99 protein-coding genes (2 of these 99 cut by a window edge) are annotated in these 115,343 nt (G+C 35.3%); 30 read left to right on the top strand and 69 right to left on the bottom strand.

All coding sequences use genetic code 11. From position 1 onward, the window contains the following. Positions 1 to 367 carry the final stretch of an undecaprenyl-diphosphate phosphatase gene (locus ILT06_RS26900; RefSeq protein ID WP_000434544.1) on the top strand. Its footprint begins 446 nt before the window's first position, so 367 of the gene's 813 nt are visible here — the last part of the coding sequence; the start codon falls outside the window, past its left edge; its stop codon occupies positions 365 to 367. A 117-nt stretch (positions 368 to 484) separates the two neighbouring features. Here ILT06_RS26900 and ILT06_RS26895 read toward each other — a convergent pair whose 3' ends face one another. Beyond that, positions 485 to 688 carry a hypothetical protein gene (locus ILT06_RS26895; RefSeq protein ID WP_001268332.1) on the bottom strand — a complete coding sequence of 68 codons (204 nt, stop codon included), beginning with the start codon at positions 686 to 688 and terminating at the stop codon, positions 485 to 487. A 172-nt stretch (positions 689 to 860) separates the two neighbouring features. Between ILT06_RS26895 and ILT06_RS26890 the strand changes: the two genes are divergently transcribed. After that, a complete protein-coding gene (locus tag ILT06_RS26890) occupies positions 861 to 2,012 on the top strand; it encodes a VanZ family protein (RefSeq protein ID WP_064477069.1) in 1,152 nt (383 codons plus the stop codon). A gap of 7 nt (positions 2,013 to 2,019) precedes the next feature. On the opposite strand, the gene ILT06_RS26885 is transcribed toward ILT06_RS26890, so the two are convergent. The 5 genes from ILT06_RS26885 to ILT06_RS26865 all read right to left on the bottom strand — a co-directional run bounded on the left by ILT06_RS26885 (position 2,020) and on the right by ILT06_RS26865 (position 7,141). Further along, entirely contained in the window at positions 2,020 to 3,333 is a 1,314-nt protein-coding gene (locus ILT06_RS26885; protein WP_064477070.1) for a D-arabinono-1,4-lactone oxidase, read from the bottom strand. Then, a complete protein-coding gene (locus ILT06_RS26880) occupies positions 3,321 to 4,493 on the bottom strand; it encodes an amino acid deaminase/aldolase (protein WP_222655668.1) in 1,173 nt (390 codons plus the stop codon). Before ILT06_RS26880 ends, ILT06_RS26885 begins: the two co-directional genes overlap by 13 nt. 111 nt (positions 4,494 to 4,604) lie before the next feature. Beyond that, entirely contained in the window at positions 4,605 to 5,606 is a 1,002-nt protein-coding gene (gene sph, locus ILT06_RS26875; RefSeq protein WP_064477072.1) for a sphingomyelinase C, read from the bottom strand. 74 nt (positions 5,607 to 5,680) lie between these two features. After that, complete coding sequence (gene cerA, locus ILT06_RS26870) at positions 5,681 to 6,532, bottom strand: phospholipase CerA (RefSeq protein WP_000731009.1); 852 nt, start codon at positions 6,530 to 6,532, stop codon at positions 5,681 to 5,683. A 264-nt stretch (positions 6,533 to 6,796) separates the two neighbouring features. Then, the gene (locus ILT06_RS26865) at positions 6,797 to 7,141 is read right to left on the bottom strand and encodes a potassium channel family protein (RefSeq protein WP_000948235.1); all 345 of its coding nucleotides are present in this window, start codon (positions 7,139 to 7,141) and stop codon (positions 6,797 to 6,799) included. A gap of 269 nt (positions 7,142 to 7,410) precedes the next feature. On the opposite strand from ILT06_RS26865, the gene ILT06_RS26860 reads away from it, so the two are divergent. Then, entirely contained in the window at positions 7,411 to 8,289 is an 879-nt protein-coding gene (locus ILT06_RS26860) for a hypothetical protein (RefSeq protein ID WP_149174060.1), read from the top strand. Positions 8,290 to 8,363: 74 nt separating this feature from the next. Here ILT06_RS26860 and ILT06_RS26855 read toward each other — a convergent pair whose 3' ends face one another. Further along, entirely contained in the window at positions 8,364 to 8,708 is a 345-nt protein-coding gene (locus ILT06_RS26855; protein ID WP_000948235.1) for a potassium channel family protein, read from the bottom strand. A gap of 118 nt (positions 8,709 to 8,826) precedes the next feature. Continuing rightward, a complete protein-coding gene (gene bdhA / locus ILT06_RS26850; RefSeq protein WP_000645832.1) occupies positions 8,827 to 9,879 on the bottom strand; it encodes a (R,R)-butanediol dehydrogenase in 1,053 nt (350 codons plus the stop codon). Positions 9,880 to 10,105: 226 nt separating this feature from the next. Between bdhA and ILT06_RS26845 the strand changes: the two genes are divergently transcribed. Further along, positions 10,106 to 11,284 (top strand): MFS transporter, encoded by a 1,179-nt coding sequence (locus ILT06_RS26845; RefSeq protein WP_064477073.1) that lies wholly within the window; start codon positions 10,106 to 10,108, stop codon positions 11,282 to 11,284. A gap of 283 nt (positions 11,285 to 11,567) precedes the next feature. Here ILT06_RS26845 and inhA2 read toward each other — a convergent pair whose 3' ends face one another. The 10 genes from inhA2 to ILT06_RS26795 all read right to left on the bottom strand — a co-directional run bounded on the left by inhA2 (position 11,568) and on the right by ILT06_RS26795 (position 22,851). After that, positions 11,568 to 13,967 (bottom strand): M6 family metalloprotease immune inhibitor InhA2, encoded by a 2,400-nt coding sequence (gene inhA2, locus ILT06_RS26840; RefSeq protein WP_064477074.1) that lies wholly within the window; start codon positions 13,965 to 13,967, stop codon positions 11,568 to 11,570. Positions 13,968 to 14,284: 317 nt separating this feature from the next. Further along, positions 14,285 to 14,932 carry a fructose-6-phosphate aldolase gene (fsa, locus tag ILT06_RS26835; protein WP_000667669.1) on the bottom strand — a complete coding sequence of 216 codons (648 nt, stop codon included), beginning with the start codon at positions 14,930 to 14,932 and terminating at the stop codon, positions 14,285 to 14,287. Between the two features lie 34 nt (positions 14,933 to 14,966). Continuing rightward, positions 14,967 to 15,893 carry a ribose ABC transporter substrate-binding protein RbsB gene (gene rbsB / locus ILT06_RS26830; protein WP_064477075.1) on the bottom strand — a complete coding sequence of 309 codons (927 nt, stop codon included), beginning with the start codon at positions 15,891 to 15,893 and terminating at the stop codon, positions 14,967 to 14,969. A 14-nt stretch (positions 15,894 to 15,907) separates the two neighbouring features. Further along, the gene (locus ILT06_RS26825) at positions 15,908 to 16,843 is read right to left on the bottom strand and encodes an ABC transporter permease subunit (RefSeq protein ID WP_001074641.1); all 936 of its coding nucleotides are present in this window, start codon (positions 16,841 to 16,843) and stop codon (positions 15,908 to 15,910) included. Positions 16,844 to 16,845: 2 nt separating this feature from the next. Then, entirely contained in the window at positions 16,846 to 18,330 is a 1,485-nt protein-coding gene (gene rbsA / locus ILT06_RS26820; RefSeq protein WP_064477164.1) for a ribose ABC transporter ATP-binding protein RbsA, read from the bottom strand. 18 nt (positions 18,331 to 18,348) lie between these two features. Beyond that, positions 18,349 to 18,744, bottom strand: a complete 396-nt coding sequence (gene rbsD, locus ILT06_RS26815) for a D-ribose pyranase (RefSeq protein WP_098103201.1) — start codon at positions 18,742 to 18,744, stop codon at positions 18,349 to 18,351. Continuing rightward, positions 18,741 to 19,637 carry a ribokinase gene (gene rbsK / locus ILT06_RS26810; protein WP_064477077.1) on the bottom strand — a complete coding sequence of 299 codons (897 nt, stop codon included), beginning with the start codon at positions 19,635 to 19,637 and terminating at the stop codon, positions 18,741 to 18,743. The genes rbsD and rbsK overlap by 4 nt, the downstream gene beginning before the upstream one ends. Positions 19,638 to 19,650: 13 nt before the next feature. Continuing rightward, positions 19,651 to 20,622: a ribose operon transcriptional repressor RbsR gene (gene rbsR / locus ILT06_RS26805; protein WP_000104028.1), complete on the bottom strand. Its 972-nt coding sequence runs from the start codon at positions 20,620 to 20,622 to the stop codon at positions 19,651 to 19,653. Positions 20,623 to 20,759: 137 nt separating this feature from the next. After that, on the bottom strand, positions 20,760 to 22,373 hold the full coding sequence (locus ILT06_RS26800) for an MDR family MFS transporter (RefSeq protein WP_064477078.1): 1,614 nt from the start codon (positions 22,371 to 22,373) through the stop codon (positions 20,760 to 20,762). A 19-nt stretch (positions 22,374 to 22,392) separates the two neighbouring features. After that, the gene (locus ILT06_RS26795; protein WP_001132358.1) at positions 22,393 to 22,851 is read right to left on the bottom strand and encodes a MarR family winged helix-turn-helix transcriptional regulator; all 459 of its coding nucleotides are present in this window, start codon (positions 22,849 to 22,851) and stop codon (positions 22,393 to 22,395) included. Between the two features lie 272 nt (positions 22,852 to 23,123). On the opposite strand from ILT06_RS26795, the gene glpT reads away from it, so the two are divergent. The 6 genes from glpT to opp4A all read left to right on the top strand — a co-directional run bounded on the left by glpT (position 23,124) and on the right by opp4A (position 30,381). Then, on the top strand, positions 23,124 to 24,473 hold the full coding sequence (gene glpT, locus ILT06_RS26790; protein WP_048562905.1) for a glycerol-3-phosphate transporter: 1,350 nt from the start codon (positions 23,124 to 23,126) through the stop codon (positions 24,471 to 24,473). Between the two features lie 284 nt (positions 24,474 to 24,757). Then, the gene (locus ILT06_RS26785) at positions 24,758 to 25,777 is read left to right on the top strand and encodes an ABC transporter ATP-binding protein (protein ID WP_000795364.1); all 1,020 of its coding nucleotides are present in this window, start codon (positions 24,758 to 24,760) and stop codon (positions 25,775 to 25,777) included. Then, positions 25,764 to 26,690 carry an ABC transporter ATP-binding protein gene (locus ILT06_RS26780; protein WP_001196372.1) on the top strand — a complete coding sequence of 309 codons (927 nt, stop codon included), beginning with the start codon at positions 25,764 to 25,766 and terminating at the stop codon, positions 26,688 to 26,690. Before ILT06_RS26785 ends, ILT06_RS26780 begins: the two co-directional genes overlap by 14 nt. 14 nt (positions 26,691 to 26,704) lie before the next feature. Further along, positions 26,705 to 27,670: an oligopeptide ABC transporter permease gene (gene opp4B / locus ILT06_RS26775; protein WP_033657692.1), complete on the top strand. Its 966-nt coding sequence runs from the start codon at positions 26,705 to 26,707 to the stop codon at positions 27,668 to 27,670. Positions 27,671 to 27,687: 17 nt separating this feature from the next. Next, positions 27,688 to 28,593 carry an ABC transporter permease gene (locus ILT06_RS26770; RefSeq protein WP_000880734.1) on the top strand — a complete coding sequence of 302 codons (906 nt, stop codon included), beginning with the start codon at positions 27,688 to 27,690 and terminating at the stop codon, positions 28,591 to 28,593. A gap of 12 nt (positions 28,594 to 28,605) precedes the next feature. Next, positions 28,606 to 30,381, top strand: a complete 1,776-nt coding sequence (opp4A, locus tag ILT06_RS26765) for an oligopeptide ABC transporter substrate-binding protein (RefSeq protein WP_000182624.1) — start codon at positions 28,606 to 28,608, stop codon at positions 30,379 to 30,381. 100 nt (positions 30,382 to 30,481) lie between these two features. Here opp4A and ILT06_RS26760 read toward each other — a convergent pair whose 3' ends face one another. The 4 genes from ILT06_RS26760 to ILT06_RS26745 all read right to left on the bottom strand — a co-directional run bounded on the left by ILT06_RS26760 (position 30,482) and on the right by ILT06_RS26745 (position 34,164). Beyond that, entirely contained in the window at positions 30,482 to 30,607 is a 126-nt protein-coding gene (locus ILT06_RS26760) for a DUF4027 family protein (protein WP_000453509.1), read from the bottom strand. A gap of 208 nt (positions 30,608 to 30,815) precedes the next feature. Further along, complete coding sequence (locus ILT06_RS26755) at positions 30,816 to 31,238, bottom strand: universal stress protein (RefSeq protein ID WP_000277996.1); 423 nt, start codon at positions 31,236 to 31,238, stop codon at positions 30,816 to 30,818. A gap of 65 nt (positions 31,239 to 31,303) precedes the next feature. Beyond that, on the bottom strand, positions 31,304 to 32,755 hold the full coding sequence (locus tag ILT06_RS26750; RefSeq protein WP_000487883.1) for a SulP family inorganic anion transporter: 1,452 nt from the start codon (positions 32,753 to 32,755) through the stop codon (positions 31,304 to 31,306). Between the two features lie 155 nt (positions 32,756 to 32,910). Beyond that, complete coding sequence (locus ILT06_RS26745) at positions 32,911 to 34,164, bottom strand: cell wall-binding repeat-containing protein (protein WP_088046968.1); 1,254 nt, start codon at positions 34,162 to 34,164, stop codon at positions 32,911 to 32,913. Between the two features lie 174 nt (positions 34,165 to 34,338). Between ILT06_RS26745 and ILT06_RS26740 the strand changes: the two genes are divergently transcribed. Continuing rightward, entirely contained in the window at positions 34,339 to 35,016 is a 678-nt protein-coding gene (locus ILT06_RS26740; RefSeq protein ID WP_064477080.1) for a response regulator transcription factor, read from the top strand. Positions 35,017 to 35,027: 11 nt separating this feature from the next. Further along, positions 35,028 to 36,398, top strand: a complete 1,371-nt coding sequence (locus ILT06_RS26735) for a sensor histidine kinase (RefSeq protein ID WP_222655667.1) — start codon at positions 35,028 to 35,030, stop codon at positions 36,396 to 36,398. Between the two features lie 222 nt (positions 36,399 to 36,620). Here ILT06_RS26735 and ILT06_RS26730 read toward each other — a convergent pair whose 3' ends face one another. Both ILT06_RS26730 and ILT06_RS26725 read right to left on the bottom strand, forming a co-directional pair. Continuing rightward, positions 36,621 to 37,043, bottom strand: coding sequence for a hypothetical protein (locus tag ILT06_RS26730; protein WP_001032608.1), 423 nt, complete (start codon positions 37,041 to 37,043; stop codon positions 36,621 to 36,623). Positions 37,044 to 37,256: 213 nt separating this feature from the next. Further along, positions 37,257 to 37,778, bottom strand: coding sequence for a dihydrofolate reductase family protein (locus tag ILT06_RS26725; RefSeq protein ID WP_000085784.1), 522 nt, complete (start codon positions 37,776 to 37,778; stop codon positions 37,257 to 37,259). A gap of 104 nt (positions 37,779 to 37,882) precedes the next feature. Between ILT06_RS26725 and ILT06_RS26720 the strand changes: the two genes are divergently transcribed. Continuing rightward, entirely contained in the window at positions 37,883 to 38,836 is a 954-nt protein-coding gene (locus tag ILT06_RS26720) for a helix-turn-helix transcriptional regulator (RefSeq protein ID WP_000030253.1), read from the top strand. 28 nt (positions 38,837 to 38,864) lie between these two features. On the opposite strand, the gene ILT06_RS26715 is transcribed toward ILT06_RS26720, so the two are convergent. The 16 genes from ILT06_RS26715 to ILT06_RS26640 form a co-directional block, all read right to left on the bottom strand. After that, the gene (locus ILT06_RS26715) at positions 38,865 to 40,301 is read right to left on the bottom strand and encodes a DUF4367 domain-containing protein (RefSeq protein WP_078183482.1); all 1,437 of its coding nucleotides are present in this window, start codon (positions 40,299 to 40,301) and stop codon (positions 38,865 to 38,867) included. Further along, entirely contained in the window at positions 40,267 to 40,824 is a 558-nt protein-coding gene (locus ILT06_RS26710) for an RNA polymerase sigma factor (protein WP_000869296.1), read from the bottom strand. The genes ILT06_RS26715 and ILT06_RS26710 overlap by 35 nt, the downstream gene beginning before the upstream one ends. Positions 40,825 to 41,004: 180 nt before the next feature. Continuing rightward, entirely contained in the window at positions 41,005 to 41,439 is a 435-nt protein-coding gene (locus tag ILT06_RS26705) for an HIT family protein (RefSeq protein WP_000388965.1), read from the bottom strand. 62 nt (positions 41,440 to 41,501) lie between these two features. After that, positions 41,502 to 41,879 carry an OsmC family protein gene (locus ILT06_RS26700; protein WP_000778849.1) on the bottom strand — a complete coding sequence of 126 codons (378 nt, stop codon included), beginning with the start codon at positions 41,877 to 41,879 and terminating at the stop codon, positions 41,502 to 41,504. Then, positions 41,854 to 43,281 (bottom strand): amino acid permease, encoded by a 1,428-nt coding sequence (locus ILT06_RS26695; RefSeq protein ID WP_001187106.1) that lies wholly within the window; start codon positions 43,279 to 43,281, stop codon positions 41,854 to 41,856. Before ILT06_RS26695 ends, ILT06_RS26700 begins: the two co-directional genes overlap by 26 nt. A gap of 204 nt (positions 43,282 to 43,485) precedes the next feature. Beyond that, a complete protein-coding gene (locus ILT06_RS26690; protein ID WP_000345967.1) occupies positions 43,486 to 44,130 on the bottom strand; it encodes an amino acid ABC transporter permease in 645 nt (214 codons plus the stop codon). Continuing rightward, positions 44,131 to 44,787, bottom strand: a complete 657-nt coding sequence (locus ILT06_RS26685; RefSeq protein WP_001112680.1) for an amino acid ABC transporter permease — start codon at positions 44,785 to 44,787, stop codon at positions 44,131 to 44,133. Positions 44,788 to 44,884: 97 nt separating this feature from the next. Beyond that, complete coding sequence (gene glnH, locus ILT06_RS26680; protein WP_078183481.1) at positions 44,885 to 45,715, bottom strand: glutamine ABC transporter substrate-binding protein GlnH; 831 nt, start codon at positions 45,713 to 45,715, stop codon at positions 44,885 to 44,887. A 12-nt stretch (positions 45,716 to 45,727) separates the two neighbouring features. After that, positions 45,728 to 46,648 carry an amino acid ABC transporter ATP-binding protein gene (locus tag ILT06_RS26675; RefSeq protein ID WP_002096857.1) on the bottom strand — a complete coding sequence of 307 codons (921 nt, stop codon included), beginning with the start codon at positions 46,646 to 46,648 and terminating at the stop codon, positions 45,728 to 45,730. Next, complete coding sequence (locus ILT06_RS26670; protein WP_098103386.1) at positions 46,593 to 48,053, bottom strand: alanine/glycine:cation symporter family protein; 1,461 nt, start codon at positions 48,051 to 48,053, stop codon at positions 46,593 to 46,595. Before ILT06_RS26670 ends, ILT06_RS26675 begins: the two co-directional genes overlap by 56 nt. A gap of 159 nt (positions 48,054 to 48,212) precedes the next feature. Continuing rightward, positions 48,213 to 49,184 (bottom strand): phosphotransferase enzyme family protein, encoded by a 972-nt coding sequence (locus ILT06_RS26665; RefSeq protein ID WP_222655666.1) that lies wholly within the window; start codon positions 49,182 to 49,184, stop codon positions 48,213 to 48,215. A 23-nt stretch (positions 49,185 to 49,207) separates the two neighbouring features. Continuing rightward, positions 49,208 to 49,894 carry a CPBP family intramembrane glutamic endopeptidase gene (locus ILT06_RS26660; RefSeq protein WP_064477166.1) on the bottom strand — a complete coding sequence of 229 codons (687 nt, stop codon included), beginning with the start codon at positions 49,892 to 49,894 and terminating at the stop codon, positions 49,208 to 49,210. Positions 49,895 to 50,095: 201 nt separating this feature from the next. Continuing rightward, positions 50,096 to 50,695 carry a TasA family protein gene (locus tag ILT06_RS26655; protein WP_088046976.1) on the bottom strand — a complete coding sequence of 200 codons (600 nt, stop codon included), beginning with the start codon at positions 50,693 to 50,695 and terminating at the stop codon, positions 50,096 to 50,098. A gap of 258 nt (positions 50,696 to 50,953) precedes the next feature. Further along, positions 50,954 to 55,195, bottom strand: a complete 4,242-nt coding sequence (locus tag ILT06_RS26650; RefSeq protein ID WP_222655665.1) for a S8 family serine peptidase — start codon at positions 55,193 to 55,195, stop codon at positions 50,954 to 50,956. Between the two features lie 390 nt (positions 55,196 to 55,585). Further along, a complete protein-coding gene (locus ILT06_RS26645) occupies positions 55,586 to 56,227 on the bottom strand; it encodes a response regulator (RefSeq protein WP_000590680.1) in 642 nt (213 codons plus the stop codon). Position 56,228: 1 nt separating this feature from the next. Next, positions 56,229 to 58,052, bottom strand: a complete 1,824-nt coding sequence (locus ILT06_RS26640; protein WP_154131414.1) for a GAF domain-containing sensor histidine kinase — start codon at positions 58,050 to 58,052, stop codon at positions 56,229 to 56,231. A 352-nt stretch (positions 58,053 to 58,404) separates the two neighbouring features. Between ILT06_RS26640 and gerKA the strand changes: the two genes are divergently transcribed. From gerKA to gerKC, 3 genes are read left to right on the top strand one after another with little or no spacing between them, the layout of a single operon-like run. Continuing rightward, a complete protein-coding gene (gene gerKA, locus ILT06_RS26635; protein ID WP_222655664.1) occupies positions 58,405 to 59,907 on the top strand; it encodes a spore germination protein GerKA in 1,503 nt (500 codons plus the stop codon). After that, positions 59,888 to 60,994 (top strand): GerAB/ArcD/ProY family transporter, encoded by a 1,107-nt coding sequence (locus ILT06_RS26630; protein ID WP_088046980.1) that lies wholly within the window; start codon positions 59,888 to 59,890, stop codon positions 60,992 to 60,994. The genes gerKA and ILT06_RS26630 overlap by 20 nt, the downstream gene beginning before the upstream one ends. After that, positions 60,975 to 62,099: a spore germination protein GerKC gene (gene gerKC, locus ILT06_RS26625; protein ID WP_064477098.1), complete on the top strand. Its 1,125-nt coding sequence runs from the start codon at positions 60,975 to 60,977 to the stop codon at positions 62,097 to 62,099. The genes ILT06_RS26630 and gerKC overlap by 20 nt, the downstream gene beginning before the upstream one ends. 32 nt (positions 62,100 to 62,131) lie before the next feature. Here gerKC and treC read toward each other — a convergent pair whose 3' ends face one another. The 3 genes from treC to treR all read right to left on the bottom strand — a co-directional run bounded on the left by treC (position 62,132) and on the right by treR (position 66,190). After that, complete coding sequence (treC, locus tag ILT06_RS26620) at positions 62,132 to 63,793, bottom strand: alpha,alpha-phosphotrehalase (RefSeq protein WP_098110860.1); 1,662 nt, start codon at positions 63,791 to 63,793, stop codon at positions 62,132 to 62,134. A 13-nt stretch (positions 63,794 to 63,806) separates the two neighbouring features. Next, positions 63,807 to 65,234, bottom strand: a complete 1,428-nt coding sequence (gene treP, locus ILT06_RS26615; RefSeq protein WP_098110859.1) for a PTS system trehalose-specific EIIBC component — start codon at positions 65,232 to 65,234, stop codon at positions 63,807 to 63,809. A gap of 245 nt (positions 65,235 to 65,479) precedes the next feature. Continuing rightward, positions 65,480 to 66,190: a trehalose operon repressor gene (gene treR / locus ILT06_RS26610; RefSeq protein WP_088046983.1), complete on the bottom strand. Its 711-nt coding sequence runs from the start codon at positions 66,188 to 66,190 to the stop codon at positions 65,480 to 65,482. Between the two features lie 449 nt (positions 66,191 to 66,639). On the opposite strand from treR, the gene ILT06_RS26605 reads away from it, so the two are divergent. Further along, on the top strand, positions 66,640 to 68,037 hold the full coding sequence (locus ILT06_RS26605) for an amino acid permease (RefSeq protein ID WP_098110858.1): 1,398 nt from the start codon (positions 66,640 to 66,642) through the stop codon (positions 68,035 to 68,037). Positions 68,038 to 68,065: 28 nt separating this feature from the next. Here the strand turns inward: ILT06_RS26605 and ILT06_RS26600 are convergent, their stop codons facing one another. After that, positions 68,066 to 69,772 carry a putative bifunctional diguanylate cyclase/phosphodiesterase gene (locus ILT06_RS26600; RefSeq protein WP_064477103.1) on the bottom strand — a complete coding sequence of 569 codons (1,707 nt, stop codon included), beginning with the start codon at positions 69,770 to 69,772 and terminating at the stop codon, positions 68,066 to 68,068. Positions 69,773 to 70,265: 493 nt separating this feature from the next. Next, positions 70,266 to 70,607, bottom strand: a complete 342-nt coding sequence (locus ILT06_RS26595) for a hypothetical protein (protein ID WP_064477104.1) — start codon at positions 70,605 to 70,607, stop codon at positions 70,266 to 70,268. 390 nt (positions 70,608 to 70,997) lie between these two features. Here ILT06_RS26595 and ILT06_RS26590 point away from each other — a divergent pair, with 390 nt between their 5' ends. From ILT06_RS26590 to ILT06_RS26580, 3 genes are all read left to right on the top strand, one after another. Continuing rightward, complete coding sequence (locus tag ILT06_RS26590; RefSeq protein WP_222655663.1) at positions 70,998 to 72,527, top strand: cardiolipin synthase; 1,530 nt, start codon at positions 70,998 to 71,000, stop codon at positions 72,525 to 72,527. 127 nt (positions 72,528 to 72,654) lie between these two features. After that, positions 72,655 to 73,548, top strand: a complete 894-nt coding sequence (locus tag ILT06_RS26585) for an ATP-binding protein (RefSeq protein ID WP_064477106.1) — start codon at positions 72,655 to 72,657, stop codon at positions 73,546 to 73,548. Between the two features lie 3 nt (positions 73,549 to 73,551). After that, positions 73,552 to 75,435: a vWA domain-containing protein gene (locus ILT06_RS26580; protein ID WP_222655662.1), complete on the top strand. Its 1,884-nt coding sequence runs from the start codon at positions 73,552 to 73,554 to the stop codon at positions 75,433 to 75,435. A gap of 39 nt (positions 75,436 to 75,474) precedes the next feature. On the opposite strand, the gene ILT06_RS26575 is transcribed toward ILT06_RS26580, so the two are convergent. From ILT06_RS26575 to ILT06_RS26560, 4 genes are all read right to left on the bottom strand, one after another. Beyond that, positions 75,475 to 75,897, bottom strand: a complete 423-nt coding sequence (locus ILT06_RS26575) for an NUDIX hydrolase (RefSeq protein WP_222655661.1) — start codon at positions 75,895 to 75,897, stop codon at positions 75,475 to 75,477. Next, entirely contained in the window at positions 75,884 to 76,426 is a 543-nt protein-coding gene (gene pyrE, locus ILT06_RS26570) for an orotate phosphoribosyltransferase (RefSeq protein WP_142289315.1), read from the bottom strand. The genes ILT06_RS26575 and pyrE overlap by 14 nt, the downstream gene beginning before the upstream one ends. 111 nt (positions 76,427 to 76,537) lie before the next feature. Continuing rightward, positions 76,538 to 77,503, bottom strand: a complete 966-nt coding sequence (locus ILT06_RS26565; protein WP_064477110.1) for an L-threonine 3-dehydrogenase — start codon at positions 77,501 to 77,503, stop codon at positions 76,538 to 76,540. 44 nt (positions 77,504 to 77,547) lie between these two features. Then, positions 77,548 to 78,738: a glycine C-acetyltransferase gene (locus tag ILT06_RS26560; protein WP_000095903.1), complete on the bottom strand. Its 1,191-nt coding sequence runs from the start codon at positions 78,736 to 78,738 to the stop codon at positions 77,548 to 77,550. A gap of 212 nt (positions 78,739 to 78,950) precedes the next feature. Here ILT06_RS26560 and ILT06_RS26555 point away from each other — a divergent pair, with 212 nt between their 5' ends. Next, the gene (locus tag ILT06_RS26555) at positions 78,951 to 79,682 is read left to right on the top strand and encodes a class I SAM-dependent methyltransferase (RefSeq protein WP_064477111.1); all 732 of its coding nucleotides are present in this window, start codon (positions 78,951 to 78,953) and stop codon (positions 79,680 to 79,682) included. 32 nt (positions 79,683 to 79,714) lie between these two features. Here the strand turns inward: ILT06_RS26555 and ILT06_RS26550 are convergent, their stop codons facing one another. The 3 genes from ILT06_RS26550 to ILT06_RS26540 are packed head-to-tail and all read right to left on the bottom strand — an operon-like array spanning position 79,715 to position 82,608. After that, positions 79,715 to 80,536 (bottom strand): ABC transporter ATP-binding protein, encoded by an 822-nt coding sequence (locus ILT06_RS26550; protein ID WP_001167945.1) that lies wholly within the window; start codon positions 80,534 to 80,536, stop codon positions 79,715 to 79,717. Positions 80,537 to 80,548: 12 nt separating this feature from the next. Beyond that, positions 80,549 to 81,607, bottom strand: a complete 1,059-nt coding sequence (locus ILT06_RS26545; protein WP_000760065.1) for a FecCD family ABC transporter permease — start codon at positions 81,605 to 81,607, stop codon at positions 80,549 to 80,551. After that, entirely contained in the window at positions 81,604 to 82,608 is a 1,005-nt protein-coding gene (locus tag ILT06_RS26540) for a FecCD family ABC transporter permease (protein ID WP_154131632.1), read from the bottom strand. The genes ILT06_RS26545 and ILT06_RS26540 overlap by 4 nt, the downstream gene beginning before the upstream one ends. Before the next feature lie 172 nt (positions 82,609 to 82,780). Here ILT06_RS26540 and ILT06_RS26535 point away from each other — a divergent pair, with 172 nt between their 5' ends. Both ILT06_RS26535 and ILT06_RS26530 read left to right on the top strand, forming a co-directional pair. Further along, positions 82,781 to 83,746: an ABC transporter substrate-binding protein gene (locus ILT06_RS26535; RefSeq protein ID WP_000673897.1), complete on the top strand. Its 966-nt coding sequence runs from the start codon at positions 82,781 to 82,783 to the stop codon at positions 83,744 to 83,746. A 381-nt stretch (positions 83,747 to 84,127) separates the two neighbouring features. Then, positions 84,128 to 85,477: a peptide MFS transporter gene (locus tag ILT06_RS26530; RefSeq protein WP_048562865.1), complete on the top strand. Its 1,350-nt coding sequence runs from the start codon at positions 84,128 to 84,130 to the stop codon at positions 85,475 to 85,477. 43 nt (positions 85,478 to 85,520) lie between these two features. Here the strand turns inward: ILT06_RS26530 and ILT06_RS26525 are convergent, their stop codons facing one another. Further along, positions 85,521 to 85,700, bottom strand: coding sequence for an acid-soluble spore protein H (locus tag ILT06_RS26525; protein ID WP_000382688.1), 180 nt, complete (start codon positions 85,698 to 85,700; stop codon positions 85,521 to 85,523). A gap of 191 nt (positions 85,701 to 85,891) precedes the next feature. After that, positions 85,892 to 86,179: an ArsR/SmtB family transcription factor gene (locus ILT06_RS26520; RefSeq protein WP_000081429.1), complete on the bottom strand. Its 288-nt coding sequence runs from the start codon at positions 86,177 to 86,179 to the stop codon at positions 85,892 to 85,894. A gap of 825 nt (positions 86,180 to 87,004) precedes the next feature. On the opposite strand from ILT06_RS26520, the gene ILT06_RS26515 reads away from it, so the two are divergent. Next, a complete protein-coding gene (locus ILT06_RS26515; protein ID WP_000109124.1) occupies positions 87,005 to 88,624 on the top strand; it encodes an L-lactate permease in 1,620 nt (539 codons plus the stop codon). Positions 88,625 to 88,664: 40 nt separating this feature from the next. Here ILT06_RS26515 and aspA read toward each other — a convergent pair whose 3' ends face one another. The 3 genes from aspA to gloA2 all read right to left on the bottom strand — a co-directional run bounded on the left by aspA (position 88,665) and on the right by gloA2 (position 92,063). Next, a complete protein-coding gene (gene aspA / locus ILT06_RS26510; protein WP_048562862.1) occupies positions 88,665 to 90,098 on the bottom strand; it encodes an aspartate ammonia-lyase in 1,434 nt (477 codons plus the stop codon). A gap of 172 nt (positions 90,099 to 90,270) precedes the next feature. After that, entirely contained in the window at positions 90,271 to 91,569 is a 1,299-nt protein-coding gene (locus tag ILT06_RS26505; protein ID WP_064477113.1) for a hemolysin family protein, read from the bottom strand. 107 nt (positions 91,570 to 91,676) lie between these two features. Then, positions 91,677 to 92,063, bottom strand: coding sequence for an SMU1112c/YaeR family gloxylase I-like metalloprotein (gene gloA2, locus ILT06_RS26500; RefSeq protein WP_064477114.1), 387 nt, complete (start codon positions 92,061 to 92,063; stop codon positions 91,677 to 91,679). A gap of 91 nt (positions 92,064 to 92,154) precedes the next feature. Between gloA2 and ILT06_RS26495 the strand changes: the two genes are divergently transcribed. The 3 genes from ILT06_RS26495 to ILT06_RS26485 all read left to right on the top strand — a co-directional run bounded on the left by ILT06_RS26495 (position 92,155) and on the right by ILT06_RS26485 (position 96,032). Then, a complete protein-coding gene (locus ILT06_RS26495) occupies positions 92,155 to 93,333 on the top strand; it encodes a NupC/NupG family nucleoside CNT transporter (protein WP_064477115.1) in 1,179 nt (392 codons plus the stop codon). 185 nt (positions 93,334 to 93,518) lie between these two features. Next, positions 93,519 to 94,535, top strand: coding sequence for an LCP family protein (locus ILT06_RS26490; RefSeq protein ID WP_304362739.1), 1,017 nt, complete (start codon positions 93,519 to 93,521; stop codon positions 94,533 to 94,535). 234 nt (positions 94,536 to 94,769) lie between these two features. After that, positions 94,770 to 96,032, top strand: a complete 1,263-nt coding sequence (locus tag ILT06_RS26485; RefSeq protein WP_098103379.1) for a VanW family protein — start codon at positions 94,770 to 94,772, stop codon at positions 96,030 to 96,032. Positions 96,033 to 96,071: 39 nt separating this feature from the next. On the opposite strand, the gene ILT06_RS26480 is transcribed toward ILT06_RS26485, so the two are convergent. Both ILT06_RS26480 and ILT06_RS26475 read right to left on the bottom strand, forming a co-directional pair. Continuing rightward, complete coding sequence (locus ILT06_RS26480; protein ID WP_000288799.1) at positions 96,072 to 96,344, bottom strand: hypothetical protein; 273 nt, start codon at positions 96,342 to 96,344, stop codon at positions 96,072 to 96,074. 15 nt (positions 96,345 to 96,359) lie between these two features. Further along, positions 96,360 to 96,878 (bottom strand): RNase A-like domain-containing lipoprotein, encoded by a 519-nt coding sequence (locus ILT06_RS26475; RefSeq protein WP_064477118.1) that lies wholly within the window; start codon positions 96,876 to 96,878, stop codon positions 96,360 to 96,362. A 399-nt stretch (positions 96,879 to 97,277) separates the two neighbouring features. Here ILT06_RS26475 and ILT06_RS26470 point away from each other — a divergent pair, with 399 nt between their 5' ends. Continuing rightward, positions 97,278 to 97,826, top strand: a complete 549-nt coding sequence (locus tag ILT06_RS26470) for a TVP38/TMEM64 family protein (protein WP_088046990.1) — start codon at positions 97,278 to 97,280, stop codon at positions 97,824 to 97,826. A gap of 63 nt (positions 97,827 to 97,889) precedes the next feature. On the opposite strand, the gene ILT06_RS26465 is transcribed toward ILT06_RS26470, so the two are convergent. The 3 genes from ILT06_RS26465 to ILT06_RS26455 all read right to left on the bottom strand — a co-directional run bounded on the left by ILT06_RS26465 (position 97,890) and on the right by ILT06_RS26455 (position 101,292). Beyond that, positions 97,890 to 99,590, bottom strand: coding sequence for a M4 family metallopeptidase (locus tag ILT06_RS26465; RefSeq protein ID WP_064477120.1), 1,701 nt, complete (start codon positions 99,588 to 99,590; stop codon positions 97,890 to 97,892). Between the two features lie 176 nt (positions 99,591 to 99,766). After that, positions 99,767 to 100,021 (bottom strand): Phr family secreted Rap phosphatase inhibitor, encoded by a 255-nt coding sequence (locus ILT06_RS26460; RefSeq protein WP_064477121.1) that lies wholly within the window; start codon positions 100,019 to 100,021, stop codon positions 99,767 to 99,769. Continuing rightward, positions 100,018 to 101,292 carry a helix-turn-helix domain-containing protein gene (locus tag ILT06_RS26455; RefSeq protein WP_064477122.1) on the bottom strand — a complete coding sequence of 425 codons (1,275 nt, stop codon included), beginning with the start codon at positions 101,290 to 101,292 and terminating at the stop codon, positions 100,018 to 100,020. The genes ILT06_RS26460 and ILT06_RS26455 overlap by 4 nt, the downstream gene beginning before the upstream one ends. Before the next feature lie 198 nt (positions 101,293 to 101,490). On the opposite strand from ILT06_RS26455, the gene ILT06_RS26450 reads away from it, so the two are divergent. Beyond that, positions 101,491 to 102,954 (top strand): nicotinate phosphoribosyltransferase, encoded by a 1,464-nt coding sequence (locus ILT06_RS26450; protein WP_088046991.1) that lies wholly within the window; start codon positions 101,491 to 101,493, stop codon positions 102,952 to 102,954. Between the two features lie 202 nt (positions 102,955 to 103,156). Here ILT06_RS26450 and ILT06_RS26445 read toward each other — a convergent pair whose 3' ends face one another. The 7 genes from ILT06_RS26445 to fdhF form a co-directional block, all read right to left on the bottom strand. Then, complete coding sequence (locus ILT06_RS26445) at positions 103,157 to 105,523, bottom strand: heavy metal translocating P-type ATPase (protein WP_088046992.1); 2,367 nt, start codon at positions 105,521 to 105,523, stop codon at positions 103,157 to 103,159. Positions 105,524 to 105,546: 23 nt separating this feature from the next. After that, complete coding sequence (locus tag ILT06_RS26440; RefSeq protein ID WP_000918377.1) at positions 105,547 to 105,924, bottom strand: ArsR/SmtB family transcription factor; 378 nt, start codon at positions 105,922 to 105,924, stop codon at positions 105,547 to 105,549. Positions 105,925 to 106,178: 254 nt separating this feature from the next. After that, complete coding sequence (locus ILT06_RS26435) at positions 106,179 to 107,594, bottom strand: amino acid permease (protein ID WP_064477125.1); 1,416 nt, start codon at positions 107,592 to 107,594, stop codon at positions 106,179 to 106,181. Positions 107,595 to 107,697: 103 nt separating this feature from the next. Continuing rightward, the gene (gene ald, locus ILT06_RS26430; RefSeq protein ID WP_154131633.1) at positions 107,698 to 108,831 is read right to left on the bottom strand and encodes an alanine dehydrogenase; all 1,134 of its coding nucleotides are present in this window, start codon (positions 108,829 to 108,831) and stop codon (positions 107,698 to 107,700) included. Between the two features lie 369 nt (positions 108,832 to 109,200). Further along, positions 109,201 to 111,072 carry a glycerophosphoryl diester phosphodiesterase membrane domain-containing protein gene (locus tag ILT06_RS26425; RefSeq protein WP_064477126.1) on the bottom strand — a complete coding sequence of 624 codons (1,872 nt, stop codon included), beginning with the start codon at positions 111,070 to 111,072 and terminating at the stop codon, positions 109,201 to 109,203. A gap of 156 nt (positions 111,073 to 111,228) precedes the next feature. Next, a complete protein-coding gene (locus tag ILT06_RS26420; protein ID WP_222655660.1) occupies positions 111,229 to 111,711 on the bottom strand; it encodes a helical membrane plugin domain-containing protein in 483 nt (160 codons plus the stop codon). Between the two features lie 12 nt (positions 111,712 to 111,723). Next, positions 111,724 to 114,660, bottom strand: a complete 2,937-nt coding sequence (gene fdhF, locus ILT06_RS26415) for a formate dehydrogenase subunit alpha (RefSeq protein ID WP_222655659.1) — start codon at positions 114,658 to 114,660, stop codon at positions 111,724 to 111,726. A 300-nt stretch (positions 114,661 to 114,960) separates the two neighbouring features. Between fdhF and fdhD the strand changes: the two genes are divergently transcribed. Further along, positions 114,961 to 115,343, top strand: the beginning of a protein-coding gene (fdhD, locus tag ILT06_RS26410) for a formate dehydrogenase accessory sulfurtransferase FdhD (protein WP_222655658.1). 424 nt of this gene lie beyond the right edge of the window; the window shows 383 of its 807 coding nt (coding positions 1-383); the start codon lies at positions 114,961 to 114,963; its stop codon lies off the right edge, out of view.

The following is a 115,343-nucleotide window of genomic DNA, read 5'->3' as shown; positions in this document are numbered from 1 at the left end:
TTCTATGAAAGATGCAATTATCGTCGGATTAGCACAAGCTTGCGCACTAATTCCTGGAATAAGCCGATCAGGTGCAACAATCGTCGCAGCGATGTTACTTGGTATGAAGCAAGAAACAGCTCTTCGTTTCTCATTCTTACTGTATATCCCTGTTAGCTTAGGTGGTTTATTACTAAGTATTACAGACATTGCAAAAGATCCAAACCTAGATACATTATTCGTACCATATGTCGTTGCATTTATCGCAACATTTATCATGACGTATATTTCTTTAAAATGGTTTATGAACATTATGGCAAAAGGAAATTTAAAATATTTCTCTTTCTATTGCATTATCGTAGGTGTACTTACTCTTATTTTCTTATAAAGTGAAACTTACAAATCGAAAAGAGAGTCATTCTATTAAACTAGGATGACTCTCTTTTTTATATTTTTATAATGATAAAGCCCCTCTTACCTTTCTGTACAGTAAGAGGGGCCCCTTTTATGCGTATACTTTCTTTTCTTGACAATACAAACGAATAACATGTTTATTTTGTTGAAATACATCATGCGTTAGGCGGATAATAATAAAATTTCGTTTTGTTTGATCATCATGAACAAAAATCTGTTCTCCCTCCTGAAAACGCCATGCACTTTCAAAAGTTGTAATATGATCCCCACTTACAGAAAAAAGCTCATACCGCATATCTTGTACCCTCTCTCAACTTATAATAATCACAATATCCTTATATTAAATTTAGTATAACTTAATCCCGTTTAAATTTGAAATTTTTTCTATTTAGAAATATTTTAATTTTGTTTTAAAGTTCTTTTAACGTTATAATGATAAACGAATTTTCATTGAAAGGAGCTTCATTTTGACTGCATATTTATTTCCAGTAAAAACAGCATTTATTTTATTTCCTATTTTAGCAATGTTTCTGTTAATCCCATTTTTAATATTTAATTATCGAAAATACGGTTATTTAAATAAATGGCGCTCATTTATTTTGTATTCATTACTACTCTATTTATTAAATGCCTATTTTCTTGTTATTTTGCCGTTACCACAAACGTATGATACTTGTAGCCTACAACCGGCTAATACACAGCACATGCAACTCTCACCATTTTATTTCATACAAGAGATTAGTAATCATACATCGGCAATTTTAGCGAAACCAACTACTTATTTCTATTTATTAAAAGAATCTGCGTTTTTACAAGTAGCATTTAACGTTCTATTAACCGTTCCATTCGGTGTTTATCTACGTTATTATTTCCGACGTAGTTTCTTACAAACAGTTTGTATTTCTTTTTGTCTTTCACTATTTTTCGAACTGACACAGGTGACTGGACTATACGGTATATACAATTGTGCATATCGCTTATTCGATATCGATGATCTATTTTTAAACACATTAGGCGGCGTAATTGGTTTTATCATTGCACCAATATTTACGTACTTCCTTCCGAAAACAAGCGAATTGGATAGTCATATTGATTTGGAAACAAAACCAGTCGGATTCGTTCGTCGTCTTATCGCTATGCAAATTGATTGGCTGTTCTTATCTATCGTTGTGCCTGTCATTAAAAATAAAGGAAATTCTCTATTTATTTCTAATGTCCAATCTTACACAAATGTATACGAACTCTTTTTCATTACATGTTCAATCTTTATTTACTTTATTATCATTCCATACTTTACGAATGGAAGAACAATAGGAAAAGCGTTGCTTCGGATTTACATTAAAGGACAAGCAGAGCGTATTACACTAAAAGAATTATTCATTCGTTACGGGATATTCTATTTCATTTTAGGCGGAATCAATTATATTCTTTCGAGTAGCTCTATCTTAAATCATACAGAGCCTTTAGTATTACTAGTTATACTATTATTCCAATTTGTAATTAACGGTCTATTTATTATTCATGTTTTATTACATGTATTTAGTCGTGATAAATTACTATTTTACGAGCGTATTAGTCAAACAAGAAATGCGATCATACTAAAAAAAGCTGACAAGTAATACTTTGTCAGCTTTTTTTCATAATCGTAAATAATTTTTCTGTGTAAGGATTTGAAAATATTTCTGCTTCATCTAGTAACTTCCTCGCCTTTAGAAACGAATGCATTTCTGGATATATATTTTGTAATTTTTCGTACGTTAACGTATGCATTTTCCCCCAATGCGGGCGTCCTTCATACTTTAGAAAAATTTTCTCTACCTCACCAAAATAAGCAGCATACTTCATACCTTTATACATATGAACAGCAATATACGCTGAATCCCTTCCATACGCTGGACTGAGCCATATATCATCCCTTTTCACATAACGGCATTCAATTGGGAAGTGCACTTTATATTTTTTCTTTTCAATAAGGTTTGAAATCTCTTCTACAACGGCCCGCATATATTTTGAAGGAACACTATACTCCATTTCATAAAATGGAACCGCACGCGATGTAGCAAATACTTCATAACTCGGACCAACTATCTTTGTATTCGGTACAGCTTTAGCCGATAATCGACTTACTCCTTTACTTATAGAAGGAAACCATTTACATCCTTTAGATAACAAAGAGAACATCTTATTTTCAAGCAACTCTACCTTTAGTTTATGCCATTTCAAGTCACTTTTTTTACCCGTTGTTTCGTTTGTAAATTTTACTTGCACTTCATCTGAATAAGGAAAAACGAAAAATTCAAAATGGCGATTCTTCTTATATTCTTCTAGCTTGTTCATTACCGTAGATAATGACTGTTTTTCACTTTTATAAACGAGTGAATAGGCTGGAATAACCTTCAATTTTATTTTTACAATGATACCTAACATTCCAAGCGACAACTGAAAGGCTCTCCAATATTCCACATTCTCAGTTTCCGAACAAACTATACTCTCACCTGTAGATAAAACTGCGGTAATCTCTATAACTTGTGTTGATAAACTTCCAAAGGTAATCCCCGTTCCATGAGTCCCTGTACTAATCGCTCCTGCAATAGATTGTGAATCAATATCCCCTAAATTTTCTTGTGCATAACCTTTTTCTTCAAGTAACTTCCCTAAATCATGTAACTTTGTTCCTGCCCATACTTCGGCAACCATCTTCTCTGCATCAATATCCAAAATACCTTTCAATTTATCTAAAGAAACTAAAATTTCTTCCGTTTGCACAAGAGGTGTAAATGAGTGTCCTGAACCGACAACACGAATTTTCTTCCCTTTTTTTCGAGCAAGCCCTACAACTTCTACTACATCTTGTATACTTTCTGGATACATCGTATAATGCGGCGTTCCTTCTACATTCCCTGTCCAATTTCTCCATTTTTGTCCCTTTATAGAAAGCATTGACCATCCCCCCGATATGTTGAATACTCCCCAACAATCTCTCCTTCTTTCACACGGTATAAAAAAGGAAAACGCTCACATAACTCACCAGCTTTACTATGGCGAAACAAGATAGAATCTCCTATCTCTACTCGTTCCTCACCGTTATAAAAAATCGGTGTTTGCACTTCGCCAGCGCCTTCTAAAGCTAATAGTTTGGCACCATTTGGTCTCCAAATCTCAGGTTCTTTATCTTTACCAATTGCACCTGAGGCAATATATCCACCACCTAGACAAGTGTAAATAGATGGGGCTGGTTTACGCACAACTGGTAAAGCAAATCCGACAGCTGGATGAAATTGCACCTCTTTATAATAATCAAACAGCTTCGGGGCATAAAAAGCAGAACCTATTGTAATCTCCGAAACCGCATTATCTTTCTCGGTTGTTTTTATACTTCCTGTGCCTCCCCCATTTATAAACCTTAGTTCAATACCTAGGTTTTGTATTTGTTTTACGATATGTCCTCTTCTGTCTTTAATTTCTAAAACCGATTTCTTCTTTAAATACGAAATTACTTTACTTTTCACTCGCTGATTCGGTATGTGATCTCCTACCCCAGCAATTTGGGCTTCATATCCCATTACACCATCTAGTATTAAACATGATGATTCTTTCACCCTTTTTACTATTTTCAAAGCACCTTGCACATCTTTTACTGGTGATCTTTTGACCCCAAAATGAAATTGAAAAAAATAACTACTCATATCAATATCCAAACAAACACGAAAACACCCTTTAGATTTCTCAGCAATTTTTTCTAAATAAACAATATGGTCTTCACAATCCACCATACAAGTTATAATGAGCCCTTGCTTTGTTAGCAAACTTATTTCATGTAAAGCTCTTTCATCATAAGCAGGATATCCGAGCAATAAATCATTGAATCCTTGTTCAATTAAAAACAAAGCCTCCCTAGGTGAAAAACACATAATACCTTGAAATCGATCATTTGCAGCTAAAACCTTTCGCATAACCGGAACAGAACGTAACGATTTACTCGCTATACGAATCTTCTTATTTCCACTTAATTCTATAATCGATTGAATATTTCTATCTAAAGACACCTCATCCAAAAATGCACACGGTAATGGAACTTCTTTAAAAATTCCTCTATCCACATTTTTTCTCTCCTCTTCTCTATATGTCTTATACATATTGGAAAGAAAGTTTAAATTTCCTCTTACAAAATAAAAAAGTTTCTTCCTATTTAAGAAGAAACTTTTTTAGGACTACTTCATAGAAATAGTCGCCTCTACTGGATAATGATCAGAATAATCATCATACGTATATTTTTTGAGCCATGATGTAACAGTCCACTGTGGAGATTTCGGTTGTAATACTTTATTCTCTATAAATGATGGATTCGCATGATCTTTACTTGCAATAATATAATCTAAATGTTCAGCAGGGCTATCAGGGAAATTATATTTCGCAATACTGTTTGTCGTCGCATCCCAAGTTGCTGTATGTCCTGTATAAGATGGAATAGAAGCGTGCAATGTTTTGAACATGGATGCGTACTCTGAATCACTATTGTTCTCTGCATTTATTTTGTTCACGTTCATATCACCACCAAATAGAACGTACTCGTTATTTGGTATATTCTTATTTTTTATAAAATCTTGAATTTCTTTTAACTGATTTGTACGTACAGATGCAGGTGAAGTTTTTCCGCACATACTATCTTCAGCCTGCAAATGCGTCCCAATTACATGAACGAAACGATCATTTTTCTTAATTTTCGTGTATACAAATCCTTTATTCGATAAATTATCTGGCCCGCATCCTTTTGCAAATACATATTGAACCTTTTCAACGATCGGCCATTTGCTCACGATTGCAACTCCCCCATCTTCAGGAGTTGAAGATGAATAGCTACCTAACGTTTTATCCCATTCGTTTCCGTTACTACGGCCTAATACCGCTGTTTGATTTGGATATTCTTTCTTCAAATTCCCTAACAAACGATCTGATGCGCTATTATCAAACACTTCATTTAATATAACTACATCCTGATTCTTAATATAATCCGCTGCCCCAATTAAATCAGCACGCTCGCTTTGTCCCCAGTTCGGATATAAGTTTGTTGATAGCATGTACACGTTATGCGTCATCACTTTCAAATTGTTATTTTGATCTGTAGACATCTCTGCCTGAGCTGAAGATCCTCCGTATAAAACTCCTAAACCAATTCCAAAGCTAAGTACACCTTTTAGCAAATTACCTTTCACGTTTCATACCTCCATGTGTATAGTGATAAAAAGGCCAAATACTCTATTATGAGATTTGACCTTTTTTTAAATACTTAACGATCTCCGTACGTATCAAACCAAAGCTGAATGTATCCGGCAGTAACACGTTGTGCATCCATTAATCGCTTACCTGTCATTGGTGTAACTTCAGCGCGCCATTTATCTGCATATTCTTGTGATACAGCTGCTTTTACGAACCAATCTTTCGTATTATCATTTACAATTCCAGAGTAATCTTGTTTCGCTGCTACTGCCGCTCCATGAATCCACTCTTCTGGATTTGTACCTTTCCAGTTCCAATATCCATTTCCATCCGTTACTTTATAATTATCTTTTATCGTATCTACAAAGTTTTCATATTTAGAATGGAATCCTTGTGGGTATGAAAGATTTGTAAAGTTTGCCGCATGCATCGGTTGGTTTACATCTCCTAAATAATGAAGAGATAATCCTAAATAGAAGAATGCTTGTTTCATATCTTTATTTTTGTATGACTCACCAGCTAATTTAAAATATTTAGCCCCAGTTTCTTTTGCCTGCTTTGCAAATGGAATATATGTTTTTCCATTGTCTGGATCATAGAAATGTGAAGCAAATGTGCTATTATCATAATAAGGATTTTCATAGTCAGCAGCGTAAATACCGTTCTCTAACTCTGTACGCCATTCATTTAATTGTGCAACTCGATCTTGTTTTACAAGTGTTGTATTGCGAGACATAATATCAATGGCACGGTTTACAATCCATAAATGAGAGTTTACGCCTTCTTTATGCTTATCTTCAGCAGACCAGCGGTGAACTATTTTTATTTTACTTCCCCCATCATTTTCATGTGCAAATGCAACACTTTGTAATGGCGCTACTAATGTAATAGCTGCTGCTAAAGCAAGTACTTTCTTTTTCATCTGAAATCCTCCATTTTATAATTGAATTATTGTAAACTTTTTGTTAGGATCCTAAGATGTCGTCCGGTTAACCTATGACTAGAATATCCCACCTTTCATGAAATTTCTATCAATAAATTAAAATATGCAAATTTTCATATCATTATAACTTTATACATAGTGAATATAATGAATGAATGCACTTATATTGTAATAAAGTATTGTTAAGCTACTACGAATGATTGTCAAAACTAATGTAAAAAAAGAGTAAAGCATTCACATGCTTTACTCTTTTTTTCTATTCGATAATATACTTGGCAGTTGTACATTAACTGCCAACTTATGAATAAATCCAAACACTAATCCAATCCCAATAAATATGTATAAGATTGTAAATATCTTTCCGAAATCAGTTTGCGGACTAAAATCCCCATCACCGACAGTCGTCAACGTGACCACACTAAAATATAAAGCGTCAAGAGGACGTAATCCTTCAACTGTACTATAAAAAATTGTACCAGATGTTAATGTTAAAAATGTTAATACGAATAACACTTGAAATTCTTTATCTTTCCACGCTCGTAAACAAGCTTTTAGCATTCGTTTCAATGTCAACATAAATGAAAGCATTAGACTTCTCCTTCCAAACAAAATACCTGTAGTTAAAGGAAAGTCTATCACTTTTCTGTATTGAAGAATCTTCACTTTTCCTATGATTCATTTTTTATCAAGAAGTAAGTATTGCTTCATTTTTAGCATAGATATATATAATTCAAAAAACACATATTAGGATATTGAAATAAAACTATTTATATTTTAATATTAATATACATAGTTTTATTTTAGCAGTTTTTTACTATTAGAGACAGAAGTACTATTTTAGGAGAGAGTGAATTAATATGGAGAAAAGTTTTTCAAATTTAATTGCTTCAGATGATAAAGAAATAGTCACTGAGACGATTATGATTAAGGATAATATTTTGAAGTTTAATGATATTACTTTACATTTAAGTAATATAGCAGTTGTATACGCGGGTAAAAAGAAATTAAGAATCCCTTATCTTGCAATAGTTATCTTTTTAATATCTTGCTTCTTTATGTTCCAAATTCCATCGGTTGGATTTATTGGAGGGATTGGATCAGGGCTATATATTTGGTCGGTTTATAAATCATATTTAAGTAATAATTTATATTTGAATTTTCAAATGAACTCAGGTCAGTACTATCGAATTTACTTTTCAGATAAGTCTTTTCTAGAAAAAGCTAAGTCTATTGTAGAAAATTCTTTTAATAATAAAAATATGGAATATATAGTAAAGATAGAAGAGCAGAAAATAGTTTATGGAAATGATTACAAAGTAAATGGAGACAACAATGTTATTGATACTACTATTCAAGAGGGAGCCAATGTGAACTCTCATAATAAAGATAGTTTTAATAAGAGAAATGAAGATAATTCCGTGAAGATTCGAGATATTAAAGATTCTTCAATAAATGGAGCAAATTTTGGTAATAATAATAACCTTAAAACTAATAAAGTAGATAACTATGACTGGAAAGAACTTGGTTCAGAGTTGGAAAAAGTAATAGAAGCTATTAAAATTGATTCTGATGTAAAAGAAGCCAGTATTGAAGCTCTTCATGCTAGCAAGGCGGAAGATAGAGATCTTTTTGAATCAACTATTAAAAAAAGATGTAAAGAATTTTCAACAGAGCTTTTTCGAAATACCGCAGATAAAGTGCTCCAACAGATAGTAAATAAAATCTTGGAGCTATGATAACTATTAATAATTGAAAGTTTTATTAATAAAATTAGTTGTATACGTTTAAAAGAGTAAAGCATCCACATGCTTTACTCTTTTTTTCTATTCGATAATATACTTGGCAGTTGTACATTAACTGCCAACTTATGAATAAATCCAAACACTAATCCAATCCCAATAAATATGTATAAGATTGTAAATATCTTTCCGAAATCAGTTTGCGGACTAAAATCCCCATCACCGACAGTCGTCAACGTGACCACACTAAAATATAAAGCGTCAAGAGGACGTAATCCTTCAACTGTACTATAAAAAATTGTACCAGATGTTAATGTTAAAAATGTTAATACGAATAATACTTGAAATTCTTTATCTTTCCATGCTCGTAAACAAGCTTTTAGCATTCGTTTCAATGTCAACATAAATGAAAGCATTAGACTACCCCTTCCAAACAAAATACCTGTAGTTAAAGGAAAGTCTATCACCTTTCTGTATAGAAAAAAAGTAGCCCTCTTCTATTTCTAGAAAAGGGCTACTTTTTACTATTCTCTATTATTTAGGTGAAACAAGAATTTTCACTTGTGTTTTATCTTTTACAAGTGCTTCAAATCCTTCTTCAACAACTTGATCTACTGTGATTTTTTTCGTAATTAATTTCTCTGCTTGAATTTGGCCAGAGCTAATTAATTTAATAACAGCTGGGAAGATATGACGGTATCCAAGAATACCGATAACTTCTTTTTCTTTTAGTACAAGGTTGTTTGGCGTAATTGTCGCATCTTTTTCCCACACACTAACAATTACAGTTTGTCCTTCAAAGCTTGTACTTTCAATCGCTTGACGAAGTACTACTTCGACACCTGTTACTTCAAAGCTCACATTTACACCTAAACCATTTGTTAAGTTACGAATTTCTGCTAGTACATCTTGAGTAGCTGGATTTAATACATAATCCGCACCTGCTAATTTTGCTAACTCTTGACGTTCTTTAGAAAGTTCTACTGCAATAACAGGAGTTGCTCCTGCTGCTTTAGCTGCTTGAATGACAAGAAGTCCAATTGGACCACAACCAAATACTGCTACAGCTTCCCCTTCTTTTAATTTACTTTGACGTACTGCATGAACTGCTACCGCTGCTGGTTCTACAAGTGCACCTTGTTCATATGTCATTTCATCAGGAATATGGTGGACCATATCTTCTGGTACTACTGTATATTCAGAGAAACCGCCGCCGTCTCCGCCAAGACCGTGGAAAACAAGTTGTTCACAAACATTGTAATGTCCATGTTTACAAGCTTCACATTTACCACAAGAATAAATTGGTTCTACAACGACGCGATCTCCCACTTTATGAGAAGTAACGCCTTCACCGATTTCAACTACCTCACCACTAAACTCATGACCTAAAATAACCGGTGCTTTTACGTGTGTTAATGGGTGCTCTTCTGTTGGAATAAAAATAGGTCCTGCTAAATATTCATGCAAGTCTGTTCCGCAGATACCACACCATTTCACTTTAATCTTAACTGCTCCTGGTCTTACAGTTGGTTCTGGTACTTCTTCTACTCGTACATCGCGTTGATTATGCCAAAGTAATGCTTTCATTTTATACATCCCTCTCTACGTATATACTTAACCTGGTGAAGTTTACAAATCTATTATAATACTTCTATCCATATATTTCAAAAAAACAATATCATTTCCACTAAATTTTAACAAATAACGTTCAATATTTTGTCACTTTGTACTTTTTTCCACATCTGTTAATGCTAATTTCATTGCGGTTGAAATTAGCATTATGCCATAATAGCAGAGGAGAGGTGAATATCGCTTGAAATATTTTATTTACTTTATTGTTATCGTAGCGTTTCTAGATACATTTTCACAATTACCTATTATGAGTACGTTCGCTCAAAGTCTTGGAGGATCTCCTCTTATTATTGGGCTAGTTGTCGGTATGTACTCATTCGCTAATATGATCGGTAATATTATTGCTGGCGCTGCTGTCGATAAATTTGGTGCAAAAAAAATACTTTATATAAGCATGGGACTTACGAGTTTCATAGTCTTGTTATACACCGTTGTTCAAAGTGGTGAACAACTATTAGTTGTGCGCTTTATGCACGGCTTTAGTGACGGATTTTTAATTCCTGCTGCCTTTACGTTTTTATCAAAACAAACAAGTTCAGCAAGACAAGGTAAGGCAATGGCTCTATCTGGTGCTGCTGTTGGAACAGCGGCAATTGTAGGACCTGCTTTCAGTGGAATTATGAAAGCAACTGCTGGTATAGAGTGGGTGTTCATTACCATTTCTATTTTAATGGTCCTTGGTACAATCGTATCTCTATTCTTCTTACCAAATAACGTATCAAGAAAAGATACTTCAAGAACACAAATGATGAACAAAGAAGATATGATTGAACTATTGAAATCAGAACCGTTATTGCAAGCATATATTGGTGCTTTCACGCTAATGTTTTCACAAGGAATTGTCACGTATATGCTACCAGTGAAAGTTGAGGCATTAGCACTTAAAGCATCTACAACAGGCATGATGTTAAGTGTATTCGGCATTACCGCTATCCTCTTCTTCTTGCTGCCAACAAACCGTATTTATGATCGATTTAATCGTTCAAAACTCATGCTAATTGGTATTGCAGTAATGGCATTTGCGTTATCATTACTTGGATTATTCGCAACAAAAGGTATGCTCTTTATCGTTATGATGATTTATGGCATTGGATTTGCTATCCTTTTCCCATCGATAAATGCATTACTTGTTGAAAATACGACAGATAATAAGCGCGGAAAAGCATTCGGATTGTTTTATGCTTTCTTCTCATTAGGAGTTGTTGCTGGATCCTTTACAGTTGGTGTAATCGGGGCATCCCCTAGCGTCAGCTTCGTTATCGGAACTGCATTCTTATTAACATTCGCTGGAATGATTTATGTAAGAAGCAAAATAAAAAGTAAAGCAAAAAGCAAAGTAAAAAAGACAATGATGGGATAACTCCATCATTGTCTTTTTTCGCCTAATCTATATTACTTTTTTATATAAACAAGTAATACTGTAAATAAACTTATGTATAAAGACAATACTACATTTCTCCTTTTACAAAAAAAGTGTATAAATACCGATGATACTTCGACAATTTCCTCGGAAATATTTCCTATCCCCACATAATTTGATACACTACATATGAACAGAAACTTGTATTACATAGGCTAAAATAATAACTTACTGTACAAATTAAAAAGCACATTCTCCATAGGAAGAATGTGCTTTTATATTATTAACGTTTAATCCAAACAGCGCCTGCCGATTTATCGTCTGCCTGTCCAACAACTTGGAATTTAAGTCCAAGGTTTGGAACTTTTCTTCCTGCGTCTGCAATTTGTTTGTTACTATATACTTTTGAATCATCAAAAGTTGTAACACCTTGTAATCCAGAATAGTTAAACTGTCCACGTGTTAATGAGTTTACACTCCATGCTGGTGTTTGATCAAATGAAAATGCAGCGTCTGCAATTTGCATGCCTGTATTACCATACGCTGGTTTCCCGTTTAAATTACCAACAAGTGCTTCTGGATGAGAGTCTACAACACCAAGGAAGCCTTCACCTGGATGCACCCCAACCCAGTTATCTTTAAAGCTATCATCTGCATACCAAACGACAAGACCTGTATTATACACTGGACCTTTTCCTGCTTTTAATCCGTTATCTGACCCCGCATAGTTTCTCCACTCTAGGTAGTAATAATGAGCTTTCTTCTCTGTTCCATCAGAAACAACAAAACCATTTACATTCATTTTAGCCTGTCCTTCTGTATCATCAGAAAATACAACTTGTCCATCAACAGTTACATTTACATTATCCATCGCAAAACCTTTATATGTTACAGCAGGATCTGTAATATAATCGAATTGCAGTTTCACCTTTTTCCCTTTAAATTGACTTAAATCATATGATTTATCCATCCATTTCCCATCTGTTGTATCTTTATCTTCTTGGACTACTTTTTCTCCAAGTCTCTCAATTAATGTTTTCGTTCCATCTTCTGTTACTGCATGTACTTCAACAAAATCACACTCTGCTTCTAACTCATAATTTGCTTTATAATCGAATTTCGCATTTGTTCCTTTTGTTAAATCAATGAATGGTGTTTCTAATGTTGTATGCATATCATCGCCTCTTGTACTATAATATGCATGCTTTCCAAACTCCGGTTTAATCGTTTCAACACTTTTACCTGGTAAGTTAACACGTACAACGCCTGGACGATTGGATTTTGTAACACTTTGATCAATATATGTAGGAACTCCTACTCCACGCTTAATTTTATCGTAATCTACTTCTAAAATTTTTGCCCAGTTGCCACCCATATTCTTTTGTAAGAAGTCTTTATTTTGTGGTGAGAAACTAGTTGGCTCTGTTCCTGCAATTTTCCCTGTCCAACTACCTCCACTCATTAATGACCACGCTTCGACAGGTGAACCAGTTCCAGTATATTTCGTGTCATATTCATCAGGTAAGCCAAGATCATGTCCAAATTCATGCGCAAATACACCTACTGCTCCATCCTCTGGTTCAATTGTATAATCATGCGCCGCTACTTTTCCACCAAAGTAATCTACCTTTGATTTTGTACCTTCAACCGCTACTGGATCTATTGCTAATTTTGAACGATGTGACCAAATTGCATCATCACCTAATTTACCGCCACCAGCTTCTTGACCAACGCCAGCATGGATTACCATTAAATGATCAATTACACCATCAGGTTCATTTTGATTTCCATCACCATTTGTATCATATCTATCAAATTGATCAAATTGAGATAAATCTAGCCCTTTCTCAGCAGCTGCATGTAAAGCTTCTTTCACTAAATCACGTGCGCCTTTTGGCCCTTTATTATCGTGACCACTACTACCATCAGCACCGTAGTCAGACGCTTTTCCTGGAACAGTTAGCCATTCCGTTACATATCCATCCGTCTTATAACTTCCGCCTGATTGCTCTTCATAATATTGTTTAAATGTTTTTACTTTCGAACCATCAAATAATGTGTACGGTTCATTACCAAATAACATTTTTTGATAATGCTCTCTACTAAAGTCATTCGAATACATATACCCTGGTGTTTGATCAATATTATTATGTTTATAATCACTAAATTCAACGAGTAATACTAATACTTTATCAGTTCGAACTGACCCTTTATATGGCGCTTGCTTTGCTTTAGAAGTTGGGACTTGCCCATTCAATTGTTTTTTATTTGGTTCTGGCTTTTGCTCAGGGCTAACATTTTTTTCAGGTTTTTTTACCTTTTCCTTTTCTTCCATTTTTTTCTCTTTTACTTTTTTCACAAAATCAGATGCCTCTTTAGCAGTATCCGCTGGTAGGATTTCTTTATTTGCCTGATCGCCTTGTTTCTTTTCAATATACTTTTCTACAGCCTTTTTCGTCTCTTCTTTAGAAGATGCTGGATTAATTGTTCCTCTTTCTTTCAACGCTTCCGCTAAACGATCTTCTTGAATTAAATTGTAATCAATTGGTGTTGTAGATACATTATCTTTCTCTTTTGCTGGCGTTTCTGCGTATGCTAGCGGAGTACTCATTACAGATGTGCATCCGATAATTGCCGCAATTGCTAAAGATGATAGCACTTTAAATGGCGCTTTTCTTCTCATTCTATTTCTCTCCTTTTATAAAACTTAAAATTCAGATAAATTAGTGCATTTAAATCGAAATCCCTACTTTCTGCCCTCCCTATATAAAAAGGCATAATTCTATAAACGTTAAGCTTTCTGTTATAGAATCATGCCCCTCCAGTTTTCTGGTCAGAACCTCTACCTTTTTATGTCGAAATATGAAAAATAAAAAGTGATTTGATATATATTAAATAGCTTATATAACAAATTTAAAAGACAATATGCAAAATTGCATGAAAATTCTTTTAAATAAAAAAAGAACCCTAGTCAATTAAACTAGGATTCTCGATTTTCTATTATTTCTCTTGTGTTTTTTCCCAATCAGCTAAGAATTTCTCAATTCCTTGATCTGTTAATGGATGTTTCACTAATGAAGCAATTACGTTTGCTGGGATTGTTGCAATATGTGAACCGTTTAATGCTGCTTCTGTTACGTGAACACTGTGACGTACAGATGCTGCAATGATTTCTGTTTCAATGCCGTGAATTGCAAAGATTTCTGCGATTTGGCGAATTAAGTCCATACCGTTATGACCGATATCGTCTAAGCGACCTAAGAATGGTGAAACGTATGTTGCACCAGCACGAGCTGCAAGTAATGCTTGAACTGCTGAGAATACTAATGTAACGTTTGTACGAATTCCTAAGTCAGAGAATGCTTTTACTGCTTTTAAACCTTCTGTTGTCATTGGAACTTTTACAACAACGTTTGGAGCAATTTTCGCTAATTCTTTTCCTTCTTCAATCATTTTATCAGCTTCTAAGCTAATTACTTCTGCGCTTACAGGTCCTTCTATAAAGCTGCAAATTTCACGAATACGCTCGTGGAAATCTACGCCTTCTTTTGCTACAAGTGATGGGTTTGTCGTTACTCCAGCTACTACGCCTAATGCATTTGCCTCTTTAATTTCATTAATGTTTGCTGTATCAATAAAGAATTTCATTTATTATTCTTCCTTCCTAATTTTCATTTTATATTTATTTATTTTTCTTAATAAGCTCTAATTCAATCGGAATAGATTTGTCCACTTTTTTACCTTGCGTGATCTCTTTTGCTGTTTGCATCGCCTTCTCTCCGATTAATTCCGGTTTTTGAGCAACTGTTGCAGCCATACGCCCATCTTTAACCGCTTTTACAGCATCTTCTGTCGCATCAAACCCAACAACGACTACATCCGTTTTTCCAGCAGATTTCAATGCTTCAAGTGCACCTAATGCCATCTCGTCGTTATGCGCAAACACAGCTTTAATATCACCATTTGCTTGTAAAATGTTTTCCATAACAGATAATCCTTTTGCTCTATCAAAATCAGCCGCTTGTTTGGCAACTACTTTTAAAGATTTATCAGCTACGTTATGGAATCCTTTCCCACGTTCACGAGCAGCAGAAGACCCAGGGATTCCTTCTAACTCAGCAACGTTTGCTCCCCCGCCAACTAATTCACGAATGTAATCACTGGCCATTTGACCACCTTCGATATTATTAGAGGCAATGTGAGAAACAACCTTACCTGAATTCGCAACGCGGTCTACTGTAATAACAGGAACATTTGCTGCATTTGCCGCACTTACTGCTGAAGCAACAGCATCTGAATCGGTCGGATTAATAACAACTACATCGACACCTTTTTGAATTAAATCCTCAACATCGTTCGTTTGCTTTGCTGCATCATTTTGTGCATCAACAGCAATCAATTCAATACCGCTTGCTTTCGCTTGCTTTTCTGCACCCTTTTTCAAAGTTACAAAAAATGGATTATTTAAAGTTGAAACAGAGAATCCAACTTTAATAGTTTTATTTCGACCTTTATCGCTAGAATCCTTTGCCCATTCTGGTGGTTCCATTGAACAACCAGCAGTAATGACCATAATACATGCAACGAGTATAAGTAACCATTTCTTCATGAACTTTCCCTCCATTACGCTTCTTTTCGACGATCAATTAATACAGCTAGTAAGATTACAAGCCCTTTTACAACTTGTTGGAAGAAAGAAGATACACCTAATAAATTTAAACCATTATTTAGTACACCGATAATTAGTACACCGATGAATGTACCAACAATCCATCCTCTTCCCCCAGAAAGACTTGTTCCACCTAATACAACTGCTGCAATTGCATCTAATTCGTAAGAAGTACCTGCAGTTGGCTGTGCAGAATCTAGTCGTGATGTTAAGACAATACCTGCAAGCGCTGCCAAAATTCCGGAAAGACCGTAAATCATTACTTTAATTCTCGTAACATTAATACCTGATAGTGCTGCTGCTTCTTCATTTCCACCAATTGCAAATGTACGGCGACCAAATGTCGTTTTCTTCAAAATGAAGTACAGTACTGCGAAAGCGATCATCATTGTAACAGCTGGTACCGGAATACCAAGAAAATAACCGCGGCCAAACATTTGGAACATTAAATGATCACCAAGACCAGTGATCGGACGTCCGTCCATATAAACAAGCGTCAACCCACGAAAAATAGTCATTGTTGCTAAAGTTGCAATAAATGGAGCTACTTTTCCCTTCGCTATGATGATACCGTTTACAATTCCCATTACAAGACCAGCTAATAATCCAACTGCCATCGCAAGAAACGGGTCCATGCCACTTGCCATCATTCCAGCAACAAGTGCACTTGATAATGCTAAAATAGAACCTACCGATAAGTCAATACCCCCTGTTAAAATTACAAAGGTCATTCCGAATGCAATAAGCGCATTAATCGATACTTGACGCAGTATATTAAATAAATTTGGAATTTCAATAAATGCTGGATTTAAAGCTGTAATTACTACAATAATTAATACTAGTCCAATTAAAGACCCAAGTTGTTGTAATACATTCCCCTTCTTAGCCATCCTTACTCTCCCCCTGTAGCTAGTGCCATAATAGACTCTTGTGATGCCTCATCTTTCTCTAAAATGCCGCCGACTTTTCCTTCATGAATAACAAGAACACGATCACTCATCCCTAAAACTTCTGGAAGCTCAGATGATACCATAATAACGGCATCTCCTTGCTCAGTAAGCTTATTCATGATAGAGTAAATTTCTTTTTTCGCTCCAACATCAACACCTCTTGTTGGCTCATCTAAAATAAGTAACTGCGGGTGGATACCTAGCCATTTCGCGATTACAATCTTTTGCTGATTTCCACCAGAAAGAGATTTCACCGCTTGCTCTCCACTAGATGCTTTCACATTAAGTAGCTTCATCATATCCGCTGTAAACTGTTGTTCTAGTTCGTTACTAAGGACACTTCCCTTTGAAAGACTTTCTAAATTCGGTAAAGCTAAATTTTCTCGGATTGAGAAATCTAAAACTAACCCTTCAGATTTTCTATCCTCTGTAATGAAAGCTATTCTTTGTCTAATCGCATCTATCGGACTATCAATCTTTACTTCTTGTCCATTAATAAAAATTTGGCCAGAATCTAAAGGTTCGTATCCAAATATCGCTTTCATAATATCTGTACGGCCAGCTCCCATCAAGCCAGCAACACCAAGGATTTCACCTTTTCTAATTTGAAACGAAACATTTTCAAACTTCCCTTTTTTCGTTCCGTTACGCATTTCAAAAATAACATCACCAATTTGACTATTTCGCTCCGGGTAACGTTCACCAATGCTGCGCCCCACCATCATACTCACTACTTCATCAAACGATGTTTCCGGAATTAATCTCTTTCCTACGTATTCCCCATCACGTAAAATCGTAATGGCATCACATATTGAAAAGATTTCTTCCATTCGGTGTGAGATATAAACGAACGAAACGCCTTCTTTACGTAATTTATTAATGACAGTAAACAACGTTTCAATTTCACGATCTGTTAATGCAGCTGTCGGTTCATCCATAATAATAACGCTCGCGTTTGTCATTAACGCTTTCGCAATTTCGATAATTTGCTGTTGTCCAACCGATAACTCTCCTGCCAACATAGCACCTTTTACATGTAACCCTAACTCCGCTAGTTGCTGCTGCGCAATCGCGTTCATTTGACGCGTACGTAAAATACCTGTCTTCCCATACATTAACTCTTTACCGAGAAACATATTTTCAGCTACTGTTAAATTCGATAATATGTTCAATTCTTGATGTATAAATGCAATACCGTACTCTTCAGCTTCTTTCGCATTTTTAAAAGTTCGTTCTTGTCCATCAATCGTGATGGTTCCACCATCTTTTTTGTATACACCTGTTAAAATTTTCATAAGCGTTGATTTGCCCGCTCCATTTTCCCCCATCAATGCATGGACTTCCCCTGTTTCAATCATAAACTGTGCATTCTTCAAAACAGGATTACCATTGAACGCCTTTGAAATATTTTTCATTTCAATACGCATTCCCATCACTTCCCTTTATTAAAAAATCACGCCTGCATGTAAAATTACATTGGCATAAGGCGTAGCCTCTCCTGTACGAATAATCGCCTTCGCTTTCTTCGTGTGCTCTTTAAATTGTTCATGCGATACATATTCAAATGCTGGTCCTATTAATTTCAGCTCGATTTCTTTATTTACTTCCGCATTATTGTTAATGATTTCTTCTGCTAACGTTACTTTTTCAATTGCCATATCATCAGCTACCACTTGCAATACGTCTAAAAAGCTAGGTTTTCCAATCTCAACTGCTAAATCAATTCGTTTTACTCCGTGAGGAATTGGTAACCCGCAGTCTGCGATTACAATTGTATCTGTATGCCCAAGTGAAGCAAGGACTGATGCAATCTCACTGTTTAATACACCGTGCTTTTTCATCCGACAATCACCTGCACTTCACGTACTCTATCTCTCGTTGGCATACCGCCCTGTGCTCCAAGTTTCGTTACAGAAAGGCCACCAGCAATATTCGCAAAACGAATTGCTTTTTGAAGTGTTTCTCCTTCAGAAAGCGCAACTGCTAATGCACCATTGAATGTATCACCAGCTCCAGTCGTATCTACTACATCAACAGCGATGCTAGGAACATGCACAATCTCCGTACCATTATGGAAACGAACACCTTTAGAACCTTCTGTCATCAATAGTTTATTTGGATATTTAGCCAGTAAATCTTCAATTGGTGATGTGAAATCATCTAATACGATGCGGCACTCATGTTCATTTGGCGTAATATAAGTTGCCTTTTTTAAAATATCTTCTGATAACACTTGTGCTGGCGCTGGATTTAACATAACTGGAATATTATGCTCCTCACAAATAGCCAATACATATTTTACTGTTTCAAGTGGAATCTCTAGTTGAAGAACAACCATATCTGCTTTTATAAGAAGATCTTTTGAACGATCTACAACCGACTCATTTACATGAGCATTCGCCCCTTGCACGACAACAATACTGTTATCCTCTTCTGCTAAAACGATATGAGCAATTCCTGTCGCCGCATCTGTAACCGGTACCACATAGTCGATAAAAACGCGTTCGTTCTCTAAATTGCTCCTAACTACAGTTCCATAATTATCGTTTCCAACTGCTCCAACCATTGCTACATTTGCGCCTAATCTAGCTGCAGCAACCGCTTGGTTTGCCCCTTTCCCTCCCGGGATTGTATGAAATGCTTCACCAATTACTGTTTCTCCTGCTTTCGGACGTTTTTTTGAAACAGCCACTAAGTCCATTGAAATACTACCTACTACTGCAATATTTGGCATCTGTTTCATCTCCTTACTTCGTTGTATTTCGTTCTATAATTTCAATCGGTAAACGATAGTGTTTCTCTTCTAATACGTTTCCTTCCATCTGCTCTAACAACAGCTCTGTTGCAATTTTCCCCATTTCATAAATTGGCTGTGCAACAGTTGTAATAGATGGATACATCATTTCTGTTAAAGAAATTCCATCGAATCCGATAATTTGTAAATTATCCGGAATAGAAATCCCCTTTTGAAGTGCAGCCTTTACAATACCTATTGCAATTAAATCATTTCCAGCAACAATTCCATCAATATGTGGGTATTCTTCTAATAATTCCACCGCTACACGCTCACTATTAGCTGGATCAAATGTACTCTCTGCAATCATATAAGAAAGATTATTTTGCGTAATAACGTCTACAAAACCTTCAAAACGCTCATTAGCCGTGCTTACGTCACGCGGTCCGCGAATATGAGCAATATGTTTACAGCCTTTATCTATTAATAACTTTGTCGCTGCCTGACTCCCTGCATAGTTATCTGCATATACAGTAGGAATACGCTCATTAAACATACGGTCAATTGCAACAACTGGAACAGACAACTTCATGTAATTAACACTATTTTGTGGATTTGTTGCTACAATAAATCCATCCACATTATTTTGCCTAAGTACATCAATATATTGCTTTTCTTTCTCTAAGCTCTCATCAGAGTTACAAAGGACAACTGTGTATCCTTGCTTATGCGCTACATCTTCTACGGCACGTGCAACTTCTGGAAAGAACGGATTCACGATATTTGGAACAACTAAGCCAATTAAACGAGATTTTTTGTTATACAGTGAACGCGCTACTGTACTAGGTTTATAATCTAGCATCTCAATTGCTCGCTCTACTTTCTTTAATGTATCTTCATGAACATATCCATTTTTATTTAACACTCTGGAAACGGTCGCAACAGATACTCCCGCTAATTTTGCAACGTCTTTAATCGTACTCATTCTCTTCCCTCTCCATTTCGTGTAACCGTTTACAGAAAATAATATAACGTATTTCTAGAAATACGTCAATCATTTCTCACGAAAAAGCTTTTAAGGTTATACTCAAAAAAGCACCGCCATAAGGCGATGCTTTTTCATTACGAATACGATACAGTTTGTTCTTTGTCCTCTGCAGCTGGCTCTTCAGCGTCTTTTTTACGATCTGACAGTTTAATCTTCTGTAAGAAAATCGTAAAGATAGCACCTACTACGATAAATACTAATCCTGTTAGGAATACAGTATGAAGTGAGTCTACTAAAGAGTTTTTCAAAATCGGTACAATGCTGTTAGCGAATGCTTCTGGCATTTGTTTTAATGCCTCTGGACTAAATAGCATCGAATATAAACCTTGCGGGTCTGTATGAATCATATCTTTAAATTTCGTTACCATTTGTCCCGCTTCTTTCGGGAACGTATCTAATACAGGTACTAATTTATTTGTTAATGTTGTACCTGAAGTGTTGTTCATAATTGACCCTAAAATTGTAATACCAAATGTTCCACCGATTTGACGGAAGAACTGACTTGATGATGTTACGACTCCAAGATCTTTTTTCGGGAAACTTTCTTGTAACGCTAATGTTAATGTCGGCATAACAAGACCCATTCCTAAACCGATAATACTCATATAAAAAGTAGCAGTAAGTTTAGTCGTGTGCATATCCATCGTTGTTAATAACCAGAAACCACCAGCCATAATAAGCATCCCTGTAATAATTTGTGGTTTCACACCAACTTTTAATACAAGTTGACCACCGATAATACTCATAACAATCATTGTAATCATCATTGGTGTCATAATTGTTCCTGATTCAGCAGCACTTACTCCTACAATTCCTTGCATGAAGAATGGTACAAACATAATCGCACCGAACATTCCGATACTCATAAAGAAACCAATCGCATTCAGTATTGTAAACGTGCGATTTTTAAAGAAATGCATCGGTAAAATTGGTTCTTCTGCTTTCGTTTCAACGATAACAAAGCTAACAATACCAATTAGAGCTAATGCAAATAAACCGATAATTTGCCAAGAATCCCACGGATAATCTTTTCCGCCAAACGTTAATGCAAGTAATAAACTTACAACACCGAGAATCATCGTAAAGATTCCAGCGATATCAATTTTGATCGGTCCTGTTTGTTTATGTGACTTTAATCCCATTGCAATAAAGATTGTTGCTAAAATACCAACTGGTAAGTTAATGTAGAATACCCATCTCCAGTTCACTGCGTCTACAATCCAGCCACCCACTTGTGGTCCAATTACAGAAGCAAGACCGTATAACGCACCAAAAATACCTTGCCATTTCGCACGTTCTTTTCCCGTAAACATATCTCCGATAATAATCATAGCCATTGGCATCATAATACCGCCACCAAGACCTTGAATACCACGGAAAATAATTAATTCTGTCATACCATTTGCCATACCACATAACGCCGAACCAACCATAAAGATAACTAGTCCCGTAATATATACGTTACGACGGCCAAGTAAATCCGCTAATTTACCTGCAATTGGTACAACTGTCGTTGATGTTAACATATAAGCTGTTGTTAACCACGTCATTAAGCTTAATCCGCCTAGTTCACCGACGATACGCGGCATTGCTGTACCAACGATTGTTCCATCTAATGCAGCAAATAGCATCGCGATTATTAAACCGATTAACAGCAACTTTCTATTTATGTTTTCTTGTTGCTCCATGTAATCTCCTCAATTCCTCTTAGTTATTCTCTTTTTTCTCTTGTGTCCCGCAAATAATTGTTTCTAACTTCTCAAAGAGGCGTAACAAATCTTCTCTTTCTTGTAATTCTAAATGTGAGAAATATTTTGCAATATGCTCATTACGAGCGGTCATTGCCTCTTCTACTCTAGCTTTCCCCTTTTTTGTTAACTCAATGATGACAACACGACGGTCATCTTTGTCGTGATAGCGTTCTACAAGCTCTTGGTCAATTAGGCGATCAATCATCACTGTAATTGCACTAGGCTTTACATACATCTTTTTTGCTAATTTTGTCGCTCTTGAAGCACCGTAATGATCCAAAATCTTTAAAATATAAAACTGCGGTGGTGTAAGTCCTGTTGCTTGCATTTGTTCTAATAACTCCGTCTGCATTTTCTTTCCAATCGAAAAGGCAAGAGCTTGAATTTTATCGATATGCGTCATATCATTTGGCATGTTATCCACCTCTTATTTAAGCAATAAAATATTTAACGTATTTAAATATTAATCCCACAAACAAAATCCGTCAACACTTTTTATTTATAAAAACGTTTACATTTTTGTCACAAAGTTGTATAATTTTCGACGAAGTTAATATTGACAGTCACGGAGAATCGGAGTATACGGCTATGAATCATAAAAAAGGAAACTTTTTTATATTTCATGGCCTTTTTATATTCTCTCTGACTTACAACATTTCGAATTCATTAGGGGAGGATTTTCATTTTATGTTTTTTACACAATTATTTAAACCTGCGCCCCACGCGGAACGCTTACCAGCTGATCGCGTTGATAGCGAATACCGTAAATTACGTTTACAAGTATTCTTAGGTATCTTCATCGGCTATGCAGGTTACTACTTTGTTCGAAAAAACTTTTCACTAGCAATGCCATACTTAATTGAACAAGGCTTTAGTAAAGGGGAACTTGGGGTTATCCTTTCAGCAGTATCTATCGCTTACGGATTAAGTAAATTTCTTATGGGTATCGTATCCGACCGTTGTAATCCTCGCTATTTTTTAGCAGCTGGGCTATTTTTATCAGGTATCATTAATATTATTTTCGGCTCATTTTCTTTCATTACAACGAGCATTATACTTATGTTTGTCCTTCAGTTTTTAAATGGATGGGTACAAGGTATGGGCTGGCCTCCTTGTGGTCGTACGATGGTTCACTGGTTCTCTATTAGTGAACGTGGTACAAAAATGTCTATTTGGAACGTCGCTCATAATGTCGGTGGCGCACTTATGCCTTCTCTTGTAACATTAGGGTTATATTTCTTTGCAAATGACTGGCATAGTATTTTTTACTTCCCAGGTATTCTTTCAATTTTAGTTGGTATTTATGTATTAATTACGATGAGAGATACACCTCAATCTTGTGGATTACCTTCTATTGAAGAACATACTGGAGAATATCCAGCAGATGAAAAAGTAAAAGATCGAGAACGCGAACTTTCAGTAAAAGAAATTTTATTTACATACGTACTAAACAATAAATTTTTATGGTACATCGCTATTGCGAACGTTTTCGTTTATTTCGTACGTTACGGCGTTGTAGACTGGGCTCCTACTTATTTAGTAGAAGAAAAAAGTTTTACTCATAGTAGCTCTCGCACAGCTTATGCTCTATACGAATGGGCTGGTATTCCAGGTACACTTCTTTGCGGATGGATGAGTGATAAACTGTTTAAAGGGCGCCGCGCACCTGCTGGTATTTTATTTATGGTTGGTGTATTTATCGCCGTTCTTGTTTACTGGCTAAATCCTCCTGGTAATCCAATGGTTGATAGTATTGCACTTGTCGCAATTGGATTTTTAATTTATGGACCTGTTATGTTAATCGGCCTACACGCACTAGACTTAGCACCAAAAAAAGCTGCTGGAACTGCAGCTGGTTTAACTGGGTTCTTCGGTTACCTAGGTGGAGCTACTTTTGCTAGCGCAGCTATGGGCTTTATCGTCGATGCATTCGGATGGGATGGCGGATTCATCTTGTTACTTGTATCTTGTGTACTTGCAATGTTCTTCCTTGCTCTTACTTTAAAAACAGGATCTGCAAAACCAAAACAAGCTTAAGTACTAATATTATTCTTATCAAAAAAAGAGAGACTGTTCTTTCCAGAACACCTCTCTTTTTTCTACATATAAATCTTTTTTCTTACAAAAGATTTATTTTCCTCTCACATATATGTTAGCGTTTTCAAAACACTTCAACTACTAATACAACTGCATTCAATTTTTGTATAAAAAGATTTTTGAATATTTTCTCAACTTATACTTGTCAAACATTGTCATTTTATATTAAAATAACAACAACATACAAAATATTTAGTCTTTTCTGAAAAGATGGAGGGATAGCCATGAAGAATCCACTTCTTCGCATTGAAAACTTACAGACTTCCTTTCGCATACAAGATCACTATCATGCAGCAGTAGATGATGTTTCGTTAACTGTCCATGAAAATGAAATTGTCGCGATAGTTGGTGAATCAGGTTGCGGAAAAAGTGCACTTGCCCTTTCTATTATGCGATTGCATAATGAAGCAAATACAAAATTACAAGGGCAGCTTAACTATAGAGATAAGGATTTACTAACTATGTCAGCCGCAGAGATGAATAAAGTACGCGGATCAAACATCGGTATGATTTTCCAAGAACCTCTTACAGCACTCGATCCTCTCATGACAGTTGGAAAACAAATCGAAGAAAACTTAGACTACCACACAAGCCTTTCAAAAGTTGAAAAAAAAGAACGCACCTTAGAACTACTTCATCAAGTTGGTATTCCAAAACCAGAACTTACATATAAACAATACCCACACGAATTATCTGGCGGAATGAGACAAAGAATTGTTATCGCAATTGCAATTGCTTGTAACCCAGCACTCATTATTGCGGATGAGCCAACAACGGCTCTTGACGTAACCATCCAAGCACAAATTTTAGACTTACTAAAATCTATTCAAGAACAAACGAAAATGGGCATCATTTTAATTACTCATGATTTAAGTGTTGTCGCAGAAACAGCCGATCGTATCGTCGTTATGTACGCTGGACAAGTTGTAGAGACAGGAAAAGTTGAAGAGATTTTTAACAATCCTCTTCACCCATATACTCGTTCTCTATTAAACTCCATTCCATCTGCGTATGGTGAAAAAGAAAAATTGCATGTAATTCAAGGGGTGGTTCCTTCGTTAGCGAAGCTTCCTCGCACAGGTTGTCGCTTCCAAGCTCGAATTCCATGGATTAGACCTGATCAACACGAGGAAAATCCAATTTTACATGAAGTAAAACCAGACCATTGGGTACGTTGTACTTGCTACAAGCATTTCAACTTCCAAGATAAGAAAGGAGATGACGTAACTCATGGCACTGCTTAAAGTAGAAGATTTAAAAGTACATTTTCCAATTAAAGGTGGCTTCTTCGGCCGCACATTAGATTACGTGCGTGCTGTCGATGGTGTAAGTTTTGAATTACAACCGGGTGAAACATATGGGATCGTTGGTGAATCAGGAAGTGGCAAATCAACAACGGGTAAAGCAATTATGCATTTAACGAAAGCAACAGAGGGTAGCATTCATTTTAATAATAGAGATTTAACAAAATTAAGTCGCTCTGAACTACGTGAACAACGAAAAGATATTCAAATGATTTTCCAAGATCCTTATTCATCATTAAATCCGAAGAAACGTGTTCTCGACATTATTGCTGAGCCTCTTCGAAATTTTGAGAAGCTCTCACCTGATGAAGAACGTAGAGCGGTTCAAGAATATCTTGATAAAGTTGGTCTAAATCCAGAGTCAATTTATAAATATCCACATGAATTTTCCGGCGGGCAAAGGCAGCGGATTGGTATTGCACGCGCTCTTACATTAAAACCTAAGCTTATTATCGCTGATGAGCCAGTATCTGCGCTTGATGTCTCTGTACAAGCACAAGTATTAAACTTCTTGCAAGATTTACAAGCTGAGCTCGGACTAACATACTTATTCATTAGTCATGATTTAGGTGTAATTCGTCATATGTGTGACCGTATCGGTGTTATGTATCGCGGACGCATCGTCGAAGAAGCAACTAGTGCAGAAATTTATAGTAATCCGCAACATATTTATACGAAGCGCCTAATATCAGCAATTCCTGATATTCGTCCTGAAAACAGAGAGAGACAGCGTAAGCTCCGTCAACAAGTAAGCTCTGAATACGAGAAATCATACGAAAATTATTTCAATGAAAACGGTCGTGCTTATGACTTAAAAGCAATCTCGCCAACGCACCGGGTGGCATTACCATAAGGGAGTGATAAAACATGTGGAAGTTTATATTACGGAGATTTTTAGTGATGATCCCGCAATTATTCGTGTTAAGTGTACTTGTCTTTCTACTAGCTAAGGCAATGCCAGGCGATGCCTTAACTGGCAAAGCAATGAATCCAAAAGCGGATCCAAAAGTGATTGAAGAACAACGTGAAAAGCTTGGATTAAATGACCCAGTTCCAACACAATATGTTCGCTGGATTAAAAATGCAGCCCAAGGTGACTTTGGTATTTCCTATGCACATAAAATGAAAGTAACCGATTTAATTGGAGAACGACTTGGAAATACAGTATCTTTAGCACTTGTCATTCTTATTCTTACTTATTTAATTGCCATACCACTGGGAGTTATAAGTGGGCGTTGGAATGATACATGGGCTGATCGACTCATTACCCTTTACAACTATCTAGGTTTTGCTACACCACTATTTATATTTGCACTAGTTATGCTCTTCCTATTCGGATTTAAGTTTGCAATATTCCCAACCGGCGGTAGCGTAGATCCTCAAGTTGCAACAGGTACATTTGCTTACTATTTAAGCAAATTGAATCACATGCTACTACCAGCTTTATCCGGGGCATTAATCGCAACAGTTGGTACTGTTCAATATTTACGAAGCGAAATTATTGATACGAAACATAAAGATTTTGTTCGTACAGTAAGAGCAAAAGGTGTTCCAGAATCAAAAATCTATTCTAGACATATTTTACGAAATTCATTCTTACCAATTGCAGCCTTCTTAGGCTATGAAATTACAGGATTAGTTGGCGGTGCCATCTTTTTAGAAAGTATTTTTAGCTATCCAGGAATTGGACAACTATTTATACAATCTATCTCTCAACGTGATTTTAGTGTAATAACTGCACTCGTTATGTTTACTGGATTTGCAACGTTACTTGGAACTCTCCTTTCAGATATTATTCTAAGCATCGTCGATCCACGTATTCGTATTGATTAAAGAAAGGAGATGACGTTATGTTAGCAAACCCTGAAAAACAAACTGAAGTTATTCATTACGAAAAAAGCCCTTCTGGTTTCTCTATTATGTGGCGAGAACTTCGTAAAGATAAATTAGCAATGTTTTCACTTATTTTCCTAGCAATCTTATTACTAGCAGTCTACGCAACATCTTTTATTATGAAACAAGAAGATATTGTACGAGTTGATTTATTCGCTATTTATGCTCCCCCCTCTGCTGAACATTGGTTAGGAACAGATTATGGAGGACGCGATATTTTCGGCCAACTTATTATTGGTACACGGAACTCTTTTACAATTGGATTAGCAATTACTATTCTTTCTTGTTTAATTGGTCTTTCAATTGGATTAATTGCCGGGTATTTTGGAGGAGCTATTGATAATATCATTATGCGCATTATCGACTTTGTTATGGTTTTACCATTTTTAATGCTTGTAATTGTATTTATTACACTTGTTCCTACATTCAATATTTTTACTTTCATTTTAATTATGAGCGTGTTCTTATGGACAGGAAAGGCCAGATTAATTCGCTCAAAAGTATTAACTGAAAAAGAACTAGATTATGTCTCTGCATCTAAAACTTTAGGAACACCAAACTGGAAAATCATTCTTTTCCAAGTACTACCTAACTTAAGTTCAATTATCATTGTTAGCGTTACATTAAATCTTGCTGGAAACATCGGTATTGAATCTGGTCTAACTTTCTTAGGATTTGGTCTACCAGAAAGTACACCAAGCCTTGGTACACTTGTTAGTTATGCTAGAAATCCAGATGTATTACAAGAAAAATGGTGGATTTGGTTACCCGCATCAGTCATGATTTTAACATTGATGCTGTGTATAAATTTTATTGGTCAAGCGCTACGCCGCTCGGCCGACGCAAGACAAAGAAAAGGATAAGGGGTGGAAGAAATGACAAATAAGCCAAAATTTTTCAAAGTATTAAGTACACTTGCCGTTTCAACATTACTACTTTCAGCATGTGGGGGCAGTGGTGGTAGTGAAAAAACGAGCAGCACAAAAAAAGTAGATACAAATAAATTTAGTGCATCTGTTAAAAATGATAAAAAGGAAATTAAAGATGGTTCATTAACATATGGTCTTGTTTCTAACACACCATTTGAAGGACTTTTGAACTTCGCTGTATATGAAGGAGATCCTGATAACCAAGTCATTACAATTTTCGATGAATCTTTATTATCAAATGACGAAAACTGGGAATACACGAATGATGGCGCTGCTACATATGAAATTTCTAAAGATAAAAAGACAATTACATTAAAAATCAAAGATAATGTAAAATGGCATGATGGAAACCCTGTTACCGCTGAGGATTTAGAATACTCTTATCTAGTAATTGGTAACAAACAATATGCTGGTTCTCGCTATGACACTCAAATGCAAATGATTGAAGGTATGGAAGATTACCATAATGGAAAAGCCGAAAAAATTTCGGGTATAAAGGTAACGGATCCAAAAACAATTTCGATTACATTTAAAGAACCGAATCCTTCAGTGAAAACTGGACTTTGGACATATCCTCTTCATAAGAAATACTTAGGAGATGTACCAATCGATAAATTAGCAGAATCTGATAAAATTCGTAAAAACCCAATTGGTTTCGGGCCTTTTAAAGTGAAGAAAATTACGCCAGGTGAAGCCGTTGAATTTGAACGTTTTGATGATTATTATGGCGGAAAACCAAAACTAAAAAGTATGGTTTTAAAAGTTGTTAACCCTTCCGTTGTTAACGCGTCCTTAAAAAATGGTGATATTGACATTGCTGAAGTAAGTGCAGATCAGTATCCAAATGTAAGTAAATTAAAAAATGCACAATTAGTCGGTAAAACTGATTTATACTATAGCTATATCGGTTTTAAATTAGGCCATATGGATAAAGAAAAAGAAGAAGTAGTGATGGATAAGGAGAAATTTAAAGATGTTCGTGTACGTCAAGCAATGGCGTATGCTATCGATCGAAAAGAAATTGGTGAAAAATTATATCACGGCCTACGTTATCCGGCTAACTCACCAATTCCACCATCTCTACCAAAATATCATAACAATAAAGCTGGTGCCTATGATAAAGATATAGAGAAAGCTAAAAAATTATTAGATGAAGCTGGCTATAAAGATACGAACGGAGATGGATTCCGTGAAGATCCGAATGGTAAAGAATTTAAAGCTAATTTCTTATCAATGAGTGGTAGCGATGTAAGTGAACCACTTGCAAAATTCTTTATTCAATCTTGGAAAGACATCGGCCTAAAAGTAGAGCTTCTTGATGGTCGCTTACATGAATTTAACTCATTCTACGATATGATTAAAAAAGATGATCCAAAAGTTGATCTTTTCGCGGCAGCTTGGGGAACTGGATCTGACCCAGATCCTTCTGGTATTTGGGCTAAAGATGCAGCGTTCAATTACCCACGTTGGGCTACTGACAAAAACACAGAATTATTAAAACAAGGTATTTCTCCAGAAGCTGCTGATGAAAAGTACCGTAAAGATGTCTACGATAAATGGCAAAAATTAGTTCATGACGAAGTACCATTAATTCCACTTCATTATAAATTTGACTTAAAAGGTGTAAATAATCGCGTAAAAGATTATAAATATACACCAGAAGATCAATACAAGTGGGGTAAAGTTAGCGTAACAAGCGATAAAGCAGAAACAGAGAAATAAGAAAATAGCTCCTAGCACTAAGATACATGCTAGGAGCTATTTTCTATTTATAATACTTCTCTTGCTATTAATAACAACCAATTCCTTCCCTACTCTAAAATTAAAAGATTTGATGAACCATCTTTATTAAAATAGCTAACGTAACAGATGCAGCAAATCCGCCTAAACAAATTAAGCTTACCCCTTGACTATATGATAAATTTTGCAATGATTTCATTACTTCCATCCTCCCTATCTCCCCTTTGATACTCTTATTTTACCAATGGGAAAAATTTCATAACATCGATTTTTCTGACAACAAACTTACAAATTTGTAAGTTAACATTTTCTAAAACTTATGTATCTAGTATGTCCATACCTTCCCCTTTTATACGCCAAAAAGGACCTTGAATTATATCAAAGTCCTGCTTACACTACAGAGTATCTCACTCAATTTATTTAATAATCATCACCGGGCATTTCACTCGTTTTGCTATTTTATGACTTACACTACCAAGCACCATCTCTTGCAGTGTATTTAATCCTCTACTTCCAGCGATAACAAGATCTATGTCTCCTGTATTTACATATTGAACAATCGTATCTCCTGGATCGCCATGTAATATCGTAATTTTATAAGAAATGTTCTCTTTCTTTAATAAACCTTCAATCTCTTTTAATTTATCTTTTCGACTAGCCGATATTGTTTCTAGATCTGTTTGACCTTGTATAATATCTGATTTTGCCGTTCTATTATCTACTACGTACACAACTTCAACATTTGTTTCTTCGCTACATTTCGCAATATATGTTGCATGTTCCGCTGCTCGAAGTGCATGTTCAGAACCGTCACATGCTAATATAATTTGTTTGTACATATGCTGAATCCCCTTTTCGTTATCCTACCCGTATTATATAATAAAGCCCCCTAAAAAGGAGGCTTCTAACTAGCAATTCTTTTATTATAAGTAGCTAAATTTGAAATAATCTTCGAGCTTCGTTCATTTAATCCCGTTATACTTACTTTCACGCCACTTTGTTCATACTTCATGATAACTTTATCAATTGCAGCTACTGCTGAATCATCCCATATATGCGCATAAGTAAAGTTCAACTCAATTTCTTCCACATCTTCATTGAATGAAAAATTATTTATAAAGTCTGCTGTAGATGCAAAGAAAAGTTGACCATGAATTTCGTATATTTTCTTATTTTCAATATATAAATGTTTCACGTGAATCTTTGCCATATTGAATGCAAATAAAACCGCACTAATTACTGTTCCAATAATTACACCTAATGCTAAATTATGTGTAATTAAGACAATCACAACTGTTACGATCATAACAAACGCATTTCCTTTTGGTACTTTATGAATCGTTGTTACAGAGTTCCAATCAAATGTTCCGATTGAAACCATAATCATTACTGCAACTAAAGCTGCCATTGGAATATGAACGACATAGTCACCTAAAACAAATAGTAATACGATTAAAAATCCGCCCGCTACAAATGTGGATAAACGACCTCGTCCACCTGATTTAATATTAATAACAGATTGTCCAATCATTGCACACCCTGCCATTCCTCCGAAGAAACCAGCCACAATATTTGCAATACCTTGCCCACGTGCTTCTTTATGTTTATTACTTTCCGTATGCGTCATATCATCTAAAACTGAAGCTGTTAATAATGACTCTAGTAAACCGATAATTGCAAGCATAACTGCGTACGGTAAAATAATCCCTAACGTCTCAAGTGTAAAAGGTACGTCAGGAATGCTAAAGAACGGTAATTCTTTCGGCAAGCTTCCCATATCTCCTACTGTTTTTAACTGCAATCCGCTCATAAGTGCAATACTTGTCACAATAATAATAGAAATAAGTGTAGACGGTACAGCCGTCGTAATACGTGGAAATACATATATAATTACAAGTCCTAATGCGACAAGTGCATACATTTGCCAAGTTGCATGTTTAAAATGTGGTAATTGCGCTGTAAAAACTAAAATTCCAAGTGAATTTAAAAAACCACTCATAACAGATTTAGGTACAAACTTCATAAATGAGCTCAGTTTGAACACGCCAAAAATAATTTGGACAATACCGGTTAATATTGTTGTAGCAAATAAGTATTGCAAACCGTGATCTTTCACGAGCGTGACCATTAATAATGCCATTGCACCTGTTGCAGCTGAAATCATCCCAGTTCGTCCGCCAACAAATGAAATGGTAACTGCAATACAAAAGGCTGCGTATAACCCAACGGTCGGATCCACGCCTGCAATAACTGAGAAAGCAATCGCTTCAGGAATTAACGCTAAAGCAACAACAATTCCTGACAGCACATCCCCTTTCACATTGGAGAACCAGTCATTTTTTATCGTTTGAAACAAAATACCACTCCTCTACTCTTTTATCATTTGATTTTCTCCATAAGAAAACCTAGGCCGACTGCACGAAGGCTATTATATAACGAGTAGAGGATTTTGCGCTATGTAAAAGTTTCCTAAAAAAAGACGCTACCTTCATAGCGTCTTTTCTCATTTCATTAATGTCCACCGTGCCCTTGACCACTTTCCTGAACAATCTCTAACCTTTCATCCAGTATACCTTGTGTTTCAAATGAAATATCACTCGTACTTCCTAATAAGAAGCCGTGGTTATACGGTCCAAGTGTTGGGTCATCTTTAAACTTCGGCTGAATACTAGCAAGGAATTCATACACTGGCTGTGAAGCTTTCCCTTCTTCTAACAATACAACAGGTGCGTGTTTACCCATATGTGAAAATGGTGCCCCTGCAACTGCTAAGTCTGGTGTTTTGCTTGAAACAAATGATAAACCGTGACCTGGTTTTGTAAACCCCCATCCAAATTTCGTTTTTTCATCTTTAAACTTCGCAAATACAACCGAATTCTCTGTTGGAGTCTCTCCACTAATACGCGTTATTTTTCCGTATTTACTTAACTCTTTTTCTACTGCTTTTGAAATGATTTTTTCTGGTCCTAATACATATATATTCGCTTTATCTTTTCTCATCTTTAATGCCTCTATCGTCGCTTCTGGCACTTTATCTTTTTCTGTATATAAAAGCGGTTCTGGCATATGAGAAATCCAATTTACAGCTGGTGTTGTATATAAACGCCCTTCTTCTTCAGACGAACCGATAATAACACTATTTGGATAGCTACCTGTTATATCGGCATATTCTTTATCCACATCTTTAGCAAATTTAGCTGGATCCGTTTCTTTTATTTGCTTTACTTTATATGCTTTTAATTGCTCAAGGATAGATGGACCTACATCCCCCATCAACATAATTTGTGTTCCATCTTTCGTTCCGAGCGGATTTAATCGTTTTATTTCTTTTAACGTCATTTCGGGTACCTTTTCTTTTTCTATAAATAAAATTGGCCCGTTATTCGGATGGTGAATAAGATCCGCACTTGCAATACCTAATTGCCACTCGTTTACTGGTACTAAAATAACAGCGCCTGGCTGATTCTCTTTATGCGTTGCTGGCCATATCGTTTGCGAAGTTAATACTGCCATTTGCATAGGGTCATTTGTATTTAATCTCGTTACATTTTTTAAACTCGTCGTTAATACATCATTCGATGCCCCTTTATTCATTTCTTTCGGCGCACTTACCTCCTGCTTCATTTTCATTTTCATTTCCTTTTGCTCTGTTTTCTTCTCTTCTTTAGATTCATGATTTTTATGATCTGTGTTCGTTTGCCCACACGCCGCAAGACCAGCCGCCGCAATTATTGTTATCCCTAAAATTCGGGTCATCTTTTTCACTATACCGCCTCCGTATGAATCGTTTTCGAGCCAATATGATTACCTAAAATGAAATTTCAACTTTACAATAACAAGCAATTCTGAAGAAATTATGCAGATGCATGATAATCTGCACCATTTCTTCATGATTTTGACTTACAATTTAAGTAATAACTACAAATGCGGAGGTACTCTATGGTCGATATACTACTCGTAGATGATGAGCCGAGAATGCTTGAATTATTAACGCTTTATCTTACTCCAATCGGATACAACTGCGTATGTGCAGTATCCGGGGAAGAAGCTATTTCACATATAGAAAATCGAAACTTCAAATTTGTTTTACTCGATATTATGATGCCAAAGATGGATGGGTGGGAAACGTGCAAAAGAATTCGATCCTTTAGTAACGTTCCCATCATTATGGTAACGGCTCGTGATCAAACGGTAGATGTCATCCAAGGGTTAAAACTTGGAGCGGATGATTATGTAACGAAACCTTTCCATGAAGAAGAGCTTTTCGCAAGAATTGAAGCTGTTTTAAGGCGAACGAATCAACACGCTCAAATCCAATATCACGGCATTTTATGGGATGAGGCAAAGCATTTCGTTTCTGTCTATAATGAAGAACTTCTTCTCACTCCAATCGAATTCTCTTTACTCGGATTATTTTTACGTCATGTGAACTACGTGTTAAGCCGCGATCAGCTCATTGAAAGAATTTGGGGATTAAATACAAATACAGAAGATAGAACAGTCGATTCACATATTCGTAATTTGCGTGATAAATTACGAAAAGTAAATTTCCCTATTGATCACCATTTAAAAACTGTTTACGGAGTCGGCTATCGATGGATTGATACTGTAGATTAAGGAGCAAAACGATGAAGCGAATCTCTATTCAACTCGGATTTTATTTTTTAATTGTTACACTTTTAATCGAAAGTGTTCTATTTGTCTTGCTTTATTATAGCCTTGTCAACAATAGAGTAAATGAAGAAATGACAGCTTTATTAAAGCGTGGAAATAGTCACCGAGATGTCCTTGAAAAGTATTTTGATAAGCAAACAATCTCCCATGTTGCACTAATGGAATCTGAAGCCGAAACCACTGTCGTTATTACAAATGCCAATAAGGATGTGCTAGCTAAATCTAATGAAATAAATACTACTATAAAAAAGCATATTGAAAAGATGCAAACACGGACAGATCATGACGGAGCAATTATAGAAAATCATTGGAAAACATCTAATTATATATGTACAGTTAGTCCTATTATAGTGGCAGGCAAAACAGAAGGCTACGTATATATGTTTCTCGGAACGGAATCAATCGAGGAAATGGTTAACGGGCTAACAAGACAATTCATTATTGCTGGAGTCATTACTTTTCTATTAACAGCCATCACCATCTTTCTATTATCACGGTTGTTAACAAAACCATTGTTACACATGAAACATGCCACTGAAAAAATGAGTAAAGGCGACTTATCTGTTTCATTAACAACTACTCGAAATGATGAAATTGGTGAGCTAGCATCATCTATTCAAACGCTTGCTAATGATTTACATTATATGAAAACAGAGCGAAGTGAATTTCTAGCAAGTGTTGCTCACGAATTACGAACACCGTTAACATACGTAAGAGGTTATGCTGACATTGCTTTAAAAGAAACCACATCTCCTGAGCAACGTTTGCGATATTTATCTATTATAAAAGATGAGTCTGATTACATTACAAACTTAGTTCAAGATTTATTTTCACTTGCACAAATAGAACAACATAACTTCTCTATTCAAGTAAAAGAAGTACATTTACACACCTTCCTTACTCGCATAGCCGAAAAAGTAAACGCCATGTATAAAGAAAGACATATTAAAGTTTCCTTCTTTTGTCCTCCTACACTGGTAGTAAGCTTAGATGAACAGCGATTTGAACAAGTTATAGTGAACATTTTAAATAACGCTTATAGACATTCAAACGAACATTCTCATATAAATATTTCTGTTACAGAAGAAAATAAATGTATTTCCATTACAATTGAAGATGAAGGTGAAGGTATTCCGCCTGAAGACCTCCCTCACATTTTCGACCGCTTTTATCGAGTTGATAAAGCTAGATCACGCGCTACAGGCGGAACTGGTTTAGGACTATCTATCGTGAAAGAAATTGTAGAACTACACAGCGGGAATATTACTGTAACGAGCGAAGTCGATCATGGGTCTTGTTTTATCATTTCATTATCATCTATATAGAAATACAACTATCATTAATTAACCTACAAACTTACATCATAATTGACATATGAAAACGCCCAGAGCAGAAAAAACTCTGAGCGTCTTTTATTGTCTTATTGAATTAAATTCTCCTTTAACTTAAATAAAATTAAAGGCAAAACTTAAATAAATTTCTAAACATATTCATTTCACACTCTTTATTCTAAAAAGAATCTTTAATTCTACTTAAAGTAACACTCTTTATATTTGTAATGGTTTATAAGCCAATGCTTTATCTATAATTTCTCTGGCAGTTAATTCTTCATCACTCCAGAAAATATAATCACTTATTTTAGGGTCAATAACAGACGATTTAACCATGTCCAACCAAATTGCCAGCTCCCATTCTTCTCCTTCTGTATCCATAAGTTTTTGAACCAAGGTAACTAACTCTTCTCTATTTAACTCTCCTAACTTTATATTTTTATGATTAATAGCTCTTTTTACAATGTATTCTGCACCGTAGTCAGCAAAAAATAATTCTTTTGCACGTGGATAAGGAACACTCTTTTCAAATACAGTCAGTTTATGTTCAAAATCTTCTCCAAAATCTTGTAGCTCTTGAATTTCTAAAACTAATTTTAATAGTTTCTTTTCATCCAATTCCTCACTCCCTTTATTCAAGACAACCACCTCAGTAATCTAAGTACATTTCTTCATAATTTCCATATTCATTTCAACATAAAATTACAATTTCCCTTTTGAATTATCGAAATTAATATGTTATCTGTTATCCCTTATGTTAATTGATATGTTAAAGACAGATAAATATTGATATAACTAGGAATAAGAATAGACCAAATCAGATGTGATTTGGTCTATTCATTGGTAGGTTATTCACTTTACCTCATAATATAAATTTACAAATTGCCCAAAACGTTTCGTATCCGTCAAAGTTAAATTAATTTCTGGATTCTTTTCTTTAAATAATGGAACACCAGAGCCTAATATATGCGGTGTAATCGTAACAACATATTCATCAATTAGATTATTCTTAAAGAATTCTCTCAGTAGCTCTCCTCCACCAACCATCCATATTTTAGATCCTTCTTGTGCTTTTAACCTTTTTGTAAACTCCACTACATCTTCATTTACAAACTCTACGTTTCCGTCTGAACCTTTTTCTGAACGAGAAAAAACATAACATGTTTTATCTAAGTACGGGAATGTTTCCGTATGCTCTACTACATAATCGTACGTTTTCTTTCCCATAATTATTGTATCAATCGTTTCGTACATTTCTGTATAACCGTTATCTCCCTCTCCTTCCGTTTCCATTAACCACTCTAAATCATCATTTTCTTTCGCAATATATCCATCTAAGCTCGCCGCAATAAATAAAACTATTTCACGTGACATATTTTTCCTCCTTATATCTCATCTTGATAACATATGATGTAAACAATATACTAACAATAAAACATGACACTTTATGTCATGTTAAAAAGAAAAAGGTGATACATTTGTCAAAAGCAAAACGCTTATTAGATATTCTTATATTTGCTTCTGCCAAAAAGACATTTACAGCTCAAGAAATAGCTGATGAATTTAATATTTCCGTTCGTACGGTTCATAGATACATTTTAGATTTAAGTGATATGGGATTACCCATTTATGCTGAACAAGGTCGTAATGGAGGATATAAAGTATTAACAAATAGGGTCATTCCACCTATCTTATTTACGGAAGAAGAAGCGGTCTCCATCTTTTTTGCCTTTCAATCTTTAAGCTACTACCGAGACCTGCCTTTTAATACAGAGATCAATTCTGTTACACATAAACTGTATAGCTCTCTACAACATGATGCGAAGACGAAAGTTGATAAAATACGTTCTTATATCGCTTTTTGGAATCCAAAGAGAACAATTGATACACCTCTTTTAAACGAAGTATTAACAGCCGCTATTGAAAATAAAAATTTACACTTTCAATACGAATCTAAAACAGGAATAAAAACAAAACACGTTCACCCTATCGGTGTATATGCTCATGACGGGCTATGGTACTTACCATCCTATGACTTCAGTAGAAAAAAAGTATTACTGTATCGCGTTGATCGTATTCTTTCTATATTATCAACAGAAGAAAATGAAAGTACGTTCATGAATTTAGAAGAATGGTTTGACTCTAGCTCTAACGTCATAAACATTCCTACCCAGTTACATGTCTTATTAACGACAGAAGGTGTGCGCCAATGTAAAAGCGTGCCTTACCTTGAAGAATTCGTGGTAGGAAACGAAGACGGGACAGGATATATACATTCAACAATTGATAAAGGTGAAATCAATTTTATTACCCCTTTATTTTATAGACTTGGAAAAGATGCACGAGTTTTAGAGCCAAAAGAATTGATAGATAGTTTACGTATACGTGCGAAAGAAGTTTTACATATGTATGAAGACGAAAAAAGCTGCTAGATATAAGCAGCTTTTTGTTTATTTGTTCCTATTGTTTTGACTGTTGACGAATATCAATCCACCAACGATATGACGCATTCATATTTTCAGTACTTCCATTCCCTCTGTAATGGAAAGCATCCAAAAAGATTGAATCTAGTTTATCTTCATCTACAAAATAACCTAAGTTAACTTTTACCGTTTCTCCTGGTCGGATACTGCCAATATTGTAGAAGCTTTTCCCGTCTCCGTGAGGTTCTAAATAATCAACTTCGCCCGTCATAATATTTTTTTCCGCAATTCCAGCTCTTTCAGCGTAATTCCATACATTCCCCTTACTTTTAAGCACTTGTATGGATGGATGCATATAGATTTCTTTTGTTTCCTGTTTACCTATATTTTTCACTGTTGTTGTCAAGTAGACAAATTTAGGCTGAATTAATCTTGACTCTACTAATTGATCAATTGAATCTTTACCATTTCCAAATTTATATTCATCCCGTCTATATGGTATCAATTGTCCAGCTTGATCCAAAGCCTGATTCTCGCTTAGTATTCCTAAACCAAGTTCATTAAAGTTTTCTTGTTTAAAATCTTTAATGGAATCAAAAACTTCAACTTTTTCTATCACATATTCAATTTTACTGTTATCCATGATAATGGTTACTGGAACCTTTTGTCCTATATGAAATAGTCGTTTACTATCTTTTTTCAAAGGAATCACCTTAGTTTGTTTAGGCTTACTTTCTTCGCTAAAATACTTTTTATCATAATCTGTTATATGTGATGCCTTTTCTTTTGACGTAGGCTCAAGGGAAATGTTCCCTAACACATCCACCATTTGTTCTTCGTTTATATCGTTTCCAATATAACTTTGTAACATGATCCCCTCTTTCTCAAAAAAGAGAAAGACCTCTCTGTTAAACGCTAAATTGTTGTCTCCAGTTTCTTTATTGACAATCACTGCTTTCTTGCCATTTATCTCTTTCTCTTCGTAGCTTTTTGAGTACAGCGTTTTAAAATTCGAATCTTTTCCTACTCTCCAAAGAATGAATGAAAATCCACCCTTTGCGTAGTTATCTTTAAATGAATATTTCATAGCACTGTCATCAATTGCTTCCATATTTTCTGGCAATTTACCAATCTTCAACTTATACCACTTGTCAGCCTTTTTCGAGTCATTGTTTGTTACTGAAACATTTACTTCGTAATTTTGTTTTTGGACAATCATATTATAGACTTTCACTGCCCCAAAAACGGTTGTCGGCATGCCGATTAATAAGCAAGCAGCAGCGATTAACATACGATGTTTTTTACGCTTTTTCTGCGGTTGTCCATCTTTCAGCTTCATTTCCTCCATAAACAATTTCTTTTTGCGCGTATATGTATGTGAAAATTCATGCTGTTCTTCGAGTTTATCAAAATCATCTAAAGCAATTTTTTCAGCAAGTTCATATATTTCTTTGGAGTTCTTTGAATTCGTCATGTTGTATACCTCCTATCATATTTTGAACTCGTTTTCGAGCGCGTTCAAACTGCTTACGGACATTGGCCTCCGTTATCCCCATGACACTTGAAATTTCTTGATACGTTAAGTTATAGAAGACTTTGTACTTAAACACCTGTCTGTTCGATTCATTTAACTCTTTTAGCAATGTATCAATTTGAACCTCAGACATTTTACGTTTTTCCCACTCTTCAATATTTTCATCTACTACTTCTGTTGATTCTCTTTCATATTCTTCTAAGAATGTTTTATGTCGCTTATTTTTCCGATAACTATCAATCGCCTTGTTTTTCGCGACCTTCAAAATGTAGCGTTTAAGCTCTTCAGTGCTCAAGCTATGGAGCTTTTCCAAGTTCTTATAAAGAGTAATAAACGTCTCTTGAACCGCATCTTCAGCCTGCTGAATATTATTTAAAATAGAATAAGCCACATAATAAATTTTTTGTTCGTACAACTCATATAGCTCTTCCATCTTTTCATAACCGTTGTTTGTAACTTTCATATAATTCCTCCTCTCACTCTATATAACGAATGAGCGCTATACTTTGTGACACTGCAAAATCTTTTTATAGATAAAATTTAATAATAGAATAAACAAAAGCCCAATTTCTCTATTGTAACTGAGAAATTGAGCTTTTTGTTTATTGTAATTTTCCTGACTGCCCCGTTAAAAACAACTCTCTTACGCCTTTTCAGTAAGCAGCATTTGCTCTATCGCTTCTTTTAACAAATTCTTTGTCTCTTCCAAGTTATAATTCTTCTTTTCTCCTAGCTGTACCGTATAAAACTCGGCAAACGAGCGCTCTTTATATCTTGGTACGACATGCATATGGTAATGTGTTAACTCGTTAAAGATTCCACCATTTTGGCAAATTGTAATTCCGTCAGGTTTATATAATGCCTTAATCGATTTTGCAATCAGCTTAGAAGCATCCATAATGGATTTTGCTACAACATCATCTAATTCGTCTACTTCTACAACATGTTGCTTTGGCACAATTAAAGTATGTCCTGGATAGAAAGGTTCATGATCTAAAAAACATGTTACATAGTCATCTTCATATATTTTATATATAATTTCTTCTTCGTTGGCTAATTTACACCCTAAACATTCCATCATATTTCCCCCTTTATTAAAAACATAAAAACGTGAGAGCCGTATTCTCACGTTTTTATGTTTCATTTTATTAGTTCAATTGTTTCCGTAACCTTTATACTATCTTTTATAGATTGAACAATCGTACAATTTTTCACTGCAAGTTGCAGCGCCTTGTCCAACTGCTCTTCTGTAATGTTTTGTGCTTTGATTTTATAGTGCAAATGAACACTTTCAACTGGTTTTGATACAGCTTCACTTCTACCAATTTCAGTCTCAATTGTAAACGTATCGTATGGAATACGTTTCTTTTCTAAAATTGTTCGGAAGACAATTGCACTACATCCTGCGATAGAAGAAATGAGTAATTGTAACGGTGAATACCCGTTTTCTTTTCCAATCGCTAATTGACCATACGATAAACCTGCTTCTATATCATCGTGTTTGATTGTTAGTTTCATTTGTTTTTTCCATCTCCACTTTCATCGGTTTCTTCCGTTTCTTACTCATATAATAATATATGTAGCAGAAAATGATAAATGGAATACCACAGTATAACGCCATTCTTTGTTCAGGAATAAACGCTAAACTAATAACAACGATGCTATTTGTAATTAAAGCTAAAATTGGAACAATCGGGTATAGTGGTGTTCTATACTTTAAGTCCTCTAACTTTCCTCCGCCTTTTATATACTGACTTCTAAAGCGAAGTTGCGATAAAGCAATAATGATCCAACTCGAAACAGCCGATAAACCAGCTATAGATAATAAGTACATGTATACTGTATCTTCTGCAAGGAAGCTTGTGAATAAAGATAACCCTGCTACCGCAATTGTTACGACTAGCGCTGTAATTGGAATACCTCGTTTATTTACTTTCTTGAAAGATGTTGGTGCCATTCCTTCATTTGCAAGTGACCATAATATACGAGTTGCCGCATATAATCCTGAATTCGCTACAGATAGTAACGCTGTAATAATAACGAAGTTCATAATATCAGCTGCGTATGGAATACCGATTTTATCAAATACGACTACGAATGGACTTTCAATTATGCCAGCTTCTTTCCAAGAAATTAATCCTACTAAAATCGTCATTGTTAAAATGAAGAATAGCATAATGCGCCATACTGTATTACGAATTGCACGTGGGATTGTTTTTTCAGGGTCTTTACTTTCTCCTGCTGCAATCCCGATTAACTCTGTTCCTTGGAACGAGAAGTTAACTGTAATCATTGTGAGTAATACGGCAGCTAGTCCATTCGGGAATAATCCACCATCGCTTACAAAGTTAGAGAAAAGAGGTGCCGCTTCTTTTCCGTCATATGATATAAACCCTAATAATGCACTACCACCAAGAACAATAAATGCAAGAATTGTAACTACTTTAATACTAGAGAACCAAAACTCTAATTCAGCATAACTCTTCGCTGAGATAGCATTTGAAGCATATAAAATAACGCCGAATACGAGACACCATACCCAAACATCAACATTCGGAAACCATCTTTTCATCATTAAACCGATTGACGTTAATTCTAGTCCTACTGTCACTGCCCAGCCAAGCCAATATAGCCAGCCAATCATAAAGCCCGTTCCTGGCCCAATAAACTTCGTCGCATACTTTTGGAAAGAACCTGAAACCGGCATTGCTACCGTTAACTCTCCGAGACAAAGCATTGTTAAATACATAATAAATCCGCCCACTAAATAGGAAAGGATGGCTCCCCCTGGTCCAGCCTGATTAATGGTGTAACCTGAACCTAAGAAAAAACCGGTCCCGATTACACCACCTAGTGCGATCATAAATAAATGTCTACTCTTCATCGTACGATGTAATTTCTCATTCGTTGGTTGCTGCATCTAAATCCTCCCCCTACCGATACCCCTATATCTTGTTAAAATTTTCTGATAATAAAAATATACACGAAAGCGATTACAATTTCTATATAAAATTAAAACTTTTCTGATAAAATAATATAAAAAACCGAATTATTGTGAGATTTAGATTCTAATTAGAGGAAAATAAGGAGAAACAAGGGAAAACCTTTACATATATTGTAAAGGTTAACGAAGTTCTAATCTTCTCGATAAAATTGATAAACTATAATTTACGATAAAGTACATACAAGCTACTACTATAAACGTTGGAATCATATAATTTACATTCTGCCCGCTAATAATTTGAGCATTATGCATAAGCTCTGGCAGTGATATACCAACTGCTAATGATGTATCTTTCAGCAATGAAATAAACTGACTGACAAGCGGCGGGACCATTCTTCTTAATGCTTGTGGTAAAATGATATGCCACAGTGCTTGAACATACGTTAATCCTGAAGATCTTGCGGCCTCAATCTGTCCTTTTTCAATCGATAATAGACCACTTCGAACAATTTCAGATATCATTGCTGCTTCAAATATTGTTAAAGCAACAATTACAGCTGTTATAATCTCTAATTTCAAGCCTACTTCTGGAAGCGCAAAATATGTGAAAAATATAATTAAAAGTAGTGGTAAGTTTCGAATCACTTCAACGATAATTCCTAATACTTGTGAGACGACAGGGATTTTCATGTAGCGCAATATCCCTATTATACTACCAATAATAAAGCTGAGTACAATTGCTACGAGCGCTACCTCTAACGTTATAAGTAATCCTTTTAATAAAAACAGAATATGATCTCCTGTAATTGCTCCCTTAAAATCCATTTACACCGCCTCCTTTGCTAAGCGTTTTTCTAAATAACGCACTAGCATACTGAGCGGAATTGTTAATATTAAATAAAATATCCCGACAAATATATAAACGTCGAACGTAACAAATGTCTTCGTTGAAATTAAATCTCCTTGATACATCAAATCGGTACCAGCGATAATTCCGAGTATGGAAGAGTTTTTTACTAAATTGAGAAATTGATTTCCTAGAGGAGGGATTACGATTTTCATCGCCTGGGGTAAAACAACATAATACATCCCCTGTACATACGTTAATCCTGAGGAACGCGCTGCTTCCATTTGACCTTTTGCAACTGATAAAATACCAGCGCGAATGACTTCCGCAATAAACGCTGCAGTATATACGGTAAGCGTAACTGTTCCTGCTACAAAACCATTTAAAGTAATTCCTATTACAGGTAAAGCGAAATAAAATATAAATGCAATTAATACGAGTGGAATATTTCTTACAAACTCTACAAAAGCCGTTCCCAACCAATTTAAAATACGAATAGGTGCAATGCGCATTACAGCCAAAATTACTCCCAAAATAAAGCTGCCTATTAACGCAATTACACTAGACATAACTGTATACTTAAAGCCCTCTAAATACATATCAATGTTATTCGTCAATATAGAAAAATCAGGCACATATTCTCCCCTCTTTCTTTACAAGAAGAGGATGAGCATCCCTCATCCTCTTACTATTTATCAATGAGAATAAAGCTCCATTAATGAAACTATCACTTTACTTCTCTTGTTTTTGCCCAATCCATTTCTCATACAATTTGTCGTACTCCCCGTTCGCCTTCATATCTTTTAGCAAGCTATTAATCTCTTTCGTTAAATCATCTGCACCTTTCTGCACTGCAATTCCGTACGGCTCATCCGTGAAAATTTTCCCTACAACTTCATAATTCGAATCTTGTTTTGCCATGCCGTAAAGAATTGCATTATCTGTCGTTAATACATCGCCTTTCCCTGCTTTTAACGCTGTAAATGCCTCACTGTAATTTTCAAATTCTAATACAGTCGATTCTGGTGATTTTTGACGAATATTATTTGTAGACGTTGAACCTTTTACCGCTAACACTTTCACACCCTTTTTCACATCATCAATATTTTTAATATCGCTTCCTTTTTTCACAAGTAACGATTGCCCTGCTTTAAAATATACATCTGAAAAATCTACTTCTTTTTTACGTTCTTCCGTAATTGTCATTGTCGCGATAATTGCATCAATATCACCATTTTTCAGTAGTGGAATACGCGTTTTAGACGTTACTTCTTTTAATTCTAATTTCTTTTCATCTCCAAGGATTTTTTTCGCAAGCGCCTTTGCGATATCAACATCAAACCCTTCTACCTGTCCTGTCGAAGGATTTTTCAAGCCAAATAAGTTCGTATCATTCTTCACCCCAACTACTAGTTTCCCGCGCTTTTTAATCTGCTCAACAGCTCCGCCTTGTTTCGTGTTCGTTTCTTTCGTCTCATCTTTTTTACTTCCGCATCCAGCAACGACAAGTACGAATAAACATGAAAATACGATTAACGTAAACAACTTTTTCATTTTAAGCATAAAACTCCCCCTTTAATGATTTAACACTCTTCTTAAAAATAGACGAGCTCTTTCTTGTTCAGGACTTGCAAAAAATTGCGCCGGTGTTGTATCTTCAATAATTTGACCATCATCCATAAACAAAATCCGATCTGCTACTTCTCGCGCGAATCCCATTTCATGCGTTACAACGACCATCGTCATCCCTTCTTTAGCTAGCGTCTTCATAACATCAAGTACTTCCCCGATCATCTCTGGATCAAGAGCAGACGTAGGCTCATCAAATAGCATAATTTCCGGCTGCATTGCGAGCCCCCTAGCAATTGCTACCCTTTGCTGTTGTCCTCCGGATAATTGATGAGGGTATACACTAGCCTTCTCCGGAATTCCTACTTTCTCTAAATAAAACATCGCTGTTTGCTCAGCTTCCTCTTTTGAAACTTTATTTACTTTAATCGGTGCTAGTGTAATATTTTGAAGAACCGTTTTATGTGGATATAAATAAAAATGTTGAAAGACCATTCCAATATTTCGGCGTAATTCATTCATATCTGTTTTTGCATTGTGTACTTCCGTATCTTGTACAATTAACGCTCCATCTGTAATTGTCTCTAACTGATTTATACACCGTAGCAACGTACTTTTTCCTGATCCGGACGGCCCAACAACTACTACCACTTCACCTTTTTTCACTTGTACATTAATATCTTTTAAAACTTGAAAGGTACCATAATATTTATTTACATTACGAAACTCTATCAACATACTCCCCCCTTCCCTTAACAAAGCATGTACATTCTTTTTATATTCAAAAATAGGCAAAAAAATAACTTCCAACCTCATTTTGTCCATAAAAAAAAGCAAAGGGATTTCCCTTTGCTTCTTCATTTCTATTCTATTAAGATACTTCTTCTTTCTTATCTTTTCCGTATTCATGCTCCCAGAAATCAGCATTTTTAATTCCTAATGGCCCTGGATCGAATACTGGATCTTTTCCTTCTTTTTTCTGCTTTTCATAATCCTTTAATGCGACTAATGCAGGTTTTTGTAATAATAAAATCGCAATGATATTTACCCATGCCATAATTCCTACACCGATGTCACCTAACGCCCACGCCGTTGCTGCTGTTTTTATACAGCCGTAGAATACAGCTCCTAAAAATACAAATTTTAATATCATAGACAGCCAAGGGCGGTCTTTATCACGATTTAAGTACGCAATATTCGTTTCTGCAATGTAGTAATATGCCATAATTGTTGTAAATGCAAAGAATAGTAACGAAATTGCAACGAAACCGTTTCCAAATCCAGGGAAAACAGATTCTACCGCTGCCTGTGTATATCCCGGTCCTGGCTGAGCACCATTTAATTTATTTACGATAAAGTTTTTTCCGCTTGCATCAAATACGTTATACATGCCTGTAATAATCATCATAAATGCTGTTGCTGAACAAACAAATAATGTATCAATGTAAACGGAAAATGCTTGCACTAAACCTTGCTTAGCTGGATGTGATACTTCCGCAGCAGCTGCTGCATGTGGTCCAGTTCCTTGCCCTGCTTCATTGGAATAAATACCTCGTTTTACTCCCCAAGAAATTGCTAAACCGATAATACCACCGAAAGCCGCTTCTAATGCAAAAGCACTTCTTATAATTAGCATAAATGCTTCTGGCAACTTTTCAATATTCATAGCAACAATAACGCAAGCTACTAAAATATAACCAACTGCCATAAACGGTACGACAACTTGTGCAACGTTAACAATTCGCTTTACACCACCGAAGATGATAATAGCTAGTACAACAACTAATAAAGCCCCTGATACGGTAGTGTTAATTCCAAAAGCTGTTTCTAAACTTACAGCAATACTATTTGCCTGCACACCTGGCAGTAAAAGCCCCGTTGCAAGAATTGTCGCTGCAACGAATACTAATGCATACCATTTCACACCTAAACCTTTTTCAATGTAATAAGCAGGTCCACCACGAAACTGTCCTTGATGTTTCGTCTTATATATTTGCGCTAATGTAGATTCTATATAAGCTGATCCTGCTCCTAAAAAGGCCACTGCCCACATCCAAAATACAGCTCCTGGTCCACCGAAGGCAACCGCTGTTGCTACCCCAGCTATATTCCCCGTCCCAACGCGTCCTGATAACGAAAGCGCTAACGCTTGAAATGAAGAAACACCAGCCTCTGATTTTTCACCTTGAAATGTCAGCTTCACCATTTCTCCTACATGCCTTACTTGTAAAAACCTCGTTCGAATGGAAAAATATAAACCTACTCCTAAACATAAATAAACAAGTGCTGGACTCCAAACAATATTATTTAACCAATTCACGAAAGCTTCCAACATTCCCCCTCCTTCTTTATAAAGAATATTCAGAATATATATAAAATTATAAGTGTATACTGAATCTAGGACAATATTATTTTAATAAAGTAAACATATTTTTGTATAAAAAAACAAAGTATATATTTGTTTTATATACTTTGTTTCGAATTAAATGTATTATATATTCACAATTGCTTCTCTTTTTATAATTCTTTCATATAGCTCTTCTGATAATTCTCGGAAGTTATCTGGCATATCTTTCCCCTTAAACTTCTTTTGAAGTGTACCGTATAAACCAACATCACGTAGACGTAAAAACAACGGTAACGATTCATACCAACTATCCGCCAGTCTGTGCTCATGCTCATAGCCTTTTCGTAACACTTGTAGCTGTTTACGAGCAAAGTCTGTCTTCTCTTCCGCTGTCCATGGTGTAAATAGAACAGAGTAATAGAGAACCATCGCTAAATCATGTATAAAGTAATTATAAGCCGCATCATCAAAATCAAAGATTGTTAGCTCTTTACCATCATAATGAAAATTACCGGGATGGATATCACCGTGCATAAGGCCGAACGTTTCTCTTTCAATTGGAAGAGCCTTTATTTCATCCATTAATACCGCTGCAATCTTTTTCACTTGATCATCTTCTAATTCATTAACAATCCCACTTTCGTCTTCTTCCCACGTATCACGATAATCTGTTTTAGGGTAGTTCATTGTTAAGCGGTGCAGTTGACCAATCGCTTTTCCCCATGCTTCAAAATAAGCATCTCCCCAATAAGGCGATTCTTTTCCTTTTACTTGTTCACCTTTTGCATATGTAAATAAAGAAGCGAAAAAGAAAGTTTCATCCTCTGCTCTAATCCCTTCTACAAGATTTTGAGACTTTGAATAAAGAGGTCCTGCTACCTTTGCCCCATGCTCCGCAACATATCGTAAAAAATCTAGTTCAGCTTCAACTTCTTTTTTAGAACGATGAGAAGAGTGTGTTAAACGTAATACGTAATCTTCACCACTATCACCCTTTGCCTTAAAAATATAATTTTCAAAATCTCCAAGTGGCTTTTCTTCCACTGTTACATGAAATGCCTTTGCAGCTCTTGCTAAAACCTCTTTTGTAAAAACACGTTCTACAGCTATTTCCATATGTATCCCTCCTATATATCTTCTTAATTCGACATAAATGTGAGAAGTACTGCTATAAAATTGAATAATGCGTGGGCAATCATAGCTGATAAAATAGAATTTGTTTTCTCATATAACCACGCAAATACTACTCCACTAAAAAAATTCACTGGTAATGTGTTATATGTTGGAATATGAACAACGGTAAATATTATGGAACTTATAAGCACTCCGCCCCATATACCATATTTATCACGAAAAAACGTATAAAAAACCCCTCGATACAAAATCTCTTCATAGATTGGTGATATAACTGCTGCTCCAATTACCGCGATACAGAATGAATATATTGATTTATCATTTTGGACCGTTTCTGTTTTACTATTTTCAAAAGAAATACCCATTTTCTCCATTATCATTAATACAGCAATACTAACTACAATTAAGAAAATAACCGCTCCAAATGTCCATAAGAAATCTTTCCATGAAAGCTTCCGAATTCCAATATCTCTCCACGAGATCTTATATCTTTTTATACAAAAAAGATAAACTACAGTAGTAAATATCACTGCCATTATAAATCCCATTAATACTCCAGCATATAATGAGTTCCCTATTATTTTTAAAGCATAGTCATAAAAAAGAGATTCAACAGTTACTGGAACAATAATAAATACAAACACAAATAAATATAAAATTTCTTTCCATCCCCACATACTTTTCAAAATTATATACACCATCCCTCTACTCCTTGTTTCCTTAAGTATAAAAGATGACGTAACGTAACTTTCAAGCTTATTTTTTTCAAATAATCCAAGCATAATTTTCTCTCAAAACACAAAAAAGGTTGATTCACTAAATCAACCCTTACACTATTAAAAATTTTATTTCTCAATTCTTCATCAATTTATTCTTATATATAATATTTATCTTTATCTCTCTTCACCTTTTGTCTGCATTGAATTGAAAGTCCAATTTAATTTTAATGAATCTCCTTGAAATACATTTTGCTCTTCATTGCTATCTACAAATGTGAACATTACATAGAAAGTATCATCATTACCAGGAGCAAGTCCATTTCCTTCTCGGTCTACAACACCTTTTTGTACAAGATCAGGAATACTTCCGTTTTGCGTAGCTACCTTTAATTCAGATAATGTAGTAGACCAAATTGGAACCTCATTTTTATCCAAATTCCATAAGAAATCGACACGGATATGATCACCCAAATCAGCACTTCCATTATCTCCTTTAGCATCGATTACACTATAATCTGTAAGAAGTTTCACGTCTCCTATCGCTAAAGTTCCTTTGTTAACTAATTGAAAACCGCGTTCCATTTCATCACCTGGTTTAATATTGTCGACATTAATAACAACTTCAGGATTAACACTCAAATCTAAAGTACCCGCTGCAAACGTGTTTTGTGATACTTCCTTATCACTAAAATACGCATATGTCCCCCCGCCAATTAAAGATAAACCAAGCCCTGCAGTTACAACACCCATACCAAGTTTTTTCTTAATACTCATTTCACAAGTCCCCCTATTTTTAAAGTTCAAACTCCAAACCTTATTTCCATCCCACAAACAATACTAATTAAACAAATAATATTCCCCATAACGAAACCTAACCAACGTTAAACTATTTACTTCATGTATACAAATAACTATCACTTTAAGAATAGCCGGTAATGTTACATCGAATCATTACCGGTCCATTGTTAGTAAATCCTATTTAATTCTATACTCATTGTTTTATCACTTAGTTTACTCTAGAATTGTGCCCACTTATTTTTTTGGCTCTAATCCAATGGAACGTAAGATTTTATCTAACGTCACTGGCCCTACATTTTCTTTCGGTTTCTGATTTTCTTTGGCATCTGGACCCTTTTTCAAGAAATTCTTCTCAATAAAACGAATATCTGTTTCATTTACAACACCATCTTGATTGACATCTCCATCTTTTACAGCCACTTTTCCTTTTTCATATGAAAGAGCTGCTATTCTAGCATCTTGAATATCTACCATTTTATCGCCGTTTACATCACCTGCAAGGCTGTCATCCATATCAGCTCTAAAGTTTTGTCCCACTAATTCTCCATCCTGCATTTTCCCTATTTTTGTAGTTAATTTACTATTTAAATGACCTGGCATTTCTACGAAAATATTATATTCTGTATCACTTACTGGAACACTATGAATTTCAAATTGCCCATTATCATCAACCGTTCCTGTATATTTCTTTCCATCCTTACCAACTGCATACACTTTTGCTCCTAGTTTTGTGTAGTCATTCTTACCTAAATACCCCTCTTCAGTTAAGAAAGCTTCTGGTCCAATATATCCTGTAACCATTGCATGTTTCGAAATAATAGAAAAGGATTTATCTTTAAACACAGGAATCTCAACGCCTTCTGATGCACCTGTTTTTGTATAAGAGAATTTATCTACTCCAAATGCTGTTAAATTATTAAAATACTCGTCACTCGTCATCTCAAATGTAACATCTACAAATGGTGCGTCTCCATCTAGACCTTTAAATTCTGTTCCTTCTAAAGATGCACCAACTTTCACCTTGTTTTCCCAGTTTCCTTCTTCATTTATCACTGGATCTTCTAATTTAATATTTAATCCATGTTGTTTTGCATATTCTGCAAGTGCTGGATTTGGTTTAACATCTACAAATTTAAACAACTGTTTACTATAAGGAATCTCAAATGTACCTGACATAAGTTGTTTCACATTATTAAGATTTAAAGTTAATGTAATTTTTTCTCCTAGTTTAACTTTATCCTTGTCATAGCTTGGGACAGCGTATTCCGTTCCCTCTTTAACAAAGACATAATCTTTAAATCCATTTGCCATATTTGATGCAGTTGCAAGATCATATCCAAATAACCTTAAATTAAGCGGTTCATTGATTTCCTCTGGAAGTACACCAAATTTAAAATCACCATTGGCTTGAATTGTATTCAACCAACCTGACGGAAAAGCAGAGTTTTGGTAATATACAATTTCATTAGTTTTTTGGTCATACTGAAGGCCTTTTGCCTTTAATACATCTATCGTAGAATCATAAATGTTACCATATACCCATAATGCACGCTGACCATCTTCTTCTTTGAACATAGATTCATTTACCTCATGAACGCCAGGTTTTACATCGGTAAATTTCATTTCAGGTTTGATATTATCAATAATTACGCTATCTCCTTTTGTATAAGGTTTCCCTTCTTTGTCATATCCAATGAAATCAAGTTGGTAATCTCCATCAGGCAACGTAACTCGCTTGTCTCCAATTGGATGATTTGGATCTCCTGTAAACGGGAATACATAGCCACCCATACCATCGAACATGATATATTCAATATTTGGTGTTAGACTGCTAGCATTAATTGTCCCCACAATTCCTAATGCCTTTCCTGTTTTTCGATCCTTCACCACTGCATCGATAGTTTCAAGTGGACTGTTCAATTTAAATGTCAGCGGTGAACTCGGCCTTTCCATAAATGGATGGAAGTTAGATGTATCTGTTGCCATTGCATCTCTCAGCAAATCTACAGATTCAATTCCTTTTTCTGTGAATTTAACTGCAAATGGCACTTGATATACTTCTTTTTCATTTTTTTTATTTGAAATATGAATATATCCCTCATATCTACCAAATTCAGCGTTTTCTGGAATGATAATTTCAGGGCTAATTTCCCCTGATGTACTAGGAGCTACTTTAATAGAATCTTGTACGTTCAGCTTCACACCATTCTTCGCTGCATCTTGCACACCTACACTTGTTGGTGAAAACTCTACTTCTAATTTAAACTCTTTCTCGTCTGTTTTATTGCTGTTCTTAATTAAGACTTTTCGACTATCTTTAATAGGTCCATTTCCCAATTGGTTTTTATACCCGAATGCAATAGACCCTGTTTTTTCTTCAATTTCTACTTCTTCATCATTTACAACGTTTGATGTTTTATCGATAACCTCGATAGCTGTATCTGCATGAACTGCACGATACGCATCAATTCGGCCTGATCCTACCTCAAATACAGAGCGTGCCTCTTTTAAGTCAACTGCAGTATTCATAAGCGCTTCTTTTACTTCAAACGGACTATAGTTTGGATGTTCTTGTAAAATGAGTGCCGCCACCCCCGCTGTATGAGGAGTTGCCATAGATGTACCTGACATACGTCCATACGCTACCGGATAATTTTCTCCATCCTTTGGATCATTAATATATTCAGGAACAGTTGAGAAAATAGAAACACCTGGCGCTACAATATCCGGCTTAATATCATCTGTTTTACTTGCAGGACCGCGAGAGCTGAAATCAGCTAAGTGATCTCCTTCTGTTTTTGTGTTACTCAGTTCTCCAAATGTTAAAGAGACATCTCCTTGGACAGCTTTTGCTTGCAATTTCTCACCATCTGCCTTTGTTAAGCGGAACGATGGAATAGATGAAGTACTTTCCCCAAGGTAACTTGTAATTTCACCATCTACATTGTTATATACAATTACCGCCTTTGCACCTGCTTCCTTAGCATTTTTAATTTTTTCATCGAATGTAATCTCACCGCGCTGGATGAGCGCTAACTTTCCTTGTACATCTTTCCCTTTAAAATCATCTATTTTCCCAAGATCTGTATATACAACAGATAATGATTGACCTTTCAAATCTTCAATCTTATCAGTAAAGCTTTTTCCAAGTAGCATCATTTTATCCACATGTAAATCAGCTGCATCGGCGGAAAATGTCGGGATAGTCATCGCAGCGTCACTTGCTCCAACTGTAATTGGAAGTGCTGCTGCACTAGGTGATCCAAGGGTGCCTTCTTCTGGACCACTATTACCTGCCGCTACTACTGTAACAACACCAGCTAACATCGCATTGTTTACTGCAATAGAAGTAGGATATAAAGGATCATTAATAGACGCACCTAATGATAAATTGATAACGTCCATATCGTCTTTCACTGCTTTATCAATCGCAGCAAGAATACCGCTTGTTTGTCCACTTCCATATGGACCTAATACACGATATGAATATAAATCTACATCCGGAGCGACTCCCGTAACTGCATAATCCACACTATTCTTTTTGTCTGCAGCAATTGTCCCAGCTACATGAGTACCGTGGGATGTATAGTATGCACTTCCATCATAAATTTCAGGATATCCTCCAGAATTTTGCCAATCCTTATACGTTGTCTCCATTGGATCAGCATCATTATTAACAAAATCCCATCCTTTTATTGAGTTCGGATCTATTTTGCTTGCATCTTCACCTTGCTTTGCACGATACCCTTTATAAGCATCTTTTAAATCAGGGTGGTTATAATCAATACCTGTGTCCAGTACACCTACCTTAATTCCTTTTCCTGTTATTTTTTCATCATGCAGCTTGTCCACACCAATTTGTGGTACACTATCTGCCATTTTGGGTTCGGCAGCCGTCTTAGCTGTTTCTTTCGGTAAATCAATTTTGACCTCACGATCTTCCCATACACGCTTAACAATACCAGTGCGAACTAAATCTTCGATCATATTCGCAGGTAACGACATTGCCACACCATTAAAAGCATTCTTATATTCTCTTGTTATTTTGGCAGTTTTAAAATCCGGCCCCTTATCTTTCTTTTTTTGAAGCTGTTCAAGCTCAGTTTTAAATCCTTTATGCGATGCTTCCACCTTTTGTTCTGCAGTTGAAAGAGCTATTTTTTTCCCTTTAGCTGCTTGTTTTAACATCTCGATTTTGCTAGGTGCTTGCTTAAATTCTACAATCACATTCACATTATCAGGACTTGCTGTATTAATGCCTGGTGAAATAACAAAACCAGGTTTTGTATCTAGTGTTTTTAAAGCATTACGTTGTTCCTTTGTAAGTCCTTTCAATATAGAACTTGCATCATCAATTCCAGTTAAAGTAGATGTATTTACTTCTTCTGCCAATACGTTATATGGAATTCCTTGAGACATTAACATACCAACAGTTAGCGTTCCGATAAGTATTCTTCCGAATTTCCCCTTCTTCATAGCGCATCTCCTTATTATTAAAATTATTTTTTCTAAAATAAATCTTCTGAGCTCCTATGTAGCATTGGCAATTCTATCAACCTTGGATCTATTTAAAAGGATCAAAAATCTCCAACACTACTACCGCCATCCCCACACTTCTAATCTTCTTTCTATAAAAGCCCCCATAAATTGTTTCCAACTACAATGATTTACAACATGAATTATTAGTAGCTTTAAGCAATAATTCTATTTTTATTATTCCACATTCTAACTTTTCTGAAAATTAAACGAAAGGCGTATCTTTTTTCTAATGATTCTATGTCTACATAGTACAAAAGAACTATCTTGCTCTTTATTCTTTGTAATATAGAATAAAGAAACACGATAGTTCTTTTAAACATCTCTTATTTAATCCAACGGAACCAATTGATTTCGAACAGCATAAATCACCGCTTGCGACCGACTTTTCACATTTAGTTTTTTAAAAATTTTATTGATGTGAATTTTAACTGTTTTATCACTAATATACAGAGCTTCAGCAATTTCTTTATTACTAAGTCCTTTTACTAATTCAAAGAGAATTTCCTTTTCACGTTCCGTCAGTTCATTTTCATTTGATTCTACTTTCATTTTTTGCTGATGATATGTAATTAATTTTTTAGTCATACGCGGATGAATAACTGAATCACCTCGATATAACATCCGAATTGCTGCTACTACCTGCTCCGATGATGAATCTTTCAATAAATACCCATCAGCACCAGCTTGGAGTGCATCCATTAAATACTCATCATGCTCATACATTGTAAACACAAGTACTCGGCAATTCGGATAATTTTTTTTCACCAACTCTGTAGCTTCAATACCATTTTTCCCAGGAAGATTAATATCCATCAAAATACAATCTGGTCTGCATTCTTCTACTTTTTCCAATACTCCGTCCCCAGAGCTAGCTTCTCCAACCACGTTCATATCAGATTCATCCTCTAGTATGCTCCGAATTGCGTCTCGTAAAAAAGCATGATCATCCACTACTAATATTTTAATCATTTTACGCACCCCTTGTTTGTGAATCTGGAATTAATAGTGTAATTTCTGTCCCTTTCCCTACAGAACTATCAATCTGTAAAGTAGCCCCTAATTGTTCAGCTTGTTCATTCATATGTAATATACCATAATGTGGCTCATTCTTCGTTTTAACCATAGACTCAAATAGTGAAAAACCAACCCCATTATCCTTAACCCTTAAAAGCACGTGCTCACTTTGATAGCTAAGTAAAACATCAGTCTTGTCTGCTTGTGCATGTTTTACAATGTTTTGCAAACTCTCTTGTAATGTATCAAAAATAGCTCTTTCTTTTGAAAAGCTAAGTGCACGTGCATGACCTCTTTCATGATATGTAATATCTAGTTCATATTCTTGTTTTAAAGACTTTATTTTACTTGCTATCGCCTGCTTTAGCCCTAATTGTTGTGTCGGATATGGTTTTAAAGCATAAATAGAATAGCGAACTTCTCCTAAGCTTCCTCTTAAATCTTTTATACTTTTCTCTACTATTTGTTGCATATCTATTGGTTTATCACGATATTTTTTCTGTGCGGATTCTAGTTGATATATCACCCCTGCCAATGTTTGCGCAATACCATCGTGAATTTCGCGTGCGATTCTATTTCTTTCTTCTAAAATCATTCTTTTTTCCTGTTCAGAAATCAATATCCTTGTTTTAACTACGTTAGCTAATTGATTAGAAAACGTAGCTAAAGACTGTACATCTTCCGGGAAAAAACCCGCAGTTCTACTTTTTCCTGCAACAAACATTCCGACTAGTTCATCATTTACAATAAGAGGAAAATATACAAGGGAGCGTATGACACTATCAAATATTTCATCTCCAGGAGCCGTACCAGTTTTCCAATCATTAAACACAAGATTTTTAGAGATTCCCTCAAACTTTTCCGAATGATCAGAAATATCGAAACGGACTTTCCCATCTTTTAATAGAAGATTCCAGTTTCCATCATCTTTTGTCCATATTCCATATGCTTGTATGCCAAAAAAACCTTTAAGTGCTTGTTTAATATGTTTCAGGTTCCCTCCGGTTAGTCCACGACTAATTTCTGTCGTAATAAGAAACAGCTCATATAATCGTTCCTTCTCCATCCTTATCCGTACAGAAAAAGAGCTAATCACTGAAATTGCTACAAGTGGAAAAAAGAAAAAAAGTACTGTAATCTCATTTACTTCCACACTATATTTACTAATTAATACATGCATCAAGGCCGCATAAGAGAAACCAAAAGTTTCGCAAAGGAATACCGTTACAGTTTTTTTATACCACTGATAGATTGAATATGGCTGTGGAAGGAGTATCATTAACAAATCGTAAAAGCGGTTGTTGAAAAAACAAAAAAACACGCAAAATAATAACAAAGATATTAAATTTTCATACAGAACTGACATATCTATATTGTTAATTAATAAGTGCATACATTTATTTGAAAACCATTCGGCCAAGATCAAGCTAAGCGCATGCTGAGTACTATTAAATAACATTCTTTGTATTGGTGAACGACGATGCAGGTGAATAATTAACGTTACGAGTACAATAGCAATAATAGTTATATGGATTCCAAACTGCCAACTCATAGCGTAAATTATGGGAAAGGTAAGCGAGCTCGTTCCTCTCCAAAATCGTACAGGAAAATACTCTGCAATCCCCATAAATATTAATAACAATATTAGTATTGTTGAATGAGAAGGGATTTTAATTTCAAGTAAAGATATAGTTATAGTAATCAAACCAAGAAAAGAAATAAAATAAAGATAAGAACTAGCAATCTTTTCTCTTATAAAAATAAAATTTACATCCTTCAAAACAACCCCTTCTTTCTTTATAAAACTTCATTTTCTCTATTATCCAATAAAAAACCGGCACTGGCAAAATGGAAGAACCTCCACTAGCCAATCACCGGCTGTGTACTGCACCTAAAAAGGCAAGACACAATACTATTATTATAAATCGCTTTTCTTAAATTTCATATTCATCGAATGATGTAATTATACATACCGCTAGGTTTACCCACTTATAGTACAAAAGATATATATTAATATCGCAAATACATACTTTCTTCCCATCACCCTACCTTTTCCAAATAAACCAAGCATAATTTTCTCACAAAAAGCAAAAATTAACAGAAATAATTCCTATGTAAAGGAGATGGAAAGTATGGCCGAACAGAAGAGTTCACAACAAGATAATAGCAAAAAGCATATGTTTCCATCACTTCCGGAGAACATTAATTACATTGAAAATAAACTTTTCCATTCTGATGATATAAAAAAATTAGATCTCCCTTTTCAAAACGGAAAAGGAACGATCTTATATATCGAATCTTTATCAGATCCAAATTTAATGCATCAATTAGCTCTTGAGCCATTATTAACGCGGTCTGATTTGTCTTTAGATAAAGCTTTTTCCACATTAAATATGAAAAAAGAAACAAATTTAAATTATGGTGTACAGCTTTTATTACAAGGTAAATCCTTATATTTTCATGAACAGGTCGACAGTTTTTGTATTTTCGAAACGGCTTTATCTTTAAAGAGAGATATAACAGAACCTGATAATGAAGGCATTGTACGTGGACCGCATACTGGTTTCATAGAAGATTTAGCAACCAATTTAGCTTCTATTCGTAAACTCATAAAAAGTCCACATGTCGTCGTTAAATATTTCACACTCGGTGAAGAAATGCATACGAAAGTGGCAATTGCTTATATGCAAAACATAGCTAATGACGATCTAGTTACAGAAGTAAAAAGAAGGTTAGAAACGATTAAGACAGATGCACTTATGCCTCCAGGATATATACAAGAATTTATAGAGGATACGTCTTTCTCACCCTTTCCGCAACAATTAAATACAGAGCGTCCAGATAGAGTCGCAGCAAATTTAATGGAAGGACGAGTTGCTATTTTATCTGATGGAGATCCAACTGCACTTATCGTTCCTGTTACGTTATTTGCTTTCTATCAATCACCAGATGATTATAATAACCGCTGGATTGTCGGTTCTTTCATCCGAATGATTCGCTTAGTCAGTTTCTTGATTGCCTTTCTCTTGCCCGCTATATATATCGCAACAGTTGCTTTTCATCCTGATGTGTTGCCGCTCGAACTTGTTTATACGATTAAAGCTTCATTAGAAAAAGTGCCACTTCCTCCTATTTTTGAAGCTCTCTTAATGGAATTAATCTTTGAATTATTACGGGAAGCTGGTATTCGCTTGCCGAGCCGAGTTGGACAAACAATCGGTATTGTAGGTGGTTTAGTAATTGGTGATGCAATTGTAAAAGCCGGTCTCGTTTCTTATACAATGATTATCGTTGTAGCTTTAACTGCAATCTCATCTTTTCTTGTTCCATCAAATGATATGAGTTCCGCAGTTCGGATTCTTCGTTTTCCGTTAATGCTCCTTGCTGCCATATTCGGCTATGTAGGAATATCATTCGGTCTCATTATAACTTTCGTTCATTTATGCCAGTTACATTCATTTCATACCCCATATCTTTCTCCTGTTGCTCCGATGCGGATAAAAGATATGAAAGACTCTTTTGTACGACTACCAATTTGGTCGTTTTGGGAACGACCACATGATTCAAAACCGAAAAAAATGCAACGACAACATGTAACGAGAGAGGATGAGAACGGTGACAAACACGCAAAGTAAAATTTCACTTGTTCAATTTACCTTTTTCGTTATTCAATGCCAAATCGGAGTTGGTATACTTTCTCTACCAAACCGTCTTCACCCAATAGCGAAAGGTGGCGGATTGATTTCTGCTCTCATCGCTGGTCTTGCAATTCAACTTATTATTTTACTTATGTGGCTTTTCTTAAAACGATTTCCTGATGCAGATATGTATGAAAGTGTTTGTATGCTATTTGGGAATAAGTTTGGAAAACTATTAGGTTTTGCTTATGTTTTTTATTTTACCCTTATCGGTATGACGGTTATGTTAAATGCTTGTAATGTCATTAAAGTTTGGATATTACAAGCAACTCCTTGGTATGCCACCCTCATGCTATTTACAATAGCTTGTTGTTACATAGCTTATAATACGTTCAAAGTCATCGTACGGTTTTACGTCATGGCTTCTATTCTCATTTTACCAATGGCTCTTTTAATTGCCCTAGGGCTTACACGAGCTGATTTTTCTTACATTTTTCCAATTACAGAAGCCGGATGGTGGAATATTATTCAAGCATCAAAAGAAACCATTACAGCTATGTATGGTTTTGAGATTATTCTTATCGCTTTCCCAAAAGTAAACGGGAGTTCTGTGGCAAAACTGAAAGCAATTTCTATCGCTAATGGATTTGTAACTCTTTTTTATACTTTTACTGTTTGGATTTGCTTTATCGTATTTAGTCCAAAACAAGTTGAACTTATTCCAGAGCCAGTTGCTTACTTATTGCGTTCTCTACATATTGGGATTATAGACCGAACCGATTTACTATTCATCCCAATATGGATGATAACTGTTGTAGCTTCTATTGCTAGTTATTATTGTGCTGCTTCTATAGGAATTGGACATATCTTCAATCTGGCTAATCATAAAAAGGCTGTTCCAATCGTTGGTATTATTGCTTTTAGTGTAGCCCTATTTATAGATACACCTGAAGAATTAAAAGTAATTGCAACTTTTACTGATAAGTTCACGTATATTTTCATAGTTGTCCTCCCTCTTTTATTTCTACTTTATTCAGTAATAAGGAATAAGAAAGGAGAACAGTATGTTCCAAAAAAGAGTTAAATTACTTTTTATATTATGTACTAGTGCATTCCTTTCTGGCTGTTGGGATCAAGAACCATTAAGAGAAGCGAGATTAGCTTATAGCATTGGATATGATATTACGGAAGAAAATAAACTTCAGCAAACGCTTGAACTCGTAAAAAGTTCAAGCGGAGAGCAATCTTCATTCGAGAATGAAATACATTCAGCAAACGGGCATAACATAAGGGATACAAGCGATGCCCTAAAAAAAAATGTGACTGGGAATATTCGCTATTTTAAATATGGTGTTCAATTACTAGGAACCAAAATTCTAAAAAAAGGTATACTCCCCTATTTAGATGTCAGCTTTCGGGACCCAACAAACCCAACTGCTTTAGTAAAACTTATTGCAGTAGATGGTGAAACATCCGAGATACTAGAAAAAAAGAAGGTAGGAAATTTACTAATTGGAGATTTTCTAAAGAAAAAAGTGAAAAGCTTAGAAGATATGAGTGTATTTCCAAAAGAAACTTTAGAAACAGCTGCTACAAAAATGTTAGATCCCGGTAAAGACTTTACCCTCCCTTCTATAAAAATAAAAGGAAAAGAAGTAATTACAAACGGGTTAGCTTTATTTAACAATGATAAATTAACTGGGCATTTACCTTTGAAACAATCTATTTTATTCGTATTATTAACCGGAAAAATGGGAACAAGTGCCCGTATAACCCAAAAACTTACTAGCGATGAATCAGAGAAGACATCTGATTATTTAACAATGGAAGTTAGTAATCGAAAGTTAAAGCGAGACTTAAAAATAACAACAGATAGAAAAGGAAATGTATATGCTCACATTAAGCTTCAACTAAAAGTTATAGCCCTTGAGGCTCCAAGAGATAATATTTACAAAATGGAAGAAAGAAAAAAATTAAATGAAAAATTATCTAAACAACTTACAAAAGAAGCAAAACAAATAACGAACAGGTTACAAAAAGCAAATTGTGATGCTTTCGGTATCGGAAGACATCTTATCGCATATCATCCTGACTTATGGAAGAAAAAAAATTGGAATAAAGATTATGCAAAAGTAAAATTTAAACCGGAAGTAGAAGTAAAGATTTTATATAGCGGCGTTTTAAAATAAAAAGGTTGGATGCCCGCCGGCATCCAACCTTTTTATTTCATATAACGATATACAATTGACTCATACGGTCTTAAGTTAAGATTGGTAATCTCTTTACTTGAATCTTTGTAATTTGATAATAATATTTCTTGTTTCATTCCATCCAATTGAACATCCACTGGTGCAGAATACGTTATTTCTTCTCCATAGAAGTTGTTGATAACAAGTAATACCTCTTCATTTACAGTACGTGTATATGCCCAAACCTTAAGATGATTTTCATCTAAAATAGCATATTCTCCTTCTGTAATTACATCATACGTTTTTCTAAGTTCTATTAACTTTTTATAATGATAAAATACAGACTCTTTATCTTCTAATGCCTTCTCTACGTTTATTTCTGTAAAGTTTTCAGCCACTGAAATCCAAGGTGTACTTGTTGTAAAACCACTGTTCATCTCTTCATTCCACTGCATCGGAGTACGAGAGTTGTCACGAGATTTTTGTTTTAAAATCCCGATAATCTCTTCTTTTGATAATCCTTCTTCTCGCTTTATATCGTGTATATTTAACGATTCCACATCGCGATATTGCTCGATGGACTCGAATTTAGGATTCGTCATACCGATTTCTTCGCCTTGATAAATGTAAGGTGTTCCTTGCAACATATGCATAGCTGTCGCTAACATTTTCGCCGATTCATTTCGGTACTTTCTATCATCACCGAAGCGTGACACTATGCGAGGTTGGTCATGATTACACCAGAACAACGCATTCCAGCCTCCGCCCTTTTGCATTTCAATTTGCCAATTAGACATAATCTCTTTTAATTTAATGAAATCAAAATCAGCTTGCGTCCACTTATCTCCATTCGGATAATCTACTTTTAAATGATGGAAACTAAACGTCATACTTAATTCATTACGCTCAGGGTTTGAATATTTAATACAATTATCAATTGTCGTAGATGACATTTCTCCAACTGTAATTACATCTTTCCCTTCAAAAACATTTCGGCTCATCTCTTGTAAATATTCATGAACGCGCGGGCCATCTGTATAATATTTACGCCCATCGCTTGTCGCCGTACTTCCATCATCATTTAAGAACTGTTGATCTTTTGAAATTAAATTAATAACATCTAATCGGAATCCAGTTACCCCTTTATCAAGCCAAAAACGCATCATATCATATACTTCTTCACGAAGTTTTTCATTTTCCCAATTTAAATCCGCTTGCGTCTCATCAAATAGATGTAAAAAATATTGCTCTGTCTTCTCATCATATTTCCAAGCAGACCCGCCAAACTTAGATTGCCAATTATTTTTTTCATCACGCCAAATATAGTAATTACGATATGGACTATTTTTATCTTCCTTCGCTTCCTTAAACCACTTATGCTCCGTGGAACTATGATTTACCACGATATCCAGCATAATTTCAATATTACGTGCCCTTGCTTCTTCTAAAAGCTCTTCAAACTCTTCCATCGTTCCGTAAGATGGATCAATACTGTAGTAATCACTTACATCGTATCCATTATCATTTTGTGGTGATTGGTATATCGGTGTTAACCAAATATAATCTACTCCGAGTTCTTTTAAATAATCTAGTTTCTCTGTAACCCCTTTTATATCACCGGTTTCTTTATTGTAATAGCTATTAAAGCTCTTCGGATAAATTTGATAAACTACACTTTTATGCCAATCCTTCATGTTTAACTTCCTCCTACTTCTGTTTTACTCGTTTTGCAAATAACCATGTTAACGTAAATGGGATTACAACAGCGATAATCATTCCTACAATAAATATTGGAATCGATTTCGGAATGATAGAAATAAATGCTGGTAATCCGCCAATTCCGATAGCAGGTGCTAATACACCATTTAACGTAATGAATATCGCTGCCACAGCCGATCCTATAATCGCTGCATAGAACGGGAATTTATTTCGTAAGTTTACACCAAACATAGCTGGCTCTGTAATACCGAAATATGCTGAAATTGCTGATGTAGATGCCATACTTTTATCATTTTGATTTTTAGAAATCCAGAACATCGCAAGTGCCGCACTACCTTGCGCAATGTTAGAAAGAGCAATCATTGGCCAAATGAATGTACCACCGTGCTGTGCAATTAATTGTAAGTCGATAGCAATAAACATATGATGCATACCTGTAATTACAAGCGGTGCATATAATGCTCCAAACAATACTGCTCCAACTACTGGTACTGTTTCATATACACCTACTAATCCAACTGTTAATAAATCTCCAATATGACGTGTAACTGGACCAATAATTCCTAATGCTAACACACCTGTTACGACAATCGTTGTAATTGGTACAACTAATAATTGAATTGCATTTGGTACATGTTTCTTTAAGAAGATTTCCACTTTACTTAGTACGAATGCTGCTACTAAAACGGGTAGAATTTGACCTTGATACCCTACCTTTTCAATTTGAAATAATCCTAAAATATCGAAGTACTCAATCTTTTGTCCATCTAAACCAGTTGCTGCTTTACCATAATCCCACGCGTTTAATAAGGCTGGATGCACAAGCATTAATCCCATAACGATCCCTAATATCGGACTACCACCAAAACGCTTCGTTGCTGACCAACCGACAAGTGCTGGTAAGAATACGAATGCTGTATTCGCCATCATATTAATTAAATCCCAAAGCCCACTTAAGTTTGGATATACATCTAATAAATTTTTACCTTCAAAAAATAAGTCCTTCGCCCCTAATAGATTGTTAATTCCCATTAGTAAACCAGCTGTTACGATCGCTGGTAATATCGGCATAAATACATCTGAAAATACTTTTACAAACTTTTGAACTGGGTTTAACTTTTGGTTTCCAGAGTCTTTCACGTCAGCTACTGTCGCTTCCTTCATACCTGCAAGCGTTATCAATTCAGCATATACTCGATCAACATCTCCTGGACCGATTACAATTTGAAATACCCCAGCGTTATGAAACGCTCCCTTCACTAATGAAACAGACTGCAATTTATCGTTATCTATTTTACTTTCATCTTTTAAAGCGATACGGAGCCTCGTTACACAGTGCGCAGCTTGTTCAATATTGTCTCTCCCACCAATATACTGCAACACTTCCTCTGCTGTTTTACGATAGTCTTTCCCCATATTCCCGTCCCTCTTTTCTTTTTTTGATACCGTTTACAATTACATATTAACTCGTATATATAAGTTAGTCAACACTCGTATATACGAGTTTGTAATTTTTTTATAAAGTGAAACTTTAATCAGTGGGGTTTTGTTCATCCCGCACTGATTATCAGCCCTCACCAATCGGGTGTTTACGGACCGTCCGACTTCCACAAATAGCGGGATAAAAAAAAAGAGATGAAACGTTATTTCGTTCCATCTCCTTATTTTCTCCGCGCCACATCCGAAAAATGAAAAATATCTAAACGATGACGTGATTCTGTATATTCGAACTGACTTCCATCATAAAAATGCGTAAAGTTTTTCACAACGACAACATAGTCTGTTCCATTTAAATCTAAATACTTTCTATCGTCCTCTGTACATGGCTGCACTTCAATTACCCTCTGTGAGTAACTAATATGAAGACCTAATTCTTTCTCAATGTATTTATAAATGGACTTTGCTGCAATTTCACTCGTTAGCCCAGGAATATATTCCGATACAAAATGATTAATATCCAAAATCACTTTTTCTCCATCAATATTTCGTACGCGTTTAATATGATCTATTTCTGTTTTCTCTTTCACATTCAATAGCTTTGCAACCTCTTTTGTCGCTTTTACTTTCTCTATTTCCACGACTTCTGTAATACAATGGCGTCCTAAACGTTCATTTTCTTCCTGGAAGCTTACAATACCACCAAAGTTGAATTCAATGTTTTTTCGCTTTAAAACAAAGACACCTTTTCCATGTATTTTTTGAACATATCCACGCTCTTGTAATAAATCTACAGCTTTTCTTACCGTACCTCGGCTCGCTTCATATTGCTTCATTAATTCAGTTTCTGATGGGATTTTGCATCCCTCTTTTAATTGTTTATTATCAATAGACTTGCTGATTGCTGTATAAATTTGTTCATACTTACTCATCATCTACAATAGCCCCTTGTCACCTTCTAATTCTATATGTATTATACCATGCTACACTCTTCTGCCAATCTCTCACTTATTTTCCAGTATAGGAAAAATACAGGTAAATATTTAATCTCTAAAACTTATTTTTATAAAAATTTTTATATTTTTCTTTTCATTCAAAAAAACATGTAGTATACTAACTTCAAAATCAGAGGAGAAAGGGAGCAAAGAACTATGCTTACTTATACAACAATTGTAGTTACATTTGCACAAAAACATCATCATCATACGTAACCCTTGAAACCTAGCGGAAAAATTACGCGTAGGTACAAGGGTTATTCCCGTTGTACCTACGTCAGGCGAAGAGCCATGTAGGTATTTTTTATCTACATGGCTCTTTTTTTATTGCCAAAAAGCTAGTAAAAAATGATGTTTAAGCAAAACTTACTACAAAGGAGTTAACAAAAATGGAAACGAAAAAATGGGGATTATGGATTTTAACAGCTTTTGTGATTGGAAATATGGTTGGCGGTGGCGTATTTATGCTCCCAGCAAATTTAGCACACGTATCAGGTCCAATGGGTTCTACACTTGCATGGAGTATTACAGGTCTTGGCGTATTTATGATTGCACTCGTATTTGGAAATTTAGCAGTTCGCAAACCAGAATTAAAGGCAGGACCACAAAGTTACGCTCAAGCAATGTTCCCTTCAAAAAAAGCGGGCAAAGTTGCAGGATATAGTATGGCATGGGGCTATTGGGCTGCGAACTGGGCTGCAACCGCATCTGTTATTATTTCCTTTGCTGGATACCTATCAACATTCTTTCCAGTTTTACAAAGTAAGCAAATTCTCTTTTCTACGAACGGATTTTCACTAGAACTCGGAAAAGGATTAACTTTCATCGTATGTAGCCTTATGTTATGGGGAATTCAATATATTCTTTCTCAAAATATTGACCAGGCTGGAAATATGAATCTTCTTGCTACCATTGCAAAAATTATCGGATTTACAATGTTTATTGTAATCACATTATTCATTTTCAATGCCTCTAATTTTGGAGACGGTCAAACATTTATGAATGAAGCAGGACAATCCATTTCGTTAGGTGGACAAATCAATTCAGCTGCTATCGCAACACTTTGGGCGTTTATCGGTATTGAATCTGCTGTAATGCTTTCTAACCGTGCTAAATCTCAGCGCGATGTAAAAAAAGCTACCATTTTCGGATTAATTATCGCTCTTCTTATTTACATGTCAATTACTTTACTTACAATGGGAGCTCTCTCGCAAGATGCTTTAAAAGAGTCTCAAAAACCATTAGTAGACGCATTAAATTTAGCAATTGGCAATAAAGGAGCCTATATTATGGCTTTACTTGCACTTGTATCTTTATTTGGCTCTACAGTTGGCTGGATCGTTGTTAGTTCAGAAGTACCTTATCAGGCAGCCAAGAATGGACTTTTCCCTAAGTTTTTCGCGAAAACAAATAAAAAAGGTAGTCCTTCAAAATCATTATTTATTACAAATGTGATGACGCAAATTTTCTTGTTCTCAACGATTTCTGGTACCGTATCAGAAGCTTATAATTTCGCTATCGTTGTAGCAACATTAGCTTATTTAATTCCATACCTTGTTTCTACGCTGTACCAATTCAAATTGGTTATTACAGGAGAAACGTATGATATAATGCCTGGTTCTCGAATAAAGGATGGGGTCATTACTACATTAGCATTTGTATACTCTATTTGGGTTATCAAAACGGGAACTGCTGATTTAAAAACGTTCTTCTTAGGAATCGGATTGTTCGTACTAGGTCTTATTCTTTACCCAGTATTAATGAAAGACTCACAAAAAACGAATTAAAAAAAGAGAAGCTACCGGCTTCTCTTTTTTATTCAAAATCTGTAATTAACTTTTCTTTTAACTCTCCTACAGATAAAGGTTTCGCATAATAAAATCCTTGTACATAATCACAACCCATAGATTGTAATAAACTTTCTTGCTCTACTGTTTCTACCCCTTCAGCAACTACTGCTAAATTTAAGCTATGGGCAATTTCAATAACAGATTTTACAATCGTTCGCTCTGGCTGTGCATGATCATAATGAAATTCACGAATAAAATTACGATCAATTTTCACTATATCCAGTGGTAGTTGTTTTAAATAATATAAGGAAGAATAGCCCGTTCCGAAGTCATCTAAAGCAATTAAAATACCCATATTTCTTAATTCTTGTAATGTAGCAATAATATAATCAAAATGGCGAACAGCGATACTTTCCGTTATTTCTAAAATTAAACGATTCGGTGGAAAGCCCGTTCTCCTTAGAATGCTACGTACAGATAAAATAAAACGCTTTTGCATTAATTGTTGTATGGATAAATTCACAGATAACCTTAATCCTTCTTCGTAATCTGGCAATGTTTTAAACAAGCGACATGACTTTTCTAATACCCAGTCTCCTAATTTTATAATAAGTCCAGATTCTTCAGCTACTGGAATAAATTCGCCTGGTGAAATAGGCCCTTCTTCTATCGAACAACGTGCTAAAGCCTCAATACCAGTATATTTCTTCGTTTTTAAATCAATAATAGGCTGCAGTGCCACGTCTAACTCTTCATCACGAATTGCCTTTTGCAAAGCGAATTCAATTTTCATTCTACGATTTATTTTCGCACGTAACTCATCTGTAAAGAAACACGCGGCATTTCTGCCTTGTTCTTTCGCGCTATACATAGCTAAATCCGAATTCTTTAATAGAGTTTCTACATCTTGACCATCTTGCGGATATGCGCACAGTCCTAGACTAGCTGAAATGTATACTTCATGACCTTCAAGCATAAATGGTGCCTGAAAACATGACAACACAGATGTCGCTAGCTGCCTCATCGCATCTTGTGTATGACTTTTTGTTAACAGCACAAATTCGTCGCCACCCAGCCTAGCCAGAACGTCTTTCTCTCCTAGCACATAATGCAACCGTGAAGCAACTTCGCTTAAAAGTAAATCCCCTATCATATGACCTAGCGTATCGTTTACTAATTTAAAACGATCCAAATCAAAGTAAATCATACCAAATTCTTTTTTTCCTGCAATCATCTCGTTTACAGTCGTTATTAGCTGCAATCGGTTCGGTAAACTCGTTAAAGCATCATGATACGCAAGCTCCCTATAACGACTTTCACTTAACCGCAACCTCTGTTCTGCTTCTTTCCTACTACTAATATCATTTCGGATTGCGATAAATTGATATGGCTCTCCTTTTTCATTTAAAAACGGAACAATTGTTGTTTTAACCCAATAATACGTCCCATCTTTTGCTTGATTTCGAATCTCACCTCTCCATACTTTTCCGTTCAAAATACGCTTCCATAGAATTTGAAAAAATGTTTTCGGGTGATATCCTGAATTTAAAATACGATGATCTTTTCCTATTAACTCTTCTCGTGTATATTTGGAGATTTCACAAAACTTATCATTTACATATGTAATAAGACCATTTCGGTCTGTAATTGCAACAATTGAAGACTCATCTAATGCTAACTTTAAATCTCGCAATGAAGAGTCATATAATGCATGACCTCTTTGTTCTAGCATGCGCATCTCTCCTTGCTTCCTATCTGACTAAAACACAACTTGTTTCTCTTCATAGAAATAGAGATATTTCATTTCTTAATAATGGCTATTTGCATTCATCACATTTTGAAATATGCCGATTAAAATAACATAATATTATTTGTAATAAAAAGCAATATAATACCGTTTCAATTATAAATAGTGGTTTCTTATCGCTATAATTAGCTTACTTTATTATACATTATTCATTCTCTTACATTCCTTTATAGCTAGCTCTATACAATGCCTATTCCCTATTAATCCCGCTCATATCTAACCTCTTTACTTTACTAGCGAAATAGAAGTTCGAGCACACTATACAACTATTCACGGATAATAATATAAAAGTTAAAATTAGTATATATGTTTTTGAATTACAATAATAAAATATTAACATATTTTCACCTTTATTTTGGAAATATTTTATAAATAATTACTTTATTAAACTAAAAAAGAGGAAAGCCTCTTTTTTAGTTTAATACGGATATGGTATTTGCTGATACCCCGGATATGGAGTTGGATATGGTGCTGGGTATGGCGCTGGATAAGTTACTGGGTACGGTGCTGGATAGTAGCCTCCACTTGCTGCACCCGTTAATGCGCCAGCTGTAAGTCCACCTAACACGCCTCCAGCAAAACTTCCTGGGAAAAATCCACCGCCCCATGAGCCGCCACCCCAGCCCCATCCACCTCCGTGATGGTGGTGATGATCATGGTGATTGTGCCCTCCATGGTGGTGATGTCCGCCGTTATGGTTGTGCCCTCCATGAGGATGATGATTACGATAATACAATCCGTTATTTTCTATATAATTCATTATTCCCCTCTCCTTTTCCATTTTCTCATCTTAATAGGTATTGTATGAATAGTACGGACCTTGTTAGTAACCTATATAATAAGAAAGAATCCGTATAATACGAATAACCATATCCTCGGCTTCATCATGTACCTGTTACAAATCCATGATATGGTTATCCCCGTTCCTATATAAAGGACAAATGTTTTGTCCCCCCCTACACTGTTTATTAACCAGCAAATAGCAGGATAATAACGTAACAATATACTGTATGTAGGACAAATGCGGAAAGCATGGGGAAAATGTCTATATTTTGTAAAAAAAACAAAACACTTTATAATAAGAATGTCGGATTATACCTTTTTATATAAGAAGTCTATATTTAAGAAAGATTAGAGGAATTTTATAAAAATGAAGAAGCCTATCGTTCAATTATTATTGGTATTTACAATTATATCTATCGTACTCTTACTTTTAGATACGTCTATCCTCTCACTATATACCTTTGTCGGTGCATTATGGTCTCTTACAATCATAGGGATATCTTTCGTTATTTTTATTGAAAATAGATCCCCACAAAGCACTTTAGCATGGTTTTTAGTACTAGCACTTCTCCCTGTTGTTGGTGTGCTTTTATATGCGCTTTTCGGACGTAGCCGTTGGAGAAGAAAAAAACATCTACATCGTTCAGAAGAGCAAAGAAAATTATTCCGTGAAATATTAGAAGGAAGACGAGTAGAATTGTCACTCACAGTCCCCTTACATGAACGTTCTATGCATTTAACAAAAGTCGTACAAAAATTTGGAGGCGGACCTGCCGCAGATAAAACAACTACAAAACTTTTAACAAATGGCGATCAAACCTTTTCAGAAATTTTGCAAGCTATCGAGCAAGCAAAACATCACATACATATTCAATACTATATTTATAAATCTGATGAGATTGGTACGAAAGTTCGAGATGCTTTAATAAAAAAAGCAAAATCTGGTGTTATTGTACGCTTTCTTTATGATGGACTCGGAAGTAACACTTTAAGAAGACGCTTTTTAAAACCTATGAAAGAAGCTGGTATTGAAATTGTAGAATTTGACCCTATTTTTTCAGCTTGGTTACTTGAAACTGTCAATTATCGTAACCATCGAAAAATCGTTATTGTAGATGGAGAAATCGGTTTTACTGGTGGACTCAACGTCGGTGATGAATATCTTGGCCGTTCAAAAAAATTTCCCGTTTGGCGTGATAGTCATTTAAAAATAGAAGGAAAAGCGTTATATAAATTACAAGCAATTTTTCTAGAAGATTGGCTCTATGCCTCTAGTGGATTGAATACTTATTCTTGGGATCAATTTATGAATAGACAATACTTCCCAGGTAAAGAAATTTCAAGTGCAGAAGGTGCTGTGCAAATTGTAGCCAGCGGGCCTAGCTCAGATGATAAAAGCATTCGCAATACATTATTAGCTGTTATGGGATCTGCAAAAAAATCGATTTGGATCGCTACACCTTACTTTATTCCAGATCAAGAAACTTTAACATTATTACGTTTAAGTGCAATATCTGGCATAGATGTACGCATTTTATATCCTGGTAAAAGTGATAGTATTATTAGTGATCAAGCATCTCAGTCCTACTTCACTCCGCTTTTAAAAGCTGGTGCTTCCATTTATAGTTATAAAGATGGTTTTATGCATGCAAAAATTGTACTCGTTGATGATAAGATCGCGACAATTGGAACGGCAAATATGGACGTACGCAGCTTTGAATTAAATTATGAACTTATTAGCGTACTATATGAATCAGAAACCGTTCATGATATTAAACATGATTTTGAAGACGACTTTAAGCATTCCACTGAAATTAAATGGAACGCATTCCAAAAAAGAAGTATCAAAAAACGAATATTAGAGTCTTTCATGCGACTCATTTCTCCTTTACTGTAAGCAATCAATGTAATATTGATTGCTTTTTCTTTTCCATTTCCCCTCTCTCCTTTTCTTTGCATACCATATTAAAACAAGTTATCATAAGATGTATTACTTTATGAAAATAATGTTAGGTGGGAAATACATGTTAGAACAATTTCATATACATGCTGATTTAAAACAACAGCTCTCAACCATTCACGAAAAAAATAAACAAGAAGCTGGTGAAAATGCACATTTAATTGGAAAGAAAATATATAAAGCATCTGATAACAGCATTATTGAAGATGCTATTACAGCGCTTCTTCTTGGCAAAAACATTCTATTAAAAGGGCCGACTGGTAGTGGTAAAACAGTACTAGCTGAAACTCTTTCTTCTTTATTCCAAAAACCAATGCATAGCATTAACTGTTCTGTTGACCTAGATGTAGAAGGTATTTTAGGATACAACACACTACAAACGAAAGATGGTGCATCTGAAGTTACATTCGTTAACGGCCCTCTTATGAAAGCAATGAAGAACGGTCATTTCCTATATATTGATGAAATCAATATGGCAAAACCTGAAACGTTACCACTTCTTCACGGTGCATTAGATTACCGTAAAATGATTACAAATCCGTTTACACAAGAAGTTGTATATGGCGATGAGGAGTATCGTGTAATTGCAGCAATTAATGAAGGTTACGTTGGAACAAGTGAACTAAACGAAGCATTAAAAAACCGTTTCGTTATTATTGAAGTTCCATACATTCAAGGTGACACATTAAAAGAACTATTACTATCTGAATCAAAATTAAATGATGTTGCAACAATTGAAAAGTTCGTTGCATTTGCAAGCGACCTTATGCCTTTAGCTCGTGATGGGCGTGTAAGTGAAGAAGCAGCAAGTATTCGTGGCATTATCGACGCATGTGATTTAGGTGTATATATTCCTGTTATGCGTGCAATTGAACGTAGTATTATCGCAAAATTAAACGATGAAACAGAACAAATGACTGTCCGTGAATTAGCAGAAAGTTATTTCTTTGAGGGATAATTCATGAGACAAATTTTTAGTGACAAAAAAATTGATGCGTCGCTGTTTCTACAAATGGAAAACTTAATGTATGCTCTTCTAAAAGAAGACGATGCCTACCTTGAGTATGGCTATAAAGCATACTACGACGAAATTGAAAAAAAGGTTGTCATTAGTCACTTTTGGGATGATCGAAAAGAAGAGGATACAGTAATCGGATTAAAAAGCGAAGTGTTTTTAAAAGCACTTGGTAATAAACATTACTCGGACATGACTTTAATTCGTTCTTATGCGATTGAATTACAAGAATCACCCTTAAAAAAGTTTTTAACACAATTATTTGTTCTATTAGAAGATTTACGTGTTGAGGAAATCGTAAAAAACTTACGCCCTGGCACAAAGCATGTTTTTAAAAGAAGAAAAGAAATGTATCGCAATTACTTTGGTTCACAAAATGAAATCAATCGTGTTCGTAACTATCACGGTGATCGTCTATTTTGTCTCTGCTATCTTTCATTAACGAGCGATAAATATGAAATGTTTAATAATGAATATTTCGAGCAAATTGAAGCAATTTTGCATGAAACATTCCAAGCTCGTAATACAGAAGACATTATGTATATCGTTGAAAAAATTCGCTATCGTTTAGAAGGACTTCTTAAAAGTGATATGCTTAATAATTATTTCGGACATGCACCGCTTTATTTATCTGTTATTACAGATGAGAAAGACAGTCGCGCTGAAAAATTAGCAAATGATGATACGCAGCTCATAGATGACGATGATAGCAAAAATAAAATGGATGAAAGTTTCTCCACATGGCACCGTGAAAATAAAAACAATGAAAACGAGAACTTTTTACGCTTTGATTTAGAAAGCGGAACGAAAACAAATATGATGGGTGATACTGCTCGTGAATCAGAAGATGGCGACCAAGCACTTGGTTCTGTACAAGGTACTTCTCAAAAAAGTACACAATCCAACTTTGATGGCGCTGATACAGAAGAAGCAAGAGCTTCACACGCTTCTAGCCAAAACGAGGGTGCATACGGTAAGTATAACGTTGGTGCTTCTCATATATTTAAAGAAGCTCGCAAATCAAATCCTGATGAAAAAAAGGATTACCAAGCTATCAAATCAGTTGTTAATAAAGATGTAAAAGAATTAAAGAAAATTATCGAAAAAACGATTGAAAATAAAACGAATGCAAATAGTGATAAATATTACGGAAGACTTCGTAAGAAATTCCTTCGTATTTATACTGAAAAGCAGCCGCGCATGTTTTATAAAAAAGGCCAGGAATCACAAGAACTTGACGTTGCATTCCAATTACTAGTGGACTGCTCTGGTTCTATGTATAACAAAATGGAAGAAACGAAAAAGAGTGTGGTCCTATTCCATGAAGCGTTGAAATCTTTAAAAATCCCGCACGCTATTAGCGGATTTTGGGAAGATGCTTCTAGTGCTAAGCCTGAAGATAAGCCAAACGTTATCCATGAAGTTGTAACGTATAAAAACTCAACGTTACCAAACGTTGGTCCAGAAATTATGCAGCTTCGCGAAGAAGAAGATAACCGCGACGGATATATTATTCGTATCGTTTCTGAAAAACTTGCAAAAAGACCAGAAAAGCATAAATTCTTACTTGTCTTTACAGACGGTGAGCCTTCTGCGCTAGACTATCAACAAGACGGTATTTTAGATACGCATGAAGCTGTCAAACTTGCTCGTAAAAGTGGTATGGAAGTAATCGGAATCTTCATCGAAGAAGGCGAAGCAAAAGAAGCAACTTATCAATTAATGAAGAATATTTATAACCATCACTTCTTAGTTGCAAATCATGCTGAAGATTTACGTCTGAAGATTAAACCACTATTGAAAAAGTTATTACTGAAGACGATTGAATAGAAAAACAGGAGCGTTGTCGCTCCTGTTTTTTCCTTTCAATCACTTTGTTTCTGGTTGAAACTTGTATGGAATAGCTACTTCTAATAATGCCTCGAATCCGCCATCATAGAATGGGAATCGTTCATTTGCGATCGTTCGATCCACCCACTCTATTGCGGAAATTTCTTCTTCATCTTCCGCAATCAATTCACCCTTTACTACATTTGCTCGGAATGTAAAAAATAGCGCATGATTCCCTGATTCTTCAAAGAATTTTTCATTAATCGCAACAAGTCCACCTGCCACAGCAGTTAAACCTGTCTCTTCTTTTACTTCTCTTATTAGTGCTTCCTCTAATATTTCACCTTTTTCCACAGCCCCGCCTGGCAATGACCAAACATTTTGTTCTACATTATGTACCATTAATATTTTATCTGTTTCTTCATCACGTATTAGTGCATATACGACGTCAACTCTTTGCATGTTGCTTTTCTCCTTCAATTAACTCATCCATTGTAAATAAAGAATGTAGCTGTAAGCCATCTTCTAATAAGTTATCTCTTCCCTCTTTCGTTCGTTCAATGACGCCTAGAACATGATGTACTTTCGCACCTAGTTCTCTTAAATCTTTCGTACTTAATAATATTTGACCACCTGTCGTAATAACATCCTCAACGACACAAACATTTTTCCCAGCAATATTAACGCCTTCTGCTAACTTACATGTACCATACTTCTTCGCTTCTTTTCTTACAAATACAACAGGTATACCTGTTTGTAAAGATAATGCTGTCGCTACTGGAATTCCTCCCATCTCTAAACCCGCGAGTACTTCTGTCTCAGGAGGAATGAGCTCTTTCAATTGTTTAGCAATTTCTAATAACAGTACTGGATTAGATTCAAATAAGTACTTATCAAAGTATTGATTTGATACTTGTCCTGATCGAAGCTTAAATGTTCCCGTTAAACGTGACGTATTATAAATTTCCTTTGCTAACTCCCATTTCTCCATTGTATCTCTCCCCTTTATGCACAAATTAACTCATTCTATCACATTTGCAATTATTTCTATATTCCCAAATTACAAATAAAAGGGTCAATTCCTAAGAATCGACCCTTCCTATTAATTCATCACTAACTCAGCTGTGAGCTTTTTTTTTAACTTAGCCAACATGTCCGTTGTCATTTTGTCTAAATCATATTCTGCTTTAAAGTCCCACTCTTTCATTGCTGCTGTTGCATCAATAGAGTTTGGCCAGCTATCAGCGATTGTTTGACGAGCAGGATCTACAGCGTAATCCATTGTAAACGTCGGGATGTGTTTACGAATGGATGCTGCGATTTGCTCTGGCTCAAAGCTCATCGCTGTAATATTGAACGCGTTTCTATGCACAAGTTTACTTGGATCAGCTTCCATTAATGAAATGATCGCTTGTAAAGCATCCGGCATGTACATCATATCCATGTATGTTCCTTCTGCAATGTATGAGGTGTATGTGCCTTTTTTAATCGCCTCATAATAAATTTCAACCGCATAATCAGTTGTTCCGCCTCCTGGAGGAGCTACGTAAGAAATTAAACCTGGGAAACGTACACCGCGCGTATCAACGCCAAACTTTTGATGATAATAATCACATAGTAATTCTCCTGCTACTTTGTTTACCCCATACATCGTAGTAGGACGCTGAATTGTATCTTGTGGCGTATTATCTTTCGGTGTTGATGGACCGAATGCACCGATAGAACTGGGCGTGAAAAACTTACAGTTTAATTCACGAGCTGCTTCTAATGCATTTACAAGTCCACCCATATTTAAATTCCAAGCAAATAACGGATTTTTTTCTGCTGTTGCTGAAAGTAAAGCTGCTAAATGAATAATTGTATCTACTTCATTACGCTTTGCAATATCATGTAGTTTTTGTCCATCTGTTACATCTAACGTTTCAAATGGACCAGACGTTACTACTTCACTATCTGTTTCACGAATATCTGTTGCAATAACATTTGATGCACCGTATACATCACGAAGTTTCATTACTAGTTCAGAACCAATTTGCCCTAAAGAACCGGTTACTAGAATTTTTTTCATTTTCCCCACTCCTCATTTGCAAGCTATTCAAAAGATGTCGTTACTTAAATGATGCCCATTTCTTTCCCTACTTTTTCATACTTACGAATTGCTTCATCTAACATTTCTTTCGTATGAGCTGCTGTAGGCATATTACGAACGCGTCCTTTTCCTTTAGCTACAGTTGGGAACACGATAGATTTTGCATATACGCCTTCTTCATTTAAACGTTTACTAAATTCTTGTGTTAATACTTCGTCACCAATAATACAAGGTGTAATTGGCGTTTCACTTTCTCCAATGTTAAAGCCAAGTTCTTTTAACCCTTGTTTTAAATAGCGGCCATTTTCCCATAAACGATCATGTAACTCTGTGCTTTCCATTAAAATTTCAATTGATCGCATACATGCAGCTGCATCAGCCGGTGTTAATGCTGTAGAGAATAAGAATGGACGTGAACGAACTTTTAACCAGTCAATTAAGTTTTGTTTCCCTGCTACATATCCACCAATTACCCCAATTGCTTTTGATAATGTACCAATTTGGAAATCAACTTTATCAGATAGACCGAAATGCTTTACAGTTCCTGCACCTTTTCCAAGTACACCTGAACCGTGTGCATCGTCTACATATGTCATTAAATCTAATTCTTCTGCAATCTCAACAATTTCTGGTAATTTTGCAACATCTCCATCCATTGAGAAGACACCGTCTGTAATTACCATTAATTTATTGTAAAGACCTGATTCTTTCGCCGCGATTGCTTTTTGGCGTAAATCTTCCATATCAGAATGTTTATAAACAATAATTTTTGCTTTTGATAGACGACTACCATCAATAATAGAAGCATGGTTTAATTCGTCTGAAAGAATCGCATCATTTTTATCCATAACGGCTGAAATCGCTGCCATATTACAGTTAAATCCTGATTGGTAAGCAATTGCTGCTTCTGTATGTTTAAACTTTGCAATTGTCTCTTCTAATTTAATATGCAAATCTAAAGTACCGTTAATTGTACGAACAGCTCCTGCTCCAACGCCGTACTTATGAATTGCACCAATTGCTGCTTCTTGCAAACGACTATCTGTTGCTAATCCAAGATAGTTGTTTGAAGATAAGTTAATATATTCTTTTCCGCCAATTGTAATGATCGGTCCATTTGAACTCTCAAGCGGATCAATTACGTTATAAAGCCCCTTTGATTTTAAATCCTCTAAATTTTCTTCTAAAAATTTCGCAAGTGTTTTACTAGACATTGTGAAGCCTCCCATCGTTCATGTAAGCGAATTATTGTCTTAATAGTTCTAATAATCCCTCTACTAGCTTAACACGTTTTCAGGATTTATTATAGAAAAATAGTTTAAAGTAACCGCTTACAATTCTAGATTATATATGATTCATTACAAGAAATCTATCATTTACTTTTCATATTTGGTAGAATAAAAAAATATTTAAGGGGGCTTCAATCATGGCATTTACTGAATCTGATGTATATAATAACGAAGCATTTTTTGAACAATATATGAAACGAAGATACCGAGAAAATAGCCCAAATGAATCACTTGAAAAACCAGCCTTCTTTCAACTCATTGGTGATGTGAAAGGAAAGAAAATCCTCGATTTAGGCTGCGGTGACGCCAAGTTTGGCGAGGAATTATTAGAGAATGGCTGCCACTCTTACACTGGTATTGAGGGCTCCGAACTTATGTATGAAAAAGCTAAAAAACAACTAGAAAATAAAAATGGAACCGTCCATTGTTTAAACCTCAAAGACTACACATACCCTCCTTCTACTTTTGATTTAGTAACGTCTAGACTCGCCTTACATTATATTGAACATCTTCCTATCATTTTTCAAAATGTGTACGAAGCTTTAAAAACAAATGGAACCTTTACTTTTAGTGTTCAACACCCTGTTATTACCTCTTCATTTGAAAGCTTGCAAACGAGCGGGAAAAGAACGAGCTGGCTCGTCGATGATTATTTTAAAATTGGCGAACGGGTTGAGCCATGGATTGACCAAGAAGTTATTAAATACCATCGTACAACAGAAGAGTATTTTACATTGTTACAACAAGCCGGGTTTACGATTACAAACATAAAAGAAGCCACACCAAATCAAACTTATTTTCAGAGTGAAGAAGAATATGAACGACGTTTACGAATTCCCCTCTTCCTTTTATTTTCTTGCCGCAAATAAAAAAGACGATGAATCCTCATCGCCTTTTTTATTTAACTCATTACTTGAGCAACCTCTTTACGTACACGTCTTCCTTTTCCATGCGGGATGCAAAGTGGTGTCCCAAATAACGGATCCGTACTGATTTGACATTCCATTCGGAATACATCACGTACTAGCTTCTCATCTACTACTTCTTCCGGCTTACCTTGTGCATATATTTGTTTATCTTGAATGGCTACAATATTATCTGCATAACGGCATGCTAAATTTAAATCGTGTAATACCATAACAATTGTTCTTTGTTCTGTTTCATTTAATTCGAATAATAAATCTAGCACTTCAATTTGGTGAGTCATATCTAAATATGTAGTAGGCTCATCCAGTAAAATAATATCTGTATCTTGTGCAAGCGTCATTGCAATCCAAGCACGTTGTCGTTGTCCACCTGAAAGAGCATGCACATCACGCTCAGCAAATTCTGTCATACCTGTTGCTGCGAGTGCTTTTTGTACCATTTCCTCATCTTTTTCTGACCATTGCTTCAGCCACGTTTGATATGGATAACGCCCTTGCTTTACAAGTTGCAATACTGTAAGCCCTTCTGGCGCTTGCGGTCCTTGCGGTAAAATTGCCATTTGACGAGCGATTTGCTTCGTTTGCATACTTTGAATGGCTTGATTATCTAGCAAAATGTCACCAGTTGTTGGCTTTAATAATCTAGCTAGTGAACGTAATAAAGTTGATTTTCCACAACCGTTAGAACCGATAAAGATTGTAATTTCGCCTTTTGGAATTTCTAAATTCAACTCATCAATAATAATTGCTTCACCATAAGACAGCGTCAAACGTTTCGTCTCCAATGCTTTTTGCATATTCATCTCCCTTTATGAATTCCGACTTTTATAAAGTAAATAAATAAAATAAGGTGCACCAATTGCTGATGTAAATACCCCTGCTGGAATTTCAAGTGGTGTGAAAACTGTACGCCCGATTAAATCTGCAGCAAGTACTAAAATTGCACCAACAATAGCCGCAACTGGGAGTAATGCACCGTATAAAGAACCAACTAGTCTTCGTGAAATATGAGGTGCCATTAAACCGACAAACCCAATTCCTCCGGCGAAGGCAACTGCGCCACCAATTAAAGCTGTACTCAGTAATAACATGAATACGCGTGACTTCGTTAAAGGAACACCAAGTCCTACCGCAATATCATCCCCTAGCTCTTGCGCATTTAAATGCCTAGCAGCTATAAATGATATTACCGTTAAAATGAGAACCCACGGCGCAAGCACCATAACGTTTTGCCATGAAGAACCGTAAACAGTACCTGTAATCCATACATTCGCTTGACTCGCTTGATAAATTGGCGCTAACAACATAAACAAAGTCGTTGCCGCTTTCGTTAATGCCCAAAAACCAACACCAATTAAAACAAGACTAATCGGTGATAATCCGTCATTTCTCCATGCAAACAAATATACAAAAAGCGCTACAATCGTTGCCCCAGCGAAGGCTGCTAACGGCATATAATGAATGCTTACGGTTAGCGCATTATTTTTATCACTAAATATAGCTAAAAATAATACAACTGCAACACTTGCACCACCTGTAATCCCAATGATATCAGGAGAAGCCAGTGGATTTCGAACGAGACCCTGTAAAATACATCCTGCTACTGCAAGTGCGATTCCTACAAGGATGGCAATTAAAATACGCGGCATACGAAACTTATTTACAACCATATTAGACATCGCATCGCCATTTCCAGTGATTGCTTGCCATACATCATAAGGAGCAATTTTCATGTCTCCCATACCTGCACTCGCAAAAAATAATCCTATTAAAACAACTAGTAAACTGAATAAGACGAGACAAGCTCGTTTATACATTAAAAACGAGAGCCCGCCTTTTCCTATACGAAACGGAATATACTTCTTCATTTGCTAAGCCCTCTCTTACGTGCAATATAAATAAAGAATGGTGCCCCGATAAATGCTGTCATAACCCCTACCGGTACTTCTTGTGGCATAATGACATATCTTGCTGCTATATCAGCTAAGATTAATAGTATTGCACCTAACAACCCGCTATACGGTACTCTCCACCTGTGATCTACTCCAACAAGAAATCTGGCAAAATGCGGAGTAATAATACCAATAAATCCAATCGGACCAGCGACTGCAACTGAACCACCAGACAACAGGACAATAATAAGTAACACGAATGATTTCATTAAAATTGTTCGTTGTCCAAGCCCCTTCGCGACGTCTTCCCCCATCATCAATGTATTTACTTTCCCTGCCATCATAATAGATGCGATCCAGCCTATTAATAAATATGGGAATACAGATTGTAAAATTTCTAACTTTCTTCCTTGCACAGATCCGGCAAGCCAAAATAATACTTCTTCAAGCGCCTTTTCATTTAACACAAGTAATCCTTGTGTTAATGATGAAAATAACGCACTAATTGCGACCCCTGCTAATGTTAACTTAAGAGGCGTTGTCCCTTCTTTTCCTAAAGAACTAGAAGCGAATACAAGGATTGCAGCAACTGCTGCCCCTAAAAAGGCAATCCAAGTAAAAGCTGACAATGATGTAACAGAAAAAACCACAATTGCTACAACTATGAAAAACGCAGCGCCTGAATTTAATCCAATAAAATCTGGAGAAGCAAGTGGATTCTTCGTTAAAGTTTGCATAAGACAACCAGCAATGGCTAAACTAGCACCAACACTAGCTGCAATTAGTGCCCTTGGTAGACGCACATTTTGAATAATAATATGTTCATTGGAACCATTAAAATGGAAAAAAGCATCTAACGCTAATTTCCAACTCGTATTTGTATATCCGAAAATAATACTTCCCCAAATACAAATAATGACTGCAATGATTCCAACAAATAACCCAATCCATTTTGCTTGATATGTTTTTAATAACATGCAGCGTTTCCCCTTCAATGTATAATGATACGTTGTAAGTGTATTTCAACTTAATTCTCATTGTCAACGATAATGAGAACTATTTTCATTGATATGTATTGACAATCAAAAGATAAAAGCTTAATATCATGCTTGCTATTGAAAAAACTTCTCAGTATGTAGGGGGTACATAATGAAATTCGTGCAAAAGAAATCGTTTACAGTATTTGTATTTTTACTAGCCTTTTCACTACTTTTAAGTGCTTGTGGAAAATCAAATACGAAAGAAGAATCAAAAGAAGATACGAAAAAAGAAATGATTACTGTGGAACATGCAATGGGTAAAACAGAAGTTCCCGCTAGTCCAAAACGTGTAGTTATTTTAACAAATGAAGGCACTGAAGCTTTACTCGAGTTAGGTGTAAAACCAGTTGGGGCTGTGAAATCTTGGACTGGTGATCCATGGTATCCACATATTAAAGATAAAATGAAAGATGTAAAGGTTGTTGGTGATGAAGGGCAAGTGAACGTGGAAACAATCGCTTCCTTAAAACCAGACTTAATTATCGGTAACAAAATGCGTCACGAAAAAGTGTACGAGCAACTAAAGGCAATTGCACCTACTGTGTTCTCTGAAACGCTACGTGGTGAATGGAAAGATAACTTCAAATTTTATGCAAAAGCATTAAATAAAGAAAAAGAAGGTCAAAAGGTTTTAGCTGATTACGATAAACGTATGAAAGATTTAAAAACTAAACTAGGCGATAAAGTAAATCAAGAAATCTCTATGGTTCGCTTTATGCCTGGTGATGTTCGTATTTATCACGGTGATACATTCTCTGGTGTTATTTTAAAAGAACTTGGATTTAAACGTCCTGGAGATCAAAATAAAGATGACTTTGCAGAGCGTAACGTATCTAAAGAACGTATTTCAGCAATGGACGGCGATGTATTATTCTACTTCACATTCGATAAAGGAAACGAGAAAAAAGGTTCTGAATTAGAAAAAGAATATATCAATGATCCTCTATTTAAAAATTTAAATGCAGTGAAAAACGGTAAAGCATACAAAGTTGACGACGTTATTTGGAATACAGCCGGTGGTGTAATGGCTGCTAACCTACTATTAGATGATATCGAAAAACGCTTTGTTAAATAATATTTCCTTAACCAGCTCCTCTTCTATGGAGCTGGTTATTTTTCAATTCACTTAAATGTCACATTATTTCATTTTGTATTTTTATTCCCAATATGTTATATTATAAAAGTAAATAGAATATATTTTCTCTATATCAGAATAAATATTTTAATCTAAATTTTCTGATTAATCACTATTTTATTTTCTTTTAGAATTCAATTATTACATTTGAAAACGCTTATCATCTCGTTTTCAGGGCAAAATACAGTAACGGTCGAAGAAAAATAGAACTTTTTCAGAAATTTTCTTTCTATTTCCATATAATTCTATTGACTTCTAAATATTTTGTGAATTAAAATAATTACATAAATATCCGTTATACAGAATTAGGGGGAAACAAACATGGATGCAGCTTTAAAATTAGACAAAGCTGGAGAGCAACAATCACCAAAAAAACATCCACCAGGATTATATTTGTTGTTCTTTACAGAGGCATGGGAAAGATTTAGTTATTACGGAATGCGTGGCTTATTAGTTCTTTATTTAACAACGAGCTTAGTAAGCGGCGGTTTAGGATTTGATAAAGCAGTTGCTGTACAAATATACGGTATTTTCACAATGTTAGTATACTTCACACCAATTATCGGTGGTTGGTTAACTGACCACTTCATTACGAAACGCCATGCCATTACTATTGGTGGTATCATTATGGCAATTGGTAACTTTGTACTATTTTCAATGAACACTAAAACTGGACTATTTTTAGGATTAGGATTATTAGTTATTGGTAACGGATTCTTCAAACCAAATATTTCGACTTTATTAGGTCAATTATATAGCGAAAACGATTCTCGTCGTGATAGTGCCTTCACTATCTTCTACATGGGAATTAACTTAGGGGCTCTTATCGCTCCATTCATTTGCGGTTACTTCGCAGATTATAGATACGGTTTCTTAACAGCTTGTATCGGTATGATCATTGGACAGCTTGCTTTTAATTTCTTAGCACCTCGTTACTTAGGATCTATCGGAACAACTGTTGTCGGTAAACAATCTAAAGAAAAAAATGCAAAAGCAATTGAGAAAAAACCTTTAACAACACAAGAGAAAAAGCGTACAACTGCGATTTTAATTTTAACTTGTTTCGTTGTATTCTTCTGGGCAGGATTTGAACAAGCTGGTAGTTCTTTAACACTTTACACAGATAAGTTCGTGGATCGTACAATTGGTGGATTTACAATTCCAACACCTTGGTTCCAATCTGTAAACCCACTATTCATTATCTTACTAGCATTACCGGTTTCTGCATTATGGATTAAACTTTCAAAAACGAAAAATGGTGACTTAAAAATCCCAACAAAAATGGCATTTGGTATGATCTTACTAGGGATTGGATATTTAGTACTAACTTTAGCTGTATTAAAAACTGGTAGCGATGAAGGTAACATTGCAATGAAAGCAAACTTACTATTCATTGTATTCACTTACATGTTCCATACAATCGGTGAATTATTCTTATCACCAATCGGACTTTCTATGGTAAGTGCAATCGCTCCTGTTAAATTAGCATCATTATTAATGGGTGTATGGTTAGCTGGTACTGGCTTCGCAAACTTATTAGCAGGACAATTAGCTGCTTTCACTCAATCTTTAGGATATTTAGAAGTATTCGCAAGCATCGGTGTTATCGTAATCGTGCTAGGATTAGTACTTCTTATGTTCTCTAAGAAAATTGCACATATGATGGAATAAGAAATAAAAAGACGCTTCTAAACCTTTAGAAGCGTCTTTTCTATTACTTCTCCTCTAAAGCCGTCACGTTCACGTGAACGCTTTCTCCAGGATTAGATACATCATATACTTGAGCAACTCCACTCTGCTCGTCACAGCTCTCAATCCATACTGGTACGCCCTCATATGTAACGTCAATGCTACTTGAAGAAGATAAGATTTGTTTCACACGTTTTACATCCATACTACTATTCCTCCTTTTCCTTACTACACTCCCTTCTATCTTTTCTTTTCCCTTTAGAATATATTCCATATAACAACATGTAAATTGATAGCCTTTTCTTCCTTACATGCTAACATTTACTCTCATATCACCTTTCTGACAAATAAAAAAAGACGTAGATCCCATACGTCTTTTTCCATAATATTCAAATTTTAAGAAAATAATGTTTTTACAACTTCACTTACTTTATCATTATGAATTTGATAATACACTTCTAGTCCTCGTCTTTCAAAGCGCACTACTTTATTTTGTTTTAATTTCGTTAAATGTTGCGAAACCGTTGATTGTGGAATTTCTAACACTTCCTGTAATTGTGTTACGTTACAAGTTCCACGTTGCATTAGTTCCATTACTAGGCGTAAACGTAACGGATGCGCTAACGCTCTTAACATTTGTACATCTTCTTCTGAAATACGACATTCGAATTGATTTTGGCTCATAAAGTTCCCCTCATTTTCGTTTTTATTTTCTTTTTATTTATTTATATATCTGTTCTTATATTTCCTGTTACGACATAACTTTATCAACCTATAAAGCTGAAAATTTTTTCCACCTTTATCAGGAAAGAATTCAGGAAAAATTCCTTGCTGATTTTGAATATTATACTATATGATATAATGAAAAAGCAAAAGTAAGGGCTATGAATACTTTGCTTACAAACGTTGTTTTATCAGGCTTTTTGTTATATTTTCACCTCACTGCAACGTACAGTAATGATATTGTAAAATATCGTCTATAATTGATAACCTTTCGTAACGTATTTGGGTTATATTTAACCTCTTTGTTATGCTAAAAGGAATTTTCAGTAAAAAGAGATACTGTAACATTAAAAATTAACTTATTTCTTTTTAAATTCGTATTCAATAGCTTGAACTGTGATGAAATACTTCCTAATTAAATGCATTTGCTTTCTCTACCTTACTAGATCAACTCGGGCGAGCATGTTACCACCTATCAAAGCTTAAGTATTCCAACACCCTATATACTTGATGTAAAGACGTCATCTAACATATAAAATTAATGATATACGAACAAATAAAACAATATAGAAATAACTTCAAAAAGCAAACTCAAATCTATTGGAGTTTGCTTTTTGTCTACTTTATGAACAAAGCATTTCTTTTAATACTATTATGGAATAATTATACTTTTTTACGTTGACAATAGTGTTGAAGGAGAATATACTAAGCATGTAAGTTGATTGTGAATTGTTTCACAAATAATGTGAATTTCTTCACATAAAATAGATAGGAGTTGTCATTATTATGAGTACTTGGACACAAATTTATGACCCATTAAACAATATTTGGTTATCTGCACTAATCGCAGCACTTCCAATTTTTTGCTTCATCATTTGTTTAATGGGACTGAAAATGAAAAGTTACATGGCTGGTCTTTACAGTGTGATTGTCGCTATTATTCTTGCTATATTCGTTTATAAAATGCCAGCAACTGTAGCTGTAGCATCTGCCGGATTCGGCGTTTTATCTGGATTTTATCCAATTTGTACTATCGTTATCGCAGCAATTTTCCTTTACAAATTAACTGTTAAAACAGAGCAATTCAACATTATTCGTGATAGTATTTCAAGCATTACAAATGATCAACGTTTACAAGTATTATTAATCGCTTATTCTTTCGGTGCTTTCTTAGAAGGCGCAGCTGGTCTAGGGGTTCCAGTTGCTATTACAGCTGCATTACTTGTAGGTATGGGCTTTAATCCATTAAAAGCAGCAGGTATTTGTTTAGTAGCTAACATCGCTGGTGGTGCTATGGGTGCTATGGGTATCCCAGTTACAGTGCCAGCACAATTAACTGAGCTAGACGCATTAACTATCGGTCGTCAAACTGTTCTTATTTTACCATTCATTAGTATTGTTTTACCTTTCTTACTTGTTTCAATGGTTGATGGAATTAAAGGTATTAAAGAAACTTGGCAAGGTATTCTTGTAAGTGGTTTTTCTTTCGCTATTACTCAGTTCCTTGTGACTTACTTCTTAGGTGCAGAACTTACTAATATTTTCGCAGCCGTTGTAAGTATGGTTTCTCTAGCATTATTCTTACGTGTTTGGCAACCAAAATCTTCTTCTACAGAAGAAAAACAAGAAAAACAAGAATCTCATACATTCAATCAAATTTTATATGCTTGGTCTCCATTCGTATTCTTAACTGCATTCGTAACAATCTTTAATTTAAAACCAATTAAAGCTTTATTTGCTCCGGATGGTGCACTAGCAAACTTAGTATTTAACATTCAGTTCCCTGGTCTTCATAATGCTGTTATGAAAACTACACCAATTACAAAAGCTGATACACCTTTCGCAGCTGTTTTCAAGTTTGATGTATTCTCATCTACAACTACTGCAATCGTATTAGCAATTATTGTTTCACTTATCGTTTACCGCGTAAAAGGTAAAATGGTTAAAGAATTAATAGTAGAAACAATGAAAGAACTAAAAGCTCCAGTATATACAATCTGTAGCGTTATCGCTTTAGCTTACGTAGAGAACTACTCTGGTATGTCATCTACACTTGGACTGGCATTCTCTTCTACTGGTAATGCATTCCCAGTTCTTTCTCCAATCTTAGGATGGATTGGCGTATTCATTACAGGTTCAGTAGTATCAAGTGGTTCATTATTCGCACCGCTTCAAGCAGTAACTGCAGATCAATTAAATATCGTTCCTTCTACTCTTGTTGCATTAAACGTAGTAGGTGGTACAATGGCAAAAATGGTTTCACCACAATCTGTAGCCGTTGCTTGTGCAGCAGTTGGACTAGTTGGTAAAGAATCTGCCCTATTTAAAACAGCGATGAAATACAGTTTAATTTTCTTAGCTATCATTAGCTTACTTCAATTAAACGCTGTATTTAATATCTTTTAAAAATAAAACACCGATCCAAATGGATCGGTGTTTTTTCACATTACATCTTCTTATTCTTTAATAAAGAAGCTCCAGCAATTTCAGGATGCGTCATTTCGAATGGATCTAAAATAATATCCAATTCTTCTTCTGTCAGTACACCATGTTCTAAACATAACTCCCTAACAGATTTTCCTGTTTCAATTGCTTCACGTGCAATACGAGATGCTGCTTCATAACCAATATGAGGATTAACTGCTGTAATAATTCCAACACTTTTCTCAACATATTGCTTCAGCAATTCTTCATTTGCTGTAATTCCTTTAATACAATATTCACGGAATACACGGAATCCGTTATTCATAATACTAATAGATTGAATTAAATTAAATACAAGTACAGGCTCCATTACGTTTAACTCTAATTGGCCTGCTTCTGATGCTAAGCAAATTGTATGATCATTACCAATTACTTGGAAAGCAACTTGATTAATTACTTCTGCCATAACAGGATTTACTTTACCTGGCATAATAGATGAACCTGGTTGACGAGCTGGTAATTGAATTTCTGCCAATCCAACACGTGGACCAGATGCCATAATACGAAGGTCATTCGCAATTTTAGACATATTCATCATACATACTTTTAATGCCGCAGATACTTCTGTATATGCATCTGTGTTTTGCGTTGCATCAACTAAATGCTCTGCACCAACAAGTGGGAATCCGCTAAATGTTCGTAAATGTTTAACTACTTGTTCAATGTACGTAGGGTTTGCATTTAATCCCGTACCAACAGCTGTCGCCCCCATGTTCACTTCATATAAATGTTGGCGAGACTGTTTAATTCTTTTTATATCACGTTCAAGCACTCGGCTATACGCTTCAAATTCTTGTCCAAGACGAATCGGAACAGCATCTTGTAAATGTGTACGCCCCATTTTAATGACGTGGTCGAACTCTTTTGCTTTTGCACGGAAAGCAGCATGAAGTTCTTCCATTGTAATAAGAAGTTCTTCTAACATCATAAGAGTTGCAATATGAATTCCCGTTGGAAACGCATCATTCGTTGATTGAGCCATGTTTACATGCGTGTTTGGGCTAATTTTCGCATACTCGCCTTTTTCATATCCCATACGTTCTAACGCTCGATTAGCAATTACTTCATTTGTATTCATATTAATAGAAGTTCCAGCACCGCCTTGGATTGGATCCACGATAAATTGATCATGGAATTTTCCATCAACAATTTCTTGCGCTGCTTCTGCAATTTCATGTCCAATGTCTTTAGCTAAGTAACCAGTATCCATATTTGCAAGTGCCGCCGCTTTTTTCACAATTGCCATTGCCGTAATGAGTGACGGATGAATACGATATCCTGTAATCGGGAAGTTTTCTACAGCACGTAATGTTTGTACCCCATAATAAGCTATACTCGGTACTTCCTTTTCGCCTAAAAAATCTTTTTCTATACGTATATCCTTCGTTGCTATCATTTTCATCACCTATACTTTTCATTCTAAATCCTTATCTAAAAAATCCGCCCTCTAAAAATACGAGTATCATTTAGAAGAATTTTTCAGTATCCACCTTCACTATATAGCACCTTTTTTGAAAGCGCAAACATTTATTTTTCTATATATATCTTTTATAAAAATTTATAGAAAATCATTCTTCTACCTTCTTTATTTCCACTCGTTTAATTTGATGCATATCCTTTTCAAGAACTTTAAAAGAAAAGCCGTGTTTTTCAATATTATCTCCTTCAGCAACGATTTGCTTTTGTACCATAATCCAGCCACCGATTGTATCTACATCATCAGCGATTAAGTGTATGCCAAATAAATCATTCACTTCACTAATAAGCACTTTTCCCTCTACGATTTTACACCCTTCACTTATATGCTCTATAGGCGGGTGTTCATCTTCATCGTATTCATCTCGGATTTCTCCAACAATTTCTTCTAAAATATCTTCTAGTGTAACGATTCCCGCTGTACCACCATATTCATCATATAATACAGCTAATGGAATTCGTTTTCTTTGCATTTGTAATAGCAAATCATGAATAGGGATATTTTCTAACACTTCAATAACTGGCCTTGTATATGGCGTAATCGAGCACCCCTCGGCTCGATTACCATCCATATAACGAATAAATAAATCCTTTACATTCACCATCCCGATAATTTCATCTTTATCTTCACCAAATACGGGATATCTCGTGTACTTTTCTTGTGCGATTATTTTAATATGTGTTTCAAATGGTTCGTCCTCATATAAACCTACAACTTCCGTACGAGGTACCATAATTTCCTTTGCTACTCTATTATCAAATTCAAAAATATTATTTACATATTTAAATTCCCTTTGATTAATCTCTCCGCTCTCATAACTCTCGGATAAGATTAATCGTAATTCTTCCTCCGAATGAGCAACTTCATGTTCAGAAGCCGGATGTAATCCGAATAACCCTGTCACAAGCCTTGCAGAACCATTTAAAGCCCAAATAAACGGATACATTACTCGGTAAAAGTAAATAATTGGCTTCGATAATAATAAGCTAACTTGCTCTGCCCTTTGTATAGCGAGCGTCTTCGGAGCAAGTTCACCAATGACAACATGTAAAAACGTAATAACTGCAAAGGCAATAATAAATGAAACTGTACTTGCAATTGCAGGAGATAGGTGTAGTTTTAAAAACAACGGCTCGAGTAAATGTTTTATAGTCGGCTCGCCTAACCACCCAAGCCCTAAAGCAGTAATTGTAATACCTAACTGACATGCTGATAAATACTCATCTAAATTCGAAGTTACTTTTTTTGCTGCTAATGCTCCTCGTCGTTTCTCACTAACGAGTTGATCAATACGACTGCTACGCACCTTAATAATTGCAAACTCAACAGCCACAAAAAATGCTGTTAACGCAATAAGGATGGCTACCATCAATAATTTTAAAATATCCACATATGTCCTTTAGCTTTCTTAGCTAAAGTTACACCTCCTTTAAAAAAGAAGTTTCACTTTAGTTTCTTCATTTATTTGAAAGCAACCCTATATAAAATTCACCAATTTCAAGCCTCATACAATTCTAAAGGCAAGCCATCAGGATCTTGGAAAAAGACAAATTTTTTATCCGTAATTTCATCCATACGTATCGCTTCAGTCTCCACACCGCATTGTTTTAAATGGTTTACAGCTTCTTCTATATTTGTAACAGCAAATGCTAAATGTCTAAGTCCAGCTGCTTCTGGAAAACTTGGGCGCTCAGGTGGACTAGGAAATGAAAATAATTCAATTTGATACTCTTCCCCTACACATAAATCTAACTTATAAGAATCTCGTTCTTTTCTATATACTTCATTTATCGCTTTAAAACCTAATATCCGAGTATAAAAATCCTTTGACAGTTCATAATTCGAACAAATAATTGCAACGTGGTGCACTCTACATATTTTCATGCTCTCTCTATTCCTTTCTTTACCAAAGATGCATATTCTCCCTTGAAATGAAAAACATATATAGCAGAATATCTCTTTTAGGGGGCTTACTATGAAATTTATTACTTTTTTCGTGGGACTTATCGTTGTTTTCTTCCTTGCTTATATTGCTAGCAACAATAAGAAACATATTAAATTTAAACCAATTTTCATCATGCTTATTATACAGTTGATTTTAACCTATTTATTATTAAATACAGAAATCGGCCTCATACTTATTCGGGTCATTTCCAGTCTGTTTACAAAGCTACTCGAGTATGCTGCTAATGGTATAAACTTTGTATTTGGCGGTCTTGCAAATAAAGGTGAAATGTCATTTTTCCTTACTGTATTATTACCAATTGTCTTCATTTCCGTCTTAATTGGTATACTACAACATTTCAAAATACTACCATTTTTTATTCATTGGATCGGTTACTTCCTTAGCAAAATAAATGGTCTTGGGAAATTAGAATCTTACAACGCTATCGCCTCTGCCATTGTCGGCCAATCAGAAGTTTTTATTACAGTTAAAAAGCAATTAGCTCAAATTCCAAAACACCGTCTTTATACACTTTGTGCTTCTGCCATGTCAACCGTATCTATGTCTATCGTAGGTGCCTATATGACAATGATCGAGCCTAAATATGTAGTAACCGCACTCGTTCTCAATTTATTTAGTGGTTTTATTATCGTACTCATCATCAATCCTTACGACGTTAAAGATGACGAAGATATTTTAGAAATTAAAGGCGAAAAGCAAAGCTTTTTTGAAATGCTTGGAGAATACATTCTAGATGGCTTTCGCGTAGCCATCGTTGTCGGCGCTATGCTCATCGGATTCGTCGCATTAATTAGCTGCATTAATGACCTATTCCTCATTATATTCGGTATTACTTTCCAGCAATTAATCGGCTACGTATTTGCACCTGTTGCATTCCTTATCGGTGTACCAAGTTCTGAAATTGTCACAGCTGGTAGCATTATGGCAACGAAGCTTGTAACGAATGAATTTGTAGCAATGATGGACCTTAGTAAAATTTCTAATAGCCTTTCTCCCCGTACAGTGGGAATCATTTCTGTTTTTCTCGTTTCTTTTGCCAACTTTTCTTCTATCGGCATTATTTCAGGTGCAGTAAAAGGATTAAACGAAGAACAAGGAAACGTCGTTGCCAGATTTGGCCTTAAATTACTATATGGAGCTACCCTCGTTAGCATTTTATCTGCAATTATCGTAAGCATTATGTTGTAATTAGGTAAAATTTTATCATTTTCTTATCCCTATCTTTTGTATACAATAACGAATAGATGTCTTATAAATAATCAAGACATCTATTTTTTATACATGTACAATCGCTTTTTTTTAGCGTACAATATTTTTTATGTGTTTGAATGTGCTTCTAGATGTATACACTTTGATAGCTTTAAAGGAGAAAAATGATGAAATCCGATATGAACAAAGACACCCGAGCCAAAAAAGGACACTCAAAGAAAAAACGCCTACTCTGGTTCCTTCTTATTCCATTACTGATTATAGCACTTGGAACAGGAGGTTACTCCTTCCATATATACAGTAAAGCAAAGTCTGTATTAAGTAATGCCTATTCCGAACTGGGCCGCGGGGATAAATCCAGCAAACGTGAAAAAGCCGTGAAACCTATGACTGACAACATTTCCGTACTTATTATGGGTGTTGATGAAAGTGATATTAGGGACAAGAATTACGGAAAAGCAACTCGTACGGATGCGCTATTACTTGCAACAATTAATAAAAACGATAAATCTGTTAAACTTGTCAGCATTCCACGTGACTCACGTGTCTACATTAAATCACGTGATAAATACGATAAAATTACACATGCGCACGTATTCGGTGGTGTGGATAGCACAATTGATACCGTGGAGAAATTTTTAGATGTTCCAGTTGATTACTATGTAAAATTCAACTTTAAATCATTTATCAAAATTGTCGATTCTCTTGGTGGTATTACTGTCGATGTTCCGGTTGAGTTTACAGAACAAAATAGTAAAGACGAAGCAGATGCTATTCATCTGAAAAAAGGACGTCAACATTTAAATGGAGAAGAGGCATTAGCATTAGCTAGAACTCGTCATATCGACAGTGATTATATGCGCGGTCAACGACAACAGCTTGTTTTAGAAGCTATTGCTGCAAAAGCACTTTCTCTTAATTCTATTAATAAAATCGGTGGCCTATTAGACGCTGTCGATAAAGACCTAAAAACAAATTTAACTTTTGATGACATGATGACAATTGCCAAAAATTCAATGGATTCCAATTTAAAAATGGACAAACTGCAAGTAGAAGGTACTGATAAATATATAGGTGGTATTTATTATTACGTTCCAAATGAAACAAGCGTCAATAATATTTCGACAACACTACAAGAACACCTCGGTGTTACGAATAAAAATGAACATAAAAAATTATAATAAAAAGGCTGCTAGATCTTTCTAGTCAGCCTTTTTATTATAATTTTCAACATATTTCTCGTGCATATTGTGACAAAAAGAGACAATTATTACAACAGTGTAACGTTTTTTATAAAAACATTACACACATAGTGGAAATAATAGTATACTAGTACGTACATAATGTTATTTTCATCATTTTTATACAAAAAATGTAATACATATATTTATACAAAAATTTCTGGGGGGAAATACATGAAGCTAAGTAAAATACTGATCGGTTCTGCAATTACTGGAGGCATATTACTTTGTGTAGGCGGTGTTGGTGGATATCAATATGTATCCAAACTAAATAATCAATTAGATACTACTGCATTACCAAATACTACATTTGAAGGTATTTCTCTCGATGGAAAAAATAAAAAAGATATTCAAGCAATTATTAATCAAAAGGTAACTGAATTAGACCAAAAATCTCTTACCTACATATTCCAAAATGATAAACAAACGTACACATGGAAAGATTTAGGGATAAATTATAAGGAAAAAGATATTATTGACAAAATCTTTAAAGAACAAGAAGGAAACGCAATGAATCGTTACCAAATGCGGAAGCAGGCCGAAAACGGTGAATTAAAACGTGACTATAAATTAACAGCTCAATTAAATACAACTGCTTATGAAAGCTTTATGAAGGATAAATATAATGACACATTAAAAAATCCTGTTAATGCAGAATTAAGTGTTGAAGGCTCTACAGTACATATTAGCCAAAGTCAAAATGGAGAAAAAATTGATAAAGGAAAATTAACTGATTTAACGCAGCAGGCCATTACTTCTGGCTCATCGGACGTTACATTACCAGTTACACTCTTAAAACCTGAGCGTTCTACAGAAGATATACAAAAAATGGGGATTAAAGAAGTAATTGCTGAATATTCAACTCCAATGGCTGGTCGGAATGGAAACCAGTCCTATAACGTAAATAAGTCAGCTAATACTTTAAGTGGAGTTATTGTCGCACCTGATGAAACGTTTAGTTTTAATGGCCGCGTTGGCGTAACGGATGCTGCCCATGGTTATAAATCCGCAGCAGTATTTTCACAAGGTAAAGTTATACAAAGTGCAGGCGGAGGCGTTTGCCAAGTTAGTAGCACTTTATATAGCGCTGCTTTAAGAGCAGATTTAGGAATTGTTTCTCGAAGCAATCATTCTATGCCCGTAAATTATTTACCACTTGGGCAAGATGCAGCAGTGGCAGATTATGGTCCGGATTTAAAATTTAAAAACAATACAGGCAATCATATTTATATTCAAGCATTTTCAAATGGCGGTAGTATTACTACTCGCATTTTTGGTACAAATACTGGTAAAAATGTTGAAGTTTCTTCTCAAGTAGTTAGTAGAACTGGTGATAAAATAACAGCGGTTACGTATAAAAAGGTAACACAAAACGGTGAAGTAGTATCAAATGGACAAATTTCAAAAAGCGTATATAAAAGTGCCCCAACACAATGAGACACCATCAAATTGGCAAACAAAAAAGGCGTGATCTATTCACGCCTTTTTCTTTTGCAATAATAGTAAAAAAGCTTCAAGATGGTCTTTCGTTTCTTCTAAAGACCACATGCGATTTCCTTGCTTCGCAGCTAATACGCACGCCTCTTCCCAAGCGTTCTTTTTCTTCATATATAATAATTCATCGCGTAATTTCAAAACAATTTCTTCATCTTCTTGCTCTATAAACTCTTCCATCACGCCTACTATTTCATCCTCATGGATACTTAACGTACAATACGATTTGAGAAAATATTGTAATGTCGTATACATATTTACTCCCCCTTCTTATTTATCAGATGGATAAGAAGTAATGATCTTATATCCTAAATCTCCTGACTTATCTCTCGCCAAAACAGTAACAGTTTTTACTAACTTGTCTTTTACATTCATATTTTTCTTTATTACCGTTTTTCCAACTGGGAATGAATGAGTTGTATTTAATACGAGACGAGCCTCTTTAGAATTTTTTAACCAATCTTGAATTTCCTTATCATGCTGCTTCAAACTATCTTTTACAGCTTTCGTCGCTGTTTCCTTATCATAGTATGTACTTGCCGCTGATACTTTATCTGTCTTCAAGCGATTCTTCAAATCCTCTTCTGATTTTCCTACATGTCTTTCAATCGTATGACCATTTTTAGGTGGCCCTTCCATTTCATCTAAAATATTATCACTAATTTTTTCTACTGATGTCGATTGATTCCCTGTTTGTTTCTCTGTTTTTTGTTCTTTTCCTGCACATCCACTTAAGATCAGCATTAATGCCAATAAACTACTCAAGAGAAGACTACTTATTCGTTTCATCATATCACCTCTTCCATGATTATTATCGCAACTTCACTAAAAGTCAATTTCACAACGAAAAAACATATACATTTTTAAAATTCCTCATCAATTTTGCCATATTACCACCCTAATTTCATCAAACCACTATTTTGGAACTTCTCCGAAATATACCCCTATATTTTACCGATTATTTCCCGACTTAAAACACCACTTAAAAAACCGATAAAACCCTGTAAATACAGGGTTTGTTTAGTGTTTTCCAAACCAGAAAAATATACCCCTCATTTTATATACCCAATACCTATATAAGGTATATAAACAGTGTTTTATCAACAGTTTCCTACATTATGTAAATTTGCACTTGCCTACACAATAGAAATATGGTGTAATGCAAAAAAAGATAAAGGATTTTAAACAATGGCTGAAACAATTCAAAACTTCTTAACAGACTATTATTCAATCGCAATTCCACTTAGTATCTTAATTAACATCATCATCAGTCTTTTAGGTTTTATCCCTAGTATTTTTTTGACCGCTATTAACATACAGCTCTTTGGTGTAACAAACGGAACCATTATTTCGATCGCAGGTGAGGCATTAGGGGCTATTATCTCGTTTTATATTTATCGTATAGGCCTTCAGAAATTCACTCACAACAAAGTAAATAAGTATCCAAAGGTAGAACGCCTACTTTATGTAGAAGGTAGAGAGGCCTTTCTACTCGTTCTATCGTTTCGATTCATACCTTTCATCCCATCAAGTATCGTTACCTTATTTGCCGCTCTAGGCAAAATGTCACTACTCTCTTTCAGTATTGCCAGCACAATAGGGAAAATACCGGCCTTATTGATTGAAGTATATTCTGCCTACCACGTCATAAATGGAACGAATGAAGCAAAGTGGATTGTAACAATCGCAGGGTGTGTTGGATTGTTTTATTTGTGGAAAAAATGGAGAAAAAAATAAAGAAGGAGCATAGGCTCCTTCTTTATTTTTGAAGTATTTTATTAATAATACTCTCTTAAACCCTTAGTTTACACCAACAGCACTAAATGATTGCTTCACTGCTGCTACTTCCGCAGAAGTCGCACCATATAAATCAGCTGCAGCTTGTACTGCACCAGCACGAGCTTGGCTAAATGTAGTAGATTGCGTGAAATATTGTGTGTTTGCACGGTAATAAATTGCACCTAACTTATCTTTACCAATACCAGTTACAGTTACACCAGAATGCGTACCGCCATTTGCTAATAAATAAGCTTGTTTGTTAATGATACCACTGTTCGTATGAACTCCACCGTTATCACTTGAACCAGTGTAACGCTTAGAATAATGGTCTGGGTCACCATATTTCGCCGGATCACTCATAGAACGAAGCGAATCTCCTGCTTTACCAGGCGTATAAATATCTTCACCAATCTCCCAATCTGGGTTTCGGTTATCATAGAATTCTACTAAAGTACCAAAAATATCAGAAATTGCTTCATTTAGCGCTCCTGATTCATTTTGATAAATTAAATCTGAGCTGTTTTCCGTAACAGCATGCGTTAATTCGTGACCAATTACATCAATTCCACCAGATAATGAAGTAAACGTTACACCATCTCCATCTCCGTATACCATTTGTGAGCCATTCCAGAACGCATTATTATACTTACTTCCGTAATGAACTGTCGATTTTAACGGAGCTCCTGCATCATTAATAGAGTTTCTATTAAATGTAGCTTTATAATAATCATATGTTCTACCTGCATAGTAATGAGCATCTACTGCCGCTGCATCATACGCTGCATTGAAAACATTATCTGCATCTGCCCATAATGTTCCTGGTAATGTTGAACGATTTTTCGCATCATATGTAAAAATCGTTGCTCCGCGCGTATTATCTTGCAAGTAGTAAGATGATCCAGATAACGTTGTATTAAGCGACTTTGTATCTCCTAATACCCCTTTACCAGTTCCCACTTTATTTGTCCCTGTTACAGGCTTTACAACCGCCTTCGCTTCTTGTTTAGGAGCTTCTTGCTTAACTGGTGACTTATCTTCATTTGCTACATGATCAAGTTTATTATATTTATTTAACACTTTACCGCTGTCTGCTTCAATGAAATAATAGTAGTTTCCTGGATTTGGATCTAAGAAGTTTAGATTTACAACGTATGCATATGTTGTTTCTTCACCATTTTGATATACATATAAGTCCGCTTTTGGTTCTACCTCATATTTCGGTGTTACACCTAAATCTTGCTGCGCGATTTCAATTGCTTTTGCGCCTTCAATCTTATTTTTATTTTTCAGCTTTTCCTTTTTGTCTAAATCAGGCGCAACTGTTCCAGACAATACTTTTAAAGAACCATCTTTACTTACGTGAGCTACTTGCGTAGATCCCCATACAGGTACTCCTTCGTATACTTGTTGCATACGTACTACTGTTGAATCAGTTACAGCATCTTTCTTCACTTGTTTCACTTTGAAAGAATCTTGCGCACTCTTTTCCCCTAACTTGTAATCACCTTTTGCCGCGTTTAAGTAATCAAACACAACAGATTCTGCTTTCTTACCAGTTGCTCCAGTTAAATCACCAGAAATAAACTCCGGTGACTGTACTGTCTCATTGTACTTCTTCGTAGAGAGCACATTTTTAGAATCTGCAAACGCAGAGCCTGTCCCTCCAAACGTTGTAACTGCCATTCCTGCCGCTAACACTAACGCTAAACTTTTCTTTTTCATGAACCTTCCCCCTAATAAAAATTTTTTTTGAAAAAGAGTAGTTTTATCGTAGCACTATGTTTCCACTATTAATATACTAAAAATTCAAATAATTTTTTTCTCAAGTTTTGTAGGATTTTGGAGAACAAATATTGAAAAACCCCTTTCCGATTGGAAAGGGGTTTTTCAATATTTTCTTAACCATAAATATCTGGATTAGAATAATTTATGAAACTTTTTTCTGAAAAATTAAAGCCATAAATATCCGGATTAGAATATTGTATATTCTCCTCTTTTACAGACTTCAATCCATAAATATCTGGATTAGAGTAATTTACTGATCCTTCTTTTAAGGATTTTACTCCATATATGTCTGGATTAGAATAATTAACTCCTAAAGAAAGAATCGCTACTATTCCCAATCCTACTACACCATATATACGTTTTTTCAATTCAATTCCTCCCTTTCTTCCAAAACTTTAATAACTTCTTTATAATATTTATTGCTTTCCTCGTACTTAAATTCATTCTCTAAGTACATTGCTAATTCTAAATAGGCATTTTTTAATTCTTTCATACTACCCACACTCTTAAAGAATGGAATAGCCTCATTCTCTAAAAATCTCTTAAACTCTTGGGATTCCCCAAAATATTTATACTTAAATATACAGAATGAATAAATCATTTTATTATATTTTTCATCACTACGTGAACACTCAATCCCTTTTTCTATCCATTTCTGTGCTTCTTCATAACATTTAAGATGAATAGATTGTTTAGCCAAACCATAAATTGTTTCAATATAATTCATATTGACAGTCTGCTGTAATTGGAAACTTTGAAGAAAATAGTTTTTTGATTTATCATGCTCATTCTTATAATGGTATAATTCTCCCATATTATTTAAAGTCATAGCTTTAATCATGTCTTTTTCCGCAAAAGAATCCACTTCTCTTAATATACTTTCATAAATCTTTAGAGCTTCTTCATACTGTGCTTTTTCCACATAACTTAAAGCAATAATCGTTTGACAATTTATTACATAACGGAATTTGTATTCGTTACGGAACCCTTCCATGGCAATGTTAGCAAAGTGCATGGCTAAATGTGGTATATTTAGGTGACTATACGCAAGGCTCAAGTTATAATATATACCAGTTTCATAATACCCTTGCTCTTTAGCCATTTCTTCCGTTTCAATTAAATACTTCAAACTTTCCTTATGCTTATATTGCAGACTAAGTAACAATGCCTTACTGTACGTATACAACATCTTCTGAAAAGGTGAATATTTCTTGTAAACTTTTTTCAATCTTTCCAACTCTTCTTCAACAGCAAGAAAATCTCGTTTCATAATTAAATAACGCGTATAAAGCAGTTTATAATAATTTATAATTTCAAAATCCAAAACATGCTTCATTTCACCTTGCAACTCTTCATATATGCGCTCTACTTGTGGCTTGTCCAAATGAACTAGTGCATTCAACCATTCATCTAGCTTCCCCTTCACATCTTCTTCTACATCTCTCAAATCCGTCACGGCAATTTCTAACCTTGTGCAGAGCAATTGTAGAATTTCTTCTGATGCCTCGATCTTTCCATTTTCGATTTTACTTAAGTATGAGACAGAACAAATGCCCTGACATAATTCTTCTTGTGTCATTTTTTGCTGTAGCCGTTTATAAAAGACTTGTTTGCCTATTTTTTCTAATGTTTGTTGCATTGTCCTCCTCCATTCTCATTACCCCATTACTCTAATAATACATAAAATCTTGAGAAATATAAATTGATAAATGTTAATTTTCTAAAAAATATGCATTATTTCATTTTTTTCCCTCTTGACTATACTTTCATATCCATTCTTTGCTACGAGCGGTGAAAAATTGATATACTATAACCAAATTATGGAGGTGTTTTCGCGATGACTTATTATAAAGACGATAGCTATGCCTTACATACAGATTTATATCAAATTAATATGGCTTATACATATTGGAAAGATGGTATTCATAATCGCCGCTCGGTGTTTGATTTATATTTTCGAAAACTTCCATTCGAGAACGGTTATGCTGTTTTTGCTGGCCTTGAAAAGATTGTAGAGTACATAGAAAACTTCAGCTTTACCGAAAGCGATATCGCTTATTTAGCAGAATTACAATTTGAAGAAGAATTCCTTCATTATTTACAAAATATGAAATTCACTGGGACGGTTCGAAGTATGCAAGAAGGTGAAGTTGTATTTAATAACGAGCCTTTATTACGTGTTGATGCACCGCTCGGTGAAGCACAAATTATTGAAACTGCCCTGTTAAACATTGTGAATTACCAAACATTAATTGCAACAAAAGCTGCTCGTATGAAGCATGCTGCAAATAATGATGAACTTTTAGAATTTGGTACAAGACGAGCCCACGAGTTTGATGCAGCTCTTTGGGGCACACGTGCTGCCTTTATTGGTGGATTTTCGTCTACGAGTAACGTTCGTGCTGGAAAACGCTTCGGGATACCTGTAGCCGGCACACACGCTCACTCTTTCGTTCAAGCGTATCGCGATGAATATGTCGCGTTTAAGAAATACGCTGAAACCCATAAAAAATGTGTCTTTCTCGTTGATACATACGATACTTTAAAATCAGGTGTTCCAAATGCAATTCGCGTCGCGAAAGAGTTTGTAGATCGTATCGATTTTTACGGCATTCGCCTTGATAGTGGTGATATGGCCTATTTATCTAAAAAGGCCAGAAAACTACTAGACGAAGCTGGGTTTACACATACAAAAATTATTGCTTCTAGCGATTTAGATGAATACACAATTATGCATTTGAAATCTCAAGGAGCAAAAATTGATGTATGGGGTGTTGGAACAAAATTAATTACATCCTTTGAGCAACCGGCATTAGGGGCTGTTTATAAACTAGTGGCGATTGAAGATACGGATGGAAAGTTAAATGATACAATTAAAATTTCATCTAACCCTGAAAAAATTACGACTCCAGGACTGAAACGAATTTATCGCATTATCAATCGAGTTAATGATCATGCAGAAGGCGATTATATTGCATTAGATTCTGAAGAACCTGGAAAAGAAGAACGTTTAAAAATGTTTCATCCTGTTCACACGTATATAAGTAAATTTGTAACAAACTTTGAAGCTCGCGAACTGCATAAAGACATTTTCGTTAACGGCGAAAGAACATATGAACTACCAGGTATATTAGATATTCAAAAATATAATGAACAGAGTCTCGCACTATTTTGGGAAGAGTATATGCGAACTTTAAATCCCGAAGAGTACCCTGTCGATTTAAGTCAAGAATGTTGGGATCATAAAATGAATTACATTCAAACTGTTCGAGAACAAGTTGAAAAAAATATACAAAAATAAAACAGAGAAGCTTCTCCTTCTCTGTTTTTTCAATACGATATGTATCTTTGTGAAAAATATATTAAAATAGTACGACAAATATTTTTTATTTGTAAATTTTAATATTACGTTATTTGTTTATAAAATAATATTTGTTATTATTTTATTGAGTCAATTTCAACAAAATAACCTAAAAAAGAGGACGCAAGTTGCGTCCTCTTTTTTATAAATCTTTCACTCGTAGTACACGCATTGCATTTAACACTGCAAGTAGTGTCACACCGACATCTGAGAAGACAGCTTCCCACATTGTTGCAATACCAAAAGCACCCAGTAATAAAACTAATCCTTTTACCCCTAATGCAAAGATGATATTTTGCCATACAATGCGTCGTGTACGTTTTGCGATGTTTAAGGCTGTTGCAATTTTTGAAGGCTCATCAGTCATAATAACGATGTCTGCTGCCTCAATCGCTGCATCTGATCCTAAACCACCCATCGCAATACCAACATCTGCTCTTGCTAATACCGGTGTATCATTAATACCATCACCAACGAAAGCAACTTTTTCTTTTCCGCTCTTCGCCGCATCAATTTTTTCAATCTCTTCTACTTTTTGTTGCGGTAATAGTTCTGCGTGGACTTCATCTAAACCTAATTCCCTACCGACAGCTTCACCAACTGCTTTTGCATCACCAGTTAACATGACTGTCTTCTTAATACCTAGTTCTTTTAATTTTTGAATTGCTTGTTTTGAATCTTCTTTTACCTCATCAGAGATAACGATATAACCTGCATATTCCCCATCTACGGCAACGTGAACTAATGTACCTACCGTTTCTGGTTGCTTAAATGTAATGTTTTCTTTTCTCATTAATTTAGCATTACCTGCAAAAATTTCTTTTCCTTGTACTTTTACGACTGTACCATGACCAGAAATTTCGTTATACTCATCGATTATTTTTTCATCAATTGATTTTCCATATGCTTTTCGAATCGATTGTGCAATTGGATGATTAGAATACACTTCAGCAAATGCTGCATACTCTAATAATTCTTCATTTTTAATGCCTTCGCTTGGTTCCATTTTTGTAACTTTGAAGACACCTTTTGTTAATGTTCCCGTTTTATCAAAAACAATATATTTCACATCATTTAAAGCTTCTAAATAGTTACTTCCTTTTATTAACACACCACTTTTAGATGCACCACCAATTCCTCCAAAGAATCCAAGAGGAATTGATACAACTAACGCACATGGACAAGAGATTACTAAGAACACTAAAGCTCTATAAATCCATTCTGAGAATGTAGCTCCTTCTAAAATAAGTGGTGGAATAAACGCCATAATCGCTGCTGTAATAACTACAACTGGAGTATAGTAACGCGCGAACTTCGTAATAAAGTTTTCTGTTGGCGCTTTTTTACTGCTTGCATTTTGAACTAAATCTAAAATTTTTGATACAGTTGATTCACCAAATTCTTTTGTAACTTCAATTGTTAATACACCATTTTGGTTCACAAAACCACTTAATACATCATTTCCAACTTCGACTTCACGTGGTACAGATTCACCAGTCAATGCTGAAGTATCTACCATTGATGTTCCTTCAACTACTTTTCCGTCTAATGGTACTTTCTCACCAGGCTTCACGATAATATAATCGCCGATTTGTACATCTTCTGGTGATACTTGTTTCGTTTCATTTCCAACCTTCACATTCGCATAATCAGGACGGATATCCATTAATGAAGTAATTGACTTTCGGGAGCGATTGACCGCAATACTTTGGAATAGTTCCCCTACTTGATAGAATAACATTACCGCAACAGCTTCTGAATATTGTTGAATCGCAAAAGCTCCTAGTGTTGCAATTGCCATTAAGAAGTTCTCATCGAACACTTGGCCGCGAGTTATGTTTCTTACCGCTCTCCAAACGATATCTCCGCCTATTAATAAATACGCAAGGACGAATAACGGAATTGTTATCATTTGTGGTAAGCCAGCTAATGCAGCAATTGCTGTCAAAATTCCGCCGACCACTAATCGTCCTACCATCTTTTTCACATTTGCTTCACCATGGTCGTGACTATGTCCGTGGTCATGACCACCTTTTTCTTCACGAACAACTTTCACATCTGGTTCTAACTTTTGCACGACATTCGTTATATTCGCTACAGTCGCTTCTAATTCTCTTTTATTCGCTACTTCAACTCTTAATTTCTTCGATACGAAATCAACAGTTGCTGCTGAAACAGCCGGCATTTCCTTCACTTTATTTTCAATCTTCATCGCACAATTCGCGCAATCTAAACCTTCTAATATAAATACTTCTTTTGCAACTTTATTTTTTTGTTCTTCTTGTACTTTAATATGCGGTTCTAATTTTGTAACGAGTTGTTTTGCTTCTGTAACAACTTCACTTTCTTTATTTTGTGCTGTTTCTAAAACCATTGTTTTTGTGGCGAAATTTACAGAGCAAAAATTTACTCCTTCTATATTCCCAACGCCTTTTTCAATTTTCATTGCACAGTTCGCACAATCTAAACCTTCTAACACCAGTTTCTTTTTCACTAATGCTTCAGCCATCGTTCTCCCTCCTCGCGTTCTTTTTATTCTTCCTCGTTTACGTGTTCAAACGCTTGCTCGAAGATATGAATTACGTGCTGGTCAGCTAATGAATAATAAACGACCTTTCCTTCTTTACGATTCTTTACAAGTTTCGCTTGCTTTAACACACGAAGCTGATGCGAAATAGATGATTGTGTCATTCCTAATAAATAAGCTAAATCACAAACACACATTTCAGCTTCAAATAATGCATGTAATATTCTCGTCCGTGTACGATCGCCTAATACTTTAAATAATTCTGCTACTTTACTTAAACTTTCATCAGTTGGAATTGTTTGTTTTACTTGATCAACAACTTCTTCATGAATTATCGTTTGAGAACATGTCTCTTGTGGTGTTTCTACTTTATTTCCAGCCATTATAGCTCACCTCTTTATTTGAACATATGAACAATCATTCATATATCTTATACTCTTATTATATGAGCGTCTGTTCATATGTGTCAATGAAATCCCATACATTTTTCCGAACATTTTGTTCACATTTTAATAAGGCGTACACATATTTTCTGCATCCATTACATTCTCATACGAAAAATGGATGTACATTTTGCACAAAAGAAAAAAGCCTTGCGCGCTCCCTAGACGCACAAGGCTTACTATCTTATATCCCTTTAATTAGCTTTTTCTAAATTATCTTGCGAACTTCCATCTTCTTTTAGATGACTGTGCTTTTTCGAATATACAAAGTATACAACTACTCCAATTGCTAACCAAACACCGAAGTATATCCATGTTTTTAACGGTAAATTTACCATTAAGAATAGACAACATGCAACTGAAATAATCGGTAAGATTGGTACAAGTGGTACCATAAATCCGCGTTGTAATTTCGGATGTGTTTTACGAAGAATGATGACAGTTACACCCACCATCGCAAATGTTAATAACGCTCCAATATTCGCTAAATTTGACAATTCTTTTAAATCGATAAATCCAGCAATTAATGCACTACCAATTCCTGTTAACCAAACTGAAAATGTTGGTGCTTCTGTCTTTTTATTAATTTTTGCAAATGATTTTGGCAATAAACCGTCACGGCTCATCGCGAAGAATACACGTGTTGTTGCATAAATGTAAGCAAAAATTACAGCCATAATACCAATTACAGCTCCAATTGCGATTATACCTGCTACTTTGTCTTGTCCTACAACTTCTAACACATATGCCATAGCTTCTGGTACATCTAATTCTTTATAAGAAACCATACCTGTCATAACGAGACAAACTACAACATAAATGATTGTACAAATGACTAATGAAGCAATAATACCAATCGGCAGATCACGTTGCGGATTTTTTACTTCTTCAGCAGAAGTTGCTAATGCATCAAATCCTAAGAAAGCGAAGAATACTGCTGCTCCTCCGGCGAAAACTCCACTTATGCCGTACGGTGCAAATGGTATCCAGTTTTCTGGTTTCACGTAGAATACACCAACTGCAATGAATAAAACAACAATACCAATTTTAATTAATACCATTATGTTATTCACACGCTTACTTTCTTTTGTACCTCGTGATAATAACCAAGTTATCACCAACGTAACGATAATTGCGGGTAAGTTCACCATACCACCTTGCGATGGAATCGTTAACAAGGCTTTAGGAATTTCAAGTCCTAATCCACTAACTAAGTTATTGAAATAACCCGTCCATCCGCCAGCTACTGCGGCAGTTGTTACGACATATACGGATAACAATGTCCATCCCATTAAATGGGCAACAAACTCACCAATTGTTGCATATGAATATGTGTACACACTACCTGAAACAGGAAGTGTAGATGCAACCTCTGCATAACATAAAGCTGCAAATCCACAAACAATTGCTGCAATCATGAATGAAAAAATAACTGCTGGACCAGCATCTCTTGCTGCTACTAATCCTGTTAATACTAGAACTCCTGTACCGATTATCGCACCAATCCCTAGCATTGTTAGGTCGAATGCCCCTAGCGTTTTCGTTAAAGTTTTACTTTTACTTTCCCCTAACAATTGCGTAACGGATTTCTTTTTAAATAGGTTGGCCACGATGTATGCCCCCTTTTGCCAAGAAGAGCTAAGAGATCTTCACTCTTAGCTCTTATCATGTTGGTTTATATATTGTTCGATTTTGTTTTGTATAATGCTTCTATTAGCAAGATACTGTTTCTGCTTCTAATAATTCTTTAGCACCTTTGTACTCTACACCGTGAGCTTCTGCAACTGCTTTGAATGTTACATAGCCGTCTAATGTGTTAATACCTTTTAGTAATGCAGAGTTGCCTAGGCAAGCTTCTTTGTAGCCTTTGTTAGCAATTTGCACTGCATATGGTACTGTTACGTTTGTTAATGCAAGAGTTGATGTACGTGGAACCGCACCTGGCATGTTTGCAACTGCATAATGAACAACGCCGTGTTTTTCGTAAGTTGGGTTATCATGAGTTGTAATACGGTCAGTTGTTTCGAAAATACCACCTTGGTCAATCGCGATATCTACAACAACAGAACCTGGTTCCATTGATTGAATCATTTCTTCTGTTACAAGTTTTGGCGCTTTTGCACCTGGAATTAATACTGCACCGATTACAAGATCAGACTCTTTTACAGCTTCTGCAATATTGTAAGGATTAGACATTAAAGTTTTTACTTGGTTTCCGAAAATGTCATCTAATTGACGAAGACGTTCTGCACTTAAGTCGATGATTGTTACATCCGCACCTAGTCCAACTGCAATTTTAGCAGCATTTGTACCAGCTTGTCCACCACCGATGATTGTTACTTTACCACGTTTAACCCCTGGAACACCTGCAAGTAAGATACCTTTACCGCCTTTGTTTTTCTCAAGGAATTGTGCACCAATTTGTGCAGCCATACGACCAGCTACTTCACTCATAGGTGCAAGTAATGGTAGAGAACGGTTTTCTAATTGTACTGTTTCGTATGCAATCGCAACAACTTTCTTCTCAATTAACGCTTTTGTTAATTCTGGTTCTGGAGCTAAGTGTAAGTATGTGAATAAGATTAAACCTTCGCTGAAGTGTTTGTATTCGCTTTCAACTGGTTCCTTAACTTTCATAACCATTTCCATGTTCCAAGCTTCTTCAGCCGTATCAACAATTTTCGCTCCTGCTTCAACATACTGAGCATCTGTGAAACCAGATCCTAGACCTGCACCCTTTTGAATGAATACTTCGTGATTGTTACGAATTAAATGTACAACACCTGCTGGTGTCATTGCCACACGGTTTTCGTTGTTTTTAATTTCTGCTGGTACCCCAATACGCATAATGAAATGCCCCCTTATAATTAACAGAAAAAAGAAAGTCTTTTTTCTTTTTGTAATAATTAATAACTTATGTCCTTATTCTAGCATAACTTAAAAATTATGAAAACGCTAACATATCATTTTTTTAAAGTTTATATATTTAGAATAGTGTAAATATATGGAACATTGATTCTATTAGCATCTTCGTTACATTTCATTATCTATCACTCTATTTTTATTATACTCATTAAAAATAAGCAATAATCATTTATTATTCGACAATAATGTAACAATGTAAGAAACCCGAGTGATTCCGTATACATATACAGTTCTTAATTTGTACAATACTTTAGAGATATATTCTTTTCCTAAAAAAACAGCTGCGGGCATCTAGCCAACAGCTGGGTAACTTATAAATAACTTGGAAAATAAATCATCTGTTGTTTCACTAATTTTATCAAACAGATCACTTTCTTCCGCTTCTTGTTCTTTTAACATCTTAATTGTTTCACGTGCATCTTTAGGATAATCGGTAATGATACCATCTACGTTTAATTTATAATATCCCTTTAAACTTTCCATATCATTTACCGTCCATACGTAAATCGGCTTGTTTAACTTTCTTGCTTCTTTTACTAATTTCTTATTTAACATGTATTCTTCTGCTACATAAAAATCAGCCTTCACATTCTTTAAGTTGGCTCTACTTGCATACAGTATATATCCTACTTTTATATTTGGATTTGCACGTTTAAACTCTTTAATAAGCGGATAGTGTAACGTTTGAATGACACATTGTTTCTCAAATTCATTATCTTTAATCACTTTTAATACTTTGTTTACGAAATCTTTTTCGCCACCATGAAGCTTCACTTCAATATTAAGTTTGATTTTGTTCTTTGACAGCTTAATGATCTCATCAAGTGTACTGATTTGTCCTGAAAACCCATCTTGACTAAGGGTAAGCTGTCTTAACTCGTCCATCGTTAAATCTGACACATGAACATTAGCATTTGCAAGACGTTTTAGCTTCAAATCATGTATAACTGCTAGTTCACCGTCTTTCGTTTGCAGTACATCAATTTCAGCATAGTCTGCTTTCGCATCAATAGCCCCCTGCACAGCTTCTTTCGTATTCTCTACACCTTTTGAAATATAACCACGATGAGCCATAATAATTGGTTCTTTATATGTGTTTGTAATAAAGGTAACAATGAAGGCAACAACCATTCCAGCAGTAATAATTCCTACAATATATACGCCAATAAATTTCCAACGATGTTTTTGGAAGAAACATTTATCTGCTTTTGTTTTCGAATAATCTAATCCTTCTTCTAATAAAACATCTTCAACCGGAACCTTTTGTAAATATAATCGTGTTATTGCCATAATATAAAATGGCGTCACGATAAAACTAAATAAATACAATGTACTCGTTAAAAATACAGACATTGTTGATTCCGCTAATAATGCAAATGTTCCCTGTGGATTTGTAAATTCGTACATGCCCCATAGACACAATAAATACATTCCAAAAAATACGCCGTACACAATCCCTATTGAAATAAAAAATCCTACTAAAAAGAATAGTACTTTAAAAAAACTTTCTTTTACTAACGTTGCACTTTTACGTGCTGCTGCGCGAAACGGCTTTTGCTCTAAAACAACAATAGGTAGAACAAAAATCCAGCGAAGGTTCAAATATGCAACTACAGCAAAAAATGTGTAATAACCAACTTGTCCCATCGTTGTCTTAAACAGTTCTCCTGTAATAAAGTTAGGAATTTGAATTTGCGGAATTAACGCCGTTTCATATCCGATATTTAAAAGAGGTAACAATACGACAGCATATAAAATAAATCCTGGTAAGCAATATGTGAACAGAGTAGGTAAATACGTTACAGTTTTATATAAAATCGGACGTAATTTCACCTTTTGTCTTTTATGAGCGAAGTACGAAATAATAATAAGTACCGCAAATTCCGTAAAGATAAGAAACAGGGCTAACAATGATAAAATTACGATTGCCAAAATGCCGTATGGTGTCTTTAAAAACGCTAATAATTCATCATTCGTCGCATTTGCATAACCACCAAAATACAATAACTTATTAAAAATAATCCCAAATAGCGGAACAAATACAATCGCTGCTAATAATTTATAAGCAAGTTGAAAGGTTAATACATTCCAAAAAGCAAACCTAACTGTTTGAAAGGAATGTCCCATTACCCCTGGTATAGATAGTCTTTTACGGTGTTGCATATATTCCTCCACATTCTAAAACGATATTTGAGATGGATTCCATATTTCCATTTCCAATCCATCTTTTTAATAATAATATATTCCGCTTAACATGAACACTCTTATACATGCAATGAAAAAAGTGATGGCTACTTCCCATCACTTTTTTCATTTACTCTATTTTTTCTCTAATCCTTGCCCAAATGCTTTCAAGAAGCTAAAACCGAATGTAATGGCTCTATTGATATCTGGATCTTTTAACACTTTAAAGAAATCCATCACTTTTGTTTTTTTACCACTATTTAATTCATCTGTAGCAAATTGCAATCCAGTGACTAAACTCGATGTGATTTGCTTCGTTACTTCTGGGTCAACTGCGGATAGCGCTTCCCCCGCCCCCATCATATTGTTGAGTGCATTTTTAACGGGTTCACGATTTAATTGCTCCACAGCGATTTTTGAAACATCTTCCTTCGCAGCAAGTAAACTAATCGCCGCATCTAATATACCAGCCTTCTGCAACTGTGCTAAAAGCTGCATCGTTTCTTCTACTGCTTCACGATTATTAGATAACTCATTTAGAAGTTCCTCTGCTACTTGCTGTTTCTGCTCTTCCTCTGTTACAACTTTCTTTTTTATTAACGTAATTTCTTTCGCCACTATCTCCGCCCCCTAGTCCACAAGTGATACGTATTGTTTTCTTTGCCATTTTTGCTCGATTTCAACACCATTTTGCGGATTACGCTTTTTATCTCGCGGGTTTGAAGATGGTAACGGACGATTTCCTTTTTCACGTAACACACGCATTTTCACCATCGTTTGTTTATATGCTGGTGTACACGTATAAAGGTCTGTTGCCGTCCCCGTTAAAATATTAATCGCTTCTTCATTTATCGTTGCATGCATCGGTAAATATAGCTCTTTCCCCGTTACACGGTCAGTAATAAGCGCTTGTACTTTAATTTTTCCAAATGGTGATGCTAATTCTACAAGACCACCATCTTTCACATTGCGCTCTATAGCGAGTTCAGGTGAAATTTCAACGAATACTTCAGATACTTTAGATAAAATACCAGCTGATTTATTTGTCATATTCCCTTCATGGAAATGTTCTAGCATGCGTCCATTATTTAACAGTAAATCATACTCATCTGGCGCTACAACCGGTGGTACCCATTCATCTAATGATAAACGAGCAAGTTTATCTGGGAAGTTAAATCCGTCTACATATAATAGCGGTGTATCGCTACCATCATGACTACCCCAACATAAACTATTCCATCCTTCTAGACGGTCATACGTCGCTTGAGAGTATAACGGTGCAAGTGATGCGATTTCGTCCATAATTTCACTTGGACTTTCGTAATTCCAATCCCCGCCCAGTGCACGAGCAACTTTTTGCAAAATCCACCAGTCTGGTTTGGAATCACCTAGTGGTTTCAATACTTCATATAATCTTTGAATACGGCGCTCTGTATTCGTAAACGTTCCTTCTTTTTCTAAACTTGGTGCTGCCGGTAAAATAACATCAGCAAAACGAGCTGTTTTTGATAAGAACATATCTTGAACAACGAGGAAGTCTAAATTCGATAAAATGTGTTGCACATGGTTCGCATTTGAATCGACTAAAGCCATTTCTTCACCCATGACATACATACCGCGTAGTTTTCCTTCTTCCGCTGCAAGTAACATTGCAATATTATTTAATCCTGGTGCTTTCGGAATAGTTGTACCGTATGCTTTTTCAAATTTCGCACGCAGCGTATCATCTGATACTGCTTGATAACCAGGAAGCCAGTTTGGTAATGTTGCCATATCACAAGCACCTTGTACGTTATTATGTCCTCGTAATGGGTATGCACCTGCACCAGGACGACGATAGTTACCCGTAACAAGTAGTAAATTTGAAATTGCTGCTGATGTCGTACTTCCTCCTGTATTTTGCGTTACACCCATTCCCCAAAGTATACAAGTACCATCTGCTTCATATACCATACGGGCCATTTCTTTTAACTGAGTTTTAGAAATCCCCGTAATTTCTTCTGTATAATCGAGCGTATACTTTTCTAACATTTTGCTATATTCATCAAAGTTCTTCACATTTTCAGCTAAAAACTTTTTATCGTGCCAATCTTGATCAATAATATATTTCGTAATACCAGCAAGCCATACGTAATCCGTACCTTGGCGCGGATGAATAAATAAATCCGCACGCTCTGCCATTTCATGTTTACGAAGGTCTGCTACAATCAGTTTTTGCTCGTGTAATTTATGAGCACGTTTTACTCTCGTCGCAAGTACAGGGTGTCCTTCTGTTGGATTCGCACCAACGATAATAACAAGGCCTGCTTCAGCTATATCTTTCACTGTTCCAGCATCCCCGCCCATACCGACAGTTTTAAATAAACCGTCTGTCGCTGGAGATTGACAATAACGAGAACAGTTGTCCACATTATTCGTTCCATATACTTGTCGGGCTAGTTTTTGCATAAGGTAATTTTCTTCATTCGTTACTTTCGATGAAGAAATGAACCCAAATGCATCGCTGCCATATTCAGATTTAATATGCTGCATGTTAGAAGCAACAACTTCTAATGCTTCTTCCCATGAAGCTTCAACAAACATATCCCCTTGGCGAATTAATGGCTTCGTAATTCGATCTTCACTATTTACAAAGTCCCATCCAAATTTACCTTTTACACATGTGGAAATACCATTAACAGGTGCATCTGAAACAGGTTGCACTTTTAATATATGGCGATCTTTTGTCCATACTTCAAAGGAACAACCGACACCACAAAATGTACAAACTGTTTTTGTTTTATTAACTTTCGTCTTACGCATCGCAGCCTCTACTTCTGAAACCGCTAAAATACTACTATATCCAGGCTCTACATCCTTTACAAAATCAATCATTGGATCTAACACATCTGATTTTAATCCAGTCATAAACCCAGCTTCACCTAGCATTGTTTTTTCCATTAACGCATTACATGGACATACTGTTACACACTGCCCACAACTTACACAAGATGAGTCATTTATGCTTACACCATGATCCCATATAACACGTGGACGATCTAAGTTCCAGTCTATCGATATAGTTTCATTAACCTGTAAGTTTTGACATACTTCTACACACTGTCCACAAGCAATACATTGATTTGGATCATACCGATAAAACGGATGTGACATATCCACTTCACAAGCACTTACTTTCGGCTCATACGGATATTTCTGTTCTTCAATTTCCATCATATGTACCGTGTTATGGACTTTACAGTTACCATTATTGTTATCACAAACGGTACAATACAATAAATGATTCTCTAATATTCGATCCATTGCCTCAGTCTGTGCCTCTTTCGCACGCTGAGACTGTCTTTCGATATGCATACCGCTCTCTAATTTCGTTGAACAAGCACGTAATAACTTCCCATTTACTTCTACAATACACGTATCACAAGTTTGAATTGGATCTACTTCTGGTACATGACAAATTTGAGGATGTTCCAAATTACTCTCGTTAAATAATTGTAGTATCGTCTTTTCACCCGATGTGGAAAATTCTTTACCATCCACGGTTACACGGACTGTCTGTTCTGCCATAGTTTCCCCTCTCCTTACAACCAACTGTACAACACAATTATGAATCCGTTTTCAAAATCGCATTACTGTACATATTTTTGAAACGCTCTGCCCGAATACTTTTCTTATGAAGCCGATTCTAGATGTTATAAGGTATAACTACGAAAGCCTGAAAATATCACTATTCTACGGTTCTATTATATCGTACATATACAATAATAACCAAAATAATCTGTGATTTCCTTGCTAATAGGTGTTTTTATTTCCCCATTGTTTTATGATAAATATGGGAGAGAAATACATATAAAAGGGGAATTAAATATGGGGCCTACGCAAGAGACTTATACAATTGTACGCTATCAATCTGGTACATTTTCAAAACAACTGGATGAGATTGTTACAGAATCTCCTATTACCATTAAATTAAATGGTGAAGAATATGTAACAGTTGTATGCACACCAAATTATATTGAAGATATGGTAATTGGTTTTTTAATTTCTGAAGGAATTATTGCTTACTATAAAGATGTTGAAGAACTATGGGTGCAAAAAGATAACGGAATTGTCCATTTAACATCATCAAAAATAAATCCACTCTATCAAACTTTATATAATAAACGATACATCACTTCTTGCTGCGGAAAAGGTAGACAAGGCTTTATTTTCGTTAACGATGCAGCAAAAGCAAAAGATTTACATGATAT

It is taken from the genome of Bacillus sp. 17RED48, assembly GCF_019837545.1.
In the GTDB taxonomy this organism is placed as follows: domain Bacteria; phylum Bacillota; class Bacilli; order Bacillales; family Bacillaceae_G; genus Bacillus_A; species Bacillus_A wiedmannii.
The sequence above is the reverse complement of the archived record's forward strand: the minus strand, read 5'-3'. Positions and strand labels throughout refer to the sequence as shown.

Coding starts and splice junctions, on each gene's coding strand:
- ILT06_RS26550 (WP_001167945.1), bottom strand. CDS start 80,536: ATGCAAAAAGCATTGGAGACGAAACGTTTGACGCTGTCTTATGGTGAA.
- bdhA (WP_000645832.1), bottom strand. CDS start 9,879: ATGAAAGCATTACTTTGGCATAATCAACGCGATGTACGAGTAGAAGAA.
- ILT06_RS26855 (WP_000948235.1), bottom strand. CDS start 8,708: ATGCTTTCATTTATGTTGACATTGAAACGAATGCTAAAAGCTTGTTTA.
- ILT06_RS26545 (WP_000760065.1), bottom strand. CDS start 81,607: ATGAAGAAGTATATTCCGTTTCGTATAGGAAAAGGCGGGCTCTCGTTT.
- ILT06_RS26860 (WP_149174060.1), top strand. CDS start 7,411: ATGGAGAAAAGTTTTTCAAATTTAATTGCTTCAGATGATAAAGAAATA.
- ILT06_RS26520 (WP_000081429.1), bottom strand. CDS start 86,179: ATGAGCCAAAATCAATTCGAATGTCGTATTTCAGAAGAAGATGTACAA.
- glpT (WP_048562905.1), top strand. CDS start 23,124: ATGTTTTTTACACAATTATTTAAACCTGCGCCCCACGCGGAACGCTTA.
- ILT06_RS26715 (WP_078183482.1), bottom strand. CDS start 40,301: ATGACGAATTCAAAGAACTCCAAAGAAATATATGAACTTGCTGAAAAA.
- ILT06_RS26455 (WP_064477122.1), bottom strand. CDS start 101,292: ATGCAACAAACATTAGAAAAAATAGGCAAACAAGTCTTTTATAAACGG.
- ILT06_RS26560 (WP_000095903.1), bottom strand. CDS start 78,738: ATGTCTAGTAAAACACTTGCGAAATTTTTAGAAGAAAATTTAGAGGAT.
- ILT06_RS26825 (WP_001074641.1), bottom strand. CDS start 16,843: ATGGCTAAGAAGGGGAATGTATTACAACAACTTGGGTCTTTAATTGGA.
- ILT06_RS26700 (WP_000778849.1), bottom strand. CDS start 41,879: ATGAAACTAACAATCAAACACGATGATATAGAAGCAGGTTTATCGTAT.
- opp4A (WP_000182624.1), top strand. CDS start 28,606: ATGACAAATAAGCCAAAATTTTTCAAAGTATTAAGTACACTTGCCGTT.
- ILT06_RS26585 (WP_064477106.1), top strand. CDS start 72,655: ATGTTAGAACAATTTCATATACATGCTGATTTAAAACAACAGCTCTCA.
- ILT06_RS26770 (WP_000880734.1), top strand. CDS start 27,688: ATGTTAGCAAACCCTGAAAAACAAACTGAAGTTATTCATTACGAAAAA.
- ILT06_RS26465 (WP_064477120.1), bottom strand. CDS start 99,590: ATGAAAAAGAAAAGTTTAGCGTTAGTGTTAGCGGCAGGAATGGCAGTT.
- ILT06_RS26470 (WP_088046990.1), top strand. CDS start 97,278: ATGGCTGAAACAATTCAAAACTTCTTAACAGACTATTATTCAATCGCA.
- gerKA (WP_222655664.1), top strand. CDS start 58,405: ATGGCCGAACAGAAGAGTTCACAACAAGATAATAGCAAAAAGCATATG.
- ILT06_RS26645 (WP_000590680.1), bottom strand. CDS start 56,227: ATGATTAAAATATTAGTAGTGGATGATCATGCTTTTTTACGAGACGCA.
- ILT06_RS26450 (WP_088046991.1), top strand. CDS start 101,491: ATGACTTATTATAAAGACGATAGCTATGCCTTACATACAGATTTATAT.
- ILT06_RS26650 (WP_222655665.1), bottom strand. CDS start 55,195: ATGAAGAAGGGGAAATTCGGAAGAATACTTATCGGAACGCTAACTGTT.
- ILT06_RS26865 (WP_000948235.1), bottom strand. CDS start 7,141: ATGCTTTCATTTATGTTGACATTGAAACGAATGCTAAAAGCTTGTTTA.
- ILT06_RS26675 (WP_002096857.1), bottom strand. CDS start 46,648: ATGCTGATTTCTGGGAGCATGAATACGGAAAAGATAAGAAAGAAGAAG.
- fsa (WP_000667669.1), bottom strand. CDS start 14,932: ATGAAATTCTTTATTGATACAGCAAACATTAATGAAATTAAAGAGGCA.
- ILT06_RS26795 (WP_001132358.1), bottom strand. CDS start 22,851: ATGCCAAATGATATGACGCATATCGATAAAATTCAAGCTCTTGCCTTT.
- ILT06_RS26535 (WP_000673897.1), top strand. CDS start 82,781: ATGAAATTCGTGCAAAAGAAATCGTTTACAGTATTTGTATTTTTACTA.
- ILT06_RS26475 (WP_064477118.1), bottom strand. CDS start 96,878: ATGAAACGAATAAGTAGTCTTCTCTTGAGTAGTTTATTGGCATTAATG.
- ILT06_RS26495 (WP_064477115.1), top strand. CDS start 92,155: ATGAAATTTATTACTTTTTTCGTGGGACTTATCGTTGTTTTCTTCCTT.
- gloA2 (WP_064477114.1), bottom strand. CDS start 92,063: ATGAAAATATGTAGAGTGCACCACGTTGCAATTATTTGTTCGAATTAT.
- inhA2 (WP_064477074.1), bottom strand. CDS start 13,967: ATGAGAAGAAAAGCGCCATTTAAAGTGCTATCATCTTTAGCAATTGCG.
- ILT06_RS26565 (WP_064477110.1), bottom strand. CDS start 77,503: ATGAAAAAAATTCTAGTAACCGGTTCTTTAGGGCAAATTGGTTCTGAA.
- ILT06_RS26690 (WP_000345967.1), bottom strand. CDS start 44,130: ATGGATTTTAAGGGAGCAATTACAGGAGATCATATTCTGTTTTTATTA.
- ILT06_RS26590 (WP_222655663.1), top strand. CDS start 70,998: ATGAAGAAGCCTATCGTTCAATTATTATTGGTATTTACAATTATATCT.
- ILT06_RS26780 (WP_001196372.1), top strand. CDS start 25,764: ATGGCACTGCTTAAAGTAGAAGATTTAAAAGTACATTTTCCAATTAAA.
- ILT06_RS26595 (WP_064477104.1), bottom strand. CDS start 70,607: ATGAATTATATAGAAAATAACGGATTGTATTATCGTAATCATCATCCT.
- pyrE (WP_142289315.1), bottom strand. CDS start 76,426: ATGGAGAAATGGGAGTTAGCAAAGGAAATTTATAATACGTCACGTTTA.
- ILT06_RS26800 (WP_064477078.1), bottom strand. CDS start 22,373: ATGGAGCAACAAGAAAACATAAATAGAAAGTTGCTGTTAATCGGTTTA.
- opp4B (WP_033657692.1), top strand. CDS start 26,705: ATGTGGAAGTTTATATTACGGAGATTTTTAGTGATGATCCCGCAATTA.
- ILT06_RS26740 (WP_064477080.1), top strand. CDS start 34,339: ATGGTCGATATACTACTCGTAGATGATGAGCCGAGAATGCTTGAATTA.
- ILT06_RS26580 (WP_222655662.1), top strand. CDS start 73,552: ATGAGACAAATTTTTAGTGACAAAAAAATTGATGCGTCGCTGTTTCTA.
- ILT06_RS26440 (WP_000918377.1), bottom strand. CDS start 105,924: ATGGCTGGAAATAAAGTAGAAACACCACAAGAGACATGTTCTCAAACG.
- rbsK (WP_064477077.1), bottom strand. CDS start 19,637: ATGCCAAATATTGCAGTAGTAGGTAGTATTTCAATGGACTTAGTGGCT.
- fdhF (WP_222655659.1), bottom strand. CDS start 114,660: ATGGCAGAACAGACAGTCCGTGTAACCGTGGATGGTAAAGAATTTTCC.
- gerKC (WP_064477098.1), top strand. CDS start 60,975: ATGTTCCAAAAAAGAGTTAAATTACTTTTTATATTATGTACTAGTGCA.
- ILT06_RS26665 (WP_222655666.1), bottom strand. CDS start 49,184: ATGGAAATAGCTGTAGAACGTGTTTTTACAAAAGAGGTTTTAGCAAGA.
- ILT06_RS26525 (WP_000382688.1), bottom strand. CDS start 85,700: ATGGATGTAAAACGTGTGAAACAAATCTTATCTTCTTCAAGTAGCATT.
- ILT06_RS26760 (WP_000453509.1), bottom strand. CDS start 30,607: ATGGAAGTAATGAAATCATTGCAAAATTTATCATATAGTCAAGGGGTA.
- ILT06_RS26530 (WP_048562865.1), top strand. CDS start 84,128: ATGGATGCAGCTTTAAAATTAGACAAAGCTGGAGAGCAACAATCACCA.
- ILT06_RS26895 (WP_001268332.1), bottom strand. CDS start 688: ATGCGGTATGAGCTTTTTTCTGTAAGTGGGGATCATATTACAACTTTT.
- ILT06_RS26755 (WP_000277996.1), bottom strand. CDS start 31,238: ATGTACAAACAAATTATATTAGCATGTGACGGTTCTGAACATGCACTT.
- ILT06_RS26710 (WP_000869296.1), bottom strand. CDS start 40,824: ATGAAAGTTACAAACAACGGTTATGAAAAGATGGAAGAGCTATATGAG.
- ILT06_RS26600 (WP_064477103.1), bottom strand. CDS start 69,772: ATGCTAGAACAAAGAGGTCATGCATTATATGACTCTTCATTGCGAGAT.
- ILT06_RS26785 (WP_000795364.1), top strand. CDS start 24,758: ATGAAGAATCCACTTCTTCGCATTGAAAACTTACAGACTTCCTTTCGC.
- rbsD (WP_098103201.1), bottom strand. CDS start 18,744: ATGAAAAAGCACGGTGTATTAAACAGTGAGATTGCATCAGTCCTTGCT.
- glnH (WP_078183481.1), bottom strand. CDS start 45,715: ATGCTTAAAATGAAAAAGTTGTTTACGTTAATCGTATTTTCATGTTTA.
- ILT06_RS26705 (WP_000388965.1), bottom strand. CDS start 41,439: ATGGAATGTTTAGGGTGTAAATTAGCCAACGAAGAAGAAATTATATAT.
- ILT06_RS26425 (WP_064477126.1), bottom strand. CDS start 111,072: ATGCAACACCGTAAAAGACTATCTATACCAGGGGTAATGGGACATTCC.
- rbsR (WP_000104028.1), bottom strand. CDS start 20,622: ATGAGTACGATTAAAGACGTTGCAAAATTAGCGGGAGTATCTGTTGCG.
- ILT06_RS26605 (WP_098110858.1), top strand. CDS start 66,640: ATGGAAACGAAAAAATGGGGATTATGGATTTTAACAGCTTTTGTGATT.
- treC (WP_098110860.1), bottom strand. CDS start 63,793: ATGAAGGATTGGCATAAAAGTGTAGTTTATCAAATTTATCCGAAGAGC.
- ILT06_RS26725 (WP_000085784.1), bottom strand. CDS start 37,778: ATGTCACGTGAAATAGTTTTATTTATTGCGGCGAGCTTAGATGGATAT.
- ILT06_RS26515 (WP_000109124.1), top strand. CDS start 87,005: ATGAGTACTTGGACACAAATTTATGACCCATTAAACAATATTTGGTTA.
- treR (WP_088046983.1), bottom strand. CDS start 66,190: ATGATGAGTAAGTATGAACAAATTTATACAGCAATCAGCAAGTCTATT.
- ILT06_RS26485 (WP_098103379.1), top strand. CDS start 94,770: ATGAAGCTAAGTAAAATACTGATCGGTTCTGCAATTACTGGAGGCATA.
- ILT06_RS26555 (WP_064477111.1), top strand. CDS start 78,951: ATGGCATTTACTGAATCTGATGTATATAATAACGAAGCATTTTTTGAA.
- ILT06_RS26540 (WP_154131632.1), bottom strand. CDS start 82,608: ATGTTATTAAAAACATATCAAGCAAAATGGATTGGGTTATTTGTTGGA.
- rbsA (WP_064477164.1), bottom strand. CDS start 18,330: ATGCGTATTGAAATGAAAAATATTTCAAAGGCGTTCAATGGTAATCCT.
- ILT06_RS26695 (WP_001187106.1), bottom strand. CDS start 43,281: ATGCAGCAACCAACGAATGAGAAATTACATCGTACGATGAAGAGTAGA.
- ILT06_RS26490 (WP_304362739.1), top strand. CDS start 93,519: ATGATGAAATCCGATATGAACAAAGACACCCGAGCCAAAAAAGGACAC.
- ILT06_RS26655 (WP_088046976.1), bottom strand. CDS start 50,695: ATGAGTATTAAGAAAAAACTTGGTATGGGTGTTGTAACTGCAGGGCTT.
- rbsB (WP_064477075.1), bottom strand. CDS start 15,893: ATGAAGAAATGGTTACTTATACTCGTTGCATGTATTATGGTCATTACT.
- ILT06_RS26735 (WP_222655667.1), top strand. CDS start 35,028: ATGAAGCGAATCTCTATTCAACTCGGATTTTATTTTTTAATTGTTACA.
- aspA (WP_048562862.1), bottom strand. CDS start 90,098: ATGATAGCAACGAAGGATATACGTATAGAAAAAGATTTTTTAGGCGAA.
- ILT06_RS26575 (WP_222655661.1), bottom strand. CDS start 75,897: ATGCAAAGAGTTGACGTCGTATATGCACTAATACGTGATGAAGAAACA.
- ILT06_RS26445 (WP_088046992.1), bottom strand. CDS start 105,523: ATGGCTGAAGCATTAGTGAAAAAGAAACTGGTGTTAGAAGGTTTAGAT.
- ILT06_RS26885 (WP_064477070.1), bottom strand. CDS start 3,333: ATGCTTTCTATAAAGGGACAAAAATGGAGAAATTGGACAGGGAATGTA.
- ald (WP_154131633.1), bottom strand. CDS start 108,831: ATGCGTATTGGGGTACCAGCAGAAATTAAAAACAACGAAAACCGTGTG.
- treP (WP_098110859.1), bottom strand. CDS start 65,234: ATGGGGAAAGACTATCGTAAAACAGCAGAGGAAGTGTTGCAGTATATT.
- ILT06_RS26480 (WP_000288799.1), bottom strand. CDS start 96,344: ATGTATACGACATTACAATATTTTCTCAAATCGTATTGTACGTTAAGT.
- cerA (WP_000731009.1), bottom strand. CDS start 6,532: ATGAAAAAGAAAGTACTTGCTTTAGCAGCAGCTATTACATTAGTAGCG.